Annotated in this window: 91 protein-coding genes, 3 tRNA genes, 1 pseudogene and 1 other annotated feature; of the genes and pseudogenes, 83 read left to right on the top strand and 12 right to left on the bottom strand. The window is 41.9% G+C overall.

Annotated elements, in window-relative coordinates:
* Positions 1-78: 78 nt before the first annotated feature.
* Positions 79-151, top strand: a tRNA-Thr gene (locus FD47_RS02460).
* A 189-nt stretch (positions 152-340) separates the two neighbouring features.
* On the opposite strand, the gene FD47_RS02455 is transcribed toward FD47_RS02460, so the two are convergent.
* Positions 341-1,474, bottom strand: coding sequence for a site-specific integrase (locus tag FD47_RS02455; RefSeq protein ID WP_054732707.1), 1,134 nt, complete (start codon positions 1,472-1,474; stop codon positions 341-343).
* Positions 1,475-1,710: 236 nt separating this feature from the next.
* On the opposite strand from FD47_RS02455, the gene FD47_RS15705 reads away from it, so the two are divergent.
* Entirely contained in the window at positions 1,711-2,994 is a 1,284-nt protein-coding gene (locus FD47_RS15705; protein ID WP_175576983.1) for an S-layer protein, read from the top strand.
* Between the two features lie 232 nt (positions 2,995-3,226).
* Here FD47_RS15705 and FD47_RS02445 read toward each other — a convergent pair whose 3' ends face one another.
* Complete coding sequence (locus FD47_RS02445; protein ID WP_225352720.1) at positions 3,227-3,457, bottom strand: hypothetical protein; 231 nt, start codon at positions 3,455-3,457, stop codon at positions 3,227-3,229.
* Positions 3,458-3,554: 97 nt separating this feature from the next.
* Positions 3,555-4,262 carry a LexA family transcriptional regulator gene (locus FD47_RS02440; protein ID WP_156319438.1) on the bottom strand — a complete coding sequence of 236 codons (708 nt, stop codon included), beginning with the start codon at positions 4,260-4,262 and terminating at the stop codon, positions 3,555-3,557.
* Between the two features lie 189 nt (positions 4,263-4,451).
* On the opposite strand from FD47_RS02440, the gene FD47_RS02435 reads away from it, so the two are divergent.
* Together FD47_RS02435 and FD47_RS02430 are read left to right on the top strand one after the other, a co-directional pair.
* A complete protein-coding gene (locus tag FD47_RS02435) occupies positions 4,452-4,667 on the top strand; it encodes a helix-turn-helix transcriptional regulator (RefSeq protein ID WP_003636363.1) in 216 nt (71 codons plus the stop codon).
* Positions 4,668-4,683: 16 nt separating this feature from the next.
* Positions 4,684-5,304: a BRO-N domain-containing protein gene (locus FD47_RS02430; protein ID WP_054732702.1), complete on the top strand. Its 621-nt coding sequence runs from the start codon at positions 4,684-4,686 to the stop codon at positions 5,302-5,304.
* A gap of 119 nt (positions 5,305-5,423) precedes the next feature.
* Here FD47_RS02430 and FD47_RS02425 read toward each other — a convergent pair whose 3' ends face one another.
* Entirely contained in the window at positions 5,424-5,648 is a 225-nt protein-coding gene (locus tag FD47_RS02425; RefSeq protein ID WP_054732718.1) for a hypothetical protein, read from the bottom strand.
* 57 nt (positions 5,649-5,705) lie between these two features.
* Here FD47_RS02425 and FD47_RS02420 point away from each other — a divergent pair, with 57 nt between their 5' ends.
* The 3 genes from FD47_RS02420 to FD47_RS14960 all read left to right on the top strand — a co-directional run bounded on the left by FD47_RS02420 (position 5,706) and on the right by FD47_RS14960 (position 6,467).
* Positions 5,706-6,032: a DUF771 domain-containing protein gene (locus FD47_RS02420; RefSeq protein ID WP_054732699.1), complete on the top strand. Its 327-nt coding sequence runs from the start codon at positions 5,706-5,708 to the stop codon at positions 6,030-6,032.
* 12 nt (positions 6,033-6,044) lie between these two features.
* A complete protein-coding gene (locus FD47_RS16060) occupies positions 6,045-6,170 on the top strand; it encodes a hypothetical protein (RefSeq protein ID WP_263849841.1) in 126 nt (41 codons plus the stop codon).
* Positions 6,171-6,272: 102 nt separating this feature from the next.
* Complete coding sequence (locus FD47_RS14960; RefSeq protein ID WP_082402580.1) at positions 6,273-6,467, top strand: hypothetical protein; 195 nt, start codon at positions 6,273-6,275, stop codon at positions 6,465-6,467.
* On the opposite strand, the gene FD47_RS02415 is transcribed toward FD47_RS14960, so the two are convergent.
* Entirely contained in the window at positions 6,436-6,627 is a 192-nt protein-coding gene (locus tag FD47_RS02415) for a YozE family protein (RefSeq protein WP_225352724.1), read from the bottom strand. The genes FD47_RS14960 and FD47_RS02415 overlap by 32 nt on opposite strands.
* 118 nt (positions 6,628-6,745) lie before the next feature.
* On the opposite strand from FD47_RS02415, the gene FD47_RS15630 reads away from it, so the two are divergent.
* The 34 genes from FD47_RS15630 (at position 6,746) to FD47_RS02260 (ending at position 40,769) form a co-directional block, all read left to right on the top strand.
* Positions 6,746-6,904, top strand: a complete 159-nt coding sequence (locus tag FD47_RS15630; protein WP_169790555.1) for a hypothetical protein — start codon at positions 6,746-6,748, stop codon at positions 6,902-6,904.
* Complete coding sequence (locus FD47_RS02410) at positions 6,904-7,173, top strand: hypothetical protein (protein ID WP_054732696.1); 270 nt, start codon at positions 6,904-6,906, stop codon at positions 7,171-7,173. Before FD47_RS15630 ends, FD47_RS02410 begins: the two co-directional genes overlap by 1 nt.
* 19 nt (positions 7,174-7,192) lie before the next feature.
* A complete protein-coding gene (locus FD47_RS02405; RefSeq protein WP_054732694.1) occupies positions 7,193-8,050 on the top strand; it encodes a DUF1351 domain-containing protein in 858 nt (285 codons plus the stop codon).
* 2 nt (positions 8,051-8,052) lie between these two features.
* Entirely contained in the window at positions 8,053-8,730 is a 678-nt protein-coding gene (locus FD47_RS02400) for an AAA family ATPase (protein WP_035180831.1), read from the top strand.
* A gap of 2 nt (positions 8,731-8,732) precedes the next feature.
* Positions 8,733-10,094, top strand: a complete 1,362-nt coding sequence (locus FD47_RS02395) for a DEAD/DEAH box helicase (RefSeq protein ID WP_056980003.1) — start codon at positions 8,733-8,735, stop codon at positions 10,092-10,094.
* Positions 10,095-10,108: 14 nt separating this feature from the next.
* Positions 10,109-10,714 (top strand): DUF669 domain-containing protein, encoded by a 606-nt coding sequence (locus FD47_RS02390; RefSeq protein ID WP_035180829.1) that lies wholly within the window; start codon positions 10,109-10,111, stop codon positions 10,712-10,714.
* Positions 10,715-10,732: 18 nt separating this feature from the next.
* The gene (locus FD47_RS02385; protein WP_056980002.1) at positions 10,733-13,036 is read left to right on the top strand and encodes a phage/plasmid primase, P4 family; all 2,304 of its coding nucleotides are present in this window, start codon (positions 10,733-10,735) and stop codon (positions 13,034-13,036) included.
* A 277-nt stretch (positions 13,037-13,313) separates the two neighbouring features.
* Positions 13,314-13,628 (top strand): VRR-NUC domain-containing protein, encoded by a 315-nt coding sequence (locus FD47_RS02380; RefSeq protein WP_035180849.1) that lies wholly within the window; start codon positions 13,314-13,316, stop codon positions 13,626-13,628.
* Between the two features lie 2 nt (positions 13,629-13,630).
* On the top strand, positions 13,631-14,044 hold the full coding sequence (locus FD47_RS02375; protein WP_035180828.1) for a hypothetical protein: 414 nt from the start codon (positions 13,631-13,633) through the stop codon (positions 14,042-14,044).
* 80 nt (positions 14,045-14,124) lie between these two features.
* Positions 14,125-14,454: a hypothetical protein gene (locus tag FD47_RS02370; RefSeq protein ID WP_003636386.1), complete on the top strand. Its 330-nt coding sequence runs from the start codon at positions 14,125-14,127 to the stop codon at positions 14,452-14,454.
* Positions 14,455-14,485: 31 nt separating this feature from the next.
* Positions 14,486-15,382, top strand: a complete 897-nt coding sequence (locus FD47_RS02365; RefSeq protein ID WP_054732691.1) for a hypothetical protein — start codon at positions 14,486-14,488, stop codon at positions 15,380-15,382.
* Between the two features lie 112 nt (positions 15,383-15,494).
* Complete coding sequence (locus tag FD47_RS02360; RefSeq protein ID WP_225352719.1) at positions 15,495-15,815, top strand: HNH endonuclease; 321 nt, start codon at positions 15,495-15,497, stop codon at positions 15,813-15,815.
* 624 nt (positions 15,816-16,439) lie between these two features.
* Positions 16,440-16,958, top strand: a complete 519-nt coding sequence (locus FD47_RS02355; protein ID WP_003636406.1) for a phage terminase small subunit P27 family — start codon at positions 16,440-16,442, stop codon at positions 16,956-16,958.
* Positions 16,958-18,853: a terminase large subunit gene (locus tag FD47_RS02350; RefSeq protein WP_056980001.1), complete on the top strand. Its 1,896-nt coding sequence runs from the start codon at positions 16,958-16,960 to the stop codon at positions 18,851-18,853. Before FD47_RS02355 ends, FD47_RS02350 begins: the two co-directional genes overlap by 1 nt.
* A gap of 60 nt (positions 18,854-18,913) precedes the next feature.
* Positions 18,914-19,078, top strand: coding sequence for a hypothetical protein (locus FD47_RS15625; protein WP_008214368.1), 165 nt, complete (start codon positions 18,914-18,916; stop codon positions 19,076-19,078).
* Between the two features lie 13 nt (positions 19,079-19,091).
* Positions 19,092-20,240, top strand: a complete 1,149-nt coding sequence (locus FD47_RS02345) for a phage portal protein (RefSeq protein WP_035180824.1) — start codon at positions 19,092-19,094, stop codon at positions 20,238-20,240.
* Positions 20,221-20,922, top strand: coding sequence for a head maturation protease, ClpP-related (locus FD47_RS02340; protein ID WP_035180823.1), 702 nt, complete (start codon positions 20,221-20,223; stop codon positions 20,920-20,922). Before FD47_RS02345 ends, FD47_RS02340 begins: the two co-directional genes overlap by 20 nt.
* A 3-nt stretch (positions 20,923-20,925) precedes the next feature.
* On the top strand, positions 20,926-22,167 hold the full coding sequence (locus FD47_RS02335; protein WP_035180821.1) for a phage major capsid protein: 1,242 nt from the start codon (positions 20,926-20,928) through the stop codon (positions 22,165-22,167).
* Between the two features lie 63 nt (positions 22,168-22,230).
* Positions 22,231-22,521 (top strand): head-tail connector protein, encoded by a 291-nt coding sequence (locus FD47_RS02330; protein WP_225352716.1) that lies wholly within the window; start codon positions 22,231-22,233, stop codon positions 22,519-22,521.
* A complete protein-coding gene (locus FD47_RS02325) occupies positions 22,511-22,873 on the top strand; it encodes a phage head closure protein (RefSeq protein WP_003636420.1) in 363 nt (120 codons plus the stop codon). Before FD47_RS02330 ends, FD47_RS02325 begins: the two co-directional genes overlap by 11 nt.
* 1 nt (position 22,874) lies before the next feature.
* Entirely contained in the window at positions 22,875-23,264 is a 390-nt protein-coding gene (locus tag FD47_RS02320; protein WP_225352715.1) for an HK97-gp10 family putative phage morphogenesis protein, read from the top strand.
* Positions 23,264-23,653, top strand: a complete 390-nt coding sequence (locus FD47_RS02315; protein WP_035181096.1) for a DUF806 family protein — start codon at positions 23,264-23,266, stop codon at positions 23,651-23,653. The genes FD47_RS02320 and FD47_RS02315 overlap by 1 nt, the downstream gene beginning before the upstream one ends.
* Positions 23,654-24,304, top strand: coding sequence for a phage tail protein (locus FD47_RS02310; RefSeq protein WP_056980000.1), 651 nt, complete (start codon positions 23,654-23,656; stop codon positions 24,302-24,304). It abuts the gene before it with no gap.
* A gap of 58 nt (positions 24,305-24,362) precedes the next feature.
* Positions 24,363-24,740 carry a phage tail assembly chaperone gene (locus tag FD47_RS02305; protein WP_054732686.1) on the top strand — a complete coding sequence of 126 codons (378 nt, stop codon included), beginning with the start codon at positions 24,363-24,365 and terminating at the stop codon, positions 24,738-24,740.
* 208 nt (positions 24,741-24,948) lie between these two features.
* Positions 24,949-30,525 carry a phage tail tape measure protein gene (locus tag FD47_RS02300; protein ID WP_054732683.1) on the top strand — a complete coding sequence of 1,859 codons (5,577 nt, stop codon included), beginning with the start codon at positions 24,949-24,951 and terminating at the stop codon, positions 30,523-30,525.
* Positions 30,518-31,747, top strand: a complete 1,230-nt coding sequence (locus FD47_RS02295; RefSeq protein WP_035181099.1) for a distal tail protein Dit — start codon at positions 30,518-30,520, stop codon at positions 31,745-31,747. The genes FD47_RS02300 and FD47_RS02295 overlap by 8 nt, the downstream gene beginning before the upstream one ends.
* A 5-nt stretch (positions 31,748-31,752) precedes the next feature.
* Complete coding sequence (locus tag FD47_RS02290) at positions 31,753-32,502, top strand: phage distal tail protein (RefSeq protein WP_020282071.1); 750 nt, start codon at positions 31,753-31,755, stop codon at positions 32,500-32,502.
* Positions 32,503-32,551: 49 nt separating this feature from the next.
* Positions 32,552-35,134 carry a phage tail spike protein gene (locus FD47_RS02285; protein ID WP_035181104.1) on the top strand — a complete coding sequence of 861 codons (2,583 nt, stop codon included), beginning with the start codon at positions 32,552-32,554 and terminating at the stop codon, positions 35,132-35,134.
* Positions 35,131-35,964 (top strand): hypothetical protein, encoded by an 834-nt coding sequence (locus FD47_RS02280; protein WP_035181108.1) that lies wholly within the window; start codon positions 35,131-35,133, stop codon positions 35,962-35,964. The genes FD47_RS02285 and FD47_RS02280 overlap by 4 nt, the downstream gene beginning before the upstream one ends.
* A 9-nt stretch (positions 35,965-35,973) precedes the next feature.
* Positions 35,974-36,114, top strand: coding sequence for a hypothetical protein (locus FD47_RS15615; protein ID WP_169790400.1), 141 nt, complete (start codon positions 35,974-35,976; stop codon positions 36,112-36,114).
* Positions 36,107-38,812: a hypothetical protein gene (locus FD47_RS15805; RefSeq protein ID WP_054732681.1), complete on the top strand. Its 2,706-nt coding sequence runs from the start codon at positions 36,107-36,109 to the stop codon at positions 38,810-38,812. The genes FD47_RS15615 and FD47_RS15805 overlap by 8 nt, the downstream gene beginning before the upstream one ends.
* A gap of 401 nt (positions 38,813-39,213) precedes the next feature.
* Positions 39,214-39,681: a hypothetical protein gene (locus FD47_RS02270; RefSeq protein WP_035181110.1), complete on the top strand. Its 468-nt coding sequence runs from the start codon at positions 39,214-39,216 to the stop codon at positions 39,679-39,681.
* Between the two features lie 12 nt (positions 39,682-39,693).
* Complete coding sequence (locus tag FD47_RS02265; protein WP_054732678.1) at positions 39,694-40,518, top strand: GH25 family lysozyme; 825 nt, start codon at positions 39,694-39,696, stop codon at positions 40,516-40,518.
* A complete protein-coding gene (locus FD47_RS02260) occupies positions 40,518-40,769 on the top strand; it encodes a hemolysin XhlA family protein (RefSeq protein WP_035181114.1) in 252 nt (83 codons plus the stop codon). Before FD47_RS02265 ends, FD47_RS02260 begins: the two co-directional genes overlap by 1 nt.
* Before the next feature lie 510 nt (positions 40,770-41,279).
* On the opposite strand, the gene FD47_RS02255 is transcribed toward FD47_RS02260, so the two are convergent.
* On the bottom strand, positions 41,280-41,906 hold the full coding sequence (locus tag FD47_RS02255) for an Ig-like domain-containing protein (protein ID WP_056979999.1): 627 nt from the start codon (positions 41,904-41,906) through the stop codon (positions 41,280-41,282).
* 351 nt (positions 41,907-42,257) lie between these two features.
* Here FD47_RS02255 and FD47_RS02250 point away from each other — a divergent pair, with 351 nt between their 5' ends.
* The 9 genes and pseudogenes from FD47_RS02250 (at position 42,258) to FD47_RS02215 (ending at position 48,686) form a co-directional block, all read left to right on the top strand.
* Positions 42,258-42,575, top strand: coding sequence for a PTS sugar transporter subunit IIB (locus tag FD47_RS02250; protein WP_008214409.1), 318 nt, complete (start codon positions 42,258-42,260; stop codon positions 42,573-42,575).
* A complete protein-coding gene (locus tag FD47_RS02245) occupies positions 42,576-42,881 on the top strand; it encodes a PTS lactose/cellobiose transporter subunit IIA (RefSeq protein ID WP_054732675.1) in 306 nt (101 codons plus the stop codon).
* A 215-nt stretch (positions 42,882-43,096) separates the two neighbouring features.
* Complete coding sequence (locus FD47_RS02240) at positions 43,097-44,590, top strand: peptide MFS transporter (protein WP_056979998.1); 1,494 nt, start codon at positions 43,097-43,099, stop codon at positions 44,588-44,590.
* A 65-nt stretch (positions 44,591-44,655) separates the two neighbouring features.
* Positions 44,656-44,838, top strand: coding sequence for a metallophosphoesterase family protein (locus tag FD47_RS15800; RefSeq protein ID WP_225352712.1), 183 nt, complete (start codon positions 44,656-44,658; stop codon positions 44,836-44,838).
* 15 nt (positions 44,839-44,853) lie between these two features.
* Positions 44,854-45,480 carry a metallophosphoesterase gene (locus FD47_RS02235; protein WP_225352711.1) on the top strand — a complete coding sequence of 209 codons (627 nt, stop codon included), beginning with the start codon at positions 44,854-44,856 and terminating at the stop codon, positions 45,478-45,480.
* A 125-nt stretch (positions 45,481-45,605) separates the two neighbouring features.
* Positions 45,606-45,677: transfer RNA gene (locus tag FD47_RS02230), tRNA-Gln, on the top strand.
* A gap of 338 nt (positions 45,678-46,015) precedes the next feature.
* Positions 46,016-46,816, top strand: a complete 801-nt coding sequence (gene proC, locus FD47_RS02225; protein ID WP_056979997.1) for a pyrroline-5-carboxylate reductase — start codon at positions 46,016-46,018, stop codon at positions 46,814-46,816.
* 18 nt (positions 46,817-46,834) lie between these two features.
* Positions 46,835-47,951: pseudogene (nagA, locus tag FD47_RS02220) on the top strand (N-acetylglucosamine-6-phosphate deacetylase).
* A gap of 30 nt (positions 47,952-47,981) precedes the next feature.
* Positions 47,982-48,686, top strand: coding sequence for a GntR family transcriptional regulator (locus FD47_RS02215; protein ID WP_054732669.1), 705 nt, complete (start codon positions 47,982-47,984; stop codon positions 48,684-48,686).
* Positions 48,687-48,770: 84 nt separating this feature from the next.
* On the opposite strand, the gene FD47_RS02210 is transcribed toward FD47_RS02215, so the two are convergent.
* Positions 48,771-49,511, bottom strand: a complete 741-nt coding sequence (locus tag FD47_RS02210; RefSeq protein ID WP_054732666.1) for a WecB/TagA/CpsF family glycosyltransferase — start codon at positions 49,509-49,511, stop codon at positions 48,771-48,773.
* A gap of 145 nt (positions 49,512-49,656) precedes the next feature.
* Between FD47_RS02210 and FD47_RS02205 the strand changes: the two genes are divergently transcribed.
* The 13 genes from FD47_RS02205 (at position 49,657) to FD47_RS02145 (ending at position 62,890) form a co-directional block, all read left to right on the top strand.
* Complete coding sequence (locus FD47_RS02205) at positions 49,657-51,114, top strand: nicotinate phosphoribosyltransferase (protein ID WP_056979996.1); 1,458 nt, start codon at positions 49,657-49,659, stop codon at positions 51,112-51,114.
* Between the two features lie 14 nt (positions 51,115-51,128).
* Positions 51,129-51,956, top strand: coding sequence for an ammonia-dependent NAD(+) synthetase (nadE, locus tag FD47_RS02200; RefSeq protein ID WP_054732662.1), 828 nt, complete (start codon positions 51,129-51,131; stop codon positions 51,954-51,956).
* A gap of 230 nt (positions 51,957-52,186) precedes the next feature.
* The gene (locus FD47_RS02195; protein WP_056979995.1) at positions 52,187-54,847 is read left to right on the top strand and encodes a calcium-translocating P-type ATPase, PMCA-type; all 2,661 of its coding nucleotides are present in this window, start codon (positions 52,187-52,189) and stop codon (positions 54,845-54,847) included.
* Between the two features lie 29 nt (positions 54,848-54,876).
* The gene (locus FD47_RS02190) at positions 54,877-55,311 is read left to right on the top strand and encodes a hypothetical protein (protein ID WP_054732658.1); all 435 of its coding nucleotides are present in this window, start codon (positions 54,877-54,879) and stop codon (positions 55,309-55,311) included.
* A gap of 292 nt (positions 55,312-55,603) precedes the next feature.
* Entirely contained in the window at positions 55,604-57,772 is a 2,169-nt protein-coding gene (locus FD47_RS02185; RefSeq protein ID WP_056979994.1) for a Tex family protein, read from the top strand.
* A gap of 25 nt (positions 57,773-57,797) precedes the next feature.
* Entirely contained in the window at positions 57,798-58,256 is a 459-nt protein-coding gene (locus FD47_RS02180) for a SprT family protein (protein WP_008211682.1), read from the top strand.
* A gap of 64 nt (positions 58,257-58,320) precedes the next feature.
* Positions 58,321-59,199, top strand: coding sequence for a homoserine kinase (gene thrB / locus FD47_RS02175; RefSeq protein ID WP_054732656.1), 879 nt, complete (start codon positions 58,321-58,323; stop codon positions 59,197-59,199).
* A 100-nt stretch (positions 59,200-59,299) separates the two neighbouring features.
* A tRNA-Leu gene (locus FD47_RS02170) sits at positions 59,300-59,385 on the top strand.
* Between the two features lie 170 nt (positions 59,386-59,555).
* Positions 59,556-60,185: an HAD family hydrolase gene (locus FD47_RS02165; protein WP_056979993.1), complete on the top strand. Its 630-nt coding sequence runs from the start codon at positions 59,556-59,558 to the stop codon at positions 60,183-60,185.
* Positions 60,186-60,280: 95 nt separating this feature from the next.
* The gene (locus tag FD47_RS02160) at positions 60,281-60,718 is read left to right on the top strand and encodes a PTS sugar transporter subunit IIA (RefSeq protein ID WP_225425082.1); all 438 of its coding nucleotides are present in this window, start codon (positions 60,281-60,283) and stop codon (positions 60,716-60,718) included.
* Positions 60,715-61,227: a PTS sugar transporter subunit IIB gene (locus tag FD47_RS02155; protein ID WP_008211691.1), complete on the top strand. Its 513-nt coding sequence runs from the start codon at positions 60,715-60,717 to the stop codon at positions 61,225-61,227. Before FD47_RS02160 ends, FD47_RS02155 begins: the two co-directional genes overlap by 4 nt.
* 11 nt (positions 61,228-61,238) lie before the next feature.
* Entirely contained in the window at positions 61,239-62,039 is an 801-nt protein-coding gene (locus tag FD47_RS02150; protein WP_054732652.1) for a PTS sugar transporter subunit IIC, read from the top strand.
* A 17-nt stretch (positions 62,040-62,056) separates the two neighbouring features.
* Positions 62,057-62,890, top strand: a complete 834-nt coding sequence (locus tag FD47_RS02145) for a PTS system mannose/fructose/sorbose family transporter subunit IID (RefSeq protein WP_054732647.1) — start codon at positions 62,057-62,059, stop codon at positions 62,888-62,890.
* 143 nt (positions 62,891-63,033) lie between these two features.
* Here the strand turns inward: FD47_RS02145 and FD47_RS02140 are convergent, their stop codons facing one another.
* A complete protein-coding gene (locus FD47_RS02140) occupies positions 63,034-64,155 on the bottom strand; it encodes an LCP family glycopolymer transferase (RefSeq protein WP_054732644.1) in 1,122 nt (373 codons plus the stop codon).
* 200 nt (positions 64,156-64,355) lie between these two features.
* Between FD47_RS02140 and FD47_RS02135 the strand changes: the two genes are divergently transcribed.
* Positions 64,356-65,300 carry an AEC family transporter gene (locus FD47_RS02135; protein WP_054732642.1) on the top strand — a complete coding sequence of 315 codons (945 nt, stop codon included), beginning with the start codon at positions 64,356-64,358 and terminating at the stop codon, positions 65,298-65,300.
* Positions 65,301-65,513: 213 nt separating this feature from the next.
* Positions 65,514-66,197, top strand: a complete 684-nt coding sequence (locus FD47_RS02130) for a 2,3-bisphosphoglycerate-dependent phosphoglycerate mutase (protein ID WP_225352721.1) — start codon at positions 65,514-65,516, stop codon at positions 66,195-66,197.
* A gap of 77 nt (positions 66,198-66,274) precedes the next feature.
* On the opposite strand, the gene FD47_RS02125 is transcribed toward FD47_RS02130, so the two are convergent.
* Positions 66,275-67,609: a C1 family peptidase gene (locus FD47_RS02125; protein ID WP_054732712.1), complete on the bottom strand. Its 1,335-nt coding sequence runs from the start codon at positions 67,607-67,609 to the stop codon at positions 66,275-66,277.
* A gap of 162 nt (positions 67,610-67,771) precedes the next feature.
* Positions 67,772-68,458: a ribose-5-phosphate isomerase RpiA gene (gene rpiA, locus FD47_RS02120; protein WP_008211698.1), complete on the bottom strand. Its 687-nt coding sequence runs from the start codon at positions 68,456-68,458 to the stop codon at positions 67,772-67,774.
* A gap of 159 nt (positions 68,459-68,617) precedes the next feature.
* Here rpiA and FD47_RS02115 point away from each other — a divergent pair, with 159 nt between their 5' ends.
* The 18 genes from FD47_RS02115 (at position 68,618) to mprF (ending at position 84,993) form a co-directional block, all read left to right on the top strand.
* Positions 68,618-69,157, top strand: coding sequence for a dCTP deaminase/dUTPase family protein (locus FD47_RS02115; protein WP_054732709.1), 540 nt, complete (start codon positions 68,618-68,620; stop codon positions 69,155-69,157).
* A gap of 96 nt (positions 69,158-69,253) precedes the next feature.
* Positions 69,254-70,627: a DNA repair protein RadA gene (gene radA / locus FD47_RS02110; RefSeq protein ID WP_056979992.1), complete on the top strand. Its 1,374-nt coding sequence runs from the start codon at positions 69,254-69,256 to the stop codon at positions 70,625-70,627.
* 23 nt (positions 70,628-70,650) lie between these two features.
* Positions 70,651-71,850 (top strand): PIN/TRAM domain-containing protein, encoded by a 1,200-nt coding sequence (locus tag FD47_RS02105; RefSeq protein WP_054732636.1) that lies wholly within the window; start codon positions 70,651-70,653, stop codon positions 71,848-71,850.
* Between the two features lie 260 nt (positions 71,851-72,110).
* The gene (gltX, locus tag FD47_RS02100) at positions 72,111-73,601 is read left to right on the top strand and encodes a glutamate--tRNA ligase (protein WP_054732633.1); all 1,491 of its coding nucleotides are present in this window, start codon (positions 72,111-72,113) and stop codon (positions 73,599-73,601) included.
* 147 nt (positions 73,602-73,748) lie between these two features.
* The gene (gene cysS, locus FD47_RS02095; RefSeq protein WP_008211706.1) at positions 73,749-75,155 is read left to right on the top strand and encodes a cysteine--tRNA ligase; all 1,407 of its coding nucleotides are present in this window, start codon (positions 73,749-73,751) and stop codon (positions 75,153-75,155) included.
* Positions 75,156-75,164: 9 nt separating this feature from the next.
* A complete protein-coding gene (locus FD47_RS02090; protein ID WP_008211707.1) occupies positions 75,165-75,575 on the top strand; it encodes a Mini-ribonuclease 3 in 411 nt (136 codons plus the stop codon).
* The gene (gene rlmB / locus FD47_RS02085) at positions 75,565-76,338 is read left to right on the top strand and encodes a 23S rRNA (guanosine(2251)-2'-O)-methyltransferase RlmB (protein ID WP_008211708.1); all 774 of its coding nucleotides are present in this window, start codon (positions 75,565-75,567) and stop codon (positions 76,336-76,338) included. Before FD47_RS02090 ends, rlmB begins: the two co-directional genes overlap by 11 nt.
* Positions 76,339-76,353: 15 nt before the next feature.
* Positions 76,354-76,896 (top strand): NYN domain-containing protein, encoded by a 543-nt coding sequence (locus FD47_RS02080; protein ID WP_056979991.1) that lies wholly within the window; start codon positions 76,354-76,356, stop codon positions 76,894-76,896.
* 140 nt (positions 76,897-77,036) lie between these two features.
* Entirely contained in the window at positions 77,037-77,585 is a 549-nt protein-coding gene (locus FD47_RS02075) for a sigma-70 family RNA polymerase sigma factor (protein WP_008211710.1), read from the top strand.
* Between the two features lie 51 nt (positions 77,586-77,636).
* Positions 77,637-77,786 carry a 50S ribosomal protein L33 gene (rpmG, locus tag FD47_RS02070; protein WP_040537635.1) on the top strand — a complete coding sequence of 50 codons (150 nt, stop codon included), beginning with the start codon at positions 77,637-77,639 and terminating at the stop codon, positions 77,784-77,786.
* A gap of 25 nt (positions 77,787-77,811) precedes the next feature.
* Positions 77,812-77,988 (top strand): preprotein translocase subunit SecE, encoded by a 177-nt coding sequence (secE, locus tag FD47_RS02065; protein ID WP_054732630.1) that lies wholly within the window; start codon positions 77,812-77,814, stop codon positions 77,986-77,988.
* Between the two features lie 112 nt (positions 77,989-78,100).
* On the top strand, positions 78,101-78,652 hold the full coding sequence (gene nusG, locus FD47_RS02060; RefSeq protein ID WP_054732627.1) for a transcription termination/antitermination protein NusG: 552 nt from the start codon (positions 78,101-78,103) through the stop codon (positions 78,650-78,652).
* Between the two features lie 165 nt (positions 78,653-78,817).
* Complete coding sequence (locus FD47_RS02055; RefSeq protein WP_225352710.1) at positions 78,818-79,663, top strand: alpha/beta fold hydrolase; 846 nt, start codon at positions 78,818-78,820, stop codon at positions 79,661-79,663.
* Positions 79,664-79,791: 128 nt separating this feature from the next.
* Positions 79,792-80,217 (top strand): 50S ribosomal protein L11, encoded by a 426-nt coding sequence (gene rplK / locus FD47_RS02050; protein WP_008211714.1) that lies wholly within the window; start codon positions 79,792-79,794, stop codon positions 80,215-80,217.
* Between the two features lie 101 nt (positions 80,218-80,318).
* Positions 80,319-81,014 (top strand): 50S ribosomal protein L1, encoded by a 696-nt coding sequence (rplA, locus tag FD47_RS02045; protein ID WP_008211716.1) that lies wholly within the window; start codon positions 80,319-80,321, stop codon positions 81,012-81,014.
* A gap of 59 nt (positions 81,015-81,073) precedes the next feature.
* Positions 81,074-81,186, top strand: a sequence feature (ribosomal protein L10 leader region).
* Between the two features lie 26 nt (positions 81,187-81,212).
* The gene (rplJ, locus tag FD47_RS02040) at positions 81,213-81,725 is read left to right on the top strand and encodes a 50S ribosomal protein L10 (RefSeq protein WP_040537636.1); all 513 of its coding nucleotides are present in this window, start codon (positions 81,213-81,215) and stop codon (positions 81,723-81,725) included.
* 30 nt (positions 81,726-81,755) lie between these two features.
* Positions 81,756-82,121, top strand: coding sequence for a 50S ribosomal protein L7/L12 (gene rplL, locus FD47_RS02035; RefSeq protein ID WP_040537637.1), 366 nt, complete (start codon positions 81,756-81,758; stop codon positions 82,119-82,121).
* Positions 82,122-82,425: 304 nt separating this feature from the next.
* Positions 82,426-84,993 carry a bifunctional lysylphosphatidylglycerol flippase/synthetase MprF gene (gene mprF / locus FD47_RS02030; protein ID WP_056979990.1) on the top strand — a complete coding sequence of 856 codons (2,568 nt, stop codon included), beginning with the start codon at positions 82,426-82,428 and terminating at the stop codon, positions 84,991-84,993.
* A 160-nt stretch (positions 84,994-85,153) separates the two neighbouring features.
* Here the strand turns inward: mprF and FD47_RS02025 are convergent, their stop codons facing one another.
* Both FD47_RS02025 and FD47_RS02020 read right to left on the bottom strand, forming a co-directional pair.
* Positions 85,154-85,684 (bottom strand): hypothetical protein, encoded by a 531-nt coding sequence (locus FD47_RS02025; protein ID WP_225352709.1) that lies wholly within the window; start codon positions 85,682-85,684, stop codon positions 85,154-85,156.
* A gap of 145 nt (positions 85,685-85,829) precedes the next feature.
* Positions 85,830-86,714, bottom strand: a complete 885-nt coding sequence (locus FD47_RS02020) for a LysR family transcriptional regulator (RefSeq protein ID WP_235806044.1) — start codon at positions 86,712-86,714, stop codon at positions 85,830-85,832.
* Positions 86,715-86,841 lie beyond the last annotated feature (127 nt).

The raw sequence follows: 86,841 nt of genomic DNA, 5'->3' as shown, positions 1-86,841 counted from the left end.
GTTGTCGACGGTTCGAGCCCGCCTGCCGGAGATTGATTATAAATGCTAACCCTGGTTAGCATTTTTCAATAATCTTTCGCCGGCTTAGCTCAGCTGGTAGAGCATCGGTATCGTAAACCGAGGGTCACAGGTTCAACTCCTGCAGTCGGCAGTTTTATGCAAATTAGAAGAAATATTAAAATTAGGAATGCTGTTAAATAGGCATTCCTAATTTTTTTAATTTATAAAAACGTACTAGAAAGTATTAAAATATAAATAATAACGGGCAAATAACGGTCAAACGGGCAGAAGAAGTTTAACCTGATACAGAGTAAAATAACAAAATAAAAACGGAACCTTATTAAAGGTTCCGCTTGATTGGTATAGTTTCATCATGAGAGGAAAGGTTATCTAACTCTTCACGAATCTGTTGATCGTTTTTTGCTTTATATTCATCCATTAAATAGGAATAAATCTTTGTTGTTGTGGATACGTCAGCATGGCCTAAACGCTTAGAAATGATGTAAATGTCAATTCCTCGAGATAGTAGGTAAGCTACATGTGAGTGTCGTAAAGAATGAAAGTGAAAGCCCTGTTTTTGAATTCCTAAGTCTTTTAGTATAGAACGCAACTTTTTATTAACGGCAGAGGATGATGGAATGGATTTATATTGATTAACAAAAATTAGTTCTCCATTATTGTGATCCTTCAAGACCTTTAATGATTTCAGCAATTCGTCATTAACTGCAATGATTCGATTTGAACCAGCCGTCTTGGTATCTTTGAATCCACCGCCTTCGGATGAATTCCAAGATTTAGTAATGCTAATCGTTTTAAAATTAAAATTAACGTCATTCCAAGTTAATGCCTGAATTTCCCCCAAGCGAGCACCAGTTAAAACGGCCGTCAGGATCATAAAGGTGGAGGTAAAGTGATAGTTTAAGTGATTCTCCAAATAAGCGATGAGACGCTTAATCTCAGCCACGTTGAGGTATTCCACATGCTTATCACGTGACTTGTCATAAATAAGACTGACTCGCTGGGTGAAATCTTTATGAATCAGATCGTCAAGGATGGCATTTTGAACGGTTGCTCTAATTAGTGAATTGACTTTATAAACAGTATCTTTTGCATGAGAATGGCCATAGAAGTTAATAAATGCTTGATATTGTGGTCGGTCAATACTTTTTAAAGTAACATCACCGAAATAATTATGCAATACTCGACTAGTTATTTTATAGCGATTCTTAGTCTGATTTTCAATCTTAGGCTCTTTGTACGTGTGATAAAAATAGTCAAAATAGTCAGCAAACTTAGGATCTTTAGGAACGAGATCCAAACCATTGTGGATATCGATTTCTAATTGACTCGCAAATAGTTTTGCAGCTGATTTAGTTCTAAAGCCGCTCTTTGTTTTCTCGTGTTCCTGACCATTGGCATCATAATAGTAGTATCTTACTTGGTATCCATGACCATGTTTACGTATTGATGGCATTATTACCCTCCTTTGGATAATATACTAACACATAGTGGGGAATCTACTTAATAGAGCGATCATTTATTAATTATCATGGCATATAGATTACAAAAAAATGTTAAAGCCTTTACAACTCCTGTTTTCTTTTGCATTCAACCTTGATTATGTTATACTATTTACAGCAAGTTAGTTGAGGCATGTGTTTGCATGCCTAGGTAGCTTGAAAAAACAATTTTTTTGGGAGGAAATTACACATGAAAAAGTCATTGAAAAAGACTCTTTTTGCTGGTGTAGCTGCATTATCATTTGTAGCTGTTGCCGGTGTATCTAGCACAAATGCTAGTGCAAAATCATATGCCAAAGTTACATCAAACAAAGCTTTGACATCAGACGCTACTACTCGTAACGTTACATTTACTGGTACTAACGCTCTTTATACCAAGGCTGGTACTTTGAAGGGTGCTAAGGTTGTTGCTACTACAACTACTGCTAAGAAATTAGCTGCTTCAAATCAAGGACAAGACAACTTACGTGCTTATCGTGTTGCTACTACAAACCGTGGTTCAGTTTACTACAAAGTTGTATCATTCGATAAGCAATATCGTGGCTGGGTTTATGGTGGTAAGAGTGCTTCAACATTTGCTGGTGGTGTAGCTTCATATGCTACTACTAAGGATGCATCTGTTCCATCAACTCTTTCAACCACTGGCTATTACAAGTTAGCTAAAGCCGGTACTGCAAATGACGGTACTGCAACTACTTATAAAGCACCAAGTTATACTCAATACAAAGTTGGTCGTACTGTAACTGATGGTACTCCATATGCTAACGATCTTTTACAAGTAACTAAGGCTGCTACACGTACACGTGAAGGAGATACTTGGGTATATGTAAACGATGTTACTAATGCTAAGTTCAGTGGTTGGGTTCTTGCTTCTGCTTTGAAGTCAACTTCCGATGTTCCAGCTTCTGAAGGTGTTACTGTAAACTACGTTGATAAAGCAACTGGTAAGACTGTTGGTACCCATGTCTTCCCAATTGTAGCCACAGGTAGTAACGTCACAAAATTGTCTGACGGTAATTATGTTTACAACCTTGCCGCTTCTAAAGATGCAAATGGTCAGTACAGTGTAATTAATAATGCACCAGCAGGATATGGACCAGCTGCAAATGATTCAAGTGTTTGGAGCACAGAACCTACAGCAGCTACAAAGGGTTCAAGCTATATTTACTATGTAACTAAAAATGCAGATGCATCAGTTAACTTTAACTTTTACACTTATGACAACACTGGTTATCAACCTTTAAACATCAATACAGATATCAAAACTCCAGAAAACGCTAGTTCATTGTTTGGCAAGGCAGTTACTGCTTTGACCGGTACTAAGGGATTACCTGTAACCGGTGCTCAAGTTGAGGCTGCGCTTAAAGCTCAAGGTTTAGGTACCATTACAACTAAGGATGGAACTACTTATACTTTAAAGACACCTTCTGATACAACTTATGGCTCACATGTTGCTGTTGTATATAGTAAGTAGTTATCTTAGTTTTAGAAATTTATTCCTTTAGTTTTGTACATTGGGAATTGAATCATATTTAATTAAGATTTCAAGGATTTCATTATGATGCATTGAGATGAAATTCACGGGCATCACCGAGAGGTGGTGCTTTTTTATTTGCATGCAAAAAGATTGATACCTTACAGTACCAACCTGAAAAAGTTTACTGTGTATAATTATTGTTTGCTGCAAAGCTTGTGTATTAGCCCTTTTATTCAAAATCTAGCTCAACAACTGACTCTTCCAACTGATCAAGCATTTCGTTAACTGAAATAAAGTGTCGCCATTTATTAGGATCATGTTGAGCAAGTCCTTTAAAATTGCTACTGATTTTATCGTGGATGTTTACTAGAAATTTGTAATACATATTAGCTGCTTCACGATCGATTCTTTCCTGTGGCCAACGTTTATCCAGAGAACGTTGGTTATTTTTTTCGGTCAAATATTGACTATTTAGGACTCGAACCTAAGCAAACCACCTGGTTAGTCGAAACATATGTTCTTTTAAAACTTTAAATGAAGCCCCCACATTTGGGAGCTCATAAAATCACTTTACCGATTACATTAACTTCATCACAATCAAACACCATGTCATCGTATGCCTTGTTAATTGATTTTAAGGTAACGGTATTGTCCTCATTTACATAAAACTTTTTACAAGTAACACCAACATCACGAATGTGGACGATCGCAATTTCACCATTCTCAACCTCTGGCTGGTAGTGGATAAAAACTTGACTACCCTTTTTTAAGAGCGGTTCCATTGAATCACCATCCACAGTAATTAATTCATCTGCACCGGCAGGAACTTTTTCACCAGCAATAAGTTTGTGGATTAATTGGGTATCTTGATCCTCACCGTTAATAGGAGACCCGGCAGCAGTTGAACGCCCAGCAGGAATTTCAATCATAGGTTTGTGATCAAACATTGAAGATATTTTTTCATTATTCTGTTCGTCTAATTGATCACTGGCATAATTGTAAACTTTTTCTTGGCGTGAAGGGTGGAGCTGAAGCATTATTTTATTGGTATCACTAACGACTGAACTTTCTAACTTGACAATGTCTTCTGGTTTGATTCCCAATCCATCACATATTTTTATTATATTTTCCATTTTAGCATTCATAATGCCGCGATCCAGAATAGATCGGATAGTTGTATAAGCCATGCCTATAGAATCGGCAAAAGCTTTAACGTTACCAGATTTTATTTCTATTAAATCTTTTAAATAATCTTCCTTGTTCATGCTTGCTTCCTCCTTTAACATGTTTTATTATATCATGCGAAAAATCGTATGTAAATGAACGAATTTAAAGAAATACGAATTTTGGTATTGACTAAATACGAAAATTCGTATATTATAAAAATGTGCTCATGAAGAGCCATTATTTTTTAAACTAACATACGAAAATTCGTATTAGGAAGGAGTCATATTATGTTAAATAATTTAGAAGAAATTCGAAAGAAGAAAAATGTAACTTTAGTTGATATGGCAGATCTTTTGAATGTTCGTTACCAGACTATCGCTGACAAAATTAATGGAACGTCATCATTCAAATTCAGTGAAGCTTTAAAAATTCAAGAAAGCTTTTTTCCTGAATATGAACTCAAGTTTTTATTTACTCCGGATTCGTCCACACAGCCAGCATAGAAAGGAGATGAGTTAAATGAAAATCGAAAATTGGAACGATCATGAGATTCGTTTTGTGGAAGTAGAAGGTGAGTGGTGGGCAGTACTATCAGATATTGCGCAAGCATTGTCTCTGGATACTCGAAAACTGAATCAACGTCTTGATGATGACGTACTTTCAAAGTACCCCATCTTAGATTCCTTGAATCGAAAGCAGTTGACTTCTGTAGTTAGTGAATTTGGTATTTACGATGCAATCTTTTCGAGCCGTAAGCCAGAGGCCAAATCATTTAAACGATGGGTCTTCAACGTCATTAAGCAATTACGTGAATCCGCTGGAATCGAGGGCTTCGAAGTATTTCGCATGATGGACAAACAACACCAGAAGGATGCCATGAAACGATTGAGAGACGGCTTGAAACGGCCAGTAAGAGTTAACTTTATCAAAGCTAACACTGTGGCCAATAAAGCAGTTTCAACAAAATATGGCTATCCAAAGATGATAAAGAAAGGAGAAATGACGCCAGCAATGTTAGTTGATCGGGAAACTGTTTTAGACGACACCGTGAAGCTGATGGAAGTTAATGATCGCTATAACCTGGGGTTGTCTGTAAGTAAGGCGATTTATGCAAGTTTAGCGAAGGCACAGCCAGCATAGAGAAGAGGTGAATAAAGTGAACCAAGACGCAGAAAAAACACCCCGAGCCATTTGTGGTAGCAAGGAGTGCAATAAGGAAAAAATCGTGCCAATGACAAAAGAATCGCGTAAAAGAGCATTTAATCTTTTATCAAAAATTCTTTCAGAGCTATACGAACCAAATTGTTAGTTCGTTCATTCTCATACTGCTGAATAAATTTAAACATTTTGTTCGTCCAGTCGTCGTTGGGATTGCCATTTTTGACATCTTCACGTATCCGCTCAATGTTCTCTTCATCATCAAACATGTCGTCAAACTTGTTTAAAAATTCAGCGTATTTTTCATCAAATTCATCGTTTGTCACAATTTTCACCTCAATCAATTGGAATAACTCAAGTATACAACTAAAGGAAGTGACAAAATGTCTCAAGTCATTAGTGCTAAAGTATCAATTCAAATTCCTGATAATTTTGAATTGATAAATAAGGAAGATTACCAAAAGTTAAAACGGGAATCAACCTTTGGACGGACTTGGAATTTAAACGATCTTCGTAAATGGTGTGGGAACAAATCACCACAATGGTTAAAAGAAAATTTCTTGGAAAATCCAAAATATTCAAGAGAAATACAAACAATGATTGATCGCGGAGAGTTGATTCATCGTGGAAGTAAAGGTAGTCCGTGGCTATTTAAAGCTACCAGAATGCAACAGTTTTTGGAAGATCATTGGAATGAATTTAACTGGTAAGGAGGTATAAAAATGGTTCTAATTTTACCACAGTGGTTAGACTATGTAATTTTTAGTGCGATTGGTTTTTGGGTTGGGACTGAGTATATGAAGTATAAAGCGAATCCAAAAACCTTTTGGAAGGGGTGGTTTGATTAATGGAATCTTTGGAAGTACTAATTTTATTATTTTTGGTAGCCTTGGTCATTGAATACTTTATACCAACTGGGCGTCACTAAAAAATAGAAAGGAATCATATCGATGAATAAATTGCAAAAGTATTCGACATCTGAATTAATAGGTGAATTAAGAAAAAGAAAGGAAGCCCAACTGTTCCATGGTGGCCTTTATGCCAATACTGAAATACGAGGCAAATATGGCCAAGAAAATATGAAGCTTCCAAATGATTACTGGATTTTATTAATTAGCGACTTTTCTCCGCTAGATAATAGTTGAAGACGTTTTTAACAATTTCTAATTTGGAATCTGAAAAACCAATTGACTTAAGATATTCTTTTAAATGTTTCCAATCTAAATTTCCCTTAGGAAACGATCTATCAGATCTTATTTCTCTTGCTACATCACCAACTGGTAAGCTAACGTCTTTAAAGCGCATTAACCAATTGTAAAAATCCATAAAAATTCACCACCTTAATTATATGCACTAAATAGCCCACTGCCGCAAATGGGTGGACTATAACTACTAATATTATAACACCTGGAGGGTCATCAGAATGAAAACATTAACAATACAGAACCGTATCAAACGTTTGAATATGATTATTGGACGCACACCCGTGGAAAACGATCATAGCTTGTTGGCATATTTCTTTATCCTAGATAAAGAAAAACAACGACTATCTGAATATATTTTACATCACGAGGTGGAATAATGACTAAATTTTGGAAAGCAGTTGGTGTAATGGATTCCCAAATATTAGAAACTGGTGTCTCTCGTGCCGACGTTATGCGAAAGCTCAGCATAAAGTATCCGACTTACGTCGTAACTGGGACCGACAAGGATTTTATGAAGAAGCGGAAAGAACGAGTCCCAATTTATCCCGAACCAATTAGATTAATCTGTGGCAGAATCACAAAATCTAAAAGAAAAGAAATTGCAGAAATGAAGAATTCAATTGATCAACGACACTATTTACATTAAAAGATGGAGGTAAATATAAATGGCAAATGAATTATCCCTACCAGAATACACGATTGACTATCAGCTACCTGTGATTACAATTAATAATTTTGATCAATTAAAAACAGCTGTAGAAGCATATGCCAATAAATATCAAGGAATGGCAGTAACAGCTTCCACAGAAAAAGAATCAAAGTCTAGCCGGGCAGAGCTTCGGAAATTGAAGCAAGCTCTTGATGATAAACGTAAGGAAATTAGAAAAAAATATGCTGAACCATATCAACGGTTTGCAGCTCAAATTAAAGACTTAGAAGCCACTTTAGATTCATCGATTAACCCAATTGACGCTGGGCTAAAAGAATTGGAAGAGCAGCAGCGTCAGCTTCGTTTGAAGCATGTTAATGCTCTGATTGCTGAAATGGCACCTAATTATCATGTTGAACCAAGCGAAATTGATATTGATCCTACTTGGTTAAATAAAACCACCACTAAAAAGAAAGTAACCGAAGGCATTGCTGACGTGATGGGTTATGTCAAAAAGAAGCACGATGATTTGGAAGCAGGCATTAAAACCATTACTAAATATGCTCAAGCTTATCACATTGATCCAGCTGGTTGGATTGATCAATTAAAGCAAGGCCAGGATGTTAATTATTTAATTACAGCAATTGATCATCAGGTCAATCTAAATCAACAAAAACAGCAGACTCTGGAAGCGCAAGCAGCGGAAGCACAAACACATCAAGTTCAGCAGAAAGGTAAAACGATTGATACCAACACTGGCGAAGTTGTTTCCCATTCAGTGTCTTTAAAAATAACGGCAACAATTCCACAAATGAAACTGTTGAGGGCTTTCATGGATAGTAACCAAATTCGTTATCAAAGAGTAGGTGCTTAATCATGAAGACGATTGAAGCTAAAGATTTGCAGCGAACCTTGAATTGGCGAGTCATTCTATATGCTAAACCCGGAACTGGGAAAACAACTTGTGTTAAATATTTACCTGGTAAAACTAGAATTTTTGATTTGGATAACTCCGCTAAAGTATTAGCTGGCATTAGCAACGTTACAGTCGATGAAATGGATCGAACTCACCCCGAAGAAGACATGAAGCAGTATCTTGAACAGGCATCAGAATTGATTGTTGGTTACGACAATTTAGTTATTGATAATGTGTCAAGCTTTGAAAAAGATTGGTTTGTGGAAAAGGGTAAGGGTAGCCATAATGGCATCTCAAATGAATTGCAGGATTATTCACAGTGGACTAATTATTTTTCGAGAGTAATGACTGCTATCTACGCGTTGCCAGTTAATGTATTAACTACAGCTTGGGAGACGCAACGCCAGATTACCACTGAAAATGGTCAACAATTTAATCAATATGCACCCGAAATTCGTCAAAGCGTGATGGACGGAATGTTGGGATTATGTGATGTGGTTGGTCGGTTGATTATTAATCCGAAGACTAACGGTCGTGGCGTTATGCTGCAAGGAAATGACTCGATTTATGCCAAAAATCGTTTGGACAATCGAACCATGTGTGCTGCTAAGGACTTATTTATGTTTGGCGGTGAATAGTATTGCCATTTAAATTATTTGATTATCAACAACGATTAGTAGACGAAACCCGTCAAAAGCTTGCTGAAGGCAATCATGGTGTTTTAATTGTTTCACCACCAGGAAGTGGTAAGTCAGTTATTATTGCAGAAATTGCCAGATTAACAGTTGCTAAAGGTGGACAAGTCATGTTTTTCGTCCACAGACAGGAACTCGTGAATCAAATAACCCAATCTTTTCAGAAACAAGATGTTGATTTGATGAATTGCACAATCATGACAGTGGGCAAAGTTGCTAATCGATTAGATCACTTGCCTAAACCAAACTTAATTATTTGCGATGAATCGCAACATAGTCGGGCAAAAACATATTTAAAAATTTTTAAATACTATTCGGATGTTCCTAGGCTTGGATTCTCAGGCAGTCCGTGGCGAATGAACGGAGCAGGGTTTGACGATATTTATTCTGCTATGGTCAAAGGCCCCACGGTTAAGTGGTTAATTGAACACAAAAAACTAAGCCCATATAAATACTACAGTGTGACATTGTTTAATGACGAAAAGCTAAAGAAATCAAGCACTGGCGATTATACCAATCAATCTGTTAGTGATTCAGCAAAGCCCACTCTGTATGGCGATATTGTTAAAACTTGGATGGATAAAGCATTTGGACAGCGAACCATTGTTTATGCTCATGATACTCAACATAGCAAACAAATTGCGGCTGAATTTAGAAAAGCGGGTATCAGTGCAAAACATTGTGATTCTAAAACTCCTAGTGACGAAAGAAAACGTATTATGAGTGATTTTAGAAAGGGAAAGATCACTGTTCTATGTAACTTTGGATTGGTTGATGAAGGATATGACGTCAAAGAGTGTACGTGTTGTGTAATCGCACGGCCAACTGAAAGCTTGGTATTTGATATTCAAGCAACAATGCGTTGTATGCGATATTTGCCAAATAAAATGGCCACTATCATTGATCATGCAGCTAACTATACCCGTTTTGGTCTGCCTGATACTCCACGACAATGGAGCCTTGAAGGACGACCTAAGAAAAAACGAAGCAATAATACAACGTCAACGCCGATTAAAACATGCCCCCATTGTTGGGCAGTAATTCCCGCCCAGTGCCATGTTTGCCCACAATGCGGGAAAGAAATTCAAGTTGAAACCGAACAAATGGATGTGGATGCCACTAAACAACTTGAAAAAGTTGGTGAGTTCAAATTAACTACCGACTACACAACTGTTAAGCTCGGCAAGATGAAACCGGAAAATGCCCAGAATATGAGCGAATTATATCAGATTGCAAAAGCCCGTGGATATAAGCCCGGTTGGGCCTATATGCAGGGTAAGCGATTGGGACTTTTAAACAAAAAATAAGGAGATAACAAACTATGGCTTTTATTACAACAGACTACTCAAACAATGAACACCAAACTTACGGGGCACTGCCAACAGGTACCTATGAAATGGTAATCAAATCAGCACAGGAAAAGGCAACACCGAGTGGTGCCGAATCCTTACAACTGGATTTAGTCGTTCGTAACGATTTGAACGGGGTGAAGGCATTGGCAAACACAAACGCCAAATACCAAAACCGCCATGTATTTATGGATAACTGGAAGCGTAAAAAAACGAACCAATACGATACCAAGAGTTTTCAATACATTTTGGAAGCTGTGGGCATCCCCGAAGGCCAACCGATTAATTCAATCGAAGATTTTACCAAAGCGATTGCCAACCGCCCGGCAAAAGTATATGTCAAAAAAGGCGTTGATGATTACAACGGTGAAAAGAAAGATGTTAACCAAGTAGCCCCGTGGAATTTTGAAAAGTCTGATTTTCCTAAAGTGGCACATGTATGGAAAGATCAAAAAAATGGCAATAATCCATTCGCTGAAAATAGTGAACCACAGAATAATGCACCGGCGGCCAATAATGATCCATTCGCCAATTCCGGTGATTCGATTGATATTTCTGATGATGATTTACCATTCTAAATTCGGGGGTATTAAAAATTGAGATATGAAAACATACCAAACGAGTTGCGGGCCTTGAAACAATGGGGGCTTTTCAAAAAGATTTGGAAGCCGGAACGCAACAAGTACACGAAAATTCCCCACAATGCAATCGATGGTGGCGCTGGGCGCACAAATGATCCAAATAGTTGGACTGATTACCAAACGGCGTTAAGAGCATTGAAAACGTACGATATGGATGGGTTGGCATTCTATTTTGCGAATGGTTATGTCGGCTTGGATATTGACCACATCGCCGATGAACTGGATCGATTCAAAGCTGGTGATTATCAACAAAATACCGTTCGTGATGTATTAACCATGACAAAATCATATGTTGAAATTAGTTTATCCGGTACCGGGATTCATGCTATTTTTAAAGGCAAAATTCCTGGTGATCGACGTCGCAAAGGCAACGTTGAAATGTATGAGTCCGGACGATTCTTCGCGTTAACTGGTAATACGGTTGGCAGATATGCGGATCACATCAATGCCCCGGATCCGCAAGTAATTAAACTGATGTACACCAAATTCTTGGGTAAAGATAACGTGGTTAAATTGCCCAACCACACGCCAATCCGTAAGAATGATTTATCCATTGATGAAATTGTTAGACGAGCCGAATTAAGTAAGACCGGCAAACGGTTCAAGATGTTTATGAAGGGCGGTTGGGATGGTTTCTATACATCCCAGAGTGAAGCGGATATGGCATTTGCCAACGATTTAGCGTTTTGGACGGGACGAGATTTTAACAAAATGGATGAGATATTCAGAAAATCCAGTTTGATGCGGCCAAAATATGACGAGAAACACGGCAAAACCACGTATGGAATTGGATTGCTGAACAAAGCCATTAACGAAACCCAGGAAACTTTTAACCCACAGCGAGAACCGTTAAACAAGTACATTATCAATTTTGGCAAAACCAAAAAGGCTAAGAAAATTCCCCCTCGTTCGTGGGATGATACCGGAAATGCTGATCGATTCATGGATGTGTTCGGCAAGCTGGTTAAATATTCCTATATTGATAAATCTTGGTATTTCTATAACGGCAGTTATTGGGAAATGGATAACGAAGGCAAAGTAGCCCAATTCGTTGATATGACGGTTAACAACATGAAAAATGAAAAGTTGGTGGTTGCCGCTGATGTCGATCCTGAAAAAGCTAAAAACGCCTGGCGTACTTTTCTAAGAAAAAGCCGTTCAAACAGTGCCAAGCGGGCCATGTTAAACGAGGTGCAACATCGAGTGCCGGTATTACATGGCGAGTTTGATAAGGATATTACATTGCTAAATGCTGCCAACGGCTACATTGATTTAACCAACGGCATTCTGAAAAACCACGATATTGATAAAATGTTTTCCCAGCAAGCTAGTGTGGAATACACCGATAATATCGACTGCCCCGAATGGACGGAGTTTTTAAATCAGATATTTGATGGTGACAAAGAATTAATTCACTACATTCAAAAAGCTGTGGGTTATTCATCCACAGGCAGCATTAAAGAACAGGTGATGTTTATTCTTTACGGTAATGGTCGCAATGGTAAAAGTATTTTTACTGATATGATTTCGGATATTCTCGGAACCTATGCTAAATCGATGCAGGCTAAATCCATTATGGTGAAGCAGAATGATTCCGGTGCTAATTCCGATATTGCCCGGCTGGAAAATGCCCGGTTAGTTACATCAAGTGAACCAAATGAGGGTGTGAGATTGGATGAAGGATTAGTTAAGCAGTTGACCGGTGGTGATAAAGTAACTGCCCGGTTCCTTTACGGAAAAGAGTTTGAGTTTAAACCACAGTTCAAATTGTGGTTGGCTACCAACCACAAGCCAATTATTCGGGGTACCGATGATGGTATTTGGCGGCGATTAATGTTGATTCCATTTAAAGTTCAAATTCCAGTTGAAAAGGTTGATAAGGATTTGAAGTACAAACTGCAACGTGAATCTGTGGGCATTCTTAACTGGATTGTTGAGGGAGCACTAATGTGGCAACACGAAGGATTAAACCCACCAATTAGCGTTACCCGTGCCAGTCGGCAATACCGTGAAGAGATGGATGTTGTGAGTTTGTTTGTGGATGATTGTTGTGATCGGGGTGATGAATATCGTGCCCCAGCCGGTGAACTATTCAAAAAGTATCAATCCTGGTCGAAAGAAAATTCTGAATACTCAATGAGCAAACAGAAATTCGGACGTGAAATGAAACAGAAGTTTGAGATGAAACATTCCAGAGTTGGGAACGTTTATCAAGGAATAAAGCTGAAAGTTAGTCCAAATATGAATTGGATTAAGTGATGTGAAGGATGTGTGAAGGATAAGTGAAGGATAAATTAAACTCGAAATCCCTTGTCGCCCTAAGTATTATTACTCTTTTTACCCTATGTGAAGGATGAATCATCAAAAGTATATATATAAAAAGTAAGAAAGACTATATATAGTAAACACTTTATTTTGGTTTATCCTTCACACGTAAAAAATAATGGCTAATCCATTACTGGCACAAGGATTACAGCGATTTGTTTATCCTTCACATTATCTTTCACATCCTTCACAACCTGTGGGAGTGATAAAAATCAAATCAGAACATCAGATTCAAAACGAGATTTTAATGGCGTTATCAAGTCATGACTGCACCGTGTGTCGGAGCAATGCAGGTAAGGTTATTACCAAAGATAATCGGATTATTGCTTTGTTCCCGAAAGGTTGGCCGGATATTACCGGTTTTGAACATCATAGTGGAAAAATGATTTTGATTGAAGTTAAAAATGAACGAGGCAAGTTACGTGAAGATCAGAAGCGGTTTGCCAAATTTATTAAGCAATATCCAGTGTTATATGGTGTTTGTCGTTCTGTAGATGACGCGTTAAAAATAATTGGAGGTAAATAAAAATGACAGTAAAGATTGTTGATAAGGAATTGTTCAATATGTACCAAAGCACAATGGCAGAAAGTATTTCTGATTGGAAGAGAATAGCTAAATTCGCCAAATTCATTGATAAATATGCCAATGATGAGACTATTTCTAACCGCGATGATTTAGCTAACGTTGTGGATGCAATCTTGAATCATGAAAAGGTTGAATTATCCGTTCCTAAATATCGTTTAAAAATGAATGGCATGGTTGGTAGTAATGGGCAACAGTATGTATCTCGACGAGTAGATGATCGTGGTGGGTATTTCATCTGTGGAGTACGTAACCCACACGTTGATCGAGGCGAAATCACACAACAATTTACACGGGATGAAGCTGAATTTCTGAAGGATTTATTAAATAACTCAAGTATCCAAAGTGTGGAGGAGTGACGATAGTAACCAGATATGTAAAACCGTGATAAGATTAATCCCACATGAAATGAATATATTACAGATTGGATGGATTAAAAATGAATGAACTAGTTAAACGAGTAATTGAATTAGAAAGTCAATACAATGGTTCAATGAATAATGTGCCAGCAAATAAGTTGTCTAGTTTGCAAGCTTATGCTAATCAAATAGCCCCAGAAAAAATGGTCAAAAGTACTCGGAATGCTGTTAGAAGTAAGCAGTATCAACGTTATTTCTTGATGAAGTTAACTCAATTGGTTATTAATGGCAATGATATTAAAAATATTCAGAAGCAATTAAATGCTGATGAGGTAATTAATATGCACGGAGAACGGATGATGAGTAAATCTGCTGTACTAAAAGCTATGAAATATCATCATTTGGTGTAACAGTTACTTCAAAATTATTGGTGGTGATCCTTTGAAAGATGAAGTGTTAGTTAATTCAATTACTAATTGTCGAAATTTTAGAAATGGGGTTAATCGAATTCATTATGCGATTTATTGTTCAACCAATGATGCGTTTAACTTACTATTACAGCAGACGCTAAAACGAGTTCATTACTGGGAGTGCAAAGACAAAGTTAATTTAATCGCAGCTTTTACTGATAAGAGCAATCCTGAATTTAAAAATAAGCAATGGGCAATTACCTATGCTGCTAAAGATGTGGTTGAAGATTATTATGGTCACAAGACGTTATTGGTAGAGAATTTTGATAAATCTGATGAACTTGGACAATTGGTGCCTATAAATTGTAAAAGTTCAGTGTCGGTTGAGAATTCATTGGTGAATAAGGTTATTTCATTATTCCCGACGGATAAAACCAAACTGTTTGTAAAAAGCCTGCTTAAATATGGAAAAATAGCTACAATGGATATTTTTTCAATGACTGATAAAAAGTTTGAACATGCATTGTATGATCGTATAGCTTACGTTAAATCAAATGCACAAATGTTTACTGAACAGTTAAGTGTCTTCGATCATCAGGATACGTTAGATAAGCTAAAGGTATTAGGTGATTTTGAATATTGCCTTAATAAATACGCCGATCCAATGACATTAAACAGCGAAGTTCACACCTTATTTATCAGCAATAGCGAATTGTTCAATGATATATTCGATTACGCAACTAAAGTATATGGAATGAAATACCAAGGCATTGTTTGGAAATCGTTTGGTTTAATTAATGATCATCAATTGAAACTGGATGAATACAAATTAATTGATTCAATCATTGATTTACAGCAGGAATTAAGTAAACAGTTCGTACCGAAAGAAGGACAGGTGAGCTTATATGAAGCTACATATCTGTCATGAGGTTGGCTGTCAAGCATTGATACCAATGGGGCAAAGGTATTGCAGTGAGCACGTTACACAGCACCAGAAGCCCAACCATGCAGTCAGTTCTGCACGAAACCGAGAGTACAATATGTACTATCGTGATCAAACAGCGAATCAGTTTTATCACTCAAAGGAATGGAAAAAGATTCGGCAATTTGTTGCTGCACGAGATTATTATTTAGATGCAGTCACTGGCTTGCCAGTCTCAAACGATAAGATTATTGTTGACCACATTGTGCCTAGACGTGTACTATCTGTTGATAAATGGTTAGACATGGATAACTTATGGTGCTTGTCACCGACTACGCATAATACGAAAACCAAGATTGAACAATCACTCAATCAAAACCAACTCAAACACTGCAGCAAACGTTGGTGGATTAAAGTATTATCTGAACGCACGAAATAAACATCCCTGATGTAGGAAACTCCTGCCAGCTTGGATGGTAATAATTTCAGGGGTGGGTACCGTTTCTTGGATGGTGGGGATCTTCATCAACAAAATTAAAAAAAGATGTCTTTGTGAAACGACAAAGTGTTTTTCAGGTGGTATCATGTAGGTAATCGGAATAAATATTTCTGATGAGGTTTACTTATTAAAAACAATTTTTTCAACCTCCTTTGGGTGATATAGATATAAAGAAAAAATTGTTTAAAGCTTACTGTTTGAATCTTACAAAAAATATACAATTTAGGTGAATGTTTAAACACCCCCGGGGTGGTGAAAGCCTAGGGGAGCGCACGCCCAGCAGTAGCGCACGTTAAAAGTTGTAAATTCAAAACTTTTTTATGGGCTTACTATAACTGGGTGCACGCAATTTCACAAATTGCTTATATGAATAACCCTACTATAATGACTATGTATATTTCCCTCCTAAAAGTTAATATAATTAGACGTTTTTTCACGATTGTAGGGTGTATACGTTCGAACAGTGTGTTTAATGATTTTTTTGTGATTCATTAGTCTAAATGAATCAGATTGAAAGAGTCCCTATTGGGGGCTCTTTTTTATTGCTTGGAGGTGAACTAAAAAATGCCAAAACAAATGAAACTAACTACAGACAAGCATGCTCGCAAGGATCAGCGAGTTAGAACTCAAAAACTAATAACGGAAACTTCTGGAATGGATTTGATTCAAAAGAGTTGTCCAAAATATCTGTCAAGTTATGCGCGAGCAATGTGGACGAAACTTGTACCAATTTTGCAAGCATCAGGATATGTTAAACAGGCCGACAAGGGAACAATTGAAGCGTTTTGTATTAACTATCAATTATTGCGGAAAGGCTATGACTCAATTAAAACAGATGGTGTTGTCACCAAAGTTTCTAAAACTGTGGTCAATCAACGAACTGGAGAAACATATGAAGACAACGCAGGCTGGAAACGTAATCCGGCATCACAAATTATTGATTCTGCTACGGCAAAATTAAACAGCTTAGCACACGAATTAGGCTTAACACCATCTGCACGAGCCTCATTACTGCAACTCTCAGATGACAACGATGAGGAACCCAATATTAAAGAGATGTTAAATGGGGGAAGTGAGTTTTAGTGGTACAGGAATTTGATTTTACTCAAAGAAATACTAACTTGGATAAAATCTTTCAGCAGCTTGATGGGAAAGGCTACTTTGATGAAATCAAAAGCAAATACCGTGATCCGGCCACTGTTTATTGTTACCGGGTATTAACTGGTCAACAGTTAGCCTGCAAAACAATTAAACTAGCAGCGTTTAGACATTTGAATGATTTAAAACGATCTACGGAGGATAAGTTTCCGTATTACTATGATTTGGATAAATGCCGAAATATCTGTAACTTCGCACGCATGTGCCCTGATGTTTCTCAAAACAAGCCGATACCACTGATGATTTGGCAACAAGCAATCTTGTGCCTTTCTCAGGGATGGCGAACAAAGGAAGACAAGCAGAAGCGATTTGAGCGATGTATGGTTTCAGTGGCTCGGACTAATGGTAAGTCATATTTATTGAATATCTTGATCCTTTACGCTTACTTGGTCGAGGCTAGTGACCAGTTTAACGCCGATTTATGTTACTTGGCGCCGGTTGATAAGCAGTCTAAGAAGTCTTGGCGTTACATTAAACAGACTTTTAACAGCTTACAAGAAATGCCTGGATTTCGTAAATTAATCAAGGATCAGAATATTGCGATTAATGATGATGTTTTGAAATCCACGAAGACTCAAAACCAGATATTACGAATGACAGCTGGTAGTGCACAATTAGATGCCTTTCATTTCCTCTTTGCTACTGTGGATGAATACGGGGATGAAAACTTTAATTCAGATGTGATTTCTAAGGTCACTTCTGGACAAGTTCAAACCAGTAACCGACAAACATTTTTTATCAGTACGGCATACAGTAACCCTAAAGTCCCGATGTATAGTGATGTTAGACGACTCACTAAGGTGATGGAAAAAGATTCTAACCGAACGGAAGATTCAACGTTGGCATTAATTTGGCAGCAGGATGACCAAGATGAAGTTGAGAACCCCGAAACATGGGTGAAAAGTAATCCATTACTAGATTTACCGGCTAAGCATGATACCCTACTGAAAGGGTTAATTAGTGAACGTGATTCTAAGCTGGAAGACGGTACGTTAAATGATTTCATTAACCGTAACCTCAATATGTGGTTGCAGACGGCTAAAGATAAATATTTGAAACTAGATGATATTCAAAAGTCAGTTGTTTCTGATTTCGAAATTGATAATCAAGATTGCTATGTGGGTTTTGATTTATCACATGCTTCAGATGATACGGCTTATAGTTTTGTTTTCCCACATTTGAATGGCGAACAAAAGAAATATTTCATCTTGCAGCATTCATTTGTTCCGTTAGCCCGAGCAGATAATTCCATTATTGTGAAAGAAAAACAAGATGGAATTAATTACTCAAACGCAGAAAAGTTAGGCTTTTGTGATATTTCGCAAAATTCTTATGGCTTAATTGATGAAGATTTTGTTGGACGCTGGTTCCTGGATTTTGTTAACGATCATCATTTGAAAGTTAAGGCCTTCATTTATGATCCTTATCAGGCTAGTGCAATTACTGATTGGTTGGATAATAATATGCCAGAAGTGCCTTTTATTACTTTAAAGCAAGGGACGGTTAGTTTGAGCTCGCCCACAGTATTTTTGAGAAATCAGTTTATTGCGGGAAATATTGAGATGCTGGCTGATCCGATTTTGCAGACCTGCTTGGCTAACGCTGTAACAGTGGCTAATCCATATGGTATTAAAATTGATCGAACGGCGTTGACTTCGAAAATTGATTGTGCCGATGCCACTATCGATGCCATGTCTCAAGCCCTTTTTTATTTTGAAAATCCTAATCATGGCCTTAAAGAAGATAAAAAGAATCCATTTAATGGAATGAGTAATGAGGAGGTCAACGAATTCTTTACCAGTGATCATTTTAGTTTTTAATATTTTCAACACTTGTTGGGTGATATATGTAGTGAATAAATTATTAGGGAGGCAGATTAGTTGAATCTGAAACAACTATGGACAGGTTTAATCACTAACCTGTCTTTTATATTATTTTTATTTGGGTTAATTGCATTTGTGGTTGCCGCAAGCCTTATTAATTTTATTGTAGGTTGGGTAGTGGCCGGGATTGCTTTAATCGTTTTAGCCTATGTCATTTCGTGAAAGGAGGCGTTGAATGCTGAACCCCTTTAAAAATTTTATGTCAAAACAAACACAAACAATTAGTACCACCGGGTATTCACCATTTATGTTAAATGGTACATTGTTATCCACTAACACTGTGGATGCAGACGGAGCACTGCAAAATAGTGATATTTATGCGGTGATTAATCGAATTGCAGGTGATGTGGCCAGCTGTGAATTTAAAACAGACCAATATAGCAACATGCTAAATCAGCCCAGCACATTATTGAGTGCTTATAATTTTTGGCAAGCAGTTAGTGCTCAAATGATGTTAACTGGCAACGCCTTTGTTCTAATTCAGCGAAATGGCAATGGAAGTCCAGCAGGGTTGACCTTAATCCCGTTTTACCAGGTCAGCATTACTTTAGATAATCAACAAAATGTTCTTTATTACACAGTTAATTACGGTGATGACCGAGGGCAGGTGACATATTTAGCTGCCGACGTTTTACATTTCCGATTGTTTGTTTCCGGACAAGTTGCCACTGAATTGGTTGGTAGCAGTCCGCTAAACAGTTTAGCTAAAGAAATTAACATCCAGAACTATAGTAATCAATTGTCACTGAGCAGTTTAAAGAATGCAATTGCGCCTAGTTATACGATTACGGTTCCGGCGGCCAAATTGGAACCGGAAGCTAAAGAAAATATTAGAAAATCGTTTGAGAATCAGAATTCTGGTTCGAATGCTGGTCGACCAATTGTTTTGGATCAATCTGCTCAGCTTGATTCCTTACAGATTAATCCGGATATAGCTAAATTATTAAATAATGCCACGTTTAGTCAGACCCAGATTGCCAAGGCTTTTTGTGTTCCAGATAGTTATTTAAATGGTCAAGGTGACGAACAATCATCAATTGAGATGATTCGTTCTTTGTATCAAAATAGTTTGAGCCTATATATTCGGCCAATTGAATCAGAATTGTCTTTAAAGTTGGGAATCGACATTAAAATGGATATTAATTCGGCTATTGATGTTGATCATCAGCAATTAATTAGTAATATTACTAAATTAAGTACTGGTCAGTCACCAGCATTAACGCCACAACAAGCACAAACAATTCTGAAACAAGCGGGAGTTTTTCCTGATTTGAAAGTTTCAGCAGTGGAAGGAGGTGATGATAATGACAACAGTACCAATTAAAGGTGTTGTATCTAGTGATGATGATGCTGAAGTATATGAATTCTTTGGCTATTCAACAGTTACTCCTTCCGCAGTTAAAGATGCGTTAAGCACTGCAAATGGTCAAAATATTGTTGCCGAAATTAATTCACCGGGTGGCGATGTGTTTGCCGGTTCTGAGATATATACCGCACTTAAGAATTATACCGGTAATGTGGAAGTTGACATTGTTGGATTAGCAGCGAGTGCGGCCAGTGTCATTGCAATGGCTGGTGATACGATTAAAATTTCGCCAACGGCTCAATTAATGATTCATCGGGCTTCCACTGTATCTCAAGGGAATGCAGATGATTTATCCAGCGATTTACAAGGCTTGAACTCGACTGATCAATCAATTGCAAATGTTTATGTGCAACGAACAGGACTGGATCCGCAAACAGTCATGCAAATGATGGCCAAGGAAACTTATATCAATGCAAAAGATGCCGTTGAGCAAGGATTTGCAGACGAAATGATGTTTGACGATCAACCAGCCAAAGTTACTAATATGCTCTCGCCGGTTATGTTGAGTAATCAGGCAATTAGTAAAATTAAATCATTGTTAACCAAAGTAAAAGAAAAGCCTAAAGAAACTAATAGCCAAACTAGTGACCAATTACGATCACATAAGTTGGCTATTTTATTTAAGAAAGAAGGAAATTAAATTATGGATTTAAATAAGCTGCACGATGCTTGGCTTGAAGCTGGTCAAAAAGTAACGGACCTTCAAGAAAAGCGTAATCAAATGGCAGTTGAACTGAACGATTCTCCTGAAAAATATTCAGATGAGGATCTAACTAAAATTGCTGATTCAATTGATAAAGCAAAGAAGACCCGAGATTTTGCTAAAGGTGCATATGATGATGCTTTAGCAACGGCTAAATTAGTAAAGCCTGATAAACCAGCTGCAGGTGGTCAAAAAGATGTTACGCCAAAAGACAAGCCTAAGTTTATTAATATTGTCAAGGGAGCCTTAAAGGGTGATCCAAAGTTTTTGAATTTGATGTCTAGTGGACTTGATGCCAACGGAAATGGTGTTGGCTTGACAATTCCAGAAGATGTCCAAACGGCCATCAATACTTTAAAACAAACCTTTACATCATTGGAGCCACTAGTAACTGTGGAAGGAGTTAATGCACCTTCGGGATCACGAGTTATTGAGCCACGACAGTCAGTGACCCCATTTGCCAACTTGGATGATGAAACAGCCCAAATTGGGAATAATGATGATCCGGCAGCCTTTAAGCCATTAAATTATAAAATTCATCGATATGCCGGAATTTCTAGTATTACAAATACTTTGATGAATGATAGTGATGCAAATCTATTATCATATTTGGAAAACTGGATTGCCAAGAAGGATGTTATTACCCGGAACAGTGAAATTTTGCAAGCATTGGCTAAGTTACCAAGCGCACAAAAAACCACAGTTGATAGTTTTGACGCCATTAAGGATATTTACAACAAGGAATTGGATCCACTGATTTGGAATGAATCTGCATTTGTTACTAACCAATCAGGCTTTGCTGTTCTGGATAAAGTCAAGGATAATAACGGACAATACGTCATTCAACCTAACCCGCTTAATCCATCACAAAAAATGTTGGCTGGTAAGACAATTACAGTTATTGCCGATGCCTTTCTGCCAAACGATGGTAACAGTTTCCCACTGTACATCGGTGCTTTGAAAGAAGCAGTTAGACTTTTCGATCTCCAACAGATGTCTTTGTTGGCTACTAATATTGGTGCTGGTTCTTTTGAAAGTGACTTGACTAAGATTCGTGCCATTGATCGCTTTGATGTTGAGTTGTGGGATACTGAATCGGTCATTTATGCGCCATTTACTGGATTAGCAGATTTAACTCCTGCTGCAAAGACTAGTGGGACTACTAGTTCAACTGGCAAGTAATTTAAATAAGTCGCCAATGAAATAAACAATACAGTGATGGGCGGCTGTTAGGAGGGGTGTCATGTGACGGTTAATCCGACAGAATTAATGGATGAGTTGCATATTGACCAAAGTCCGACTGAATTAACGACTGTTACCAATTTGATTAATGAGGCAACTGAGATTGTCAATCATTCAGTCAGTTCAACTGAAACCCAATATCAAGCCTCATCAATTTACGACTTAGCAATAAAAACACTGGCAACTCAATTATATTATGATCGGGAATTATCTAGGGGGATGTCGGCTGGTTTGTTGATGATGCTAGATCAACTCCAAGGAATGGTTTCAGGAAGTGATCCGGATGGCACTTAATAAATTTAGTCCGGAGCAGTTTAATCGGCAAGCCCAGTTTGGAACGGCTTTACCAACAATTAATCCTAATACTGGTGCATCAGGAACGCAATTTAAACCACAGTTCGTGTTATGGTGCATGCCTTATACGCGAACTAACACACAGAACGTTTCGCTTTTGGGAACAGATTTTGAAGATACTATTCAAATTGTTATTCGACACAATCCGTTAATTGACAAAGGTCTGTTAGTTCAATATCAAGACCAACTGTATCAAATCGTTAATTTGAGTTTAGATGATAGCAATAAAATTGTGACTTATGACATTTTGACTCTACAGATTAATGAGAGGGTTGGTAAAAAACATGGTTAGTATGGCCGAACAATTAGACGATTATTTAGCGAAAATAAAGCGACTGGTACCCAACCGGGCGGAAAGAACTATAATCACTAAAGCCGGTGCCGATGTTTTACAAAAGAAATTAGCTGATGAAACTAAACGGCTACATTATAGTAATCGAATTGCTACCGGAAATGATCCTCACTTGGCTGATAGTGTATTAGTTAGTTCGAAAAATGTTGATGGTGATGTGGATGGGACAGCGACAGTTGGCTGGGTCAAGAAAAAAGCAGTGATTGCTCGCTGGCTAAATGATGGCACTGTTTACATTGTCGGTGACCACTTTGTGGAAAAGACCCGTGAGGAAGCTCGTTCTGATATATTAAAAGCTGAATATATTAAATGGAAGGAGTTGGGTCACTAATGGAGTTACCAGTTATGACTGTTTATCATTTGGTTCAGTCTTTACATTATGGTTGGATTGATCAGCTTTATCCCATGAACATTCCTCCTGGTGCTGATACTTCTGGAAAGCAGACCATTGTATTAGTTACTTCCATTACTGAACCGTTGGGCGGATATCGGAACGATCGATTTAGCAATATGCAAGCTAATATTCAAATTCAAATATTTTGGAAAAAAGAAACACAAGAAAATATTTTTAATGAAGAAGTTACTTTAATGAATAATTTGGAAAATCAGGATTGGCTGGTTAGCTCACATGAGCCTAACACTGTGGATCCAGATACCGATCAAATTACGGCAACTTTTTCAGTTTCTAAGACAATTACAATGAAGAAAGAAGGATTTTAAATGTCAACACATGGTATTAAAGATGTCACCTTTGGTTTAGTTGATGCTAATGGTAAATTACTGACTAGCGATGCAGGAGTAGGAACTAATGGTATCTATTTAGTTGATGGCGATGCTAAAGGTGCTACGACGGCCACAGTTTCTGGCTTGGAAGCCGAGGGTACTGTCGCCTATGCTAATGATGAAGCAAAACGAGTTTCAAATGGTCAGGCACAACCACAGGTCGCATTGGAATTCTTGGATATTGATTTTGACGAGTTGCAAAAACTCAAAGGATATATTCAGGATGCGGCTAATGGTGGTTGGACACGTCAATTGCCAAAGCCCCATGTAGCAATGTTGTTACATTTTCGTTCATACACGAATATTGATATGTACGAAGGCTTTGCTAATGGTCAACTAATTGAAACTGGTAGTTCTCATGCAACGGATAATAATGCTGAAACTGATGCCAATACGGCGTTAACTTACCAAGCATTAACACCGGCTGACAATACCATCTTCAACGGAGAACCGTACAAGATTTGGATGTCTCAAGATGCTGGCTTTGATAAAGCCAAAATGCTGGCTGAAGTCTTTGGTGGTTATTCAGCAACTACCGGTAGTAGCACGACTGGTTCAACAACTGGCGGTACAACACCAGGAAAATAGATCAAGGCGGGGGATATTCCCCGCATACATAATCAAATAAAATAAAGGAGCTTTGATCATGAAAATTAATATTACAAAATTAGGTTTACGTAAAAAGTCAGCTGAAGTTAAAACCACTGTGGGTGTTGTTGAGAAAGCCCAAAATTTACAAATTCAATTGTTGAAATCAGATGCAGTTGATTTTACTAATGATGACCCACTAGCAGTTTTGGAAACGCAAAAGAAAATGGTTCAAGGATTATTGCAATTTATGATTGATATTTTTAAGTTGACTGATCAAGAAGTTGAAAAGATTAAATCAACTTTGGACTTCACCGACTTTCAAAATTTCATGGCCTATGTATTATTCCGGTTTCAAGGTATGAGTGATGAAGACTGGGAGACTGTCACCAAACAGCAAAGTGAGGAATCAGCTGACCCAAAAGAAAACAATTAAGATTAGCTAAATTAATCAATGATTTAAGCATATCCCAACAAGATATGCTTTTTTTTAAACAACAAATGATGAAGCAAGGAATCTTACCAGATGAGTTAAACCGACAAGATTACTTTGAATTTATGGCAGTCTTAAATGCTAAGGATAAGAAGAAACAAGTAACAGATCCGGTTGTCGAGTTATTAAATAAACGAAAGGGGACTGACTAATGGCTACTATTAATGATGTAATGAGTACTTCAATTCGCTTGGATGCAGTACAACCAGCACGGTCATTAAAGACTTTAACCAATTACATTAAAGCTACTACCAATGCATGGCGTTCTCAGGAGGTGGCCTTAAAATCTTCTGGAGATAAGCTAGATGCTTTAAAAACTAGGTATCAAGGAATATCAGAAGAAATTAAAGGTTATAACTTAAAAATTGATGAGTTGAAGCGTCGACAGTCAGGCCTCGATCAAACGACCAACCAAGGTTCAGAAAAATATGCCAAATATGCTAATCAGATTGCTAAAGCACAAGAGAAGATTGCTGGTTTAAATGATCAACAGTCTAAAGCGGAAAAGCAATTTGAATACCTTAATTCAGGACTATCTGGATTGCAGCGTAACTATCATAGCCTTAATCAAGTAACCAATTCTTATGTAGATGCCTTAAAGGCTCAGGGAAAGATTAACCAAGCGGGTCAAGTAAAGCTCAAGGGACTTAAAGAAGGCCTGAGTAGTTTATCCGATCAGTATAAATTGCAAAATGATGAACTTAATAAAAATTCACAGACTTATAGACAAGCCCAGTTAGCTTATGAAAAGCAACGAAATGTTGTTCATGAACTTGCCAATGATACCCACAAGAATGCAGATGAGTATGCCCAAGAAAAGGAAAAACTCAATCAATTAAAAGGTAGCTTGGACATTGCCAATGAAGCTTTTAACACCCAGAAAGTGCGAGTCAACAAAACAGCTGCTTCACTAGCTAACGTTCGTTCAGATGTGGTTAAATACGACTTACAAGTCGGTCACATGAGTGATGCCATGGCTCGAATGGGCGATAAAGCCAACATTGCTAAAGGTAAGGTTAAAAATGCGTTTGGATCAATTAAAGGGAGTTTACTAGGTGCTAGCGTAGCGATGGGGACATTGGGAGCAGCTGCATTTTCTGGCGCTAAAAAAGCAACTGAACTTCAAAATGTTTATAAAGTAAACCGGAACTTGTTAGTTACGGGTGGTGATAAGACTAAAACTGCCATTAAGACCGTCACCGAAATGCAAAAAGATGGGACTAAGTACGCTCTCAAATATGGGGTTAGTCAAAAAGAAATTGCTGATCAATACCAGGATTTAATCAAGCGTGGTCATACAGGTGCTGAATCATTAGCGGTTATGAAAACTGAACTACAAGCCAGTGTGGCTTCTGGTGATGACTTTAAAGATGTGGTTAAAGTATCAAGCCAGGCGATCGAAGCATTTGGCATGAAAACCAATAATACGGCAAAAATGATGCACAACACTAAACGTGTAGTTAATGCATTGGCCTATTCTGCTGATATGACTGCCACTGACTTCCACAGTCTAGGTAAAGGTATGGAATATGTAGGCGATTCAGCTAATAATGCGGGGTTTAGTATTGAGCAAACTTCTGCTGCTTTAGGTGAATTAAGTAACCACGGCTTGGAAGCTGATAAAGCCGGAACGGGTCTACGAAAAATTATTACTAGTTTAGCAGCACCAACTAATTCAGCTATGGGTGCTTTGAATGACATTGGGATTAAATCAACTAAAATATTCCAGACTGCCAATGGTAATTTCAAAACATTGCCTGCAATTTTTAAAATTATCGAAGAACATACTAAAAAACTTGGTGGAGCTGATACAGCACGCATATTTAAAACGATTTTTGGCCAAACTGGTATGCAAGCAGCTCAAATCTTAGCTAGATATAATGGTCAGTTGGCTGATTTAACCAACAATGTTTCTAAAGCAAGCAAAGCTGGGACTTACGTTCAAAGATTAGCTAACAAGAATGCACAAACTGCCCAAATGTCCCAGAAGCGATTCAAGCAAGCCTGGGATCAATTATCAATTATGTTTGGGTCTAAGTTACTGCCCTACATGACAAAAGCGGCTAATCAAATGACCAAGCTTTTTGGTGAAAAAGGATTTCAGAAAGATATTGGTAAAACGGCTACTTTAACTGCACATGTTGCAGTAGGAATTGCCAATATTGGTATTTTTGCTGTTAAGCATTATGAAGGTGTCAAACATTTCGGTGAAGCATTAGCTGCAATTTGGGCAGTTGGTAAAGTTTATAAATATTTCAAAATATTTAGTGACATTACCTCTGTTTTTGGTGGTCAAAGATTAAAGGTGAACCGATTAACATCAGCATATGATGATCAGACCCTAGCTATTGAACGTAACACTAAGGCTAAAGAAGCTAATGTGGATGCCGGAAATGGTACCAGTGCAATTGATAATGTTGCTGATAGTGCTGGAGGCGAAGGTAAGATTACCGAAGGTGCTGAAAAAGATGGTAAAACGGCCATCCACGATATAGATGATACAAGTAAAGTTGCCGAAGACTCCGGAAAAGTTGGCCGATTCGCTAAATTAGCTGAAAAGTTTAAAGGTGTTAGCAAATTCGGAAAGGTTGCGGCTGGTTCTGTCGGTGTCTTAGACGTTTTAAATTCGGCAACTGATTTAATTGGCATGAAAAAGAAGACTGCCGGTTCACACATTGGCGCTGCTACTGGTTCATTAGGTGGTACTGCAGCAGGTGCAGCAATTGGAACAGCTATTTTACCTGGAATTGGCACAGCTGTTGGCGCTGGTTTGGGTGGCTTGGTTGGCGAAGGTGTTGGTCGTAAGTTTGGTAAAGCTATTCAAAAAGGACTTTCAGCACAAAAAATCCATACACCTAAATTATCTACTAAGTCTTCTTTCAAGAAACTTTCTGATGAAGCGACAAGCTATTATAAAAACCGTGAAGCTCAGGACAAGAAGAACTTACAATTACTTTATAAAAACGGGGACATTACTAAAAAAGAGTACGAAAAACGCCTACAAATTATTAAGGGTGAAGGATCTAAAGCCAACCGATTAACTCTGATGAGTCAAAAGGATCAGCAGGCAATTGCCAAATATTATGCGCAATCACGGCAACGATTAACCGAATCGTGGAATAAAAAGATTCTAAAAGCTGAGAATAAATACGGTAAAGGATCCGTTCAAGTTGAAAAAATGCAGAAGGAAAAGAAAGAAGCACTTGAGAAACAACATCTTAAATTTGCTACTCAAGTGACTGCTAAAGAAGCCAAACTGCATACAACCTTAGCTGGTCAGATTAAATTGTCTACTAACAAGATTGCAAAAGATTACAAAACTCTTACTGAAAAGGGTAAAAAGTATTCTAAAGAAAAAATGATTAAATTGGTGGCAAACGCTGATGAAGAACAAAAGTCTGTCAGCAAAAAAGCTAACGATGAATATCATAGTGTTTATAAAGCGGCTTGGAAGAAATATAAAAATACAGTTAAAGCAGCAGACGAAGAGTATAAGGGAAATAGTTCAGCTGCCAAAGCTCAACGCCAAAAGATTATTGAAGAAGCTCGTAAACAGAGAATTGGTGTAATTAATCACGCCGCTAAGCAAAAGAACGATTCAATCACTAAAGCCAAACAGCAGTCTGATAAGGTTTACGATTATGCACATAATCAAAATCGTAAAGTAACGGCTCAGGCTGTTTCTCAGTATGAGAATATTAAGAAAAACAATTCCAAAACTAAAGATAATTACAGTCTTTCTTGGCATGGAATTTGGAAGTCAGTTGGTAATTGGATTGGCAAATTAGTCAACGGGATGAATAAAAATGCCATTTCAGCCCAGAACAAAGTTTTTAAACAATACGGGGGTTCACAAACTTTAGATCCGATACCAACAGTAGCGTGGGCAACAGGTACCGGATTGTTGAAAAATGGTTTATTAACCCAACCGGTTTTGGCTAAGCTTAATGATGGTCACGATTCACCAGAAACACATAATAAAGAAATCATTGTCCACGCAGATGGGCAATTAGAACCAGTTGAAGGTAAAGATACTCACCGGTTCCTAGAAGCTGGTTCCGGCGTTTTAAATGCGACAGAGTCTAAGATGTTAATGGCTTTAAATGGCATGCAGCACTTTGCGTCAGGAACTGGTTTGTTTGGTGGTATCGGGAAATTCTTTAAAGGTATTTGGGGTTCTTTAAAGCAGAAGCTGTCGGCACTATCACATATTGCTAAGCATTCTGATGCAACTTTCAAACAAGTTTTTCAACCTAACTTTGGCGATATAAAGGGAACTGTTGGAGAGAACTTTGCCAATATGTTTGGCAAACGCGACAAGCAACAGGGTTCGGTTTGGTGGGATACGGCCTGGAATATGTTACATGGCATGGTTTCCGAAGGTGGCGGTCAGACTAATTCAGCATTTTTGAATGAAGCTAAGAAATTGGCAAATCGTGCCCATCACCGATATTCTGAAGGCTCTAATGTCCGCTTAGGACCGAATTATTATGATTGTTCTGGCTTAGTTTATGAGACTTTGAAGCACATGGGAATTACAGTTCCAGGTGGCTCGACTACTGTCCCTGAATACAACTTTTCTAAGCCTGTATCTTGGAAGAATGCTAAGACTGGTGATTTAGCATTCTTCGGTCGTGGAGGAAGTCAACACGTTGGTATTGTGGTCGATAATAGTGGTTCTGGGCATATGTTCAGTGCTGAAAATCCAAAGGACGGGATTAAATATTCTACCATCAAGGGCTTCGGTGATTTTGTTGGGATTCGAAGAGTGCCTGGGTTGATTGACAAAGTTAAAAAGTCAACTAAATCTCATAAACAAAGTTCTGGGTTACAAACACTAGTAAAATCTCAATTAAAGCATTCCGGGGTTTGGAGTTGGGTATCGAAAAATTTAAAACCATTATGGCAAAAATTGTTTGGTAGTTTAAGCAGCTTTGGATTAAGTGGCGATGTGGCAGCTAGAGCTAAAACCTTAGCTAAAGCATTGAAAAAGCTGGATCCACGCGCAACTAAAGCAGGAATTGCTGCAATTCTTGGTAATTGGGAATTTGAGTCAGGATTAAATCCTAACGCAAGAAATTCATCTGGTGGAGCTTCTGGGCTTGGGCAGTGGTTAGGTGGTAGACTGAATCATTTGAAATCATATGCTCATCGTCATGGTGAAAACTGGCGCAATGCAGCTACCCAATTAAAGTTTGCGTTAAGCGATGACAGTTCTGATTCTTCTGTATTTAAACGAATCCTTGAGGGTCATGGTTCGATTGCTTCGTTAGCCAGTCAATTTTCTGAAGATTGGGAACGTGGTGGCTATACGGGGCAACACGTTAACGGTGCGAAGAAAGTTGCTAATTATTTAGGATATGCGAATGGTGGCTTGGTTGATCAAGAACAGTTAATTAAAGTAGCCGAACGTAACAAACCGGAAACCATCATTCCGTGGGATATTAATAAACGAGGACGAGCCTATGAATTGTTAGCCGATACTATGGCTCATTTTAAACAGACAGATCAGCATACCAACCAATCAAGCAATTCAGATGTTCAGGCTGTCAAAAGACTTGAAGCTAAGTTTGATACAATGATTAAACTTATGAGTCAATTGGTCGATGGCCAAAACAATCCGATTCCGGCAGTAGTGACTGACAAGCAAGTTGTCCAGGCAGTCAATAAACATAACAAACGGACAACTGCTAAGAATAATTGGGGAAGAGGTGTAACCTTTGGCTAATAACGATAATTATGATGTAAACACATTTGATTTTGCCTTTGATGAAGATGGGAACGGTGGTTTTAATTCAGAAGACGATTTGGGCATATTTCTAAATCATGTATCGAAACCGTTAGCCCCCAATATTACTGAGTCATTTCAAGACGTCCCTAAACGTTATGGTGGTGTGTACTTGGGAACAGACTATGGTGAAAAAGAATTTGACATTCCGATTACCTGTTTCTGTACCACCCGCGATGAATATAACGAACGAATTAAAACATTAACTAATGTTTTAGTCAATACCAGCAGTGATGCTGATACTGAATATCCGCTGAGGTTTAATGATGATCCAGATGTAACTTATTATGGACACTTTACAAGTATTCCAACACCGACATTTATTAATGAAGGTGTTCAGGACTTTCAAACCACGTTAGTCTTCATGCTGGCGGATCCACGCGGATTTTTACCACAAAAGGAAATAAAAATTACAGACAATGATCAGCAAATTATTCCTGAAGGAAATACGGAAGTTGATCCAATTATTCATATTATTCCGAAAACTGATCTTTATTATGTGGGTTATGAAACAAATGATGACTATGTAGCGGTTGGATATAACGTTGATGACGGTGATACGACTACGGATAGTGATGGCAACGTCACAGTCATGGGACAATCCCAAACTCAACAGGTTGACGATCCATGTAACTCATTAGCTACGTGGATTCAATGTAGTGAAAATACGCAAGCCTTTCCAATTTATAAGGGCGAGATAGATGGAAGCTCAGCGGCCACCGGTACTTCAATTATGGTGGCTAAAGATAAAGATGACCATTATGAATGGGGCACTCGTGGTAAACACAAGAACTTTTACGGCCCCGCAGTTATGCATAATGGCTTACCTAAGATAACTCCTTATTGGAAAGTTTCGGTGCGTTTGCATCATGTTAAACGAATGAAAAATGAGCGGGCAATGGGAAAGATTGAAGCTTATTTATTGGATAATAATGGTAATGTTTGTGGCCGGATGGGGATTGAAGATTACTCAATGGGCCGTTATCCACGGGCGTTTATTCAATTAGGCAATAATTTTGATAGTAGTAACTCTGATAGTTATTTGACATTGCTGTTTGATGAAGGTAATGGTCAGCAGAAACAAAATGAGGCTACCAAACATGTTAAAGTTGCCTACACCAAAACAGTCACCGTTAAGAAGACGACTAAAAAGAAGAAGTGATATAAATGAATCTACAATTCTTTGCGCGGAAGAAACGAAAAACTCGTAAGAAGACTAAGACTAAAAAGAAACGAGTTGTGAAATCTAAAAAGGGTGGCAAGAAGAGTAGTAGTAAAGGGGGCAAAAAAACATCAGCTCCCAAAGCTACAACAAAGAAGAAAAAGGAAAAAGAATATGTAACTGAAACCTCGTATATGAATAAGGATGCCTACTCGAATTTTTATGGTGAATTTATTCTTGAACGACAGAAAAAATCGGATAGTTCGGGGAATGTTTACGACAACTGGGTAGCAGAAATTAACCAGTGGGATCCTAAAACCGGTGAGCCATATAGTGTTAACAATACAAGTAAAACTCACATGCATAAGGAAAAGTTGGATAAATCCGGTAAGTTTGGTTTTGCTTTAGCCAACTTAGGCGTTTTCTTTGGTAAGCATGATATTAAAGAGGACTTAGTTAATCCAGTGGTGGCGTATAAGTCAGATTATGAAGCTTTAACCAATTATGAAGAATGGCGCAGTGATGGCTCTACTGATCCAGATGATACGCCACATATTATTGCCAAGGCTGGTCAAGAAATTATTATTGATACGGCCAACAATAAAGTTACTATTGATGGAAAACCGGCCGATAAATACGTTTCATGGTTATCGACCTTCCCTAAATTAACCGGTGGGGTTCCACAAACTCTACACTTTTTCCCGGATCCCAAAAATGCTGATGTAACAATTGAATATCGACCAGCAATTAAGTAGTCACGAAAGCGACTACTTTTTTCATACATACATTAAGGAGGCTAGAGATTTGTATATTATCCTGGATAAAAATTTAAAGCGAGTTGCTACGTTATCAACTAATTCAGACGCCAACCCGTTTTGGGGTGAAGTAGTTGAACGCCAAATTGCCGATGATAACAGTAACTCGGATGATGGCATTACTGGCGTTAGCACTTTTAATAGTACGGATCCGAATGCTAACTCCAAAAGTTGGAATGATACATTAACAGGACTAACCATGTTGCAAAGTGCCCCTGCGGCTCAATACTTAACGGTTGGTAATAGTGTCGCTGTGTATGATGATGTGCATAATCATTGGCGTATTTATCGAATTTATCAGGTTGATGAAACTATTGATGCCACTAGTGGGGCTCACTTAGTAACGGTTGATGCTATTAACCTAGCAATCTATAAATTAAATAAGACCATTCCACCCCAAAAAGAAATTAAAGATTGTAAATTAGATCAAGCCATGCAGTGGATTATGGCTGATACTGGTTGGGATTTACAAAATAATTGTTCTTCGGGCTTGTTTGCTGATATTAACTTTGATGGTACGGCTTCTAGTCAATCTGCCTTGCAGACGGTTCTATCAACTTACGATGCGGAAGCTGATGCTTATTGCCATATTGACACTAATGGTATTGTGACTGACCTGATTTTAGAATTAGCTGATCAATTGGGAGAAGATGAAGGTAAATCAATTACCTATGGGCAAAACATGTTGTCTGTCCAACGAGAAACAGTTGATACTAATTTAGTAACCAAGCTTTACATTGTGGGCGCAAATAATGCTTCAATTGCCTCGGTTAACAACGGCAAGAATTATATTACTGACGTTTCAGCAAATTCTCTTTATAACACTGATCAGAACACCTGGCTGGAAGGAACGATTACTAGTGACACTATTACTGAACCTAAAGCATTACTTGATTGGGGATTGCGGGAATTAAGATTGTACAATCATCCACGAATCAACTACGCTGTGGAGGTTACTCAAGATTTTCAAGCTAACTTGGGCGATACTATTAAGGTGATTGATTTATCCATGAACCCAATTTTGACAACGGAAGCGCGAGTCATTCAGCAAACCACTTCAGAGAGTGATCCAAGTCAAAATAAAGTCGTCTTGGGAGAGTTTAGCACAGTTAAAGTAATTACGCCGGCGTTTATCCGTAATATGGAACAGCGTTGGAATGACCATGTTAAAAAATTATTTGAAGAAGCCCGAGAAAATGCCAATGCGGCCACAGTCAGCTTGATTACGCCATTAGGTTCAACTTGGTATAACACGGATACTTCCAAACGGGTGATTGCGAGATTGTTTATTGAAGGTGAAAACGTGACTTCTTATCTGTCACCACAAGCGTTTAATTGGCAAAAAATTAATATGGACGGTACCCGTGATATTGGGTGGGAAGCTGACCATGCAAAAGATGGTTATCAGGTTACTATTGAACCACCATTTGTAGGTACTTTACTTGTAACAATTGATGATGCTTACGTCAAAGATCAAGCTGAAATGTGGATTGATACCAGTAATTCAGTTGATGGATCTTGGCAGAAGCTTTGGGAAACTAAGGACGCTGCCAATAAAGATTTTAATGGTGATCAGCATATTGGGGCCTTACAATTTTCATATTTATTGAGTGATGGTTCGGTGTTGTCTAGTTATCACTATTCTAAAGACAAAAACCATTCAGATTGTGAATTTATTAAATGGAACGCTGATGGAACATTACAAAGCATGATGTTTGTAACTGGAGGTGGCCATTGCGGATCGTTTGGCTATGATGAAGGTTCCAACACAATTTATACAGAAATAAAAGATCCAATTGATGGGAAATATTATTTGGTAACAATGGCATATCAAGCCAATACAAGTGCTAGTAATATAACCAAGTGGTGCCAAGTAAAACAATATTTTCGAGTTAACGTTGATTTGAAGAACAATCTGTGGCTAGGAAGTACGACAAGTGGGAAAGTATATGTTTGTCAAATTAGCGATTTACAAGCTGGAAACTTTACTCCTATTATTGAATTTAATCTGCAAGACTTTGGCTGGAAACCATTACCAGCTGGAACCATTAATAATGGCACTTATAATACTCTTCAAGCGAATGGGATTAGTTATCCATTTGCTTTTTTTACGGCGGGTGATGCTAACAATGCTGATGACAAACATGTTATGTGTATTAACTTAATTACACAGTCAATGGTATTTGATTATGTGGTGGAACCAATGCAGGATATTAAGTTAACAGTGCCGTTGGAAAATGGCGGTCATTTGGAGCCGGAGGGCATATATGAAGATGTTAATAATTCTAGGTTAATTGTTGGCTTTAACGTTTCTGAATATAGGGATGCTGCACATACTGTCTCTATTGCTCATAGTGCCCTATATACAGCTCCACTTGGAATCCGTGATGATTCTAAAGATTTAGTTGTTGAATATCCTGAACAAGATGAAGGCGAGAATGATGAGACTGAACAACCAGTAATTACCGGAAATGATAATGCTGATGATTCAGATGATAGTTCTGATAGTGATGAAGATGGGGATGAATCAACTGGTGAAGGAACCAAAATTGAGGATGGTGATAGCAATTGATTATTGCAACGGGAACATTGAATATTGATGAAAATGCTAAGCTTGCTCAACAAGCCTCTGACGATGCAAAAAATGCTGCAAATTCTGCGGCTGATGAAGCGGGTAAAGTAAAAACTTCGCTCGATGGAAAAATTACCGTTTCATCGCAAGAACCTTTTGATGATGGTAAAAGTCATGATGAAGGTGATATTTGGTATGTTCAAGACAGTAACCATATGACTAGTGAAATGTATACCTACGATGGTTCGGACTGGGTTAAGACTAAAATGTCTCAAACTGTCCTATCGGTTGGACAGCTTTCAGCATTAACTGCTGATTTGGGAACTATTGAAGCCGGATATTTGAATTCGGTAGAAATTGATTCATCAATCATTAAAGCTGCCAAGATTGATGCAACTTCAACAATTACAGGAGCTTCAATCGAAGAGAATAGTAGTAATGGAAAGATTACATTAGACCAAGGTGGATTCTGCGCCATTAGTAATGGGAGTTATCTTCAATTCGTATCTGGAAATAGTAATGGGTACACTAAAATCCGTGGTGGCTTGGATGTTGATTCAATTAATGTTGGGGCTTCAGTTATTGAAGGACAAACTTTTCAAGCATATGGCGGCAACAATACTCATATTGGTAGTGCAAATGCATGGACGTATTTAGCGGAAGGAATTAAATGTGGTCCTGGAGGTTATATTTCATCAGTTTCAGGAACTGATATTTATTTCCACAATGAGGCTGGTACGACAATTGATCTTCATGCTGGTGATGTCATTTCACATGGAACTAATTTACTTGATGAAATTAATAAGATTGAAAAGAAATTGAAGATGTAAGGTGATCTGATGAATGATATTAACGCACAAGATTTAATTAACCAATTAGTTAATGAGTACAGTCAAGATATGGCAGCAAAAAATCAACAAATTGCGTTATTAAAAATTGAAAATAATCAGCTTAGAAAGAAGGCGAAAACTAATGAGTAAGGAGCTCGCATTCACGGATGATAATGATGTGGTTAAATATTTAGATACAACCACTGCTTTTAATCTGGCACTCACGGCCGACGGGGTAGCCTTTGATTTAACTAATGCTAAGTCAATTTTGGTAAAAATAGCTAACGATGATGGCTATATCATGCAACAAACTATTGATTTAACCACTGTAACTAGTCCGCTTGGTGGAACACTAAGCTTTCCAATTAATCAGGATATTATGAACACATTGGTTCCGGATGATTATGATATTGAAGTTTGGGTTACTATGAATGATGGTACGCAGGCTATCTTTCCAAGCGATGGAACGTTAGGATTTTCAATTGAAGAGAACCTCATGAGTGATACTGGTGAAGTGATCCCAGTTATTACTTTAAATGATTTTAAGCAACAATTTGATGATCTAAGTAGCCAAATGGAGAATGCAGTTCATAATGTTCAAAAGGGTGATAAAGGTGACAAAGGTGATACTGGTACTGGTCTTGAAATCAAAGACAAAGTTTCATCAGTTTCGAATTTACCCTCAACAGCAAATGAAGGTGATGGCTATTTAGTTGGTGAAGAATTATATGTTTGGGTGAACGGTGCTTGGAAAGATTGCGGACCATTACAAGGACCTAAAGGTGATCAAGGTATTCAAGGAAATACTGGCACAGGTGTTTCTTCAACTACAATTCAATATCAAATTTCAAATAGTGCAACTACTGCTCCAACAGGAACTTGGTCAAATAACATCGTTGCTACAACGACTACAAATCCCTATTTGTGGATGAAAGCTACTTTAAACTACACTGATGACACAACAAAAGACTTTTACCTTGTTTCACAAAAGGGTGATAAAGGTGATACTGGTGCAACGGGTGCTACTGGACCAATTGGTCCACAAGGTCCTGTTGGTGCTGGATTAGTTGTTAAAGGTACAGTCAATGATGCTTCACAACTTCCAACGACTGGAAATCAAGAAGGTTATTGTTATTTTGTTGGTACTGATTTATATGTTTGGGATGCCGGAACATGGAAAAATTGTGGAAGTGTAAGTCCAGATTTAAGTAAGTACGTTACTGTTACTGATTTAAACAATGGATTGAGTACTAAAGTTACTGATAACAAAGATGGAACTGAACAACTTAATGGGGTTAAGGTACAGCCATATAATAAGCTAAGTGACATAACGAATTTAAGAAATATTGTGCTGCAAACGGATAATGTTTTATCTTATACTGCACAAGGTGGAGTGGGAGAAACCATTCAAAATTTTCCACTATACAGCGGATTTTCATCCTTACCTTCTGGCACGCAAATTTATTACTCATATGATTTAGTAGTTAAAAATGCTGATGGTGGTGTACATTGGTTAGGCTGGGCTTTAAATTGGAATGCTTTTGTAAATAACCAACATATTACAACAGATGGTATTCATCATTTCCAAGGAACTGCTACTATTCCCGACAAAGATATTGTTAGTGGTCAAAAAATACACGCAACAATTGATGGTTCACATGCAACATATCAACTAACGAATTTAATGATAGTTGTTGGCTCAGTCCCAGTCACACATTTACCAGCTCCAGAGGATAAGGTTACTGATAATAAGGATGGCTCAATTGAAGTTAATGGCAGCTCTATTACACCTGCTGATGACAGTAAAGTTGTTCACAGTACAGACACATCAAACTGGCAAAAATCTAAGGTAACCGATGACACCGGTATGCCCTTATTAATGTTGGGAGACACCGATGATTTAAGCGCTAAAATAAGCATATTGCCAAATGGATACTTTACAATTTACTGCACTGCTGAAACGTTAAACAATCCTTCTGCTTCTCCAATAAGAGGTATCATCCATATTACTGCTTCAACAAGAGCAGGGTCTGGGATATTGTTCAGTGAAGACAAAAAGGCTTATATAATAACGCTATTGGAAACAGTGACCTATACTCAAATAGCTAACGATTCCAAAGTTGCCCACCTATCTGGTGCTAACAATTTTGATACTGTTCCAACTGTTAACAATAATCCGTTATTACTCGCAAGCAGTTTACCGTCTGACCTAGCACGAACGGGTTCAGATCAAGAGTTTACGGGTAAGAACACCTTTGATACTGCGCCAATTGACAAGACAACTGGTCATCCGTACATTACTAAAGACAGTGTACCAGCAGTTCCTGATACTTTGGCGGACACCACTAAGGATGCCAATTTTACAGGAAAACTTCAAAAGTCTGGAATTGACGTGGCAACTACAACTGATGTAAACAATACAATTAATACAGTTGTAAGTCCATTAAATACTAATACAAATTGGACAAGCTTAAATGTTGATAGTAGTCAAACTGAAAATAGCGACTGGGAACCAAGTACAACCAATTTACAATATCGTATATATAATAGTACGCTTTATCTTACAGGGCAGTATATTATGTTAGGCAATGGCGGAAATAGCTCTCATAATAGTACAACATTATTTCAACTTTCCTCTGATATTACTTCCAAAATTAGTTTTCCAAGCACAAATAAGTTTCCAATTGGTATTCTACAAGCATTAGCACAACAAGCATCAATGTTTATGATCAGTTTAACAAGCGATGGGAAAATTACTTGTGTTACTAATCCATATGATTTAAATGTCACATACGGGGCATCAATGGCGGGTGGCTTTATTAATGCAGCGATTCCGCTAAATTTATAAAGGAAACTGTAAACAGCGTTTATATATTACGTTTTAGCCAGTAAGTTCCACAACTAATATCGATAGAAAGGAGCTTGAACCTTTGTGAAAAAATGCTATAATATTTTTTGTGGATAGTAGCGCCCCCAAAAGCTACTATCCATACTTTAAAGAATATATTCCCCTCAGAATATATCTTCCGAGTTGTGTTCATATTTCTTATTCATATACCCCCATATATGAATTGGCACCTGTCTGTTGGATAGGTGCTTTTATTTATGAAAAGTATTATAATAAAATTAGAGGGCTACAAATTTGACCTTTTGCCCTTATACTTTTACTAACTTTATTTACATTTAAGAGCACTTATCTAATTTTTGATAAGTGCTCTTATTTTACCCAAAAAATCAGGAGGCTTTTTTATGTTTACTTATATTTTAGATGTTTTTAATTCTTTGAAGGCAACCGGATTGGTTGCTTTTTTAATTGCAGTTATTCCAGCAACCTATAAATTGGTTAAACCACTGATTGAAGCTAAAATTAAAACTGAAAAGAATACTCATATTAAGCAAGGAATGGAATTAGGCTTGAAATTAGCGAACGCTTTTGTACCTGTGGTGGCAAGTATGCCAGCTTTAAGTAATTCTGATCGTAAAAAAGTGGTCAATCAATTTGTTGATTCTGGCTTAAAGGAGTCCGGCTTTAATTTTAAAGCAGAAACAATTGAAGGATTAGCAGAACAAGCTTACCAGTATTATAAACACACTCTAAAGGGAGATAATCACAAAGCACCTGTTACTCCGGCGCCTACAAATGACGTTACACCCGACGTTCCAGTCGATGACGATCCGGAAGTATTTAACGAACCCCAATCATCTGAACAAAAGTAGGAAGTGACGAAAATGACAAAAAAGGTTGCTGATTTATCTGTTTACCAAGGCAGTTCTGAGACCTACATGAAATCTCTAAAAAGTCACGGAATTGATACCACGGTGGTTAAATTGACGGAAGGCACTGGATACATTAACCCTAAAGCTAGAGAGCAAGTGGCTAACGGATTCAAAGTATTTGGTAGTGTTAGTGTTTATCATTTCTTTCATGGTCATGGTTCATCAGAAGCTAAGTATTTCTTAGCTTGGGTAAAAAGCTTTGGGTTGGATAAATCCACAGTCTTGGCCCTAGATGTGGAAGCACAAGACCTTCCTTGGAAGACCACAGCCGAAGTAGATGTCTTTTTAAAGGAGTTAAAAGCCAACGGTTTTACCAACGTTATTACTTATGGATCCGGTTCATGGTTTGCTGAAAAGCGAATTGATCGAGCTGAACTTATTGATAAACATATTTGGGTAGCAGCGTATGGCGTTAGTCAACCGGGAATTGATAATGTGAATGCTTGGCAATATACTGATAACTATGATGGATTAAAGGTTGACGCTAGTTTAGATTTTGATGGTTCACTGTCCGGAAGTGGGGTAGTTATTAAACCTGCTAAACCGGAATATTATCAGACTCCAGGCCTATACGAAGCAACACAAAGCGTAATTCACCAATTTAACGACGTTCAATTCAAATCTAAACGTCATACACGTCTGATTAAAGGGAGCCGATTTTACGCTACACCAATTAAATATGGTGAGATTTATCGACTTTCTACGCCAACTGGGTACTATACAGCTAATAAGGACAAGGTTAAGTTTATCTTTGCGGTAAAGGCTGGTGGTAAATAATGACGGCAGTTCCTGACGAAATTAACATGACTGAGATGTTAATTGGAATTAAAGAAGATATTTCTTCTATTAAGCAACAGCTAAGCGACCAAGCGGATTTAAATGAAAAAGCGGATAAAGCTTTGGCCAAGTCCATTGAAAATGAACATCGAATTGATAATTTAACTCACATAAACTATGCATTAATTTCTTTAGTGGCAACGGGAATTATTGTACCGTTGATTATTTATTTAATTGAGAGATTTATGTGAGATAAATCCCCCTTGGATAATTATTTTTTTTGGGGGGGAATACATATATTGGTATATATTAATTAATATTATTTTGTGCTTTTGATAATATTATGCATATATTAGCTTTTGGTTATTGAACTATCATTTTTGAGGACAAAATAGCTAATAACGGTCAAATAACGGTCAATTAAAATTATAAATGCCCTTATATCAACGTTTGTAAGGGGCACTTGTGCCTGCAGTCGGCATATGAGTAGAAATTAAAAAAATAGGAATGCGCTAAATGTTAATTTAGCGACATTCCTATTTTTGTGTCTCAAAATAAACCACTAAAAGACATCAGATTCTGAACCATTATCTTAGCGATTTCTGTCAATGACCCCATACATCTTCAAAATTAGAAAATACTTCTGGAACCTTCTGGACCAATCTACTAGAAACGTAATTATTCCATACAAAATCTGTCATCAGCAATAGGGAAACACTATTACCAATGACAGATATGTAAAATCATATGCAAAATTGATCTTAAAAGTTACTCAAATCCTGATAATGCTGAATTTGAGTTTGAATCTGGTTCATTTGATTCTGTAAATCAATGGCCTGTTGCTCCAAAGACAGGTAAGTTGCCTGATAGGCCTGAGGATTGTTTCCGGCGGTTGTTAAGGCCCGCTGGTAGTCACTGGATGTCGTATCCTGATTGGTCAAGCCATCTGCCGTACTTTGCATTGTCGACAATTGTGACTGGATTGAGGTCAACTGTTTCTGCAGGGCCGTTACTTGCGTTTGAAGTGGTTTGATTTGGTTTGTGTATGGATATGAAGTGACCTTAAATGATTCTGTCAGCGGCTTGAAATTCACCTTGGTTGCCGTTAACTGATAGCTGCCGATGTGTGACAGCGGACTTTTTAAATTGATCACGAACCGGCCGTTTGATTGGACAACGGCCTTTTTTGCGTAAGCCCCGTCCTGGTACAATTTGACCAATGATCCCTTCGTTACCGAACCGGTAATTTTAGTTTGGGAGTTGTTAACCGGCTGAATCTTTAATTTAAGGGCAGCGGGAGCGGAATTAACATAACTCGCACTGACTGGGGCCGAATAAAATAATGGCAATGCCAGGCCTAGGCCTAAAAGTAATGTTGCAGATTTCATATTAAGTTTCTTCCCTTCAATATGGTCTGATAAATGTGACGATCCTGAGAAATACAGTCTTTCCCACGGGACATTATTATATGCCATGAAACCTTTAGAAATCCAATAGATGAGTAACCATTCTGATAGTTTAATGAATTCGTTAATTTTGATAGGTTAGCGAGCAGCGGAAAACTTTTAAAGCCGGAATTGGTATAGCCATCTATCTTTAAATTGGTATACACATTAAAAACCTTTTAATTGCCATAATAAGGGCGATTAAAACCATATTTAAAATATTGGTACTTGATAATAATCCGACATTATGATAATCTGTATAAGTGAACGAAAGACAAAAAGGAGATTTTTATCATGAAAAATGTGCTATTAATATGTGAAAATGGTATTTCGAGTAATTTTCTGGTTAAATCCGCCAAATCATTTATGGAAGCCTACGATGTTTCATTTAATCTGATTTCATCCGACTACACTCAAGCTGATACATACCTGGATAATCAAATTGACTTAGTATTAATTGCCCCACAGGCGAGTTATCACAATCGAGAAGTTAAGATGATTGATGGTCGGGCGCCTGTAATGACAATTCCCGATGATGTCTATGGTTGGGCCAACGGAGAGAAACTTGTTAAATTAATTATGAATACCTTTGCACCTGCTGAGGCGATCTAATTGACTGATGACGATCGCAACCAAATTGCGATGACAATGTTGCTGGCTGCCGGACATGCCAAACAGATTATTTCCGCCCAGTTGGATCATTTAACAGATCGGCCCATGAATTCTGACGAAATTTCACGTCAGATGGCAACTGCTCACCAATGGCTCGTTAAGGCCCATGTTGAACAGAACAAGCTCATGAAGGATGCTGAAAGGGTGCCATATTCGCTTTTATTAACCCATGCTCAGGATACTTTAATGAACACGGAAACCATTTATTTCTTAGTTTCAAAATTGCTACCCCTCTTAGAAAAATAATCATCTTCATTCACGGAGAAGAATAATCCCTGAATTTACGGCATTTTGCGTTGTCATTTAAGCTGATTGCTTGGCACGCTTTGTTGAATTCAGTATGTATCTAGCTTATAATAGCTTTTATGGTTTATTCTTAATTCTGAGGATAAGTAAATAAAGATCTAATCCCGCTAATGATTTTCTTAAACGGATTAGATTTATTTTTTGGAGGGTGTCACATGCAACAACAAGATCAAACCGATCAGGAACGAAGGGCAGATGCATCGTTCTTTGGCCAACCTCGAGGACTGTCGACACTGTTCTTCACCGAAATGTGGGAACGGTTCAGTTACTACGGGATGCGGGCTATTCTTCTATACTACATGTATTTCAGTGTTACAAAGGGCGGATTAGGATTTGATCAGTCGCTTGCCGCTTCAATCATGGCAATCTATGGATCACTCGTATACTTAACATCCGTTATTGGTGGTTTTGTCAGTGATCGAATTTTAGGAAGTCGCCGCACAGTCTTTTATGGTGGGATTTTGATAATGTTAGGGCACATTTCACTATCATTGCCATTAGGCGCGTCAGCGTTGTTCACTTCGATTATTCTAATCACTTTAGGAACTGGTCTGTTAAAGCCCAACATTTCCGAAATGGTTGGGGGTCTCTATACCGAAACAGATAGTCGCCGGGATTCTGGATTTACCATTTTCGTTTTTGGGATTAATTTAGGATCATTCGTTGCGCCACTACTTGTTAGCTGGCTTGGATTTAACGTTAACTTTCACCTTGGATTCTCGTTGGCAGCCATCGGGATGTTCTTCGGTCTGTTACAATACATTCGTGGCGGCAAGAAACATTTACCAAGTTCAAGTCTCTACCCAAGCGATCCGCTGGAACCAAACGATGCAAAGAAACTTTCAATCCGGATTGGATTAGGAATCGTTGTCTTTGCTTTAGTGCTTATATTGATGCAAGTAATGGGAAGCTTATCATTGAGTTCATTTATTTCACTGTTAAGTATTATTGCCATTGCAACCCCAATCGTGTACTTTGTGATTATTATTTCCAGTAAAAAAATTACGGCTACCGAACGTTCCCGTGCAATTGCTTATATCCCATTGTTCATCGCTGCCGCAATTTTTTGGGCAATTGAGGAACAGGGTTCGGTGGTTCTGGCACTGTTTGCCGAAAACCAGACCAACAATAACTTCTTTGGAATCTTCAACATTCCAGCTGGCTGGTACCAGTCCTTAAATCCATTGTTCATTATGCTGTACACGCCATTCTTTGCGTGGATGTGGATTAAATTAGGTAAAAAGCAACCCAGTTCACCATCCAAGTTCTCGATGGGGTTATGGATTGCCGGTTTATCATACTTGTTCATGGTATTACCAGTCATGTTATTTGGTTCCTCGGCTAAAGTAAGTCCGTTCTGGTTACTTGGAAGTTGGGCAATCGTTGAAATTGCTGAACTGTTGATTTCACCAATTGGGCTTTCGGTTACCACTAAGTTGGCCCCAAAGGCCTTCGAATCACAAATGATGAGTATGTGGTTCTTGGCGGATTCCGCTGGCCAAGCGGTTAACTCGCAAATTGTTAAGTTCTACACCCCCGAGAACGAAATCAAGTACTTCTTGATTGTCGGCCTCGTCGCCATTTTAGCCGGAGTTGTCTTGGCATTTCTTGTTAAGCCAATTAAGCGGTTAATGGAAGGTGTCAATTAGTTATCAATGATCACAAATGTGCTATCCTAACTTGGATGGCATTTTTTGTTTGTTAAGGAGTAGTTATGGTAAATGTAGCGTTTTCCAGTGATAATCATTTCGATATCAATAAGGTTCCTTTAACGGAAACGATTCGGCAACAGGCAGATTATTTGCGTCGGCACCAGATTCAATACTATCTGATTGCGGGGGATTTATTTAACAGTTTTACCAAATCGGCTGACTATGTGCGTTTGCTTCAGGCATAACTACCAGATACAAGGGTGTTCTTCATTGCCGGGAACCACGATATGTTAAACGGCGTCACTTACGAGGAACTTGAAACGGGCACCTGGCCTGGGTACTTGAACAATCGCTTCGTTGATATTCTGGGCACTAATTACCGGATTATTGGTTTGAACGGATGGTATGACTATTCGTTTGCCGCCCAAACCGGCCGCAGCGATCAGCAGATTCACCAGTGGAAGATGGCGTATTGGGTAGATAGCCTTATCAAACAGCCTATGAGCGATCCTCAGCGCGAACAGATTGTGATTGACCAATTAACCACGCAGCTGCAGGCGGCCCAAAGAAGCGGCAAGCAGACCATTTTAGTGACCCACTTCGTACCGAATGGCTACTTCATTCACACCACGAACGATAATCGGTTCTGGAACATGGCAAATGCGATGTTAGGCAGTCAGCGAATAACGAAGGTGATTGATCAATCCGCCATGGCGGCCGTTGTCTTTGGTCACATTCATAACCGGATTGCCCCCGTTAAAATTGCGAATACCTGGTATTACAACGCTGCTGTGGGGTATAATAACAACCACCATCACAATGAGTGGCGAACAACAGACTTTTTAAGTGAGTGGCGCAATCAGCTTAAAACGATTCAACTTTTTTGAAAATTCCGCTTGACGAAATACCAATAATTTTGTATTATTATATTCGTTGGTTTGATACCGACAACGTGTTTTNATCCGCTCCTTCGGGTTCGGTGGTTCGAATCCACTCCCCTCCATTTTTTCATTGGGCTATAGCCAAGAGGTAAGGCAACGGGTTTTGATCCCGTGATGCGCTGGTTCGAACCCAGCTAGCCCAATCGTTACGCCTTTCGTCGTTTTATCAAGGATTATCGTCCTGGATACGACGATTTTTTTGATTCGAGAGGCGTTCTGTGCGCGAAAAGTTCGGGTCCTCAATTTGGGATTCCAAAATTAACATCAACTGGCTGCTAATCAATTTGATTGGCAGTTTTTTTGTCGATGACAATCACTTCATTTGGTGAAAATCGCTGGTGCTGAGGTAATCGCTTTCAAGTTTGATAAATTAAAGTTGGTCTATTTCAAAATTCTGCTTGCAATCCGCGGGGAATTCCGTTATTGTCAAAATAACGATAAATTGGAATAGTCCATTAATTTGGATTTGGAGGTTATTCACATGAAAATTGGCTTTATTGGTGTTGGCGCGATGGCTCAGGCAATTATTCAGGGGCTTTTGCGGGCGAAGTTTGTTCCCGCGGAAAATATTTTGGTTCACAGCGCCCACAAAGAAAACTACGAGAACTATGCCGCTCAGTACGGATTGACTGCCAAGGCGACTAACCAGGCTTTAGCTGCTGACAGTGACTTGGTGGTTCTTGCCGTCGTGCCAGCGGTTGCTGGCGACGTCCTTGGCGAAGTTCGTGATCAGTTAACGACTGAGAAGACCCTTATTTCGATTGTTTCCGGAGTCAGTCTTTCCAGGTTGGAAGAATTAACCGATTATAATTTAGCCATTTTACGAAGCTTACCAAACATTAATTCCGAATTCGGTCAGGGGATGACGGCGGTTGCGGCCAATGAAAACCTGACCGGCGATAAGGAAAAAACGGCCCTGGCACTTTTTGCGGCAACTGGCGAAGTCAGTGAGCTTCCAGAAGATCAATTCGCGATTTTCAGTGCGATTTCGGGTAGTGCAGTCGCTTACGTCGACTTCTTCATTGATGCGCTGAGTCGGGCGGGCGTGAAGTACGGCTTTAGTAAAGAGACCGCAACCAAGGTTGCCGCTCAAACGACTTTGGGATCAGCTCAGTCGTTGCTCGCGTCCGGACAAACACCTGCCGAGCTGATCGATAAGGTTTGTTCACCGGGCGGCGATACAATTGCCGGCATTCTGGCCATGGAACAGGCCGGCTTTTTGAACTCAGTGGTGAAGGGGATCGACGCCACCATTGACAAATCAACCGGAAATGCAAAGTAAAGGGACTGAACGATCAAGATGGCACGGGTGTTAACGAACTGTCACATTTATACGGGGACTCGAGAAATTTTGAATGGCTACCTGCGATTTTCGGATCACATTCTGGGAATTGGTGAAATGGCCGCCTTTCAGCCGAGTTCCCATGACGATGTGATTTCTTTGTCTGGAGACATTGTTGTGCCGGGGTTCATTGACGTCCACGTTCATGGCGGTTATGGCATTGATTCAATGACCAACACCGCCACGGAACTCAGCCACATGGTCACTAAAATGCGTTCAGAGGGCGTCACGGGGGTTTTACTAACAACGATGACCCAATTCCCGAATCAGGAACGCCATGGTGACGATTAGGCAAGCCGCCACCATGAACCCGGCTATTTTAGGAATTCATCTGGAAGGGCCATTTGTGTCGCCAAAATTCAATGGGGCCCAGCCTCGCGATCAGATTCAACCGGCAAGCATTTCCAAGTTGGCCGATTGGCAGCGGGCCTCCGGAAATCGTGTGAAATTGCTGACCTATGCGCCGGAACTGAACCGATCGGCACGGTTTGAACGGTACTGCCAAGAAAATGGCATTCATCTTGCCGTCGGTCATAGCGACGCGCGGTTCGGCGATCTTGAGCAATGCCAAATCAACCACGTCACGCACCTGTTTAACGCCCAACGGGGTCTTCACCAGCGCGAACCCGGGGTGGTTGGCTATGCAATGTTAGACCACCAGTCAAAGGTCGAGTTAATTTGCGATGGCTTTCACGTGGTTTCGCCAGTTGTGAAAATTGCTTACCAAATAATAGGTCCTGACCGGTTGGAACTCGTAACGGATGCGATGGAAGCCAAGGGGATGCCGACTGGCCAGTATCAATTGGGCGGCCAGCCTGTGGCGGTTAAGAATGGTCGCGCCACGCTTTCGAACGGGCATTTAGCCGGCTCAGTGTTAACCTATGACGATGGTTTTCGAAACATGATTCAATTTACCGGGTGTTCAATTGCCGACGCCGTCAAAATGACTTCAACCAATCAAGCCAGGGAATTTCGGCTAAATGGGAAGGGGTCCCTTGAGCTGGGCAGTGATGCTGATCTGAATGTGTTTGACAAGCACCTGAACCTTATGGCAACGTATAGTTGTGGAAAATAATTTACAGAAAAACCAAAGGAGTTGGTAACAGTGGGTTTACCAATTTATATTCAAATTCATAATGACATTAAGCGCAATATTGAAGCCGAAAAATGGAAAATCGGTGATCGCATTCCTTCCGAACGAGAATTATCAACCGAGTTCGGTGTCAGTCGAATGACCTTACGGCAGGCAATTCAAACGTTAGTAGACGAAGGAATTTTAGAGCGGCGGGTTGGTTCTGGGACCTTTGTTGCCAATCAAAAGGTTCAAGAGAAGATGTCAGGAGTGACGGGGTTTACGGATTTGATGCTTGCACAGGGCAAGCAGCCGTCCAGTAAAACCATTTCCTATCACACGATGGAACCGTCTTTAAGTGAGATGGAAAAGCTTAAAATCACTCAGGATCAAGCTGTTTTGCGAATGGAGCGGATCCGTTATGGCGACAACGTGCCGATTTGTTTTGAAGTTGCCACCGTGCCTGAAAACATCGTTGCCGGTTTGGAAAAATCCGAAGTAACCAGTTCGCTTTACCGGACCCTTGAGCAGAAAAAGAATTTAAACCTGGGAAAGGCCCAGCAGACCGTTTCGGCGATGCTTGCTTCCGAACGAATCGCTGAATATCTGGACATTAAGCGCGGCGACGCTATTTTGCGGTTACGCCAGATTACATATCTTCAGGACGGGCGGCCGTTCGAATATGTTCGGACTCAGTATGTGGGTGACCGGTTCGAATTTTATTTGGAAAAAGGATAGGGTTGTCGGGGGCCATTATCGAGATGGTTAATAAAAAATCGAGTTACCGCAAAATGACGGTGACCCGATTTTTATTAGAATTGATCATGATTTTGTGAACCGCTGTTTGGTAACCGCCAGCAGGTACTTGGGGAGAATTGCCAATCGTGAAAAGCGGCTGGGTTCTTTTAGGGCGCGATAAAGCCACTCTAAGTGCATGTTCTGCCAACTTTGCGGCGCCCGCTTAACGGTTCCGGTGAGCACGTCGAATGATCCGCCAAGGCCCATCCATAAAGCATCTGCGGCGTGGCGATTTTTGGCAATAAATTCTTCCTGTTTTGGATAGCCGGTTGCCACGAAGACCATATCCGGGTGGGTTCGCTCGATGTCGGCCACGATATTACGATCATCTCCAAAGTAACCGTTGTGCGTTCCGGCAATTGTTAGCCCAGGGTATTTTTCGTGGACCACCTGCTTTAATTGATTAATGACCTCGGTTTTTGCGCCAACAAAGTAAGCTGACTTAAGGTTGTCACTGCCCCATGAGAGCAGGCGGGTGAATAGGTCGTAACCGGTGATTCGTTCGGCCAGGGGCTGTTTCAATAGTTTAGCACCAAGGACGATTCCGATCCCATCAGCGACAACGAAGTCGGCAGATGTTAGTAACTGCTTGTATAATCGATGTTCCCGCGCATACATGACGATTTCGGGGTTTGCCGTGACAACGAAGGTATTGGCGTGATCGTTAATCCGTTGCTGCAGGAGGCCTTCAAACGATGCCATGTCGGTATTTTCGAAGGGAATATCTAAAATTGAAATTTGCTCATTCGGACTTTGTTCTGTCATAAAATCTCCCGGTTTCTTCTGATTTAAATGAAAAATATTTGCAAAATTCTGGTCAAGAATCAGAATAATGATAGAATAAAACTTAACTAAATTAATTATATAACAAATTACACCAACAACTTATCTGGGAGGATAATTTAATAATATGCCAAAATTTGACAACTTAACCCTCCATACTGATTTCTATGAGATTAATATGATGGCGACCTATTTCGAAAAGCACATGCAGGACCGCCACGCAGTTTTTGAGGTGTTCTTTCGCAAATTACCATTTGGTAACGGTTACGCAGTGTTTGCGGGATTACAGCACGTCATCGAATACATTCAGGGGCTCAACTTTACCGATGATGATATCGACTATCTTCGGCAGGCAACCAATTATTCACCGGAATTTTTAGAATACTTACGGCATTTTCAGTTCCAGGGAACCATTCGCTCGGCGCTTGAAGGCGACCTGGTTTTTGCCAACGAGCCGATTATGCAGGTTGAAGGGACGATTTGTGAGTGTCAGCTGGTTGAAACCGCCATTTTAAATATCGTTAATTATCAGACATTGATTGCCACCAAGGCCTCCAGAATTCGGACGGTGGTGGGCGATGACCCACTAATGGAATTTGGCAGTCGCCGCGCTCAGGAAGTTTCCGCAGCTCTCTGGGGAAGCCGGGCAGCCATTATCGGGGGCTTTGATTCCACTTCGAATGTTTTAGCCGCCAAGGAATTTGGCATTCCAATCAGCGGAACTCACGCCCATTCCCTGGTTGAATCGTTTGGTAACGACTACGACGCGTTTAAAGCATACGCGCAAACCCACCATGATTGTGTCTTTTTGGTGGATACTTATGATACCCTTAAGAGTGGCGTGCCCAGCGCGATTCGGGTTGCTGATGAAATGGGTGATCGAATCAACTTTGTCGGCGTGCGCCTGGATTCCGGCGATATGGCCTACTTATCCAAACGGGTTCGGGAATTGCTGGACAACGCGGGTTATGAGGACACTAAAATTTTTGCGTCCAATGATATGGATGAAACGACGATTGCCAGTTTGAAAATGCAGCACGCCAAAATTGACGTTTGGGGGATTGGCACCAAATTGATTACCGCTTTTGATCAGCCAGCTCTGGGTGCGGTTTATAAAATGGTGGCCGTTGAACACGCTGACGGCAAAATGAGAGCAACAATCAAGATTTCCGGCAACGCTGAAAAGGTCTCAACCCCCGGCAAAAAGCAGGTGTGGCGAATCACCGATTCTCGTGATGGCAAGTCTGAAGGCGATTACGTCACTTTGTCAGATGAGGATCCCCGTCGTGAGAAATCCATTTACATGTTCCACCCAAACTACACGTACATTAATAAAACCGTTGAAAACTTTGATGCTAAGCCGTTGCTTCGGCCAATTTTTGAGAAGGGCAAGCTGATTTATACGGTGCCAACCCTTAAAGAAATTCAGCACTATGCCAAAAAAGAGCTAGCATCGCTGTGGCCGGAGTATAAACGGGAATTAAATCCGCAAAAATATCCGGTTGACCTTTCGCAAAAGTGCTGGGACAATAAACGTGATATTATTGAAAAGGTGCGGCAGTATGTTCAGCAAATTAACTTTTAAATCGAGGGATTGCGATGCGAAAAGAACAGGAAGCAATTATTAACGCGTTAAAGGTCAAACCAGAAATTGACCCACAGGCCGAAGTGCGGCGAAGTGTGGAATTCTTGAAAAGTTACCTGAAAAAGTACCCGTTTTTAAAATCATTGGTTTTGGGAATTTCAGGCGGTCAGGATTCAACGCTTGCCGGTAAACTCGCCCAAATGGCCGTTTCCGAACTGCGTGACGAAACCCACGACAATGACTATCAATTTATTGCCGTTCGCTTGCCCTATGGGGTTCAAGCTGATGAATCAGATGCTCTGGCAGCGATTCAGTACATCGAAGCTGACAAGACCTTCCGGGTGGATATTAAGCCGGCCGTTGACGCCGCTGTTGATGCGGTTGAAGCCAATGGGATTACCATCAGTGATTTTAACAAGGGAAATGTCAAGGCTCGTCAACGGATGATTGCCCAGTATGCGATTGCCGGTCAAACTGCCGGGGCAGTGGTGGGGACCGACCACGCGGCCGAAGCGGTTACCGGATTTTACACCAAGTTTGGTGATGGCGCCGCTGATATTACCCCACTGTGGCGCTTGGATAAACGGCAGGGCAAGCAATTGCTTGAATTGTTAGGGGCTCCTGAGCATCTTTACAAAAAGACGCCAACGGCTGACCTTGAAGACAATCGACCGGCATTACCTGATGAAGTTGCCCTTGGGGTGACTTACCAAGACATCGATAATTATCTCGAAGGCAAGGCGGTTTCACAAAAAGCAGCTGAAACAATTGAAGGCTGGTATCAACGAACCGAACATAAGCGCCACACCCCGATTAATGTTTACGATACATTTTGGAAGTAATTAAACGTGACATGCTATTAATATTTAGGTATAATATTCTCAAATAAAGGGAGTAACCAGCAATTGTAATTGCGAATATCTCGTCAACGTGAAATCAGTGATTTCCGGGATATTTCTTAAATGGTGAGACTTATGAATTCTTTTCAGAAGAGTTTATGGGCCTCGCCATTTTTAATCAATCAGTTAATTTGGTGAGGCTGGTCGTATACAAGGATTAGAGGAGGAAATGAATGAAGGAACAGAAAAAGGTGTTTTATCAACAATCAGTCGATGAGGTGATGAATCAGATGCAGGCGGATCCAAAGGGCTTATCTGACCAGCAGGTTGCCCAGCGGCGAGAACAATTTGGATTTAATCGGCTGCAAGCCAAACGGCGAACCACAATTTTTGAAAAATTTTTGGCGCAATTCAAAGACCTCATGATTATCATCTTAATTATTGCGGCTATTATTGCTGGAATTGCCGGCGAACACGTTGACGCGGCGATTATTTTGGCAGTGGTAATTTTGAATGCTGTCTTTGGGGTTTTTCAAGAATCGAAAGCCGAAAATGCGATTGATTCATTAAAGGAAATGTCCGCCCCAATGGCGACCGTCCTGAGAAACGGTCGGCAGACCACCGTGAAGAGTGAGGAGATCGTTCCCGGTGATATGGTTTTACTGGAAGCGGGGGATGTGGTACCGGCAGATATTCGTTTGACCGAGGCAAATACCTTAAAGATTGAGGAAGCTGCCCTAACCGGGGAATCGGTTCCGGTGAATAAAACCACCGCGACCATTAACGATTCGGATTTACCCCTTGGTGATCGGAAAAACCTGGGATTCATGAACAGTAATGTCACCTCTGGTCGCGGCGTTGGCGTGGTCATTGGGACGGGGATGAATACCGAGGTCGGTAAGATTGCCCACATGTTAAATACGACGGAAGAGGCCACCACGCCGCTTCAGGAAAATTTGAACAAGCTGGGAAAGGTCCTCACGATCTTAATTTTGGTAATCGCCGTGGTTGTGTTTGCGGTTGGGATGTGGCGGGGGCAAGAAACCCTGATTAATATGCTGCTGACGGCTATTTCGTTGGCCGTCGCGGCCATTCCCGAAGGCCTGCCGGCGATTGTAACGGTGACCTTGGCAATTGGGACCCAGCAGATGGCGCGCCACCGCGCTTTAATTCGGAAGCTTCAGGCAGTTGAAACGCTTGGAAGCACGGATATTATTTGCTCGGACAAAACTGGAACGCTGACCCAAAATAAAATGACCGTTGAGAAGGTCTTTCAAAACGGCGAACTGCTGGATTCAGCCAAGACCCAATTATCTTTGGATGACCGGTTAGCCCAAATCATGGTGTTGAACAATGATACGAAATACCTGCAGGAGGGGCTGGGTGGTGACCCAACCGAAACGGCGCTGGTTTCTTTTTATCTCAACCAGCAACTGCCCGTTCAACAGTTTGTCAATGGCCATCAACGATTGGCGGAAATTCCCTTTGATTCTGAACGAAAATTGATGACAACCTACAATCAGATGCCAGACGGGATTATGATGACCATGAAGGGGGCCCCGGATCAACTGCTTCAACGGGTTACCCAAGTCCTGGATAATGGCAAGGTTCGGCCGATTACTGACGCGGATCGAAAGACGATTCAGACAACTAATCATGATTTGGCAACCCAAGCATTACGAGTCTTGGGATTTGCTTACCGGATGGTTGATGAAGTGCCCGCCGACTTAACATCGGCAGCCCAGGAGCACGACATGATTCTGACTGGGTTGATTGGGATGATTGATCCCGAACGGCCCGAAGTTGCTCAAGCCGTTGCCGAAGCGAAGGCTGCTGGAATTAAATCCGTCATGATTACTGGGGATCATCAGGATACCGCGCAGGCGATCGCAAATCGACTAGGAATTATTGGCCGTGGCGATTCAAACGACAAGGTCATTAATGGCGCGCAACTTGACGATATGACCGATGAGCAATTCGAAAAATCAGTTGGGGATATCGCGGTTTATGCCCGCGTGGCCCCGGAGCACAAGGTACGGATTGTGAATGCCTGGCAGAAACGAGGGAAGGTTGTTGCCATGACTGGGGATGGCGTGAATGATGCCCCAGCCCTCAAGGCCGCCGACATTGGCGTTGGTATGGGAATTACCGGGACCGAAGTTTCCAAAGAGGCCAGCGATATGGTCCTGGCAGATGATAACTTTGCGACGATTGTGACAGCAGTTAAGGCTGGCCGAAAAGTATTTGCAAATATTCAAAAGTCCCTGCAGTACCTGCTTTCCGCCAACCTTGGAGAAGTTCTCACACTATTTGTGATGACAATGATGGGTTGGGAGATCTTGGCACCGGTTCAGATCCTATGGATTAATCTGGTGACCGATACCTTCCCAGCAATTGCGTTAGGAGTCGAACCCGCTGAGCCGGGAATTATGAAACGCCAGCCCCGGGGGCGGTCCTCCAACTTTCTTTCCGGCGGAATTATGAGTAATATTCTTTACCAAGGATTCTTTGAAGGGGCGATCACGCTTGCCGTCTACGCCTTTGCCATCCTTAATCCGGTCCACGCTTCCGAAACGCTGATCCACGCCGATGCGTTGACCATGGCTTACGCGACGCTGGGGCTCATTCAGTTGTTCCACGCGTTTAACTCAAAGACGATTCATCAATCTATTTTCAGAGTGGGGCTGTTCAAAAACAAGTTCTTTAACTGGGCACTGTTGGGGTCGGCACTTCTGTTAATTCTCACAATTGCCGTGCCTGGGTTTAACCAGATGTTCCACGTCACGAACCTGGCAGCATCGCAGTGGCTGGTTGTCGTAATTGGTGGATTTATGATCGTTGTGATTTCAGAAGTAGTAAAATATATCCAGCGGCATTTTTTGCACCAACAATAAAATAAGATTTAAGAATCGGGGGAACTGTTTTGAAACCACAAGATTTACAAAGATACGCAAAAATTGTTTCAGATGTCATCGAGGCCACTCAGACTAACGGTGAAGATTTAAATGCTGATTATGAGACGCTTAGAAAGGCGATTGACAGCGATCAGGTTTCCGACCTGTCCAGTGATCAGCTGACCAAGATTAAGGCCCACTTTCAATCGGGAACCGACAAATATAACGACAACGTTAACCAGCTGCAACAAGCGCCGGTACCAGTTAAAGTTTTGGGTAAGCATAAAATGCTGGTTCGAGCCTATGAGGATTACGCTGCCGCCTGTCAAGCAATGACTGACAGTATTGACCCGGCTAAGCAGGTTGTCGCCGTTGACGCGTTTAACCAGGCTGAAAAGGATCAAGAGGCTCACATTGCAAAGGTATCTGACGTGACGACGCGGATTATGGGGTTGTTGGCATAGGATTGAACAAATTGATTGCTCAATTCAGCATGATATAACAGACTTACACGAGAAAAGGTTGGGACAAAGGGTCAAATTGTCTCAGCCCTTTTCATTTTTTCTGACTAAGGCGTGGCCAAAATGGCGGCTCCAAGCCGTTTTTGTGGCCATTCGGAAATGAGTGGTTCCTTTACGCCGTGTGGTTTGGGCTCGGTTTCAATTTAACTGCTGATTTTCCCAATCTCTTCGTTAAATCAGTCAATTTTGCATGATATAATAGTTGTTAGATTAATGATAAGGTGGCTTACTTTGTATGGATACGATGCTTGCTGAAAAGATTCACCGCGATTTGCCGAAAATTCGCGTTAACCAAATTAACGAAACCCTTAAAATGCTGGATGAAGGCGACACGGTGCCTTTCATTGCCCGGTATCGAAAGGAACGGACTGCCAACCTGGATGAAGTGCAAATTCGTGACATTCAAACTTCAGCGCACCGGATTCAAACGCTGGATAAACGAAAAGCCGAGGTCATCAAAATTATTGATGAGCAAAACCAGTTAACTCCTGGTCTCAAAAAGCAGCTTGAAGCCGCGACGGTTCTGCAGCAGGTGGAAGACCTATACTTACCGTACAAGCAGAAGCGCCGCACCAAGGCGACGATTGCCAAAGAAAAGGGATTACTTCCGCTCGCCAAAGCGGCCCTTTCCTTTCAAGAAAACTTGGCTGATATGATGACTGCTGCAGTTGATCCGGATAAGGAACTGCCGGATAAGCAGGCGGTGATCGATGGAATTCACGAAATTATTGCCGAAGAGGTTGGCGATAGTGCCAAGTTTCGGGAGTGGATTCGGCGTAACACGCAGCAGTATGGGGAGATTGAAACTAGACTCAAACGCGGCCATCAAGATGATGATGAAGCCGGAACCTACCAGCAGTATTATGACTTCAAGCAGCCGGTAAAGACAATTCCGTCTTACCGGACCCTGGCAATTAATCGGGGGGAAAAGGATCACATTCTGTCGGTGAAAATTACGGTGAACGAGACGCCGATCAACTGGTTTTTGACGTCTAATATGGTTGGCAAGCATACCGGACTGGCTGCCGATATTGTGTCTGCGGCTGTTTTAGATGGTTATCAACGATTCATTGGCCCGGCAATTGAACGGGAAATTCGCAAGGATCTCACTGAGAAGGCGGCTAATCACGCCATTGAGGTATTTGGCAAAAACCTCTACAATCTTCTGATGCAGGCCCCGCTGAAGGGCCGCGTTGTGATGGGGTTCGACCCGGCTTATCGAACGGGATGTAAACTCGCAGTTGTCGATAAGAATGGCAAGTTCCTGGACAAAACGGTGATTTATCCGCATAAACCTGCCAGTGCCGAGAAACGGGCTGCCGCAGAGGGACTGTTTATTGATTTCATTAATAAAAATCACGTTGAAATGATCGCAATTGGCAACGGAACCGCCAGTCGCGAATCCGAGCAGTTTGTTGCTGCCGCGATTAAAAAAATTAAAACGCCGGTGTTTTACGTAATTGTCAATGAGGCTGGCGCGTCAGTCTATTCCGCAAGTCAGGTTGCGCGGGATGAATTTCCGGATTTCAGTGTTGAACAGCGGTCGGCCGTCAGTATCGCCCGCCGAATTCAAGATCCGTTGTCTGAGCTGGTTAAGATTGACCCGCAGGCAATTGGGGTTGGCCAGTATCAGCATGATGTGCCGCAAAAGCAGTTGGGCGAAAAGTTGGATCAGGTTGTTGAAACCGCGGTTAACCAAGTGGGTGTGAATTTAAACACAGCCAGTCCGGATCTGCTCGTTCATATTTCCGGGTTAACCAAGGCAACGGCTAATAATATTGTGAAATTTCGAAATAAAACCGGCCAATTTTTGGATCGTCAGGACCTTAAAAAGGTTCCGCGCCTGGGACCAAAAGCCTTTGAACAGGCCGTTGGTTTTCTGCGAATCATTGATGGTGACAACCCCTTGGATAATACGGACATTCATCCGGAGAGCTATCCGGCGGCCACCCAGTTACTGACAACCTACCAGTTAACCATTGAGGACCTGGGCCAGCCGGTGGTCACTCAGAAATTGGCTGGGATTGATCTTGACGACCTATCCAAACGGTTGGGAGTTGGAACCGCCACTCTAAAAGATATTGTGAAGGGCGTTGAAACTCCTGGGCGGGACCTTCGTGATGACATGCCCGCACCACTTCTGAAAAAAGATGTGCTGACGATGGCGGATCTTAAAGTGGGGATGAAGCTGCAGGGAACCGTTCGTAACGTGGTTGATTTCGGGGTATTTGTTGACATCGGGGTTAAGCAGGATGGCTTGGTTCATATTTCAAAAATGAGCGACCACTTCATCAAGGACCCCAGCAAAGTTGCTGCCGTTGGCGACATTGTGACGGTTTGGATAGCCGCCGTTGACGTTGATCGTCACCGAATTCAATTAACGATGGTCGACCCGACTAAATAAATGGCATCGTAGAGGGGATTACAGCGTGACAAATCAAGAGCTTCAAACATTAGTAGAAAGAATTTCAAAACAATCATTTGCCAAACCATTTCGGCACCGCGCGTACTTTAATGCCCGGCTGCGAACAACTGGCGGACGTTATCATTTGAACACCCATGATATCGACATTAATCCAAAGATGGTGGGTGGGGAGGACAATGCGGTCCTAATCGGCATTATTAAGCACGAACTCTGTCACTATCATCTACACTTGGCAGGTTATAGTGGTAATCATGGCAGTCGGGCCTTTAAGCAGTTACTCAAGGCCGTCGGCGGTTCCCGCTACGCGCCGCGTCTAAATGATCACCCGCAGCCCTATCGATACCTCTATCGCTGTTCACATTGCGGTTTGGTTTATCATCGAAAACGACGGATCGATCTGCATAAGTTTGTGTGCGGTCGCTGTCACGGCCAGTTACAGCTGGTTTCGGACATGAGTGCGTAGGCGCCCGTTTTAATAATGACGATTACGTGATTGATTTGATAAATAATAAGTGAGGAGAATCACTATGGCAAAGATTATTGTTCGCGTTCCGGCAACATCGGCAAATATTGGTTCCGGCATTGACTCGGTGGGCATTGCCCTTCATATGTATTACACGGTCATCGTCGAGGAACAGACGGATAAGTGGAAAGTTAACCATGCGCTGGGAAGTGATATTCCAACCGATGAACGGAATTTAATCGTTCAAACTATTTTGAAGGTGGATCCGGATATTCACCCCCACCAATTGACCGTTATTTCAGACGTTCCGATCGCCCACGGGTTAGGATCCAGTACGACCGCGGTGGTTGCCGGTATTAAGATTGCCAATACATTAGGTGAGCTGAATTTATCAATTGAGGATCAGCTGACGCTGGGAGCTAAATTTGAAAAGCACCCTGAAAATGTGGCGGCGGCAATGCTTGGTGGCATGGCGGTCTCAATGTTTGATGGTGAAAAGGCAATCGCGACGAAGCTGCCGTTGCCGGCCATTGATATTCTGACGTATATTCGACCGGACGGGTTAAGTGAAGTGCAGAGCCGCAAGAAACTTCCTAAAACCATTGATTATGAGACGGCGGTGAAGGCCAGCAGTAAAGAAAATGTCTTTGTCGCGTTGGTGAGCCAAGGGAAGTTTGACCAGGCACTGCCACTCATTGAAGATGATCAGTTTCACGAACCCTATCGAAAAGATTTGGTTCCCGAAATGGCAGTGATCCGCCAGACGGCTCACAAACTCGGAATCTATGGCACCTATTTGAGTGGTGCGGGGCCAACCGTGGCTGTTTTGGGTGAAAAATCCGCTTTGATCCAATTGCGAATTGATTTGGAACAGAAGGGCCTAAATGGCAGCTTGCGACTGCTCTCGATCGATGATCAGGGCGCAACGGTCCGTGGTGAATGACGCTTAGCTTGGTTCAACGAATAAAATAACGGTTTTTGAATGATTTTCAAAAAAGTGATTGTCAGCGCCCCGAATTTTTGTTATAATTTTATTCGTTGATGCGGCCATGGCGGAATTGGCAGACGCGCAAGATTAAGGATCTTGTCGAGAATTATCTCGGTGGAAGTTCGAATCTTCTTGGCCGCATAATTAAGTTCGGGTCATTACTTTATGTAGTGGGTCGGACTTTTTTCATGCAGTCCTTTGTGAGTTATTTTTCAAGTAACTCCTGAAACTGGATTGCCGATTTGACGGGTTCGCGTTATCTTGGAGATAACCGAAACGTAAATAAACCTTTTAATGAAAGTTGGCCAGCTATGAATTATTTTATTTTTGACGTGGACGGAACGCTAATTGATTCGGAACAGATGTACATGTTACCCCTGCAAAAAGTTCTCAAGAAGCACGGGTATGATGTATCCGATGCTGCGGTTGAAAAGGTGTTCGGCATCACGGCCGCCGATGCCCTGAAGATTTTAAAAGTGAGGGACCCGGATCAAATTCAGAAAGAATGGTTTGCCGAGATTTCGAACTTTAAGCAGTACGCCCACGTTTATCCCGGCATCAAAGCCGCATTGGGCGTTCTTCACGCTGATCCGGCTAATCAAATGGCCATTGCCACTTCAAAAGTTGAGGCCGAGTTTCATCGTGATGTGACGCGTTTCAACCTAGACGACTTTTTTGATGCGTTTGTTTTTTCAAATGAGATCAAACGGGGGAAACCGGCACCTGATTTGGTGCTGAAGGGCATTGAGAAGCTGTCAGCTTCCCCGGAAGCGACCATCTACATTGGCGACACCATTTATGACATGCAGGCTGCCCATGCCGCAAACGTGGCGTTTGGCTTGGCAGGATGGCGAACCAAAAAAACGGCGGCCTTCAAGGATGCCGACTATGATTTTGAAACCCCCGCGGAAATGCTGAAGATTGACGCGTTGAGCGACTAGTCAACCGATTTTTGCGAGCCGTCCTGGTACCGGTATTTTTTGGCCGCCGGGCGACATGGTTATGGTATATTTAGGGTAATTAGAAATTCAATGATATGAAAAGAGTGATGAACTTGGTTTCAATTATTGTTGCGAGTCACGGGCAATTAGCCGGGGCGTTAATCTCAACTTCCGAGATGATTGCCGGCCCTCAAAAGGACGTGAGCGCCGTTACATTGGCGCCCAGTGATGGGATAAAGGATTTAGCTGAGAAGTTTGCCAAAGCCAAACAGGCGGCCGCTCAGAAAGAGATTTTGATCTTTGCCGATTTATGGGGTGGGTCACCATTTAATGCCGCAACGCAACTGGTGGCTGCAGATCCCAAGCACACGGCGTTGATCGCGGGGGTTAATCTGCCGCTCTTAATTGAAGCTTACATGGTTAGAGATCAGGAACTTTCAAAGATTGTGACCCATTTAAACGAAATTTCAGACGGGTCAATCAAACAATTTAAGATGCCAGATCAGTTAGATGGAGAGGATGACTTACTATGACGATGGATATTCGGTTAGCTCGTGTTGACAGTCGCCTATTGCATGGGCAAGTGGCAACCTTTTGGACTCGGTTTGTGCAGCCGAATCGAATCATGGTTGTTTCCGATAGCGTTGCTAAGGACAATTTGCGAAAAACCCTGATTACCCAGGTAGCACCACCTGGTGTCAAGGCGAACGTTGTGTCAGTTAATAAAATGATTCGCGCCTATTTTGATTCCCGTTTTGATTCATTTAACACGCTACTACTGACGGAGAATGTTGGCGATATGCTGCGCCTGGCAGAGGGCGGTGTTGATTTTAGTCAGGTTGGAATTAACATTGGCAGTATCGCCTATACGGAAGGCATGACAATGATCACCGATGCCGTTGCGATGGATGATCATACTGCTAAACAGGTGGCGGCATTAGTCAACGACTTTCATTTGGACGTCACGGCTCAAAAAATTCCTGCTGATAAGAAGATTGATCTGCTCAGCCTCATAAAGAAAAAGAATTTTAATCTTGAATAGAGGGTAAATTGATGGCATTAAGTGCTTGGATTCTAACTTTGATTGTGGCTTTTTTTGTTGGCTGCGACGGAATTTTGGACGAGTGGCAGCTGTTTCAGCCACTGGTTGCCTGTACCTTAATTGGCATTGCCACCGGAAATATGAGCGCCGGTATTTTGCTGGGCGCAACGCTTCAGATGATTACAATTGGTTGGATGAATGTCGGCGCCGCTGTTGCCCCCGACGTTAGTTTGCCGGCGGTTATTTCGGCTTTGCTGGTTTGTGGTCCGGCTGCGTTAAGTATGAAACATGGGATTGCGGTGGCGATTCCCTTCGCGGTCGTGGGGCAAATCCTAAATGTGTTTATTCGGAAGCGGATGGGATGGCTGATTCACCGGGCAGATCGCGCGGCTGATGACGGTGACCTGCGACGAATGAATCGGATTCACCTGGTTAGTTTGGGAATTCAGGGGATGCGCGTTATGATTCCAACGTTGCTGGTGATGCTTATCAGTCCCCGATATATTCATCAGTTGGCTTCGGCGGTTCCAAACGTGGTGACGACTGGAATTGACATTTCGGTTGGAATGGTCGCCGCAGTTGGGTTTGCAATTATTATCAATATGATGGCCGATAAGGCGCTGTGGTGGTGGCTGATCGGCGGCTTTGTGCTGGCCGTCGTGACTGGACTCAACATTTTTGTGCTGACAATTATTGGCTTGGTTTTGACGGCGGTCTATATCTGGTTTTCGAATCGGCACCCGGATAGCAGCCATGATAGTGGCGATGTCGATGAACTGGATGATTTTGACCGAGATTTAGACGATTTGTAGAGGATTGAGGGACGTTAATGAATCAGGAGTCACATCAGCAATCAACAGGTAAGCAGTTGCCGAAACTTCAACTGACAGATTTTGTCAGCGTCTTTTGGCGATCCAGTTTTGAGCAAGCCTCTTGGAACTATGAGCGGATGCAGAATTTAGGATTCGCCTATATTATGTCGCCAGCGATTAAACGACTCTATCCCGATAAGCAAGAGCGGATTGCGGCAATGAAGCGCCATTTGCTTTTTTTCAATACGTCGCCGATCATGCAGTCCTTGGTTACCGGGGTGGTGTTAAATCTCGAGGAACAACGGGCTGACGGCCAGCCGGTATCAGCCGAAGACATTTCCGCAGTCAAAACTGCCATGATGGGCCCCCTTGGCGGAATTGGCGATCCGGTGTGGCTGGGGACGATTCGTCCGGTATTATCAGCGTTGGCGGCGAGTGTTGTTCTGAGTGGTTTTGGCATTTACGGCCCGATTCTGTTTTTTGCCGGCTGGAATCTGCTGCGACTCGGATTTCGATATTCTGCCCAGAAGTTTGGCTATCAGCGCGGAACGGATATCATCAACCTGTTTGGTTCCGGAATTTTAAAGGTGGTTACCCGGGCCTCCGCGGTCTTTGGAATGTTCATGATGGGGACCTTTATTGCCAAATGGGTCCGAATTGATTTTAACCTGGGCCGGATTTCCGCATTTCCGCACTTTGTTTGGCTGGACCGCGGGATTTCAGCTTTGGCGGCAATGTTACTGACCATCATCTGTATCTGGCTCATTCGGAAACGGCTGTCGCCAATTTGGGCAATTATTATCCTGTTTATTTTGGGTGTGCTCGGCTATGCCGGGGGGATTTTAAGTTAAAATGACTTTTGAAACGCTGATCTTGCGGGTTGCTTTAGGCGCCATTGAGATTGGCTTTTTATTTAAAAATGATTGAACATCAAAAGCGCGGCCACAAACCGAATGAACGATTTGTGACCGCGCTGAAGTTTTACACTTATAAATTAGTATCCGTTATACGTGGATTGAGTACCATTATTGGTTGAATCCGAGTATCCGGTGTTGCCGGTATAGCCGGTTGTGGAATCAGTTGAGGATTGAGCTGTTTTCAACTTGGTTGATCCGGATAACCCAAGCGTTTTGCGAATATCGTTCGATACCCGCAATAGCTCGTTATCAGGGACCACTTGGTATGAGAGACCGTCAATCATGGCATTTTCGCCCTGAAGGGTCTGAGATTTAATGTGGTGGGTCGCATCACCGTATTTGGCACGAATTGCAATCATATCGTCAAAGGTCATATCGGTCTTCAGATTACCAGTCAGTGAAGATAAAATTGACTTGTAACGCGGAAGAGAGGTGATGTTAAGACCCTTCATGACCAAATGCTTGATGATTTGACGCTGACGGGCTTGACGCCCATAGTCACCACGGGGATCGTCATCACGCATTCGGGCGTAATCCAAAGCTTCGGCGCCATTCAAATGGATCTTTTGGCCCTTCACAACGTTGGCGTGCCCGTACTTGAATGTCAGTGGTGGGGTAACGTCCACGCCGCCGACGCCGTTAACCATCTTTTCCAGGCCACCCATGTTGATGATGGCGTAGAAATCAATTGGAATGTCTAACAGGTTCTGGACAGTTTTGACAGCCGTGCCCGCCCCGCCAATGGTGTAGGCAGCGTTGATCTTCTCGTATGGCTGGGTATCACCGGGGACGACAACCTTTGTGTCCCGAGCAATACTGGTTAAATGAACCGTTTTTTGCTTGGCATTGACGGTGGCAACAATCATCGTGTCGGTTCGTCCGGTATCATGACGCCCAAGCGCGCCGGTGTCAGTTCCCAGTAAGAGGATTGATAGGGGTTTACCTTGCTTGATAACTGACGAAACGTTTCGTTCCTTTTGGACATTAGTCGAATCGTAAGTCTGAGTGAACGTCTTCTTGGCACTTTTATAGGCGCCATACCCCCAGACCAGGCCGCTACCAACTGCTAGGAGCAACACGATGAAGATGCTCCAGCCGATAATTCGGCGTTTCCGATTGTTCTTTTTCTTATAGTGGGGCTTTTTATCCGCCCTACGTGAATATACGGGCTCAAAGTCCCGCTTCTTATCTGATGGCATAATGACTCCTCGTTTACAAAAATTCTTACAAAAGTATATTGCACTTTACAGCAAGATTGCGAAAATCATGGGTTATTTAAACATAATTTAACATTCTTTCCGCGATTTTCAGAACATAACGGGAAAAATTATAGCACAATGTGGATTTTAATTGTGTTATAATACAACATCGTATTAGTTTGAGGAATCGAGGAATGTGTATGTCAATATTTATTCAAGCAATTTCCGGGGTCCTCGTGATTTTGATCATGATAGCCCTGGGCTTTATTCTGGCTAGAAATAACTGGTTTGACAGCAAAATGACCAGTATGATTGCCAAACTCGTCACCCAAATCGCACTGCCTGCCTACATGGTATCAACGATTATGGAAAAGTTTACCGCTAAGAAGCTCCTGTCGACGCTTCCTGACGTTGCCTTCCCGTTTGTATCAATGTTTGTGTTATACATAGTCTCAATTTTAATCGTTAAAATCTGCAAAATACCCAAAATTCATTCCGGCTTATTCGAATCAATGTTTTCCAACTCTAACACAGTTTTTGTTGGACTTCCAGTTAATATGGCGTTGTTCCACAGTCCCAGTTTGCCGTTTGTGTTGGTGTACTACATGGTCAACACAACGTTCTTCTGGACGTTGGGGGTCTATCTCATTCAAAAAGATGGCACGACCGAAGCCAAATTGAATTTCAAGCGGACTCTCAAAAAGGTCTTTTCACCGCCACTGTTAGGTTTCATGGTCGGTATCGTTCTAGTATTATTACACGCGCGGGTTCCGGATTTTGTGATGCAGGATTTGAATTACATAGGCGGATTAACGATTCCGCTATCAATGATTTTTATCGGGATTTCAATTAATAGCGTTGATTTGAGTCATCTTCATTTCGACCGAAGCAACTTCCTCATTTTATTTGGCCGCTTTTTGCTGGCACCGACAATTATGGCGTTGCTGGTGATTCCAAGTGGGATGCCGACGTTAATGAAACAAGTTTTTATTATGCAGTCCGCAATGCCGATTATGACCAATGCCCCGGTTGTCTCCCGTCTCTATCACGCGGATTCGGATTACGCGTCAATCATGGTCGCTGAAACAACGCTGTTAAGTCTGATTGTGATTCCCGTTCTGATGGTGCTGGTTCAAAAAGTTTAAAATGATTCATGATGATACCGCCGTTAACGTTGGTCGGGGGATCATAGCGGGCGTGTCAGCATTTCATGCTGGCAGCTACTTTGATAAATAGTTCACGAAGCACTGGCAATCTTTTTCCAACCTATGTTAGACTAGTCCTGTGTTCTGAAAGCGTTCTGGTCGTTTTCAATTAAATTTTGAAAAGAAGATGAAATTGTGCCGACATTGGTCATTATGCGTCATGGCGAAAGCCAAGCGAATCGTGATAATATCTTCACCGGCTGGTCGGATGTGCCGCTAACCAACCAGGGAATTTCTCAGGCGCATCAAGCTGGAAAGATTATTGCGACATCTGGAATTCAGTTTGAAGCCGTTCACACGTCAATGCTTAAACGCGCGATTTTGACTACTAACATTGTGCTCGACGAGATTGGGCAGTCGTATATTCCCGAGTTTAAATCCTGGCGATTAAATGAACGTCATTATGGCGGCTTGCGCGGCAAGAATAAACTTGCGGTTAAGAAACAGGTGGGAGCCAAACAGCTCAAAATTTGGCGTCGAAGTTTTTCGGTTGTCCCACCGCTATTAAAGGTCCGGGATGAGGATCCCCGCTATGATCGCTATGGGGTCCAAATTCCGCTGAGTGAAAGCTTACAAATGGCTCAATCCCGGCTGATTCCGTATTGGGAAGACCACATTGCCCCTAGATTGTTGGATGGCCATAACCAGCTGGTTGTGGCGCACGGCAGTACGTTGCGCGCGTTAATCAAGTTTCTAGAGAAGATTTCTGATGCGGACATTCCAAACGTCGAGGTGCCGAATGGTAAACCGATCCGCTATGAGTTTGATCGGCATTTAAATATTTTAGATAAGCAATTTATGACGGCGACTGATCAGTCGCTTGAAAAGAAGGCATAACATAACAGGAGCTCCAGGCAATCATTGATTGCCCGGAGCTCCTGTTTAAATACGTTTTTGCAGTGATTCATTACTGATTATGCCAATGCGCCCATTGGGTCCCATGGCTTAAGGACGATTGGGTCTTGCGCTTGGGCTTTTAGCTGGTCTTCTGACAGGTAGGCTTTGTTGATCACGAATTGATAAACAAATTGGTCCATCCACGCGTCGCTCATGACGAAGTAGCCCTTAGTCCCGACTTTTTCGCCCCAGCTATTTTCAACTTTCCACTTGGTTGGTTTGCCGTCAACGAGGTCAACGCCCGTAATAACCATCGCGTGGGTCATGAGGCTTTCGCCGTAATCCAGGCGTTCGGCTTTTGACATTGACAGGTCGGTGTCGAACAAATCATCCGGCGCATATAGCGCGGTGTCCATAATGCCCTTCTTAGAATTTGAGCTTTGGCCAACATCACTTCCAAACCAAACGGATTCGCCGTTTTGAAGCTGTTTAATTGCTAACTTCTTCAAATCAACCATTTCAAGGTTCAAATGCTTCACTTGGCGGCCGTTCACAACGTTGCCGAGCATTTCAATCGTGTAGGTCTTGTTGAATGGTTTGTCATCAGTTGGTGAATTGATCAGTGATACGTAATCTTTCAGATTGAGGTTGACGTATTTTTTGAAAAATTCCTGTGGGGTGATGTTTTGGTCGATATGGTAGTTCTTATCTTTGTCCCGATACTCGAAGTCAAACGTGGTTGCTGGTTCACCAAGGGCGTATGCCAGCATTCGGTAAATTTCGTTTAACATGGTTTCCTTGGTTTCGGAAATTTTGTCATCAGATGCGTTATCAGCGACTAATTTTCGCAGTGAAACGGCGTCGTGACGTAATTTAAGGTTGAGATATTTATTAAGCTGGGCGGATTGCTCACTACTGAAAGTTTCCGGCATTGCGTACTTCGGAACGATGCCGTACTTTTCGATAAGGGCGCAAAGCATGTCCCACTGGCCGCCATCTTGCTGGGGGGTTGCCATTAACCAGGCAACTTTCCGGGAATCAAGGGGTTGGTCGGCGGTCTTTAAGACGTTTTCCAAGAAGTAGTTTGATTTTTCGAATTTATCCCAAAAATTTGTGTAGTTTTGGGACAGTTCAAACCCGTCGTCCACCTTAAACGTGTTCATCAAACGAATCCGCATGGTGTTCAGAGCCGCAAACATCCAGCAGCGGCCACTGCGCTTCTGGTCAGCAACGTTACCAGTTGAGAGGTCAATTGAGAAAACCGGGTGCATCAAACTTTCGGAAGTGAAGTCTTCACTGCTCCCTAAGATTCCTTGATGTGAAACGGCCCGTTCAACGACCTTTGAATCCTGACGGTTAGCAAGATTCTGCTGGAACTTGTTGATTTGGTCTAATTTAATTTCTGATGTCAACAAAAATCACTCTCCTTAATAACTTAATAGTTTACGCCGATTCGGCTAAAAGGGCTAGTGGGGGGACCTGTTTAACCGATACGGTGATGACAATATAAAAAATTCGCCAAGAAGCGGCGAATTTAGTTGGGATCTAAATTAGAATGATTAATAATTGCAAAATTATGGGCGGGCGTTTAAAACTTTGGGCCCTGACGGCGTCCCGACAACCACGGTGTTGACAATGTCTAAAAATAAGCCGTGCTCAACGATTCCGGTCATTTGATCAAGTTTTAAAGAAAGGGCCTCCGGATCGTCAATCTGTTTAAGATGCAGGTCAATGACGTAATTATCTGAGTCAGTTGTGACGTACTTTCCGTCCGTCATCCGAAATTCGGGGTGAAGGCCCTGCTCCTTGAGCCGGTTGAACAGCTGGCGGCTGCCGTAGGGGATGACTTCAACTGGAAGGGGAAAGTTGCCAAGCTTATTCACAAGCTTGCTTTGGTCGACAATCCACATATTTTTACGCGAATTAATGGCAACAATTTTTTCCCAAAGATGAGCGGCGCCACCACCCTTGATGCCTTGGAAATTGGTATCAATTTCATCGGCACCGTCAATGGTGAGGTCAATATGGTCAACTTCATCGAGGCCCTTTGTTGGGATTCCCAGGCTGTTAGCCTGAACGCGGGTGCGAGCCGACGTTGGAACGCCGACAATTGACAGGTGTTCTTCAGCAACTCGTTTGCCCAAAGCATCTACCATGAACTTAACGGTTGTCCCCGTTCCCAAACCCACAACTGTGTGGTCCTGAATAAATTTAACTGCCTCCTGGCCAACTAATTGTTTGAGCTCATCTTGTTTTGTCATCACAAAGTTCCTTTCATTTTCGATTGCTTAAAGGTTTTACCTACCATTATTCTGGCGTTCTTGAGTGAATTTGTCAAACTTTAATTTGCCAAACAAATCCCCCTAAATATAGTTTATACTGAATGGAGCTAAAAATGTAAAAGGGAGTTTGATAAAATGATAAATCGTGGGTTTGAAATTGTTTCAAAATATCAGGATGCCGATCTGACACTGCCCTTCCGAACGACGAAAAATGCCGCCGGATACGACTTTCAAAGTGCCGTTGATATGACAATCCCGTCCATTTGGAAGAGGGACTTCCTAAAGGTTTTGTGGGCCATTAAGCACCAAAAGACCACTAGTGACGCGAGTCTAGAACGCGCCAAAAAGATTTTAAAACCCTATTTGATCCCAACCGGGATTAAGGCGTACATGCAGCCAAATGAGGTGCTTGTGATTGCCAATCGGTCCAGTAATCCATTGAAGCGGGGATTGGTGATTCCAAATGGCATTGGCGTGATTGATGCCGACTACTATAATAACACCGGTAATGAGGGTGAGATCTTTGTTCAGATCCTCAATTTTGGAATTGCCGATACCCACATCAAAAAGGGTGAGCGGGTGGCCCAGGGAATCTTTATGCCTTATCTGTTAGCGGATTCTGATGACAGCGCTAAGCAAAAAACGCGCCAGGGCGGCTTCGGTTCCTCTGGTCGATAAAGTATAAGAACCGGTTAAAACCGGTCTTTACCAGTTATGATGACCGGTTAACGTGATAAAATTAAAGTAACAAGCAAAGTGTAAAGGAGAATTTGATTGGCGAAAGTTAAGACTCAATTTGTATGCCAAAATTGTGGCTACATTTCACCGCGTTACCTTGGGCGGTGTCCCAATTGTAATGAGTGGAATACATTGGTTGAAGAAACTGTTGCGCCCACAGTCAAGGCCTCAACCACGACCCTTCGAGCAACTGCGGGTGGTAGAAGCGTTAAGCCCGAGCCGCTGGATAAGGTGAGTTTCCAAAGTGAACCACGATTTAAAACCGGTATGGAAGAACTCAATCGGGTTTTGGGCGGCGGGGTTGTCCCGGACTCACTGATTTTAATCGGCGGCGATCCCGGCATTGGCAAATCAACGCTGATGCTGCAAGTGTCCGGGCAGCTCAGTAAGACGGGGAAGATCCTCTATGTTTCAGGAGAAGAAAGTGCCAGCCAAATTAAGATGCGCGCCGAACGCCTCGATGTTGACAGCAGTCAGTTGTACGTTTTCCCAGAAACCGATATGAACGTGATTAAGGCAACCATTAACGACATGAAACCCGACGCGGTCATCATCGACTCCGTTCAAACGATGCAGATTCCGGAGCTTCAGTCGGCTACCGGATCCGTTGCCCAAATTCGTGAAGTGACCGCTGACCTGATGAACATTGCCAAGGGTCAGGGAATTACAATTTTTGTGGTTGGCCACGTGACAAAGGGCGGCGCGATTGCCGGACCAAAGATTTTGGAGCACATGGTTGATACGGTATTGTACTTCGAAGGGGATCTCCACCATTCCTACCGAATTTTGCGAACGGTCAAAAATCGTTTCGGATCTACTAATGAGCTTGGCGTCTTTGAGATGTTAACCGACGGCCTGCATGAGGTTACCAATCCTTCAGAGATTTTTTTGGAGGAGCGGCTCAAGGACGCCACTGGTTCGGCCATTGTGGTTTCAATGGAAGGAACCCGGCCAATCCTGGTTGAAATTCAGGCATTAGTGACCGCGTCGGTGTTCGGAAATGCGACCCGCACGGCAACCGGCCTGGATCGCAATCGGGTGTCACTGATTATGGCTGTCCTTGAGAAACGGGCCGGTTTACTCCTTCAAAATCAGGACGCCTATCTTAAAGCAGCCGGGGGTGTTAAACTTGACGAACCGGCGATTGATTTGGCAACCGCCGTCAGTATTGCGTCTTCCTACAAAAATCGGGGGACCAGCCCGACCGAGTGTTATGTGGGCGAGCTTGGCCTAACTGGCGAAATTCGCCGGGTAACGCGAATCGAACAGCGGGTATCAGAAGCCCACAAGTTAGGATTTAAACGGGTCTTGGTTCCTGCAAACAATCTCCAGGGATGGACCCCGCCGACGGGCATTGAAGTTGTCGGCGTTGCCACATTGTCTCAAGCACTGAAGCTTGCGTTGGGTTAGAATAGAGAAAAGAGGGTGGAAAATTGAAACGAAAGAGAATTGTTCAACTTGTATTTACACTTGCCGGAGCCGCGATCGGAGCGAGTTATTTCCGATTGATCTGGCTGATCCTGCAGGTGAGTTACGGAACGCTGGTTAATAATGTCATCACGAATGCAATTGTTGGCGCCATTATTTTTTATCTTATTTCATTATTGACCGGTAATTATGTCCTTAAACTATTCGACCGTTTTGAGTCGCGCTTGACCAACCAACGGCCAATTTCGCTGTTGTTTGGGATCTTGGGACTGATCATTGGGTTAGTGTTGGCCGTGTTAATTTCAATTGTTTTCTTTAGAAGCAACACGTTCTTCATGAACACAATGATTCCGATTATTTTAATGTTGATTTTGGGCTACTTTGGGTTTCGGCTTGGAAATACACAGAGCGATCGGTGGCGCAAAGCCTTTCAATTTCGGCGCCGTTCGGAAGCAACAAAGGAACCGGGCGAAAAGATTATTGATAAACCGGTTGATGATAATTACCATCATTACAAAATTTTGGACACCAATATTTTGATTGATGGGCGGATTTACGATGTCATTAAGACCGGATTTGTTGAGGGAACGCTGTTGGTTCCAAAATTCGTTCTGTATGAACTTCAGTATATTGCCGATTCCAGCGACAGCGTTAAACGCGTTCGTGGTCGCCGGGGGCTGGATATTTTGAACAAGCTTCAAAATGAAGACTTGATTCCGATCGAAATCTACAACAAGGACTACGAAGACATTGATGAGGTTGATACCAAGCTCATTCAGTTAGCTAAGGATGTTGATGGCGTCATCGTCACCAACGACTATAACCTTAACAAGGTGATTCAGTTTCAAAATGTGAAGGTGCTGAACATCAACGCCTTGGCAACGTCTTTGCGACAGAAAATTTTGCCGGGACAAAAGCTCAACGTCATGGTTGTCAAAAACGGAACTGAACGTCAGCAAGGGGTTGCCTACCTGGATGACGGCACCATGGTCGTCGTTGAAGATGGTCGGTACTTCTTTAATCAGCATATTGACGTGGTGGTTACCAGCGCCATTCAAACCGACGCCGGCAAGATGATTTTTGCCCGGCCGGAACATTCAACCAAAAACATTACTGATAAGAATGATAACAACGGTAATAGCAACAATAGCAACTCTAACGGCAAACAAAAGAACAATAAGCGTAAGAATTCGGGAAACCGGTAAGCTGATGATGTGATCACCATTTTGAATGATTTAAGGGATTGATGTGGTTTCAACTGCGTCAATCCTTTTTTCCGACCAGTACAGGCTTGGAAACGATAAATTTTGGGTGTTTAAACGATCTGGCTGGTCATCTGTTATTGACTTGATTTTTCCCGGCAGCCGTTTTATTAACGACCTTGGCTTTATTTTTTGGTGACTTCATTGTAAACTTAAAATGCTGACAAAATTTGAATTAAACTTTAGAAAGAGGCGCTGATACTTTGGCAAACAATGCAATTCGAGTTCGATATGCGCCAAGCCCAACCGGCCACTTGCATATCGGGAACGCACGAACAGCCATTTTTAACTATTTATTTGCCCGTCACAACAAGGGTAAATTCATCATTCGAATCGAAGATACCGATACAAAACGAAACGTTGCTGACGGTGAAAAGAGTCAATTAGAAAACCTGAAGTGGTTGGGATTGGACTGGGATGAAGGTCCCGACGTTGGTGGCGACTTTGGTCCCTATCGGCAATCCGAACGAAACGATATTTATCAGCCCCTGCTCCAGCAACTTTTGGATGAGGGAAAGGCTTATTATTCATACCGGACTGAGGAAGAATTAACCGCTGACCGCGATGCCCAAAAGGCCCGTGGTGAAATGCCCCATTACGAATATGAATATGAAGGCATGAGCGACGAAGAAAAGCAGCAGGCGATCGATGCCGCGAAGGCTAAGGGTTTAAAGCCAGTGATCCGGTTCCGCGTACCAAAGGATCATGACTATGCTTGGGACGACATTGTTAAGGGAAACGTGTCATTTAATTCGGATACCATAGGCGGCGACTTTGTCATTGCCAAACGTGACGGCACCCCAACCTATAACTTTGCCGTGGTGGTTGATGACCATATGATGAAAATCAGCCATGTCTTTCGTGGCGATGACCACGTTGCCAACACCCCCAAGCAATTGATGATTTACGAAGCTTTTGGTTGGCAGGCACCTCAATTTGGCCACATGAGCCTGATTATTAGTGCTGACACCGGCAAAAAGCTCAGTAAACGTGATGAATCAGTGCTTCAATTTATTGAACAGTATCGTAATTTGGGCTACTTGCCGGACGCGATGTTTAACTTCATTCTCTTATTGGGCTGGTCACCAGTTGGTGAAGACGAAATCTTCAACAAGAAGCAGTTCATTAAGATGTATGATGAAAAGCGGTTGAGTAAGTCACCCGCCAAGTTCGATTCAAAGAAGTTGGAATGGATTAACAACCAGTATGTCAAGGCTGCCGATGACAGCACCATCATGGACTTGGCTCTCCGTCAGTTGATTAAAAAGGGCAACATTCCGGAAAATCCGGATGCCAAAACCATTGAGTGGGCCCGGCAGTTAATCAACCTTTATAAGCGGGAAATGAGTTATATGGCCCAAATTAACGACATGGCTTCCGTGTTCTTTGAAGAACCCGAAGAGGTCAGTGGTGATGCGTTGGCTGAAATTTCTAACGACACCGCTCCAGTTGTGTTGAATGAATTCCTGCAGCGAATTCAGAAGTTGGACTATTTTGACGCCGTTGAAATTTTCCACACAATTAAAGCAATTCAAAAGGATACTGGGATTAAGGGCCGCCAATTGTGGATGCCAATTCGAATTGCGGTCACTCACGAGATGCACGGACCAGAATTACCAGAATCAGTTGAATTGGTTGGTAAGCAAAAGGCCGTTCAACATATTAAGCAGACGTTGAATCAAATTAATAAATAATTATTTATAAAAAATATTTTTAAATTAATTGGTCTCGTTGAATTTTCGACGAGACCTTTTAGTATAGTGAGTGGGCAATAGTGAAAAAATAATTGAAAACTATGCTATCATTTCTTATATAATGACGAATCAAGAAAGGAATTAGACATGTTGCAGATTTATAATACGCTCACACGACAAAAAGAAGAATTTGAACCCGTTACCCCCGGCGTTGTTAATATGTATGTCTGTGGCCCAACTGTCTACAACTATATCCACATTGGCAATGCCAGAAGTGCGATTGCCTTTGACACCATTCGCAGATACTTGGAATACCGTGGATATAAGGTTAATTACGTTTCCAACTTTACCGATGTTGATGACAAGATGATTAATGCTGCCCGTGAAAATCATACAACCGTTGAGGCCATCGCCGAAAAGTACATTCATGCATTCATGCAGGATACCGCCGCGCTTAACATTTCCAAGAATGTGGTTCATCCAAGGGCCACTGAAAATATTCCAGAAATCATTGATTTTGTGAAAAACTTGGAAGATCAGGGTTACGCTTACAATGTTGACGGTAACGTTTATTATCGGGCCCGTAAATTTCCCTCCTATGGTGCACTTCCCCATATCGATGTCGATCAGCTGGAAGTTGGGGCTAGTCAACACGTTGAAAAGGGCGAGTTCGCTCAAAAGGAAGACCCGATTGATTTTGCCCTCTGGAAGAAATCCAAGGGTGATGAAATTTCCTGGGATTCGCCCTGGGGAAAGGGCCGGCCTGGATGGCACATTGAATGTTCTGTAATGTCGATGAAATACCTCGGCAACACGTTGGATATACACGGCGGCGGTGAAGACTTGATTTTTCCCCATCATGAAAATGAACGCGCTCAAAGTGAAGCCAGAACCCACCAGACGTTTGTCAAATACTGGATGCACAATGGGTTCGTCACAATTGGTGAAGATAACGAAAAGATGAGTAAGTCACTCGGAAACTTCGTGACGGTTCATGATTTGCTGAAACGGGTTGACGGGCAGGTTATTCGGCTATTAATGTCGACCACCCATTATCGCCGGCCAATTCAATACAGCCAGGCAAGTGTTCAGGAAGCTTCAAGCAACTTAAAGAAGCTGCAAACCGGCTTTAATAATCTGACTTACCGCCTGCATAACGCGGAGGCGGGCAGTGATCCGAAAGTTGAGCAGGAAGTTCGTCAAATTATTGCGGACTTCACCGACGCCATGGATGACGATTTTAACGTGCAAAACGGGATTGCCGCGGTATATGAACTTGTCAAATTTGCCAACATGTACAGTGAACGCGATATTGTTTTCCAAAACAGTCTGCAATTTATTATTAACACGCTGACTGAACTATCTTCGATCTTCGGCATTAAGCTTGAACAAAGTGAATTAAAGGATGAGGAGATTTGGGATTTGATTCATGAACGTGAACGGGCCCGGGCAAACAAGGACTTTATTCGCAGTGATGAAATCAGAGAATCTTTAAAAGCCCGCGGTGTGATTCTTGAAGACACGCCTCAGGGAACCCGGTTTAGAAAGGAATAATAACCAGACATGGCAGATGAATTTGCACAGTTGAACGGCATTGCGTTGGCATACATGGGCGACGCGGCCTACGAAGTTTTCATTCGGCGGCACCTCATTGAGCACGGAATTGCCAAACCCACGCGCTTGCAGCATGTGGCGACTAAGTACGTGTCAGCCAAGGCACAGGCCGCGCTGATTGAGCTAATGGCCAACGCTGACCTACTATCAAATACGGAGTGGGACTATTTTAAACGCGGCCGTAACGCCAAGAGTCACACCCACGCTAAGAATACCGATGTGATTACTTATCGGATTTCGACGGGGTTTGAAGCCGTTTTCGGGTACCTTTGCCTAAGTGATCAAAATGATCGAATGAAGGAAATTGCAAACTGGTGCATTAACCAGGTAGAAAGCGGGAACTTAAAACATGAAGCATGATCAGGAACAGGAAAATGAAGAGTTTATTATCGGCAGACATCCGGTTGTTGCCGCGTTAAAGAGCGATAATCCGCTTAACAAATTATTTATTCAAACCGGAATTAAAAAGGATGACAACATTGTGTCGGAGATTTTAAAGCTGGCCAAAAAACAACGGTTGGTGGTTTCTGAAGTGCCAAAGCAGAAGCTGGATCGGCTTACCCATTCTCAGAATCATCAGGGCGTGGTTCTGTCGGTTGCCGCCTTTGAGTACGCCACGCTGGATGATTTATTTGAGAATGCGAAGCGCCATGATACCGATCCGTTCTTTGTCATTCTCGATAACATTGAAGATCCCCACAATCTCGGCTCGATCATTCGAACCGCTGACGCGGCTGGCGTGACCGGCGTGATTATTCCCAAGCACCGGGCGGTTGGGTTAACCGCGACGGTGGCGAAAACCTCTGCCGGCGCGATTGAACGGGTGCCGGTTGCCCGGGTTACCAACCTGTCAGCAACCATCAAGGAATTGAAGGAACGCGGTGTGTGGGTTTTCGGTACCGATATTTCCGGCACCGATTATCGGCAGTGGAACGCCAAGGGAGCGGTTGCTGTCGTGATTGGCAATGAAGGCAAGGGAATTTCACCACTGCTTAAAAAACAGGTGGACGAAATGCTGACGATCCCGATGGTTGGCGATATCCAAAGTCTTAATGCCAGTGTTGCTGCCAGCATTTTAATCTATCAGGGATTTAATTCGCGGCATCCGTTGGCAAAAAAGTAAAGTTGGTGGGCAATTGTGAAGGAAAATTTATTAATCGTTGATGCCTACAACATGATTGGCAACTGGCCGCACTTGAACAAACTTAAACAGGCTGGCCGATTAGCTGATGCCAGAGATGAGCTGTTGGCCGAGCTATCGGAGTATAAAAAGTATCGTGACGTCAACATGATTGTCGTCTTTGACGCAATGTACGTCCCTGGCAATTCAAAGAGTTTTCGTAAATTTGATATGGAAATTGTCTGGACCAGTAAGGATCAGACGGCTGACAGCTATATTGAAGCCCTCTCACGTCAGAAACAGGATCGGTTTACCCAAGTGATTGTGGCAACGAGCGATCAGGCTGAACAGTGGACAATCTTTTCGGCGGGGGCGCTTCGGATACCTGCTCGTGAATTGCTCGGGGATGTTAAACGGGCGAAGCAGGAAGTCGCCCTTGAAGCGCGAAAAATGACCGATAAATCCCATGCGATTCGTCAGACCCCGTGGGATCCAAAGCAATTATTGGCACTGGAGAAGCTCCGGGATCATTTGATGAATCACAAACCAGATGACCAATAAAAATATTAGGTTATTAATATTAGTCAATTGGTCTAGGTGAAGCTTATGAAACCTGAACGCCGGTTCGCTTGAGACAGTAAATACCCTTCGTGTAGTGTAATTTTCAACCATTATCTACAAACTGAAGGGAAGCGTGTCTGATGACAACGAAAGCAGAATTTAAAATGATTCGAATGGCGGCCGATGGGGATGAGCAAGCGTTTAAGAAACTGTTTGAGCAGTATCATCCGTTAGTGCGGAAATTCAATAAAATGTTTTACGTTTATGGAATGGATCGCGATGATTTTGACCAGGAGGCCAGTATCGTGCTCCTCAAAGCGGCTCAACACTACGACTATCAGCGAAGCATCACGTTTGGGACGTTTTTTAGAGCCAGTTTGAAAAACCGGTTCTTTGATCTGGTCCGTAAAAATAAAGCTCAGAAACGCCAGCCGCGCCAACTGCCCAAATACATTGATGAAAACTTGGGTTATTATGCCGCAACGTTAAAGGATTCGGCTGCTAACAGCCCTGAGTTTGCGATGCTTCTCAAAGAAAGCTTTCGCGACTTGTATCTAAAATGTTCCCCGTTGGAACAGGATGTGTTCGCCGAATTACTGGCTCAGGGGTCGGCGGGGCTGATCGACCAAAAAAGTTTTTTGAACGCTTATGAACGCTGCAAACGAAAATTTGACAATGAGTCCAATTGACTGATTGTCTTTAGAATGCTAGAATTACTATGCTTGTGAGGAGGTGCCGCCATGGCACAGAAAAAGGTTGCTCTGGCGTGTTCAGTTTGTGGATCCCGGAATTACACGATTCCGGCGAACCCTAATCGAACCAAACGCCTGGAGCTAAATAAGTTTTGCAAGTTTTGCGGTAAGTATACATTGCATAAGGAAACGCGCTAAAACAACAACGTAAGGGGACGCAGATTTGAGACTTTGGAAATTTTTAAAAAATGTTGTGAACGAAATGAAAGTCGTTACTTGGCCTAACGCTAAGCAAACCCGGACTGATACCAGTACTGTTCTGGGAACATCCATTATCATGGCAATCTTTTTGGGCGTCATTGACTTCATTGTCCAATGGGGCTTGAAATTTCTTGCATAGCCATTTAGGCAAAATTTTGATATAGTTAAGATGTTGAAACCTGCAGAACGTGTCAGGTTTTTTTGTTTGAACAAATTTATGACGGTTAATTAAAGAAGAGGAGTCAGTCAATATGGTTGAGTCAGCAGAAAAGAAATGGTATGTGCTTCATACGTATTCCGGTTATGAAAATAAGGTTAAAATGAACTTGGACAGTCGGAAGCAGTCGATGGGAATGGCCGACTTGATTTTTCGAGTGGTTGTGCCGGAAACCGAGGAGCATGAGACTGATAAAAAGGGTAAGGACAAGATCAAAATGGATAAGACATTTCCCGGCTATGTGCTGGTGGAAATGATTATGACTGACCAGGCATGGTATGTTGTCCGAAATACCCCTGGAGTGACCGGATTCGTGGGATCTCACGGGCGGGGAAGTAAACCAACCCCTCTTTTGCCTGATGAAGTTGATTTAGTCTTGAAACGGATTGGGATGAATTCCCGTCATGAAGAGTTGGACGTCAACGTTGGCGATACGGTTAAGATTGTTGACGGGGCCTTTACCGGATTGAACGGCAAGGTAACTGAAATTGACAACGAAAAGATGCGGCTTAAAGTCAACATTGAAATGTTTGGGCGCGAAACGTCGACAGAACTTGAATTTAATCAGGTTGATCCAATCATCTAACCGGTTGGTCGGCGGCAAGCCCCTATTAAAATTGGCTGTTGATTGAACCGATGAAAATTTGAGTTGTAGCGCATTAAGGTAGAATTTAGCGGTGCTTCAAAAATGATCGTATGAACAAAGGGCATCCCTAATTTGACGGCACTTTTGATGAAGCAGGTGACTAAAATGAAAGTCCTCAGCTTACTAATGGTCGTTCTGATCGGAATAGTGGGCGGATTTGGCTGGTGGTTTGTCCGGCTGGGTAAACCAATGTTAAGCGGCCAGTCCAGTCAAGATGATGCTGATCACAGCGTGACTTTGTTTTTGCCAGGGTATTTTGGCAATCGGTTTTCGTTTGGCTTTCTACTTAGGCGACTGGTTCGCAACTATCACGCGAACAAATCATTGGTCATTCACGTTACGGGGAATGGGCAGTTAAAGTTCACTGGGACAGTCGTTAAAAATCGGTGTGTTGTCCAAGTCTTGTTTCATGACAAAACATCACGACCCAAGCAGCAGGCGGAGTGGCTGACCAAAATTTGTGAGGTTCTGCATGATGACTATGGCGTAGAGCGCTTTAATCTAGTGGGACACTCAATGGGGTGTATTACGATCTTCTGGTACTTAACTCACCAACACCGCCATTCTCAAGTTGAAGTGGCAAATGTTGTTGCGATCGCCGGGCCGTTTAATGATTCGGAAATCGCCAGAAACACCCGGTCGGTGGATTCATTTCCGCTTAATGCAAACGGGCCGACGACGCGAACCCCGGTTTATTCGGCCCTTGCCCGGAATATTTCTGACATTCCGGATAATATGCGGGTGTTGAATATTGCCGGCCGAATCAGTAATTACCAAACCAATGACGGCCAGGTTTCGGTGAATAGTGCTTTTTCACTCCGGTATTTACTGGAACGCCCGTTGGTTTATTATCGGGAGCTGATTATTAATGGCCGGCACGCCAATCACCGCCAGCTTCATGAAAATCGGCTGGTTGATGATCATATCGCGCGTTTTTTATGGCACCAGTAATTGCTATTGTGTCGTGGTGCTGTTTGTGGTATATTATGTAAGTATGCTTGCTCCGGCAGACACACAAACGTGGGAGGAGAAATATTGATCTCCATTAACCACACACGGACTTAAGGAGGTTATGTCTCGTGGCTAAAAAAGTAGCTAACATCGTTAAATTGCAGATTCCTGCGGGCAAAGCAACACCTGCCCCTCCAGTTGGTCCTGCTTTAGGACAAGCAGGGATTAACATTATGGGCTTTACCAAGGATTTCAACGCCCGTACTGCTGATCAAGCAGGGATGATTATTCCTGTTGTCATTACTGTTTATGAAGATCGTTCATTCGACTTCATTACAAAGACTCCACCTGCTGCTGTGTTACTCAAGAAAGCTGCTGGTGTTCAAAAGGGTTCCGGCGAACCAAATACTAACAAGGTTGCTAAGGTGACTAAGGACCAAGTTAAGCAAATTGCCGAAACAAAGATGAAAGACCTAAACGCAGCTGACGTTGAAGCAGCAATGCGCATGGTTGAAGGAACTGCTCGTAGTATGGGATTCACTGTTGAAGGTTAATTCAGCACCCAACTGCTAACACCGTTCATTCAATTCATACATTGTACAAAACGTCGCGTGGGAGGTTTATCCGTTAACACCACATTCAAGGAGGAAAACACATGGCTCGTAAAAGAGGTAAACAATATAAAGCAGCTCTTGAACAAGTAGATGCTGACAAAGCATATCCCGTTCAAGACGCCGTTGAACTTGTAAAGAAAGTTGATTTTGCAAAATTCGACGCAACTGTTGAAATTGTCTTTAAATTAAACGTTGATACTAAGCAAGCTGACCAACAATTACGTGGTGCAGTTGTCTTACCTAATGGTACTGGGAAAGACCAAACTGTCATCGTCTTTGCAAAGGGTGACAAGGCTAAGGAAGCCGAAGCAGCCGGTGCAGATTTTGTTGGTGAATCTGACTTAGTTGAAAAAATTCAGGATGGTTGGCTTGACTTTGATGTTGCCATCGCAACCCCTGACATGATGGCCCAAGTTGGTCGTTTAGGTCGGGTTCTTGGCCCTAAAGGCTTAATGCCAAACCCTAAGACGGGTACGGTAACGATGGACGTTGCAAAGGCCGTTGAAGAATCAAAAGCTGGTAAGGTAACTTATCGGACTGACCGTGACGGTAACGTTGCTGTGCCAGTTGGTAAGGTATCATTTGATACTGAAAAGTTACTTGGCAACTTAAAGACCATTGAAGATGTTATTGTGAAAGCACGTCCCGCATCAGTACGTGGTACTTATGTTAAGAACGTTTCAATTTCATCAACATTTGGTCCTGGTGTAAAGGTCGATCTAGAATCATTTGATTAATGATTTTTCGATTTAAATTAAATCCCTTATTGACGCATACTCATTGATTGTGATATGCTGTTAAATGCTGATATATGCCTAAGACTCAGGTGGCGCAAAGCCTTAATATCCTGCCGAGGAAACGAATCTTTTTCCTATGTCTAGGTTGGCATAGGGATTTTTTATTAAATCCCATAAAATTTTTGGGAGGTGAAACTAGTGAGTGAACAAACAATCGCAGTTAAAGCAAAGTTAGTTGACGAGGCTACTGAATCGATGAAGGCTGCTTCATCAATCGTTGTCGTTGACTACCGTGGTTTAACTGTTGCCGAAGTGACTGATTTGCGTAAGCAACTCCGTGACGAAGGCGTTAAGATGCAGGTTATCAAGAACAAGGTTTTGGAACGTGCTGCAGAAAAAGCTGGTTTTGATGATTTGAAGGAAACATTTAACGGCCCAACCGCTGTTGTATTCTCTTCAGAAGACCCAGTTGCTGGTCCAAAGATTGTCCATAACTTTGCTAAGTCTAACGATGCGCTTGAACTTAAGGGTGGCGTTATTGACGGTAAGGTTGCCAGTCTTGAAAAGATCAACGAGTACGCTGCATTGCCTAGTCGTGATGAATTGCTTTCTACTCTTGCTAACATTCTTCAAGCACCTGTACGTAACTTTGCATACGGTGTTAAAGCAATTGCTGATAAGAAACAAGAAGACGGCGGAGACGCTGCTTAATTAATTCCAATTATAATGGAGGAAAATATAATGGCTTTCGATAAAGACAATATTATTGATCAATTAAAAGATGCTTCAATTTCTGACCTTAACGACTTGGTTAAGTCAATTGAAGACGAATTTGGTGTTTCAGCTGCTGCTCCTGTTGCCGCTGCCGGTGCTGCTGGTGGAGACGAAGGTACAAAGGATTCATACGATGTTGAATTAACTGAATCCGGTGACCAAAAGGTTAAAGCAATCAAGGCTGTTCGTGAAATCACTGGTCTTGGCTTGAAAGACGCTAAAGGACTTGTTGATGGCGTTCCTTCAACAATCAAGGAAGGCGTTTCAGAAGACGAAGCTAACAAGATCAAGGAAACCCTTGAAGCCGTTGGTGGTGTCGTAACTCTTAAGTAATTTCATTACTTGTGAGTTAAAATAATCGCTTCGTATCGATAGTTGTTATCGATATGGGGCGATTTTTTTATGGATTTGGAGATAGCTATTTGAAGGTAAGCGGCGGTCAAACCATTATGAACCCGCAAGCCAGAAGATGTCATTGAGCGACGGGTCGCCAACCCCTTTGCCAACCGTTCATGACCAATCATCCTGAATCTTAAATTTAACTGATGAATCGCTGATATTCAGGCTTCTCAGTTGTTTTCAAGAACGTAAGTTGGCATAATAAAACCAATAGATTTTGAAATTTGGGGTGGCGAATGTGGCAAAGTTGAAGGAGTTTATTAACAAACGAATGACAATCATCAAACTACTGTTTGTTTTTTCAGTGTTAATTTTTGTCGTCCGTCAAATAGCGAAAATTATTCGCCAGGTTAATGGGGCGCAGTTTAAAGCTGTGCTGGCGAGTCAAACGACCGGGTCATTGGTGCTGATGATGGGATTTGGCTTTATTGCAATCTTACCAATGTTGATATACGATTTTTCGATTGTCAAATTTTTACCAACCGCATATTCACCCGGATACGTTGTTAAAAGTGGGTGGGTTGTTAACACGTTTACCAATTTATTGGGATTTGGTGGTCTTCTTGGCGCCAGTCTCCGGGCGCATTTTTACGGAAAAGGGGCTACCAAGCACCAAATCTTGTATGCCATCTCAAAGGTGGCGTTGTTTTTAATTTCCGGCTTGTCGATTCTCTGTTTTGTATCGCTGGTGATGATTTTTGGGTTTGGCATCGGAAGCATTTTTTCGCATTACTGGATCTGGTTGCTCGGCGGGGCCCTGTACTTTCCGTGCATGCTGATCTTTACCAAAGTCAATCACTCCGATTTTTTTAACGACCTTTCAACGAAGCAGGAATTGACGATGTCGGTTGGGTCTTTTTTGGAATGGTCGAGTGCCCTGGCCTTTTTCATCTTCATTGGCTATTTGATGGGATTGCCGATTAATTTTGCCGCGGTTATTCCGCTGTTTGTGGTCGCTAACGTCGCCGGGGTTGTCTCGATGTTACCCGGTGGCCTTGGGTCGTTTGACATTTTTATGATCATTGGTTTGGGTTTTCTCGGCATCGGCCGAAGTGACGCGGTTGTCTGGATCTTACTCTACCGGGCGTTCTATTATTTTCTGCCGTTTTTGGTTGGGGCCGGTCTATTCGCTCACGACACTGGTGGGAAGATTAACGCGTTTCTGGATAACTTGCCGCGAATCTTTATTCGCCGGATTGCTCAGGTGGCATTGACGGTCTTCATGTACTTTTCAGGGATTATGATGCTGTTGTTTGCAACGGTGCCGAATGTCGTTATCGTTAACCAACTTTATATCCGATTATTTCCGTACTCCATCTTTTTTGTGAGTCATCTCATGAATATCATCGTGGCGTTTCTCCTAATTGGCCTTGCAAGTGGGATCTGGTCACGGACGAAACGGGCTTTTTGGCCAACCATGGTTGTTTTGATTATTTCGATTCTTAACACTTGGCTGAATGAGGCGTTCACTTGGCGGATGATGGCATTTTTCGCCTTTATCCTGGTTCTTTTGGGACTCTCACGACGCGTTTTGTACCGGGAGCGAATGGCCAATTCTTGGGGGACCCTGGCTTTTAATGGGTCGATCTTTGTGGTGACGTTCGTTGCCTACACCCTGGTGGGCATTGCGGCCAATCCTCACACGCCGCTTCATTTCGACAAAGCCTATCTGTTTCCCTCTCAAGCGGCCTGGCTGGTGGGCTTCATTGGCCTTGTCATTGCGTTATTGGTCTTGTTTGCAATTAATCGGTATCTGACCGCTAACCGGCCAAAGTGGCTGAACACGCCCTTTGATGGGGATCGGGTACGCCATGTAATTGACCAGTACGGTGGTAATGAAAATAGCCACCTGGCTTTTCTTCACGACAAACAGTTGTATTTTTATCAAGAGAATCACCAGGATCAGGTTTTCTTTATGTTCCGGAAAACTGCCGATAAAATTTTGATTATGGGCGAACCAGTTGGTAATCCAGACAAGGTAAGTGCCGCTATCGATCAGTTGATGGTCGAAGCAGATCGATACGGATATAAACTGCTATTTTATGAAATTAATCAGGAATTGACCATGAATCTCCATGAAATTGGGTTTGATTTTATTAAAACCGGCGAAGATGGGTTAGTTAACCTTCCAGAATTTACACTTAGCGGCAAACGTCATCGGGGCGAACGCGCGCTAATGAATAAGTTTGATCGGGAAGGCTATCAGTTTGAAATCATCAAGCCGCCATTTGATTCGGCAACCCTTGCCAATTTAAAGGCGATCTCGGATGAATGGCTGGATAACCGGCCAGAGAAGGGGTTTTCGCTGGGCTTCTTTGACAGCTATTACCTCCAGCAGGCGCCAATTGCCGTGATGAAGGCGGCGGACGGAAAGGTTGTGGCTTTTGCTAACTTAATGCCGGACGGAAATCACGAAATCATCTCAATTGATCTCATGCGGTCTTCATCACAGGCCCCGTCAGGAATTATGGACGGGATCTTGGTTAATTTGTATCAGTTAGCTGCTAAAGCTGGTTATCATTACTTTGACTTGGGAATGTCACCACTTTCCAATGTTGGAACGTCACGGTTTAGCTTTGCGCAGGAACGGATTGTGCACTTGATTTACGAGTACGGCTATAAGCTTTATAGTTTTGAGGGGCTGCGGGCATACAAGAATAAATACGTTGACGAGTGGCGGCCAAAATACATTGCCTATTATCGGGGGAGCTCTTTGGCGTTTGCGGTTCTCCAGATTCTGCCGGTGGTTAATCGTCCTCGTAACCAGGTGAGGTTTGGCCCGTTAAAGTGGTTCTCAGTTGAGTAGCCGGTCACTTCGATGATCTTTGAAATGAATTTAACAAATCAAAAAGGCCGCGGCATAAGGGAACTTACTTATGCCGCGGCCTCTTGGCAGAGCCGGTTAATTCGAGCAATGGGTTGGTTTATCAAAATTTTGGACTCAAACGTTTTTTAATCCTAATAAGCTATTTTGTTTGAAATTGAACTTGGGCTGATTTGGTTGGGGAAGTAAACGCATAGAAGAGGCGCTGCCCATGCTGAGAAATGACGGTTGCGGATTTGCCATTAATCGTTGGCGCCGTCTGCTTGGGTTTTAGGAAGCCATAGACAAAGTTATTAATGGGCCTCCCAGCAACCTTGTTTTCCAGTTGATATGGCCGATTCAGCGTATGGGCGGAGACAGCACTCATATGGTAGCCCATGGTAACATAGCCGCCAAAAACCCGTTGCTGGAACTGAACGATCAGGTGATTATTTTTTGTGTAATCCAACACAACTTGATCATGATTTTGGTCCGCAGAAAGGGTCACAATACTCTTGGCATCAATGGTTTGATGATCGTTTTGCATCGCGATCCGTGCCATCGTTGTTTGCGGGTCACGGTAATGGACAAGGAGAAAAACTGACCCGGACAGAATGAATGAGAGTAAGAGCAGCGACGAAATGATTGCTGGCCAATGCTTTTTACCAGTACGGGGATTGATTGTTTGTTCCAAAATTGGCCTCCTTGTTGTGGGCGACTGTTCCGCAGTCAATGACGATAACTGGATCGGAATAATCAGGATGCCAATTATGATACGCTCAAAATGTGACTTTTTTGTGAACGAACTATGAATATCTTATGAATCCCCGGCAGTGGGATTATTGATTGACGATCGTTTGGATTGATTTGGCCAGTTTCTGGTACTGGGTTTCAAAATAAGCGTGGTGGGGAAAAACCATACTGAGTGTTCGGCTGATATCAAAATTTTCCAGCGGTAGCGAAATTAACTTCCCAGATGCAATTGCGGGCATTGCCAAAGATCGATACATAAAGCTGATACCGACGTTTTCCTCGATTAAACGAATGATCGTTGCCATATCACCAACCGTAATGGCCTTTCGAAAGTCTGCGACGCTATGGTTTCCGGTACTTAACCAGTCAGTTAGAATTGCGCGGGTTCCTGAACCGGACTCCCGAAGGACCAAGGTGTTCATGAAGCAATCCTGAAGGGTCACGCTGGCTTTCTTAGCCAGTTGGTTTTTGGGGCTGCAGACGGCGATAAATTGGTCGTCAAAAATTGGGATTGCTGTGTAGTCAGTTACCTTGAAATTCCCCTCCACTAATCCAAATTCAATTTCGCCATTATCGATTCCGTGCAAAATGGCATCCGTATTGGCAACCAAGCAGTCAATGTTGGCATATCGGCCAGCAATTTTTTTGATGAAAGCTGGTTCCACGATGGCGTTAAACGACAGCGTGGCGCCAAACCGAAGGGGCCGTCGTTCATTGGGCTTCTTGAGATGTTCAATCAGCTGATCACTTTGGATCGCCACGCCCTCAATAAATCGCGCCAGTTGTTTACCGGCAGTCGTGATAATGAGGTTGGGCCGCTGGTATTTCACGAGCTGAATCTGGAGATCATTTTGCAGGCTGGCAATTTGTTGGGTAACCGCCGGTTGGGTAATGAAGAGCTGTTGCGCCGTTTTGGTGTATGAATTTGTCTTGACGAGGGTTAAAAAAGTTTCATATCGTCGATCAAGCATGGATATCGCCGCCTAATAAGAATTTTTTATACTGTCATTATACATTATAACTTTGATTGATTACTCATCTCTGGTAAGATTTTAAAAGTAATTTGCGGTAATGTCCAAAGTTCCATGAAAAAGTAGA

The sequence above is a fragment of the Lentilactobacillus parafarraginis DSM 18390 = JCM 14109 genome, assembly GCF_001435895.1.
GTDB classification, from domain to species: domain Bacteria; phylum Bacillota; class Bacilli; order Lactobacillales; family Lactobacillaceae; genus Lentilactobacillus; species Lentilactobacillus parafarraginis.
This window is presented reverse-complemented; position numbering and strand designations above follow the sequence as displayed.

Bases quoted from the DNA above. Each gene is read 5' to 3' on its own strand.
- FD47_RS02455 (WP_054732707.1), bottom strand. From the start codon at position 1,474: ATGCCATCAATACGTAAACATGGTCATGGATACCAAGTAAGATACTAC.
- FD47_RS15705 (WP_175576983.1), top strand. From the start codon at position 1,711: ATGAAAAAGTCATTGAAAAAGACTCTTTTTGCTGGTGTAGCTGCATTA.
- FD47_RS02440 (WP_156319438.1), bottom strand. From the start codon at position 4,262: ATGAACAAGGAAGATTATTTAAAAGATTTAATAGAAATAAAATCTGGT.
- FD47_RS02435 (WP_003636363.1), top strand. From the start codon at position 4,452: ATGTTAAATAATTTAGAAGAAATTCGAAAGAAGAAAAATGTAACTTTA.
- FD47_RS02430 (WP_054732702.1), top strand. From the start codon at position 4,684: ATGAAAATCGAAAATTGGAACGATCATGAGATTCGTTTTGTGGAAGTA.
- FD47_RS02420 (WP_054732699.1), top strand. From the start codon at position 5,706: ATGTCTCAAGTCATTAGTGCTAAAGTATCAATTCAAATTCCTGATAAT.
- FD47_RS16060 (WP_263849841.1), top strand. From the start codon at position 6,045: ATGGTTCTAATTTTACCACAGTGGTTAGACTATGTAATTTTTAGTGCG.
- FD47_RS14960 (WP_082402580.1), top strand. From the start codon at position 6,273: ATGAATAAATTGCAAAAGTATTCGACATCTGAATTAATAGGTGAATTA.
- FD47_RS02415 (WP_225352724.1), bottom strand. From the start codon at position 6,627: ATGCGCTTTAAAGACGTTAGCTTACCAGTTGGTGATGTAGCAAGAGAA.
- FD47_RS15630 (WP_169790555.1), top strand. From the start codon at position 6,746: ATGAAAACATTAACAATACAGAACCGTATCAAACGTTTGAATATGATT.
- FD47_RS02410 (WP_054732696.1), top strand. From the start codon at position 6,904: ATGACTAAATTTTGGAAAGCAGTTGGTGTAATGGATTCCCAAATATTA.
- FD47_RS02405 (WP_054732694.1), top strand. From the start codon at position 7,193: ATGGCAAATGAATTATCCCTACCAGAATACACGATTGACTATCAGCTA.
- FD47_RS02400 (WP_035180831.1), top strand. From the start codon at position 8,053: ATGAAGACGATTGAAGCTAAAGATTTGCAGCGAACCTTGAATTGGCGA.
- FD47_RS02390 (WP_035180829.1), top strand. From the start codon at position 10,109: ATGGCTTTTATTACAACAGACTACTCAAACAATGAACACCAAACTTAC.
- FD47_RS02375 (WP_035180828.1), top strand. From the start codon at position 13,631: ATGACAGTAAAGATTGTTGATAAGGAATTGTTCAATATGTACCAAAGC.
- FD47_RS02370 (WP_003636386.1), top strand. From the start codon at position 14,125: ATGAATGAACTAGTTAAACGAGTAATTGAATTAGAAAGTCAATACAAT.
- FD47_RS02360 (WP_225352719.1), top strand. From the start codon at position 15,495: ATGTACTATCGTGATCAAACAGCGAATCAGTTTTATCACTCAAAGGAA.
- FD47_RS02355 (WP_003636406.1), top strand. From the start codon at position 16,440: ATGCCAAAACAAATGAAACTAACTACAGACAAGCATGCTCGCAAGGAT.
- FD47_RS02345 (WP_035180824.1), top strand. From the start codon at position 19,092: ATGCTGAACCCCTTTAAAAATTTTATGTCAAAACAAACACAAACAATT.
- FD47_RS02340 (WP_035180823.1), top strand. From the start codon at position 20,221: ATGACAACAGTACCAATTAAAGGTGTTGTATCTAGTGATGATGATGCT.
- FD47_RS02335 (WP_035180821.1), top strand. From the start codon at position 20,926: ATGGATTTAAATAAGCTGCACGATGCTTGGCTTGAAGCTGGTCAAAAA.
- FD47_RS02325 (WP_003636420.1), top strand. From the start codon at position 22,511: ATGGCACTTAATAAATTTAGTCCGGAGCAGTTTAATCGGCAAGCCCAG.
- FD47_RS02320 (WP_225352715.1), top strand. From the start codon at position 22,875: ATGGCCGAACAATTAGACGATTATTTAGCGAAAATAAAGCGACTGGTA.
- FD47_RS02315 (WP_035181096.1), top strand. From the start codon at position 23,264: ATGGAGTTACCAGTTATGACTGTTTATCATTTGGTTCAGTCTTTACAT.
- FD47_RS02310 (WP_056980000.1), top strand. From the start codon at position 23,654: ATGTCAACACATGGTATTAAAGATGTCACCTTTGGTTTAGTTGATGCT.
- FD47_RS02305 (WP_054732686.1), top strand. From the start codon at position 24,363: ATGAAAATTAATATTACAAAATTAGGTTTACGTAAAAAGTCAGCTGAA.
- FD47_RS02300 (WP_054732683.1), top strand. From the start codon at position 24,949: ATGGCTACTATTAATGATGTAATGAGTACTTCAATTCGCTTGGATGCA.
- FD47_RS02290 (WP_020282071.1), top strand. From the start codon at position 31,753: ATGAATCTACAATTCTTTGCGCGGAAGAAACGAAAAACTCGTAAGAAG.
- FD47_RS15615 (WP_169790400.1), top strand. From the start codon at position 35,974: ATGAATGATATTAACGCACAAGATTTAATTAACCAATTAGTTAATGAG.
- FD47_RS15805 (WP_054732681.1), top strand. From the start codon at position 36,107: ATGAGTAAGGAGCTCGCATTCACGGATGATAATGATGTGGTTAAATAT.
- FD47_RS02270 (WP_035181110.1), top strand. From the start codon at position 39,214: ATGTTTACTTATATTTTAGATGTTTTTAATTCTTTGAAGGCAACCGGA.
- FD47_RS02265 (WP_054732678.1), top strand. From the start codon at position 39,694: ATGACAAAAAAGGTTGCTGATTTATCTGTTTACCAAGGCAGTTCTGAG.
- FD47_RS02260 (WP_035181114.1), top strand. From the start codon at position 40,518: ATGACGGCAGTTCCTGACGAAATTAACATGACTGAGATGTTAATTGGA.
- FD47_RS02255 (WP_056979999.1), bottom strand. From the start codon at position 41,906: ATGAAATCTGCAACATTACTTTTAGGCCTAGGCCTGGCATTGCCATTA.
- FD47_RS02250 (WP_008214409.1), top strand. From the start codon at position 42,258: ATGAAAAATGTGCTATTAATATGTGAAAATGGTATTTCGAGTAATTTT.
- FD47_RS02240 (WP_056979998.1), top strand. From the start codon at position 43,097: ATGCAACAACAAGATCAAACCGATCAGGAACGAAGGGCAGATGCATCG.
- FD47_RS15800 (WP_225352712.1), top strand. From the start codon at position 44,656: ATGGTAAATGTAGCGTTTTCCAGTGATAATCATTTCGATATCAATAAG.
- proC (WP_056979997.1), top strand. From the start codon at position 46,016: ATGAAAATTGGCTTTATTGGTGTTGGCGCGATGGCTCAGGCAATTATT.
- FD47_RS02210 (WP_054732666.1), bottom strand. From the start codon at position 49,511: ATGACAGAACAAAGTCCGAATGAGCAAATTTCAATTTTAGATATTCCC.
- FD47_RS02205 (WP_056979996.1), top strand. From the start codon at position 49,657: ATGCCAAAATTTGACAACTTAACCCTCCATACTGATTTCTATGAGATT.
- nadE (WP_054732662.1), top strand. From the start codon at position 51,129: ATGCGAAAAGAACAGGAAGCAATTATTAACGCGTTAAAGGTCAAACCA.
- FD47_RS02195 (WP_056979995.1), top strand. From the start codon at position 52,187: ATGAAGGAACAGAAAAAGGTGTTTTATCAACAATCAGTCGATGAGGTG.
- FD47_RS02185 (WP_056979994.1), top strand. From the start codon at position 55,604: ATGGATACGATGCTTGCTGAAAAGATTCACCGCGATTTGCCGAAAATT.
- thrB (WP_054732656.1), top strand. From the start codon at position 58,321: ATGGCAAAGATTATTGTTCGCGTTCCGGCAACATCGGCAAATATTGGT.
- FD47_RS02165 (WP_056979993.1), top strand. From the start codon at position 59,556: ATGAATTATTTTATTTTTGACGTGGACGGAACGCTAATTGATTCGGAA.
- FD47_RS02160 (WP_225425082.1), top strand. From the start codon at position 60,281: ATGAAAAGAGTGATGAACTTGGTTTCAATTATTGTTGCGAGTCACGGG.
- FD47_RS02155 (WP_008211691.1), top strand. From the start codon at position 60,715: ATGACGATGGATATTCGGTTAGCTCGTGTTGACAGTCGCCTATTGCAT.
- FD47_RS02150 (WP_054732652.1), top strand. From the start codon at position 61,239: ATGGCATTAAGTGCTTGGATTCTAACTTTGATTGTGGCTTTTTTTGTT.
- FD47_RS02145 (WP_054732647.1), top strand. From the start codon at position 62,057: ATGAATCAGGAGTCACATCAGCAATCAACAGGTAAGCAGTTGCCGAAA.
- FD47_RS02140 (WP_054732644.1), bottom strand. From the start codon at position 64,155: ATGCCATCAGATAAGAAGCGGGACTTTGAGCCCGTATATTCACGTAGG.
- FD47_RS02135 (WP_054732642.1), top strand. From the start codon at position 64,356: ATGTCAATATTTATTCAAGCAATTTCCGGGGTCCTCGTGATTTTGATC.
- FD47_RS02130 (WP_225352721.1), top strand. From the start codon at position 65,514: ATGCGTCATGGCGAAAGCCAAGCGAATCGTGATAATATCTTCACCGGC.
- rpiA (WP_008211698.1), bottom strand. From the start codon at position 68,458: ATGACAAAACAAGATGAGCTCAAACAATTAGTTGGCCAGGAGGCAGTT.
- cysS (WP_008211706.1), top strand. From the start codon at position 73,749: ATGTTGCAGATTTATAATACGCTCACACGACAAAAAGAAGAATTTGAA.
- FD47_RS02090 (WP_008211707.1), top strand. From the start codon at position 75,165: ATGGCAGATGAATTTGCACAGTTGAACGGCATTGCGTTGGCATACATG.
- rlmB (WP_008211708.1), top strand. From the start codon at position 75,565: ATGAAGCATGATCAGGAACAGGAAAATGAAGAGTTTATTATCGGCAGA.
- FD47_RS02075 (WP_008211710.1), top strand. From the start codon at position 77,037: ATGACAACGAAAGCAGAATTTAAAATGATTCGAATGGCGGCCGATGGG.
- rpmG (WP_040537635.1), top strand. From the start codon at position 77,637: ATGGCACAGAAAAAGGTTGCTCTGGCGTGTTCAGTTTGTGGATCCCGG.
- nusG (WP_054732627.1), top strand. From the start codon at position 78,101: ATGGTTGAGTCAGCAGAAAAGAAATGGTATGTGCTTCATACGTATTCC.
- FD47_RS02055 (WP_225352710.1), top strand. From the start codon at position 78,818: ATGAAAGTCCTCAGCTTACTAATGGTCGTTCTGATCGGAATAGTGGGC.
- rplA (WP_008211716.1), top strand. From the start codon at position 80,319: ATGGCTCGTAAAAGAGGTAAACAATATAAAGCAGCTCTTGAACAAGTA.
- rplL (WP_040537637.1), top strand. From the start codon at position 81,756: ATGGCTTTCGATAAAGACAATATTATTGATCAATTAAAAGATGCTTCA.
- FD47_RS02020 (WP_235806044.1), bottom strand. From the start codon at position 86,714: ATGCTTGATCGACGATATGAAACTTTTTTAACCCTCGTCAAGACAAAT.